The following is a 113,231-nucleotide window of genomic DNA, read 5'->3' on the forward strand; positions in this document are numbered from 1 at the left end:
AGGTGATTTACCTCTCACCGCAAGGGCGCCAATTGAAACAGGCGGCCGTGCGCGAGCTGGCGAACGAGGATGCTTTGATCCTCATTGCTGGTCGCTACGAAGGCATCGACGAGCGCTTCATTGAGGAGCACGTCGATGAGGAATGGTCGATTGGCGACTACGTCCTGTCCGGCGGTGAGCTGCCGGCCATGGTGCTGATCGATGCGGTGACGCGGTTGTTGCCTGGCGCGCTGGGCCACGCGGACTCCGCCGAGGAGGACTCCTTTACGGACGGCCTGCTCGATTGTCCGCACTACACTCGACCCGAGGTGTACGCAGACAAGCGTGTTCCTGAGGTGCTGCTTAGCGGCAACCACGAACACATCCGGCGATGGCGTTTGCAGCAGGCCTTAGGGCGCACCTGGGAACGTCGGGCTGATCTTCTGGATTGCCGCTCGCTTTCTGGAGAAGAGAAAAAGCTGCTGGAGGAATACATCCGCCAGCGGGACGATAGTTAACGTATCGATGGCAGGCCAGAAGCCTGTCTTAGGAGCATAGCGATGACCAACAAGATTATTCAGCAGCTCGAAGCTGAGCAAATGAGCAAAGAGATTCCGGCTTTCGCCCCGGGCGACACCGTAATCGTTCAAGTTAAAGTGAAGGAAGGCGACCGTCAGCGTCTGCAGGCCTTCGAAGGTGTGGTCATCGCCAAGCGCAACCGCGGCCTGAACAGCGCGTTCACCGTGCGCAAGATTTCCAACGGCGTAGGCGTAGAGCGTACTTTCCAGACCTACTCCCCGCTGGTTGACAGCCTGTCCGTCAAGCGCCGCGGTGACGTGCGCAAGGCCAAGCTGTACTACCTCCGCGACCTGTCCGGCAAGGCTGCTCGCATCAAGGAGAAGCTGGTCTAAACGACCGGTTTCGAAGAAAACCCGCCCAGGTTCGCCTCGGCGGGTTTTTTCATGCCTGTTTGGGTCTCAAGGTTTGCTCGAGTTGTTCGAGGGCGTCTTCGACGCGTTCCACGCCTTCGCGCAATGAGGCCAGCGGGGCAGGGGTTGGGCACAGCGTCTCGAGGCGCTGACAACTGTCGATCAGGTGCATCGCCTCGATGATTTTGGCGGCGCCCTTGATCTTCTGCGCCAGCCCTGCGATGCCTTGCCAGTCCTGCTGTTCAGCGAGTGCGCGTAATTGGTCGAGATCCTCTTTGTTTGCTCGCAAAGCCTCATCGATCAAGCGTGAATCGAGGGTTGGATCTCCTCCGGTAAGCAGGCCCTTCTGGTGTGCGACGCCGTCGAACATGCGCACCGTCCGCTCCGCCTCTTGCGGTGAGAGCGAGGGGGCGAGTAGGGGGGCGACTTCGGCCAATTGCACCTTCGGATAGGTGCGACGCAGGAAGTTGAGCAGGGGGTAGCCGCGCGAAACGGCTGCGCTTGCCGGCCAGAGCCTCCGGACTGGCGGCTGCTTCCGGCTGCCGGGGGGGGCGGTGACAAAGGAAACACTTATATAGGGGCGGGTGAAGCTGACGGCCTTCTCGAGGGGCCTTCTGGGGCTCGGTGCACCGATCATGTCAGCCAGGTTGCTTTTCAGGCTATCGAGCATGCCATCCATGCTGGCAGTGCGGACAATCTCGAAGCCCGGTCCGGTGCGCAGGCGCACCTGTTCAAGAGCATCGGCGGTAATGCCGTGATAGTTGCCTTCACTATCGTAAAAGGTTGCCGGCGTGTGGTTGCCATATGTGGCGACGCATACGACCGAGCGCTGCTTTGGTCACGTCTGCTCAGCGGACATAGGAGGTGGCTCGGAGTCCGGCAAGGTGGGCGTGTCGCCGCAGCTCCATCGCTTCATGAGGCGGGGTCGATGGCGCTCAGGGGGAGGGCGGCTGAAGAGGGCGTTGAGCATGCGGTACAGCGTGCCTACCACGGTCATGCGTAGGCCACGCTTGTTGTAGATAGCCTTGTGCAGCAGAATTCCCCGCAGCTTTGACCAGAGCTCGTCACTGAGCAGTAATCGGGGCATTGCCAATTCGTTTTGTTACGGTGTGAGAGCTTGAGCAATACGATTTTTCTCTTTCACGTCAAGGGCTTGTCGCGAAACGGCAACAACCCCTAGTCCAACCTCACAGAAAAGCAGCTTGCCATGTCCGCCCTGGAGCATCCCCTTATCGATCGATTTCTTGAGGCCCTCTGGCTTGAAAAAGGCCTTTCACCCCATACCCGTGATGCCTACCGCAGCGATCTTGCCCACTTCAACGGTTGGCTGGATGCACGTGGCCTGGTGTTGGAGGCGGCCGGGCGCGAGCTGATCCTGGATCACTTGGCCTGGCGCCTGGCGGAGGGTTACAAGGCTCGCTCGACCGCACGCTTTCTCTCCGGCGTGCGCGGTTTCTATCGCTACCTGCTGCGTGAAGGGGTGATCAGTGAGGACCCGACCCTTCAGGTGGATCTGCCGCAACTCGGGCGTCCGCTGCCCAAGTCCCTCTCCGAAGCTGATGTAGAGGCGCTGTTGCAGGCCCCCGACCTGGAAGACCCGATCGGCCTGCGTGACCGCGCCATGCTCGAAGTGCTCTACGCCTGCGGCCTGCGGGTCAGTGAATTGGTGGGCTTGACGCTGGAGCAGGTCAACCTGCGCCAGGGCGTGCTCAAGGTATTCGGCAAGGGCAGCAAGGAGCGGCTCGTGCCGTTGGGCGAAGAAGCCATCCTCTGGATTGAACGCTACCAGCGGCAGGCGCGCCCCTTTCTCCTCTCCGGCAAGCCTAGCGATGTGTTGTTTCCAAGCATGCGGGGTGAGCAGATGACCCGACAGACCTTCTGGCACCGTATCAAGCACCACGCCCAGGTCGCGTGCATTGCCAAGTCGCTTTCGCCGCACACCTTGCGCCATGCCTTTGCCACTCACCTGCTCAACCATGGCGCCGACCTGCGTGTCGTGCAGATGCTGCTCGGCCACAGCGACCTGTCCACCACCCAGATCTATACCCACATCGCTCGTGCGCGATTGCAGGAGTTGCATGCCCAGCACCATCCGCGAGGCTGAGACTGCCGGGGTCGGATTCATCCCACCGAGCGCCTGGCGTCGGCGTTGGAGGCCTTCTGTGTTAGGCTTGGGCGATCGTACGAACGTCCGCCGCTCGACAGGAGTATCCATGCGCGTGACCCGCCTTTGCGCTGCCCTGGCCCTTGGCCTGGCCAGTACCCTCAGCCTGGCTGCCGACCCTGACCAGGCTATCCGCAAGACTCTCGATACGCTGCAACTGGGCGTGCCCGTCGAAAGCATTGCCGAAAGCCCCATGACCGGTATCTACCAGGTCCAGCTCAAGGGCGGCCGCATGCTTTACACCAGCGCCGACGGGCAGTTCCTGATGCAGGGCTACCTCTATCAGATCAAGGACGGAAAGCCGGTAAACCTTACCGAGCAAGCCGAGAGCCGCTCCATCGCCAAGGAGATCAATGCGATTCCCAAGAGCGAGATGGTGGTGTTCTCTCCCAAGGAGCCGGCCAAGGCGCATATCACTGTCTTCACCGACACCGACTGTGGCTATTGCCAGAAACTGCACAGCGAAGTGCCTGAACTCAATCGCCGTGGCATCGAAGTGCGCTATGTTGCCTTCCCGCGTCAGGGTATCGGCAGCCATGGCTACAACAGTCTGGTCAGCGTCTGGTGCAGCAAGGACCGTCAGGCCGCGATGGACAAGGCCAAGTCCCGCCAGGAGCTGCCCGCCGCTACTTGCGATAACCCGGTGGCCAAGCAGTTCGAACTGGGCCAAATGATCGGCGTGAATGGCACCCCGGCCATAGTCCTGGGTAACGGCCAGATGATCCCGGGTTACCAGCCGGCGCCGCAGTTGGCGAAATTGGCCCTGGAGGCCAAGTAACCTGCAGGCCCGGCTCGATTGACCAAAATTCAGCCGCTTCGTAAAGTGCGGCTCTTTTCCGCGGGCGGGGCGATCCCGGCCGTTTTCGCAGTGATGATGGGGAGTTCAGCGTGAAGCCGGTAAAAGTAGGCATCTGTGGCCTGGGGACCGTCGGTGGCGGCACCTTCAACGTACTCAAACGCAACGCCGAGGAGATTGCGCGCCGTGCCGGGCGCGGAATCGAGGTTGCCCAGATTGCCGCTCGTCGCCCCAACCCGAAGTGTGAAACCGGTACCACCCCCATCACCGCGGACATCTTCGAACTGGTCGACAACCCGGAAATCGACATCGTCATCGAGCTGATCGGTGGCTACACCCTGGCTCGCGACCTGGTTCTCAAGGCCATCGACAACGGCAAGCACGTCGTTACTGCGAACAAGGCGCTGATCGCCGTGCACGGCAATGAAATCTTCGCCAAGGCCCGTGAGAAGGGCGTCATGGTTGCCTTCGAGGCTGCCGTGGCTGGCGGTATTCCGGTGATCAAGGCGATCCGCGAGGGCCTGGCTGCCAACCGCATCAACTGGCTGGCCGGCATCATCAACGGCACTGGCAACTTCATCCTCACCGAAATGCGCGAGAAAGGCCGTGCTTTCGATGATGTATTGAAGGAAGCGCAAGCGCTGGGCTACGCCGAGGCTGATCCGACCTTCGACGTCGAAGGCATCGATGCCGCTCACAAGCTGACGATCCTCGCGTCCATCGCTTTCGGTATCCCGCTGCAGTTCGACAAGGCCTACACCGAGGGCATCACCAAGCTCACCACCGCCGACGTCAACTATGCCGAAGCCCTCGGCTACCGTATCAAGCACTTGGGCGTGGCGCGTCGTACCGATAGCGGCATCGAGCTGCGTGTGCACCCGACACTGATCCCTGCCGATCGCCTGATCGCCAACGTCAACGGCGTGATGAACGCCGTGATGGTCAACGGCGACGCCGCTGGCAGCACCCTGTTCTACGGCGCTGGCGCCGGCATGGAGCCCACTGCTTCGGCCGTTGTGGCCGACGTGGTCGACGTGGTTCGCGCACTGACCACCGACCCGGAGAATCACGTTCCGCACCTGGCCTTCCAGCCGGACTCACTGTCCGACCACCCGATCCTGCCGATCGAAGACTGCGAGAGCGCCTACTACCTGCGCATCCAGGCCAAAGACCATCCGGGCGTGCTGGCACAGGTGGCCACCATCCTCTCCGAGCGTGGCATCAACATCGAATCGATCATGCAGAAAGAAGTCGAAGAGCAAGACGGCCTGGTGCCGATGATCCTGGTTACCCACCGGGTCGTCGAGGCGCGCGTCAACGACGCCATTGCCGCGCTGGAAGCTCTGGATGACGTGGTAGGCAGCGTTGTGCGCATCCGCGTCGAGCAACTGAACTAAGCAGCCGCCGGCGCGGGTGGTGGAGGGCAGGGGCGATCCCCCGGCGACCCTTCCTGTGCCGGAAGCTCGAAACCAAGGTTTGAAGCTATGCGTTATATCAGTACCCGCGGCCAGGCACCGGCCTTGAACTTCGAAGACGTCCTGCTGGCCGGCCTGGCCAGCGACGGCGGCCTCTACGTGCCAGAAAACCTGCCGCGCTTCACCCAGGAAGAAATCGCCTCCTGGGCTGGCCTGCCTTACCACGAACTGGCCTTCCGCGTGATGCGCCCCTTCGTGACCGGCAGCATCCCGGATGCCGAATTCAAGAAAATCCTCGAAGAAACCTACGGCGTCTTCGCCCATAACGCGGTGGCGCCGCTGCGCCAGCTGAACGGCAATGAGTGGGTGCTGGAGCTGTTCCATGGCCCGACCCTGGCGTTCAAGGATTTCGCCCTGCAGCTGCTCGGTCGCCTGCTCGACTACGTGCTAGCCAAGCGCGGGGAGCGTGTGGTGATCATCGGCGCCACCTCCGGTGACACCGGCTCGGCGGCCATCGAAGGTTGCCGCCGCTGCGACAATGTCGACATCTTCATCCTGCATCCGCACAACCGCGTGTCGGAAGTGCAGCGCCGCCAGATGACCACCATCCTCGGCGACAACATCCATAACATCGCTGTCGAGGGCAACTTCGACGACTGCCAGGAGATGGTCAAGGCGAGCTTCGCCGACCAGGGCTTCCTCAAGGGCACCCGTCTGGTAGCGGTCAACTCGATCAACTGGGCGCGGATCATGGCCCAGATCGTCTACTACTTCCACGCAGCGATCCAACTCGGTGGGCCGGCCCGTTCCGTGGCCTTCTCGGTACCCACTGGCAACTTCGGCGACATCTTCGCCGGTTACCTGGCGCGCAACATGGGGCTGCCTATCAACCAGTTGATCGTCGCCACCAACCGCAACGACATCCTGCACCGCTTCATGAGCGGCAACCAGTACGTCAAGGACACCCTGCACCCGACCCTGTCGCCGTCCATGGACATCATGGTGTCGTCCAACTTCGAGCGTCTGCTGTTCGACCTGCACGGCCGCAATGGCGCTGCTATCGCCAGTCTGATGGACACCTTCAAGCAGGGCGGCGGCTTCAGCGTCGAGGAAGACCGCTGGACCGAAGCGCGCAAACTGTTCGACTCGTTGGCTGTGGATGACGAAGCCACGTGCGAGACCATCGCCGAGGTGTTCGAGGAGTGTGGCGAGCTGCTCGACCCGCACACAGCCATTGGCGTCCGTGCCGCTCGCGAGTGCCGCCGCAGCCTGGCCATCCCGATGGTGACCCTGGGCACGGCGCACCCGGTGAAGTTCCCGGAAGCGGTCGAGAAGGCTGGCGTTGGCCAGGTTCCGGCACTGCCGGCGCACCTTGCCGACCTGTTCCAGCGGGAAGAGCGTTGCACCGTACTGCCGAACGACCTGAAGCAGATCCAGGCCTTCGTCAGCCAACATGGCAACCGCGGCAAGCCGCTCTAAGCCAAGGCGCAAGCCACAAGAAAGGCCGGTTACCGAGAGGTGCCGGCCTTTTTCATGCCAGGGTTTCCTGTGGAGGAAAACCCTTGTAGAGGCAAATTCTTGTTGGGACGAATTCGCCCCCACAGGGAAAGCCGGCTCCCAGCCCTCAGCGATCAGATCGCCCCATCCGCCTTCAACGCCGCCACTTGCTCAGCGCTGTAACCCAGCCCCGCCAGCACCTCGGCGTTGTGCTCGCCCAGCTCCGGGCCGACCCATTCGGCCGAGCCGGGGGTTTCCGACAACTTGGGCACGATGCCGGGCATCTTGAACGGTTTGCCGTCCGGCAACTTCGCCGAGAGGAACATCTCGCGGGCGAGGAATTGCGGGTCGCTGAACATGTCTTCGGCGGAGAAGATCCGGCTGGCTGGCACCTCGGCGCGGTTCAGCATGGTCAGCACCTCCTCCAGCGGAAGTGAGCCCACCCAGCGGTCGATCACGCCGTAGAGTTCATCGCGACGGGCATCGCGGCCGGCGTTGTCGGCCAGTTGAGGGTCGTTGGCCAGGTCATCCCGGCCGATGGCCTGCATGAAGCGTTTGAAGATCGCATCGCCGTTGGCGCCGATCTGCACATGCTTGCCGTCGACGCTCGTATGGATGGAGGAGGGTGTGATGCCGGGCATGATGTTGCCGGTGCGTTCGCGGATGAAGCCGAACACATCGAACTCCGGCACCATGCTTTCCATCATGGCGAATACCGCCTCGTAGAGCGCCACGTCCACCACTTGGCCCTGGCCGCCATTGACTTCGCGATGGCGTAGCGCCATCAGCGCACCGATGACGCCCCAGAGCGCGGCGATGGAGTCGCCGATGGAAATGCCGGTACGCACCGGCGGGCGATCTTCGAAACCGGTGATGTAACGCAGTCCGCCCATGGATTCGCCTACGGCGCCGAAGCCTGGTTGGTCCTTGTACGGGCCGCTCTGGCCGAAACCGGAAAGACGCACCATGACCAGCTTCGGGTTCAGCGCATGGAGCACCTCCCAACCAAGGCCGAGCTTTTCCAGTACACCGGGTCGGAAGTTCTCGATCAGGATGTCCGCTTCTGCCAGCAATTTCTTGAGTATTTCCTGGCCGTCGGGATGCTTCAGGTCGAGGGTCAGCGACTTCTTGTTACGCGCCTGCACGAACCACCAGAGCGAGGTACCTTCGTACAGCTTGCGCCACTTGCGCAGCGGATCACCGCCATCCGGTGACTCGATCTTTATCACCTCGGCACCGAACTCGGCGCACAGACGAGAGGCGAAGGGGCCAGCGATCAGGGTGCCGAGTTCGACCACTTTGAGGCCGGCGAGAGGTTTGGCAGGTGCGTTCATCGGGTAATCCATGGGCTAGGCAATGGCGGCGACTCTACTCTGTGGTGTTTGCAGCGAACAGCCCGTATTGCCGCTGGCGCCCCCCTCCGGGCCGACTTAAAGTGCTTGCAGGACCCCCATTCGCGCTCGCCGACCGCCATGCCAACCCGCCCTGCAATCCGCTGCCACTTGGCGCCCAGTCCGCACCGGGAGGAGGGCATGTGCAACTGAATATCCCCACCCTGATGCTTGTGGATATCTACATCCTCGCTCTGGTGGGCATTCTCATGCTCCACGCTTGGCGTCGCGGTCGTCGCGAACCGACTCTGGGCTATCTGGCCGCGATGCTTCTGCTCGGAGCGCTTGGCACGGTTCTCGGCGGCCTGCGTGGCATTGGCATGGACTACGTCCCGTTGGTCATCGGTAACGTGGTACTGCAATTGTGCGGGGCGATGAACTGGACCGCCATGCGCGTATTTGCCGGACGCCAACCACACTTGCCGGGCATTTGCGCGGGCGCGGTGATCTGGGCGCTGCTCTGTCTCAACCCCGCCTTCTACGAGTCGCTGACGGTGCGCGTGGCCCTCAGTTCGATCATAACCGTCAGTTACGCTGGGCTCAGTGCCTTTGAGCTCTGGCGCAGCCGCAAGAGCCTGGAAGTGGCCTACGTGCCGGCTCTGGTCCTGACGATTTTCCACATGGGCTTCTACTGCGTGCGCATCGTGGTCGACCGCGGCATGCCTTTCGAGCAGGCCTTGGCCAGTTCAGGTCAGGGCACCAGCTTCTTCTCGCTGCTGGTCTTCGAGACCCTGCTCTACGCCATCGGCATTGCCTTCGTGACCTTGGCGATGGTCAAAGAGCGCGCCGAGCTGAAGTTTCGTGCCGCCGCTTACTGCGACCCCCTGACTGGCGTCGGCAACCGTCGGGCTTTCATGTCGTCGGGCGAATACCTGCTGGCCAGCTGTGAGCATCGCCAGGAGCCGGCGGCCCTGCTTCTATGCGATCTGGATTACTTCAAGCGGCTCAATGACAACTTCGGTCATGCAGCCGGGGACGAGGCTTTGGTGGCCTTCAGCCGGATCGCCGTCAGCAGCATGCGCAAGCAGGATGTGTTCGGTCGCATTGGCGGTGAGGAGTTCGCCTGCTTGCTGGCCGATGCCGACGATGAGGCGGCCGCGCAGGTGGCCGAACGTATCCGTCGTGAGTTCGCCGATTTGCCGGCTCAAGAGCCGGGGCTGCTCAGCGTCAGCATCGGGATCGCTGGCACCCGAGAGGCCGGATACGATCTATTTCGCTTGCTGTCGCTGGCGGACGAAGCGCTCTATGCCGCCAAGGACAAGGGACGCAACCGTATCCAGCGCTACACCGCCGATTAGCCGGAAGTCAGCCAAGGTGGAGGAATCAGGGTAGACTTGCGGCCTTTGCGAATCACCAAGAAGCCCCCAATGGCCCTCCAAGCGACCCCCTACAAAGTCGAGCTCAACCTCACGGATCTCGACCGCAACGTCTATGAAAATCTGCGTTTCACCGTTGCCAAGCACCCCTCGGAAACCGAAGAGCGCCTGGCGGTGCGGTTGATCGCCTATGTCCTCTGGTATCACGAGCAACTGGCCTTCGGGCGTGGCTTGTCGGATGTCGACGAGCCGGCGCTGTGGGAGAAGAGCCTGGACGACCGCGTGCTGCACTGGATCGAAGTGGGCCAGCCGGATGCCGAGCGCATCACATGGTGCTCTCGCCGTACCGAGCGGTTCAGCCTGGTTACCTACGGCAACCTGCGTGTCTGGCAGACCAAGGTGCTCGACAGCGTGCGCAGCTTGAAGAACATCAATGTTGTTGCCGTGCAACAGGAGGCGCTTGAGGAACTGGCCCATGACCTACCGCGCTCGATCAGCTGGAGCGTGATGATCAGCGACGGTGCGCTCTATGTGACCGATGAGCGTGGCCAGCACGAAGTCCCGCTGGAGTGGCTCGTAGGCGAGCGCTGATCCATTTCATCTCCCCCTGGCGAGGGCGATGTCTCTCGCCCTTGGCCCCGCGCCCGGAGGGTGCGGGGAAGTCGAGTTTCAGATTGGACCGCCCATGCGTATCGAACACCGCTCCCTGCCTGACGTCCTGCCCGATCTGGGTGATTTGCCACCGCTGCTGGCCCGCTTGTACGCCTCCCGGGGCGTGCAGTCCGCCGCCGAGCTGGATAAGAGCCTGGCACGGTTGATTCCCTATCAGTTGCTCAAGGGCATCGAGGCTGCGGTGGACCTGCTGGTGCACGCACTGGAGCAGCGCCAACGCATTCTTTTCGTGGGTGACTTCGATGCCGACGGCGCCACGGCCAGCACCGTCGGCGTACTCGGCCTGCGCATGCTTGGTGTCGCCCATGTTGACTACCTGGTGCCCAACCGCTTCGAGTATGGCTACGGCTTGACGCCGGAAATCGTGGCGGTGGCCCTGGAGCGCCAGCCTGACCTGCTGGTGACCGTCGACAACGGTATTTCCAGTGTCGAAGGCGTGACCGCGGCAAAGGCTGCCGGACTGAAGGTGCTGGTGACCGACCACCACCTGCCTGGCCATGAACTGCCGGCGGCGGATGCGATCGTCAACCCTAATCAGCCGGGCTGCGAGTTCCCCAGCAAGGCCATGGCCGGTGTCGGTGTGATCTTCTACGTCCTGCTGGCCCTGCGCGCGCGCCTGCGTGAGCTGGATTGGTTCGCCCGCTCCGGGCTGAAGGAGCCGAATCTCGGCGACCTTCTCGATCTGGTAGCCCTCGGCAGCATCGCTGATGTGGTGCCGCTGGATGCCAACAACCGCATCCTGGTCCACCAGGGCCTGGCGCGCATCCGCGCCGGCCGGGCGCGGCCGGGCCTCAAGGCGATCCTCGAAGTGGCGGGGCGACCGGCTGGGCGCATCACCTCCACCGACCTGGGTTTCATCCTCGGCCCACGCCTGAATGCCGCCGGACGCCTGGATGACATGAGCCTCGGCATCGAGTGCCTGCTCTGCGAAGACGAGGCCCTGGCCCGCGACATGGCGGTGCAACTGGACCAGCTCAACCAGGATCGCAAGGCCATCGAGCAGGGCATGCAGCGCGAGGCCCTGGCCCAACTGAAAGACCTGCCGCTTGAGGACCTGCCCTTCGGCCTCTGCCTGTTCGACCCGGAATGGCACCAGGGCGTCATTGGCATTCTTGCTTCGCGCCTGAAGGAGCGTTATCACCGCCCGACCATCGCCTTCGCCGATGCTGGCGACGGACTGCTCAAGGGCTCGGCGCGTTCCGTGCCGGGCTTTCATATCCGCGATGCGCTGGATGCGGTGGCTGCCCGCCATCCGGGGCTGATCAACAAGTTCGGCGGGCATGCCATGGCCGCGGGCCTGTCGCTGCCGCAGGCGCACTTCGGCGCCTTCGCCGCCGCCTTCGATGGCGAGGTCCGTCGCCAACTCAATGAGGATGACCTGACCGGCCGGCTGCTTTCCGATGGCCAGCTCAGCGTCGAGGAGTTCCATCTGGAGCTGGCGCGCGCGTTGCGCCTGGCTGGGCCCTGGGGCCAGCACTTCCCCGAGCCGCTATTCCACGGCGTGTTCCAGATCGTCCAGCAGCGTCTAGTCGGGGAGCGACACCTCAAGTTGGTCCTGAAAAGCGAGTGCGGTTCCATCCAGCTCGACGGAATCGCCTTCAACATCGACCGCGAACTTTGGCCGAATCCCACGGTGCGCTGGGCCGAACTGGCCTACAAGCTGGATGTGAACGAATACCGCGGCAATGAAAGCGTGCAGTTGATGGTGGCGCATATAGCGCCGCGTTGATGGCACGCTGCCCACCTGCTGGCCTTACTTCCCTCTCCCCCAGCCGCTCTTGCTGAAGAGGAGAGGGGAGCCATTCCGTGCCTTGGCTTGTTCTCCTGTGTCCCCTGCAGGAGAGAATTCATTCGAGAATGCAGGCTGGAGGCCTGCCTTGTGCCCCTCCACGCCCGTCACCCTGGCCTGGCATCCTCCTCATTCCGGTCTACGCTCTTCCATTCCCGTTGCGCCTGCAGAAAATTCTTGTCTGCCTGTCGATTCAGTCGTAGCCCGTTCGACCAATTAGCACAGCCAGCAGGCAAGGGCCGCAGCCTGGCGTTCGGGCCACCCAACAGGAGAACAACGATGCGCTTCATGGTGATAGTCAAAGCAACCAAGGAATCTGAAGCGGGCGTCATGCCAAGCGAAGAGCTGCTCGCGGCAATGGGCCAGTACAACGAAGAGCTGGTGAATGCAGGCGTGCTGCTCGCCGGCGAGGGGCTGCATCCCAGCTCCAAGGGCGTGCGGGTGGTGTTCAACGGCAATGATCGCACTGTGATCGATGGCCCTTTCGCGGAGACTAAGGAGCTGATCGCTGGTTTTTGGCTGTTCAAGGTGAAATCCCTCGAGGAGTGCATCGAGTGGGTCAAACGTTGTCCAAACCCCATGCCCTCGGAGTCGGAGATCGAGATTCGCCAGGTGTTCGAGGCCGAGGACTTTGGTGAGGAGTTCACCCCCGAGTTGCGCGAGCAGGAGCAGCGCATTTTCGAGAAGGCTGCCAAGCAGCAGTGAACGCCCAAACCCGCAGAGAGGAGCCAGAGCCATGAAAATCGATCCCTATCTCACCTTCGACGGCCAGTGCGGCCCGGCCTTCCAGTTCTATGCCAAGTGCCTGAACGGCACTCTGGAGGCCTTCCTCACGTTCGCCGAGACACCGGCTTGCAACGAGGTGCCGGAAGACTTCCGTGACAAGATCATCCACGCCCGCCTGGCCGTTGGCGACCAGGTGATCATGGGTTCTGACTGCCCGCCACATCAGCCCTATGAGCCGATCCGCGGTATCAGTGTGTCGCTCAATGTCGACCGCGTCGTTGAAGCCGAGCGGGTGTTCAACGCCCTGGTCGAGGGTGGCCAGGTGCAGATGCCGCTGCAGCAGACCTTCTGGGCCGAGCGCTTCGGCATGCTGGTGGATCGGTTCGGGGTGCCCTGGATGGTCAACTGCGAGAAGGATCAGTAGGGGAGAGCGCTTGGGGTTGGGGAAGCGACTTTCAAGGATGGATGAGGGGAGTGGGCTTCACACTGGATTGGCAATATTGTGAGAGGCCGCTTGAAGCCATGTCGTCTGGCTGCTTATCGAGTGGCCTGAGGGCTTCCGTTCTGCCCTCGCGCTACACGCCGTTCTGAGGGCTGTCACGACGAGACGTTCCCGTCGTGCGTCCCCGTTTATTGTGCGCCCGCTCGGCCTGTTGAGGGGACCATCCCTCACCCCCGGCCCCTCTCCCTGAGGTAGAGGGGTGACTCCGCCTGCTGTTCTTCAGCGAAGGCCATGCCCGCTGCAATCTGGAATCGGGCGAAAAGAGGTGGGGCCGCAGAGTCCCCCTTCAGGAGGCTGAGCGGAGTCGTTGTGAAACGGAGCGCAGCGGAGTAACAGCCGGAGGCTGGCCCGCAGGGCGAGCGAAGCGAGTCAAGGGGACGAGCAACATGGATGTTGCGAGAGGCGTGAGGGGCCATGGATGGCCCTTTCGCGCCAGCCCCTGGAGCGGCGATGGAGGGCGGGGCCGGATGCAGGGGCAAGCCCTTTTGGTTTCTTTTGGGTGGTGCGGCATTCCGACGACTGCCAAAAGAAACTCGCCCGAGGGGACGAAACAGAAATCTGAAGCCAACGTGGCATCCAGCCAGAAACCAAAATCGGAAGCCCACGCCGCCAGCCCTCAATGTGGATTGCCAATCCGGCATGAGCCCCCAGCATCCGCCCGCTGCCCAAATCTGCCGATCTGGTCTACAAATTCCCCATCCGCCATCCAAGCAAGGACATCCCATGGACCCCTTCATGCAAGCCGCCATCGAAGAAGCTCGCCTCGGTCTCGCCGAGGGCGGCATTCCCATCGGCTCGGTCATCGTCCACCAGGGTCGCATCATCGGCCGTGGCCATAACCGGCGTATTCAGCAAGGCAGTGCCATCAAGCACGGCGAAATGGATGCGTTCGAGAATGCTGGCCGCCAACCGGCCAGCGTCTACCGCGACGCCGTGCTCTACACCACACTTTCGCCCTGCTCGATGTGCAGTGGTGCCATCCTCCTCTACGGTATCCCCAAGGTGGTGATCGGCGAGAACCAGACCTTCATGGGCGAGGAGGAGCTACTGCGCTCGCGAGGTGTGGAGCTCGAGGTCCTTCAGGATGAAAGCTGTGTAGGGTTGATGCGAGACTTCATCTCGGCAAGGCCCGAACTCTGGAATGAGGATATTGGTGAGTAGGGCGCCGCTGCCCGGTACTCGTGCGGGCGATGGGATCAACCAAAGTTCTCCTTGCTCGCTGTGTCAACCGGTTTCCAGCGTCTATGCTCAGCAAGGCGCCGAGGAGCAAATTTTGGCGCCAGGTTCGACTGGGACTCTTCAAGGAGAACTCGATGATCCCCTCTGGCCTTTCCGATCAGATGTTCTCGCGTAGCTTCCTGGATGTGCTGATTCGCGCCGGCCTTATCGCTGTGCTGGCGATCTCCTGCTATCAGGTGTTTCAGCCGTTCCTGAACCTGATGCTCTGGGCCCTGATCCTGGCGGTGACCTTCTACCCGCTGCATCTCAAGCTCAAGCATAAAATGGGGATGCGGGATGGGCAGGTGGCGACTCTGATCATTCTGGTTTCGCTGGCCCTGTTGATGGTTCCGATCTACCTGTTGGCCATTTCCATTGCTGAATCGGTCCAGGGCGCCCTGGAGCTGATCAAGGGGGGAGAGTTGCACATCCCCCCACCCAACGAATCCGTCGCCGGCTGGCCGCTAATTGGCCAGAGTCTGTTCGACTTCTGGCAGCAGGCATCTGTCGATCTGACCAGCCTGTTGAAGAAGCTCATGCCGCACCTGCGCGGTGTGGGCCTGGGCCTGCTTGGCAAACTGGCTGGGGTGGGCGCAGGCTTCTTGCTATTCATCGGAGCGTTGATCGTGGCCGGGATCGTCATGGCCTATGGCTCCAACGGAACCCAAAGTGCAGTGCAGATCGCCACGCGTATCTCGGGTCCGGAGCGGGGCCCGCAGATCGCTGAGCTCTGCACGGCCACCATACGTGCCGTCGCCCAGGGCGTGGTGGGTATCGCCTTCATCCAGATGTTGCTGGTCGGCGTCGGTTTCGTCGTCATGGGCATACCGGGCGCCGGCCTGCTGGCCTTGGCCGTCCTGCTGCTCGGCATCATGCAATTGCCCGCCACCCTCATCACCATCCCGGTGATCATCTTCGTCTTCGCCACACAGGGTCCAACGATTGGGGTGATTGTCTTCTCCATCTACACCTTCGTCGCCGGCCTGGCCGATAACGTGCTCAAACCGTTGCTGCTGGGCCGAGGGGTCAATGTGCCAATGCCTGTAGTGCTGATCGGCGCCCTGGGCGGCATGGTTACGGGCGGCATCATCGGCTTGTTCATCGGTCCGGTGATCCTGGGGGTGGGTTACATGCTGTTCTGGCACTGGGTGGAGGATCCGCGCCCGGACACAGAGCTGGGCGAAGAGAAGGCGACTTGATGCGGCTGGACCGCCCCTATGCCGTCATCACCAGTCCCAATGCGGATACTCCTGTTCGGAGCCCTCGGGCTCTCCGGCTGCGTGCAGTTGGGGCCCGACTTCCAGTCGCCACGTGAGGGCTGGATCGAGCACTGGAACAGCCCTGCGATCGAACAGGCGAGCCTGCAACACCCGCAACCTGACTTTCGCCAGTGGTGGCAGGTATTCGCTGATCCGACCCTCGATGCGCTGATCGCTGAAGCGGATGCGAACAACCCGAGCCTGGAAACTGCCGGCCTGCGGGTCGTGGAGGCCCGTGCTCAGCTCGGAATCGCCCTGAGCGGGCGCTACCCGCAGTTGCAGCAGGGGCGCGCCGACAGCGTCTATTTCGAGCGTCACCAGTCCGGAGGCAGGAACCCGCAGAACAGTCACTTCTGGGAGCACAGCGCCGGTTTCGACGTTGGCTGGGAACTGGACTTCTGGGGGCGCTTCAGCCGCGCTATCGAGTCCGCCGATGCCGCCTACTTCGCCGCGCAGGCCAACTACGAAGACGTGCTGGTTCTGCTCCGCGCCCAGGTGGCGGAAACCTATTTCACGCTGCGCACTTCCGAGGCTCGCCTGCGCATCGCCCGCGAGAATGCCAATCGGCAGAAGCGCAGCCTGGAAATAACCGAGCGCCTATTCAAAAGTGGTGACACAGGTGAGCTCGATTTCCAGCAGGCCAAGACTCAGTACCTTGGCACCCTGAGCACCATTCCTGACTTCGAGGCCCAGGTGGCGCGCACGCGCAATGCCTTGGCCGTGCTGATTGGCCGTCCGCCGAGCCCTCTGACGGAACTGCCTGAGCAGCAAGGTCTGATTCCGCTGCCCGACCGCGCCGTGCTGCAGGATGTCCCGGCCAACCTGCTGCTGCGGCGCCCGGACGTACGCGCCGCTGAACTCGCGGTTGCGGCCCAGTCTGCCCTGATCGGCGTGTCCGAAGCAGACCTGTATCCCTCCCTGAGCCTGCTGGGCAGTATTGGCTGGACGGCCACCACCCTGGATGGTGCTTCTGACAGCTTCGACCTCGTTGCCGGCCCCAGCCTGGTCTGGAATCTCTTCGACTACGGTCGCATCAAGAACAATGTGCGGGTGCAGGATGCCCGCCTGCAGCAGCTGATCGAAGCTTACCGAGATGGAGTCCGTCAGGCCGCGCGTGAAGCCGACGATGCGGCCACGGGAATGACCAAGGCGCTGGAAAGCGAAGGCATCCGCCACGAGGCTGCCCTGGCGGCAATGCGCTCGCTGGAGCTGGCCAACGACCAGTACCTTGAGGGCTTTGCGGATTTCCAGCGTGTGCTGGATGCCCAGCGCGAGCTGTTCCAGCAGCAGGAGAGTTACCTGGTCAGCCGTAACGATGCCGTGCTCAGCCTGATCGCCTTGTACAAGGCTCTCGGTGGCGGTTGGTACAGGGCAGAGCCGGTCATCGACTCGGCTACTCGCGAACAGATGGAACAACGCACCGACTGGGGCGGCCTGCTGGACGAGCCCCCGCCCACCCAAGCTTCTCCGCCCTCCGAACAAGGTGAGTGACGATGAGCGAACAACCGCAGCCTCCCGTCCCTGAATCGGCTCCGCAGGAAGTGGTGAGCGAGGCCGATCCGGTCAAAAAAGGGACGAGATGGGTGGTCGGACTGATTGTCCTGAGCCTCGCCTGGTACTTGATGGCTGATCGTTTTACGCCCTATACGCAGCAGGCGCGCGTGCAGACTTTCGTGGTGCCGGTGGCGGCCGAGGTGTCTGGCCGGGTGACCCAGGTTCACGCGCGCAACAATCTGGACGTGAAGGCGGGCGACATGTTGTTCGAGGTCGATCCGCAGCAGTATCAGATCGCGGTTGACCGCGCCCGCGCCGACCTGGAAACCACGCGTCGGCAGATCGGCGCCAGCACTGCGGCGATCGATTCGGCGCTGGCTTCCCTGCGCGCAGCGCAGGCTAACGAACTCAAGGCAAAGCAGGATAACGACCGCCTCGAGCGCCTGTACCGCGAAGACCCGGGCACCATTTCCGTACGCCGTCTCGAAGGCGCCCGAGCCACCCTTGAACAAGCCATCAGTCAGGTCGCGGCAGCCCGCGCCGACGTGCAGCGTGCGCGTGAGCAGCAGGGCGGCAGCGAGGAGGAGAACGCGCAGTTGCGCAGCGCCGCCACCGCCCTTGAGAAGGCCGAGCTGGACCTGGCCAATACCCGCATACGAGCCCGTTCGGCGGGCCTGATCACCGACCTGCGCACCGATGTCGGCCAGTATGCGGCCGCTGGCAATCCGGTCATGACGCTGATTGCGATCCACGACCTGTGGATAAGCGCAGACCTGACCGAGAACAACCTCAGCCACGTCGAGCCCGGCACACCGGTTGCGATCGTGTTGGACGCATACCCTGGCGAGGTGTTCGAGGGACGAGTACGCAGCGTCGGATATGGTGTCAGCGTTGGCCAGGCCACCGCACCGGGCACCTTGCCGACCGTGCAGAACAGCCGGGACTGGCTGCGCCCGGCGCAACGCTTTCCGGTGATCGTCGAGTTCGATCCCGGCGAGCTGCCCGGGGTGCAGGGGTTGCGGGTTGGTGGTCAGGCGGAAGTAATGGCTTTCCCCAGCAGGGGTAACCCGCTCAACCCGCTTGGCCGGCTTTTCATCCACTTCATGAGCTGGCTGTCCTATGCCTACTGAGTGCGATCCCCGCAGCCAGCGCGCGCTAAGGCTGGCCTGCGGCACTGCACTATGCCTGGCCATCAGTTTCGGTCTGGACGTGCCGATTCCGTTTCTGCCGCCGATCTTCACATTGTTCCTGCTGGCATCGTCCAATCGGCCGCTGCCCCTGAAGGCCGGACCGGGACTTGCGCTGATGATCATGCTGACCACCGGAAGTGGGCTGCTGCTGATCGCGCCCCTGCGCCATGCACAGGCGAGTGGTGTGCTGCTGGTGGGGTTGTGTCTGTTTCTCTGTTTCCGTTATGGCTTGCGCGGCGGAAACCCGCTCGTGGCCAATTTCCTGGTCATCGGCCTGACCCTGATCTCGGCGGCCGGCACCGCCGACTTCGGCCTGGCGCTGACGGTCATCGAGGCGCTGGCCAAAGGCATCCTCCTGGCCACGCTGGTTGCGGCGTTCAGCCACTGGCTGTTTCCCGATCCTGTCGATGCCCCGGCGGCACCTGCACGCCCTGTGCTGGACTCCTCCGAATCCGCCTGGATTGCCCTGCGTGCGGTATTGGTGGTGCTGCCAACCTTCCTTCTGGCGCTGATCGATCCGGCCAGCTACATGCCGGTGATCATGAAGTCGGTGAGCCTCGGGCAGCAGGTTTGCAGTACCAGCACCCGCGATGCCGGTCGTGAGTTGCTGGGCTCGACGCTGCTCGGTGGCGTGCTGGCCATCCTGTTCTGGGGAGCTTTGAGCATACTTCCCCACCTGTGGATGTTCTTCCTCTGGATGTTGCTGTTCGGCCTGTTGCTGGCCCGCAAGCTCTACAGGCTGGTCCCCACACGGCACAAAACCGGTCTCTGGCTCAACACCTGGGTGACCCTGATCATTCTGCTGGGCCAGTCGGTGCAGGACAGTGCCAGTGGCAAGGATGTCTACACCGCTTTCTTCGTGCGCATGGGGTTGTTCATCGCGGTCACCCTCTACGCCTGTGGGGCGGTCTACCTGATCGACAGCCAACGTTATCGTCGACAACGGCGCGCGGCTACCTGAAGGGGGTGACAGATGTTGCTCAACCTGCTGGTCGGAATCCCCGTAATGTTGCTCTGCCTGCTGCTCCAGGCCTACTTCGTGGCCCTCTGCCTGCGCCAGTACGCTCGCTTCAGGAAGGGCCGGCAAGGACACGATACGCAGTTCCTGAATGTGGCACTGCTATCGCTGGTGATGCTGCTCATGCTGCTGGGCAACTTCGCCCAGATGGCCATCTGGGCGCTGCTGTTCTGGTTTCTGGGGGAGTTCGACCAGTTCGCCACGGCTCTGTACCACTCAGGCGTGAACTTCGCCACGCTGGGCTATGGCGATATTGTGATGTCCGAGACCTGGCGCCTGCTCGGGCCGCTGGAGGCTGCCAACGGCATCCTGATGTTCGGTGTATCCACGGCGGTGATGACCGGCGCGGTGATGGACATCATCAAGTACCAGATGGCGCAGGGGAGGGAGCACTAGCAGGCGGCTAGACTGAAACTGTCCGCCCGCCGCTTTTGGGAGGTGCAGCATGAAGATCCGCTCAGGCTTCATCGGCAGTATCGGCCAGACTCCCCTGCTGCGCCTCGGCCGGCTCAGTGACGAGACCGGATGCGACATCCTCGCCAAGGCTGAATTCCTCAACCCCGGCGGTTCGGTGAAGGACCGCGCGGCCCTCTATATCCTCGATGACGCCGAGCGCCACGGGCGGCTCCGGCCGGGGGGGACGGTGGTCGAAGGTACGGCGGGCAATACCGGTATCGGCCTCGCGCACATCTGCGCCGCACGCGGTTACCGTTGCATCATTGTGATTCCTGATAACCAATCGCCGGAAAAGCTCGATCTGCTACGCACGCTAGGTGCCGAGGTTCGCCCGGTGCCACCCAAGCCTTACAAGGACCCGGACAACTACCAGAAGATTGCTGGACGCCTAGCCGCCGAGCTACCCAATGCCATCTGGGCCAATCAGTTCGATAACCTCGCCAATCGCCAGGCGCACCTGGAAACGACCGGACCAGAAATCTGGGCCGACACTGAAGGCCGTGTGGACGCCTTCGTCTGTGCTACTGGCACCGGCGGCACGTTGGCGGGTGTGGCGCGTTCCCTCAAGGCGCGTGAACCAAAAGTGCGCATTGTTCTTGCCGATCCCATGGGTAGCGCGCTCTACCACTGGGTGAAGCACGGCGAACTGCTCGCCGAAGGCAGTTCGATCACCGAGGGCATAGGCACCACGCGGATCACCGCCAACCTCGAGGGTACGCCCATCGACGATGCCGTGCAGGTCGACGATCCGACCTGCGTGGCGATGGTCTATCGGTTGCTGAGGGAGGAGGGGCTGTTTGTCGGTGGCTCGTCTGGCATCAACCTGGCTGCAGCCGTGCAAGTGGCCCGCGAATTGGGGCCGGGTCATACCGTGGTGACCTTGTTGTGTGATCGGGGTGGGTTGTATGCGGGACGGCTGTTCAATGCGGCGTGGTTGGAGGAGAAGGGGCTGCTGGCTGCGGCGGCCCCACCTCCAGCCCCTCTCCTTGCACCGAGGTGAGGGGCGATCCCCGGAAGCTACTGCTCGGCTGGATCGAACTGCAGCATCAGTGACCAGGGCGCGTTGCAGTTGCCGACGAAGATCGGCTGCAGCAGGCAGGCGGTATTGCCGGGGCCACGGAAGCGCAACAGCCTGCCTTCACGGATCGCGGTTCGCGCTTCGGCGGAGAGCTCGCTGGCCGACTCGCCCAGACGCTGTGCGTTGGGGTGGGTGACATAGTTACCGGCGTTGGAGAGCAGGGCATAGTGGCCATTGCCGAACGGTTTCTGCTGGCAAAGCCGCTCCTGCAACTGCTGCAGACTGTAGTCGGCGCCCAGGATACCGAGAAAGCGGCCGCCGGCCTGCATGGGCGTCATGAAGGAAGTCATCAGCACCGTATTGCCGGCCACGGTGTAGTCATACGGCTCCATGAAAACGTCACGCCCCTTGCGCCTGGGCAGTTCGTACCAGTCTCCGTCGTAACCCACGAGACACTCGCGTTGGAGACTGCCGGCCCCACGGTTCCAGTAGGCCATGATGCGGCCCGTGTGGTCGTAACCAGGCTGGTTGGCAAATTCGTCGTCACGCTGGTCCAACGCATTGGGTTCGCTGGCGCAGGCGAAGGCCAGCAGGTCTGGGTTCTGCGCCAGGTACTGTTGCATCACCGCGTCGATCTGTTCGCGCTGCGGGCCGAAACCACGGGCATGAAGGCCGAGGATGAAATTCTTCAGGCCATAAAGCGCGGTGGCCATGACCGCGAACTGGTTCTGCAGGAGATTCGCTTCGCGGGCCAGCAGGACCTCGGCAGTTTCCTCACGGGCGGCGCTTTCGGCACGCTGCACGTCGGCCAGGGCGCGTTCGCTTTCCTGGCGGATGGTGGCAACCACGTTGCCGATGTCGGCAGTGGCATTGGCCGATTGGGTGGCCAGGCGCCGTACTTCATCGGCTACGACCGCAAAGCCCCGGCCTAGCTCGCCGGCGCGTGCGGCCTCGATGGCGGCATTGAGGGCCACCAGGTTGGTGTTCTTGGCGATCTGCTTGATCACCTCGGAGACCTTGCTGATTTCGGTCCAGCGGTCATTGAGCCCGGCTATGAGCTGCTTGACCTGGTCAATGGTGGAATTGCCCGGGGTGTTGCTATCCGTTGCCGGCGCGACGGGTTGGCGAGCGTTGCTGTGCATCGGGAGTTACCGAACGAGGAGTGGGGCAGGGCGCCGCAAACGGGGCGATCGAACAGTGCCCGGCAAGCCGGGCACCGGGGGTGGCTTACCAGCCGAGTTGCTTGTTGAAGCCCAAGGCGTCGTAGTAATCACCCTGGTAGGCGATCTTGCCGTCCTTGATGCGGACGAAGCTGACGCCCTCGAACTTCAGAGGCTTGTTGGTGGCCGGGGTTTCTGCGCTCCAGGCACCGCTGTTGGTGCCACTGAACTCCCACTGGAAGGCAATGCCATCAGCACTGACGATGGGCTCGCTGGTCATCTTCCAGGTCAAGTCCGGTACGGCCGTGATGAATACCTTGATCACATTGTCGCGCGCGGCAGCACGGCCCTTCTGCGGGGTGCCGACGGTGGCGTCGAAGTACACCGCATCCTCGGTGAGAAAAGTCGCGGCCTTGTCCACGTCGTGGGCATTCCAGGCGGCCATGTAGCCGTCGACGATCGTCTTGGCGTCGTCCGCCGCCTGGGCGAGACCCGCCAGGCCGCAAAGCAGGATGAAGCTGAAATTACGCAAGGTATTACGCATGGCTTGTTCTCCTGTGGGACATCGAATCGGCGCCGACGGGCGCTGTGGGTGGAACGCAGTAGTTGCAGTACAGCATCTGCTTGTGGGGGCAGTGCCGGGTTAATGCTTGAACATCACATGGCGGACAGCGGTGTAGTCCTCCAGCCCGTACATGGACATGTCCTTGCCGTAGCCGGAATGCTTCACGCCGCCGTGGGGCATTTCGCTGGTCAGCATGAAATGAGTGTTGACCCAGGTGCAGCCGTACTGCAGGCGCGCGGACAGGCGGTGGGCGCGACCGACGTCGGCGGTCCACACCGAGGAGGCGAGGCCGTAGTCGGAGTCGTTGGCCCAGGCCAGTACTTGTTCTTCGTCGTCGAATTCGGTGACCGAGACCACCGGGCCGAACACCTCGCGGCGGACGATTTCGTCGTCCTGACGGGCGCCGGCGAGCACGGTGGGCTGGAAGAAGAAGCCCGGACCGTCGACACGCTGACCGCCAGTGACCACCCGGATGTGCGGCAGGGCAGCGGCGCGCTGGACGAAGCCCTCGACGCGGGCGAGGTGCTGCTCGGTGATCAGCGGGCCGAGTTCGGTGCTCGGGTCGTCCTGCAGGCCAGGCTGGATGCTGGCCACGGCTTCGCCCAGTTTCGCCACGAAGCGCTCGTAGACGCCTCTCTGCACGTAGAGGCGGCAGGCGGCGGTGCAGTCCTGGCCGGCGTTGTAGAAGCCGAAGGTGCGGATGCCCTCGACGGCGGCGTCGATGTCGGCGTCGTCGAAGATGATCACCGGGGCCTTGCCACCCAGCTCCATGTGCATGCGCTTCACCGTGTCGGCGGTGCCGGCAATGATCCGCGAGCCGGTGGCGACCGAGCCGGTCAGCGACACCATGCGCACTTTCGGGTGGGTCACCAGCGGCTCGCCGACGCTGGGGCCGCGGCCGAACACCAGGTTGACCACGCCGGCGGGGAACAGCTCATTGATGAACTCGGCGAGTTTCAGCGCGGTCAGCGGGGTCTGCTCGGAGGGCTTGAGCACCACGGTGTTGCCGGCGGCGAGCGCCGGGCCGAGCTTCCAGGCGGCCATCATCAGCGGGTAGTTCCACGGCGCGATGGAGGCGACCACGCCGATCGGGTCGCGGCGGATCATCGAGGTGTGGCCGGGCAGGTACTCCCCGGCGGCAGAACCGCTCATGCAGCGGCTGGCGCCGGCGAAGAAGCGGAACACGTCGGCGATGGCCGGCAGTTCGTCGTTCAGCACTGCGTTGTAGGGCTTGCCGCAGTTGTTGGATTCCAGGCGGGCCAGCTCTTCGGCGTGGGCCTCGATGCGCTCGGCAAGCTTGAGCAGCAGGGCGGCGCGGTCCTTTGGCGGGGTCTGCGACCAGGCCGGGAAGGCAGCGTCGGCGGCCTGCACGGCGGCATCGACCTGGGCCGCGCTGGCCTCGGGGATTTCCACCAGGGCGGTGCCGAGGGCAGGGTTGAGCACGGCGAGGCCCGGGCCTTCGCCGGCGATGAGCTGGCCGTTGATCAGCAGTTTGGTTTGCATGGGTCAAGTCCTCGTTCGGTCTAGCCCCTCTCCTCTTGGGAGAGGGGGTGGGGTGAGGGATGGTTCGTGCTGTTCCGAGCTTCCCTCTCCCCCGGCCCCTCTCCTGGAGGGAGAGGGGAGAAAAGCGAGGGAGAGGGAGCCGGCCTGAAATTGCTTACTTCCCGCTCCCCGCCACCCCTTCGCCACCCTTGGTCAGGTAGTAGGCGCCGAGGATCGGCAGCATGGTCACCAGCATGACCAGCATGGCGACCACGTTGGTCACCGGCACATCACGCGGACGGCTGAGCTGGTTGAGCAGCCAGATCGGCAGCGTGCGCTCGTGGCCGGCGGTGAAGGTGGTCACGATGATCTCGTCGAACGACAGCGCGAACGCCAGCATGCCACCCGCCAGCAGGGCTGATCCGAGATTCGGCAGGATGATGTGGCGGAAGGTCTGCCAGCCATCGGCGCCCAGGTCCATCGAGGCTTCGATAAGGCTGTGGGAGGTGCGGCGGAAACGCGCGATCACGTTGTTGTGGACGATTACGACACAGAAGGTGGCGTGGCCGATGACGATGGTCAGCAGCCCCGGCTCGATACCGAGGGTCTTGAACGCTGAGAGCAGGGCGATGCCGGTGATGATGCCGGGCAGCGCGATCGGCAGGATCAGCATCAGCGAAATCCCTTCCTTGCCGAAGAAGTCGCGGCGGTATAGTGCAGCTGCGGCCAAGGTTCCGAGCACCAGCGCGATCAGGGTGGCGATTGTGGCCACCTGCGCTGACAGCTTGATCGCTTCCACCACGTCGGCGCGGCCGAAGGCGACGCTGAACCAGTGCAGGGTGAAGCCCTGCGGCGGGAAGCTGAAGGCGGCGTCTTCGGTGTTGAAGGCGTAGAGGAAGATGATCAGGATCGGGACGTGGAGGAACGCCAGCCCGCCCCAAGCGGCGACCTTGAGACCCCAGGAAGCTTGTTCAGAGTGCATCGAAGGCCCCCAGACGTTTGACGATGGACAAGTAGACGGCGATCAGCACGATGGGCACCAAGGTGAAGGCGGCGGCCATGGGCATGTTGCCGATGGCGCCTTGCTGGGCGTAGACCATGCTGCCGACGAAGTAACCGGGCGGGCCGACCAGTTGCGGCACGATGAAGTCGCCCAGGGTCAGGCTGAAGGTGAAGATCGAACCGGCGGCGATGCCCGGCACCGACAGCGGCAGGATCACCTGCATGAAGGTCTGTCGCGGGTGCGCGCCGAGATCGGCCGAGGCTTGCAGCAGCGACGGCGGCAGGCGCTCCAGGGAAGCCTGGATCGGCAGGATCATGAACGGCAGCCAGATATAGACGAACACCAGGAAGCGCCCAAGGTGCGAGGTGGACAGCGTACTGCCGCCCACACCTGGCACGCCGAGGATGAACTCCAGCACCGGTTGCAGGTGCAAGGCCTGCACGAACCACATCACCACGCCGCCTTTGGCCAGCAGCAGGGTCCAGGCGTAGGCCTTGACGATGTAGCTGGCCCACATGGGCATCATCACCGCGATGTAGAAGAAGGCCTTGGTCTTGCCCGTGGTGTAGCGCGCCATGTAGTAGGCGATGGGGAAGGCCATGGCAGCGCTGGCGATGGATACCGCCACGGCCATGCCCAGCGTACGCAGGATGATGTCGAAGTTGGCGGCCTGGAATAGCGCGGCGAAGTTGGCCAGCGTCAGGTCCGGCGTCACCGTCATGGTGAAGTCGTCGAAGGTGTAGAAGCCTTGCCAAAGCAACGTCAGCAGCGACCCCAGGTAGATGGCGCCGAACCACAGCAGCGGCGGCACCAACAGCAGCGAGAGGTATAGCGTCGGTTTCCGGTAGAGCAGGTTGGACAGCCGCCGCAGCAGGCTGTTGGCGGCTTGCGGCCGCTCGGCGTTGAGGGTCAATTCCATGTCACAGACCCTCGGTGAGCTGGACCATGGCGTCGCGGGCCCAGCGGGCGGTGACGCGCTGGCCGGGCTGGTGCGACGAAGCCGTGTCCTGCCATTGGCTATTGGCGTGGCTGACGCAGAGGTTCTGGCCGTTGTCGAGACGGATCTCGTAGCGCGTGGCAGCGCCCTGGTACTGGATATCGTGGAGAAGGCCGCTGATTTCCACTTCGCCGCTGGCTGCCTCGCCCATCGCGAAGCGAATGTGCTCGGGGCGGATGGAGAAGGGCTGCGCCAAACCGGTGAGCTGGTGGGCGAGGTCGCCGCGGAGCACGTTGGAGGTGCCGACGAACTCGGCAACGAAGGGCGTGGCCGGCTTCATGTAGAGATTGCGCGGGGTATCCACCTGTTCGATGCGGCCCTTGTTGAACACGGCCACGCGATCGGACATCGACAGCGCTTCGCCCTGGTCGTGGGTGACGAAGATGAAGGTGATGCCCAGCTGGCGTTGCAGCTTTTTCAGCTCGCTCTGCATCTGCTCGCGCAGCTTGAGGTCCAGCGCGCCGAGCGGTTCGTCCAGTAGCAGCACGCGGGGGCGGTTGACCAGCGCACGGGCCAGGGCCACACGCTGGCGCTGGCCGCCGGAGAGCTGCGCGGGCTTGCGCTCGCCGTAGCCGGCCAGGGCTACCATGCCCAGCGCTTCTTCGGCGCGGGCCAGGCGCTCGACGCGGGCGACACCCTTCACCTTGAGGCCGTAGGCGACGTTGTCACGCACGTTCATATGCGGGAACAACGCGTAGTCCTGGAACACGGTATTGACGTCGCGTTGGTAGGGCGGCAAACCCGCGGCTTCCTCGCCATGGATGCGGATGGAGCCCGATGAGGGCTGCTCAAAGCCGGCGATCAGGCGCAGGCAGGTGGTCTTGCCGGAGCCCGATGGGCCGAGCATGGAGAAAAACTCGCCGTCCTTGATATCGATGGATACCCGGTCGACGGCCTTGACCTCGCCGAACTGGCGGGAAACCTGGGTGAACTGGACAGCAAGTGTCATGGTGCGGTGCTCCGGTGAAGCAAGAAAACGGGGTGGGGCAGGGAGTAGCTCCCTCTCCCTCTGGGAGAGGGGAGACTTTTAGGGATAGATCAGCGCGGATTACCTGCCACCCATGATCGCGATGTAGTCCTGGGTCCAGCGGCTGTAGGGCACGTACTTGCCACCCTCGGCTTGCGGGGTTTTCCAGAAAGCAATCTTCTCGAACTGCTCATAGCCGTTGGTGGTGCAGCCTTCGGCGCCGAGCAGGGCGCTGGCCTTGCAGCCGGCCGGCACGGCAGGCAGGGCACCGAACCAGGCGGAGACGTCGCCCTGGACTTTGGGCTCCAGCGACCAGTTCATCCACTTGTAGGCGCAGCTCGGGTGCTTGGCTTCCGCATGCAGCATGGTGGTGTCGGCCCAGCCGGTAACGCCTTCCTTCGGAATTACGGTGTCCACCGGCTGGCCTTCGGCCTTCAGGGTGTTGGCCATGTAGCCCCAGGTGCTGGAGGCCGCTACACCTTCGTTCTTGAAATCGCTCATCTGCACAGTCGCGTCGTGCCAGTAGCGGTGCACCAGGCTGTGTTGCTTGCGCAACAGGTCGAGGACGGCGGTGTATTGCTCTTCGGTCAGCTGGTACGGGTCCTGGATACCCAGTTCCGGCTTGGCGGACTTCAGGTAGAGGGCGGCGTCGGCGATGTAGATCGGGCCGTCGTAGGCCTGCACGCGGCCTTTGTTGGCTTTGCCATCGGCCAGTTGCTGGGCTTCGAAGACGGCGCTCCAGCTATCCGGCGCCTGCTTGAACAGCTTGGTGTTGTACATCAGCAGGTTCGGGCCCCACTGATACGGTGTGCCGTATTGCTTGCCCTGGACGTTGAACCAGGGCGCGTCCTTCAGGCGCGGGTCGAGGTTCTTCAGGTTGGGGATCAGGTCCGGGTTGATCGGCTGCACACGCTTGCCATAGATCAGGCGCAGAGAGGCGTCGCCGGAGGCGGTGACCAGGTCGTAACCGCCCTTGGCCATCAGGCTGACCATTTCGTCGGAGGTGGCGGCGGTTTTCACGTTGACCTTGCAGCCGGTGTCTTTCTCGAATTGGGTCACCCAGTCGTAGTTCTTGTCCGACTCGCCACGCTCGATGTAGCCGGGCCAGGCAATGATGTCGAGCTGGCCTTCACCTTTGCCGACTTCCTTCAGGGCTTCGGCGGCCTGCAGGCTGGTGCTGGCCAGGATGGCGGTGGCGATTGCGCTGAACAGTGCGGTTTTGCGCGCGGACATAGTGTTCCCTCTTGATTAGTTATTGGTCGGGGCAGTTGAAGCGGGTCGATCCGTTTTTCTTGTACTAAAGCGTCTCTCCGTGGCGCGCCATGATGTGGCGGACCACGCTGTAGTCCTGCAGCGAATCGCTGGACAAGTCCTTGCCGTAGCCGGAGCGCTTGAGCCCGCCGTGGGGCATCTCGCTGGCCAGCATGAAATGGGTGTTGATCCAGGTGCAGCCGTACTGGAGGCGTGCGGCTACCTGCATGGCTTTGTCCAGGTTTTGCGTCCAGACGGAGGAGGCCAGGCCGTATTCCGAGTCGTTGGCCCAATCCACGGCTTGGGCCAATTCGTCGAACCGGGTAACGGTGACCACCGGGCCGAAGACCTCGCGCTGGACGATTTCGTCCTGCTGTTTGCAGCCGGCCAGCAGGGTTGGCTGGTAGTAGTAGCCGGCACCGGAATGCACGGCAGCACCAGTCACGCGCTCGATGTGTGGCTGGCCGAGGGCGCGTTCGACGAAGCTGGCCACGCGGTCGCGCTGGCGGGCGCTGATCAGTGGCGGGATCTCGTTGTCCTGATCGCGCTTGCGGGCGAAGCGCAAGCTGCCCACGGCGTCGCCTAGTTCCGCTACCAGGCGGTCATGGATGCCGGCCTGGGCGTAGATGCGGCAGGCGGCGGTGCAGTCCTGGCCGGCGTTGTAATAACCATGGGTGCGAATGCCCTGGACCACGGCGTCGAGGTCGGCGTCGCTGCAGACGATCACCGGTGCCTTGCCGCCCAGTTCGAGATGGGTACGCTTCAAGGTGCGAGCGGCGCTCTGGAGAATCTTCTGGCCGGTGACGATGTCGCCGGTCAGCGAAACCATGCGCACCTTCGGGTGGCCCACCAAGTGGCTGCCGACACTGTCGCCGGCGCCGCAGAGAATATTGATTACGCCGGCCGGGAGAATCTCCGCCAGGGCGGGGGCGAGCGCCAGGATAGACAGCGGGGTGTGTTCGGAGGGTTTGAAGATCAGCGTGTTACCAGCCGCCAAGGCCGGTGCAATCTTCCACGCCGCCATCATCAGCGGGTAGTTCCAGGGCGCAATGGAGGCCACCACGCCAACTGGGTCGCGGCGTACCAGACTGGTGTGGCCGGGGATGTACTCGCCGGCGAGTTGGCCCTGTTGGCAGCGCACGGCGCCGGCGAAGAAGCGGAACACGTCTGCAGTGGCGGGGACATCGTCCTGGCGTGCCAGATGCAGCGGCTTGCCGCAGTTCAGGGCTTCGAGTCGAGCCAGCGAATCGGCGCGCTTTTCGATGGCATCGGCAATGGCGAGCAGGGCGGTGGATCGTTGCGCGGGCGTGGTCCTCGACCAACTGGTGAAGGCCCGGTTGGCTGCACGAATGGCCGTCTCTACCTGGTCGATAGACGCTTCGGCGATGCTGACCAGGGTTTCCCCGCTGGCAGGGTTGATGATCGGCTCGGCCGGGCCCTCGCCGACGACGAACTGGCCGTCGATCAGCAGTTCAGCGTGCAGGGTCGGTGTGCTCGAGGCGCTGCTCATCTTGCTGGCTCGTTTCTTCTCGGTTTTTTGTTCTTCAGTCATCCCGGTGCTCCTTGTGGGAGCCCGGCATGGCTCTTTGACTGCATCGAGAGACTAGAGGCCGGGCTGGAGGTCGACAAATTCTAAATACTGAAAGCAGCGTTCTATTAAATCGAAAGCTTACGATTGTTCGGTTGCTCGCGGGCTACGGTCAGAAAGGGGTCCACCAGCGCCGGACGTGCCGTGCCCCGGCGCCAGGCCAGGCCCACGTCCAGCGGCTCGCCCAGGTCCGCCAGCGGACGCGCCTCGATGATGTCGCCCTCCAGGGACCAGGGGCGGTAGGTCATGTCTGGCTGGATGGACAGGCCGAGGCCGGCGGCCACCAGGCTTCGCACGGCTTCCACCGACGCGGTGCGCAGCGTGACTTGCGGCGTGAGGCCGGCGCGGGACCAGATGCGCTGGGTGTGCAGGCCCATTTCGTCAGCGTTGAGCTGGATCAGCGGTTCACCGGCTACATCGGCCAGACTGATGCTGTCGCGCTCCAGCAGTGGGTGTTGGGCTGGGAGCCAGAGACGGTGTGGTGAGTGGGTGAGCACTTCGGTCTGGAGAGCGAGGCGGTCTTCGAGGTTGGAGAGAATCAGCACGCCCACATCGATCTCGCCGCTCACCAGCAGGTGCTCGATATACGGGCGCTCGTCCTCAACCACGCGGGTCCTCACGTTGGGGTAGGCGCGCTGGAAGCGGGTAATCAGGTCGGCCAGGTAATAGCCGGCCACCAGGCTGGTTACGCCGATGGTCAGGCTGCCGGCGACCTGGTCGGTGCTCTGCTGCAGGCTCCGCTTGGCGTTTTCCACTGTGGCCAGGATCAGATGCGCCTGACGCAGGAACTGGTGGCCCTGGTGGGTCAGCGACATGCCCTTGGCATGGCGGTTGAAGAGGCTGACGCCGATTTCTTCCTCCAGCTGCTGGATGGCTAGGGTCAGCGTGGACTGTGATATGAACACTGCCTGGGCGGCGGCGGAGATAGAGCCGGTTTCGGCGACGGCGATGAAATGGCGGATCTGGCGGAGGGTCATCATGGGCGGCGCTTCGCGTCTGATTGGCTGCCCTGCATTATGGTTTATCGAAAATTGAACGTTTGTTTCTTTTTTATCGATGGGCAGGGCTCGTTGCTCACGGCGCCAGCAAGGCGAGTAGCCGCCGCTGGCGGAGGGCCTGCATCAGGACATGGCCGCCAAGAGCATCTCTGCAGGTACCGGGTTGCGCAGGTAAACCGTGGCAGGCCCGCCATCCCCCTCCGGCAATATCTGGAAGCACTCTGCCCCCTGCGGCGAGAAATCCCTCCGGTTAGAGTCGGTCGATCACAAAGTTCTGACCTACCTGGAGATTTCCATGGACACTCGAGGACTACTTGACCAGCTGCTCAAATCCGGCCAGGAATTGCTTCAGCAGAACGTGGCCGGCAAATCCGCCGGACATGCCAAAGGCAATTCCGGCGGCAGTAACCTCGGAAGCCTGCTTACTGGCGCCGGGGGCGGTGCCTTGGCGGCAGGGGCACTGGGGCTGCTGCTGGGTAACAAGCGTGCGCGCAAGATGAGTGGCAAGGCGCTGACCTATGGTGGTCTGGCAGCCTTGGGGGTGCTGGCCTACAAGGCTTATGGCAATTGGCAGGCGCAGCAGGCGACGGCACCGCAGCCTGAGCCGCGGACCCTGGACCGTCTTCCCGCAGCGCAGGCCGAACAGCACAGCGAGGCGATCCTCAAGGCACTGGTGGCAGCGGCCAAGTCCGATGGACATGTGGATGCGCGCGAACGCCAGTTGATCGAGGGTGAGCTGGCCAAGTTGACGCAGGACAAGGAGCTGCAAGGCTGGCTGGATGCTGAGCTGAACAAACCGCTGGACCCAGCTGATGTCGCACGTGCTGCGCGGACGCCGGAAATGGCTGCGGAGATGTACATCGCCAGCGTATTGATAGTCGATGAGGAGCACTTCATGGAGCGCGTCTACCTCGACGAACTGGCTCGTCAGTTGCAACTCGATCCAGGTCTCAAGGCTGAACTCGAACGTCAGGTCCGCCAGGAGTTGCAGTAAGTTCCAACCCGGGGTGGCTGGTCCGGCGGCCCCCTTTCCGCTGCAATTCCCCCACTTTCTGCCAAACTTGCCAGGCATCGGTAGGTGCCGTCTTTCTGGCGACATAAAAGTGACGTTGATGTCTCTTGCAGGCGTTAGGGCTAGTCTCTAGAGTCGCCGCCCATGCAGGAGGCCGCCCGGACGGCCGATCCGTATCTGAGTTCTGGCAACTGGGGAAGAATGTGAAGAACTGGACTGTTCGCTTGCGTATCCAGGCAAGTTTCGCGGTGATCATCGTCATCATGTCGTTGATGGCCACGATGTCTTACGTCCAACTCATGAATATCGAACACGAGGGTGACCGGGTACTCGAGGACGCAGTGCCGGGCCTGCACCTGATCAGCAAAATTCGCAGCAGCTGGACCGATAACCTGCTGCGCACCCAGGCCCAGTTGAACGAGGTGTCGGCAACTGGCGCGGTGACGATCTATCAGGCCGATCTGAAGGCGATCGAGCAGAGCAATGCGCAACTCGACGGCCTGCTCAAGGACTACGAGGCCACTATCAACCTGTCCGTGGATCGTGCCGAGTACGCGCGGTTCCTGGCGATCCGCAGGAATTACCTCGACCAGCAGGCCCAGGTGCTGGCGTTGATCAAGGAGCAGAAGCACAGTGCTGCGGGGCAGGCCTTCAAGGAAGGGGTGGTCGCGCACTGGTTCCAGGGCCGGCAAGTGTTGAACGACATGACCGAACTGAACAAGGACACAGCCGAGCAATCGATTGCCGAGATCGTGTCGTCGGTTCGCACTGCCGAGCGGAGCATGTTGCTGGCGCTGCTCTTGGCCGTGGCCGCCGCGGCGATCTGCGGCCTGCTGCTGTTGCGCGCAATCACCCGTCCGGTGGGCGGTATCGTGAATACCTTGAGGTCCATGGCCGGAGGGGATCTATCGGTCCGTTTGGACTTGGGGCGCAAAGACGAATTCCTCGCCATCGAAACCGGTTTCAACACCATGGCGGATGAGCTGAAGGGCTTGGTCTCGCAGGCGCAGCGCTCCTCCGTCCAGGTAACCACCTCGGTCACCGAGATCGCCGCAACTTCCAAGCAGCAGCAGGCGACCGCCACCGAAACGGCGGCCACCACCACTGAAATTGGTGCTACTTCGCGGGAAATCGCCGCCACTTCGCGGGATCTGGTACGCACCATGGCCGAGGTGTCCGGCACCGCCGAACAGACCTCCGTGCTGGCCGGCTCCGGCCAGCTTGGTTTGGCACGGATGGAAGAGACCATGCATCAGGTGATGGGCGCAGCCGATCTGGTCAATGCCAAGCTGGCGATCCTCAACGAGAAGGCCGGCAACATCAATCAGGTGGTGACCACCATCGTCAAGGTGGCCGATCAGACCAACCTGCTATCGCTCAACGCTGCCATCGAGGCGGAGAAGGCTGGCGAATACGGCCGTGGCTTCGCTGTGGTGGCGACCGAGGTGCGCCGACTGGCCGACCAGACTGCCGTGGCGACCTACGACATCGAGCAGATGGTGCGCGAGATCCAGTCGGCCGTGTCGGCGGGGGTCATGGGGATGGACAAGTTCTCCGAAGAGGTGCGCCGCGGTATCGCCGAGGTAGGCCAGGTGGGCGAGCAGCTGTCGCAGATCATCCAGCAGGTCCAGGCGCTGGCGCCCCGCGTGCAGATGGTCAATGAGGGCATGCAGGCCCAGGCTACCGGCGCCGAGCAGATCAACCAGGCACTGGTGCAACTGGGCGAGGCCACCGGGCAGACGGTGGAGTCGCTGCGCCAGGCCAGCTCCGCCATCGATGAGCTGAACCTGGTGGCCAACGGCCTGCGGACCGGCGTCAGCCGCTTCAAAGCCTGAGCCGGCACCATGTGCCCAAGCCGTCTCCACACTCCGGCCCGCAATGTCCGTGGCCAGCTCTATCTGTTGTTTCGCCTGGGCGAGGACCGTTACGCGCTGGACGTACGTGATGTGGTCGAAGTCCTGCCGCTGCTGCAACTCAAGCAGGTGCCCGAGGCTCCGGCCTGGGTCGCCGGTGTATTTTCCCATCGTGGTGTGCTGGTGCCGGTGCTTGACCTCGGAGCCCTGGCGTTCGGAAAGCCCGCGAAGGTGCGCACCAGTACGCGGCTGGTTGTCGTGCATTACTCGACCGAGTCGTTGGACCCTGAGCGCTGGCTGGGGCTGATCCTGGAGCAGGCGACCGACACATTGCGTTGCCGCCCCGAGGACTTCCAGGAATATGGCCTGAAACAAGGCGAAGCCCGTTACCTGGGGCCGGTCTACCCGTCGCCGGATGGACTGGTACAGCGCATCCGGGTCGGTGACCTGCTGTCCGATGCGGTCCGAGAGCTGCTGTTCCCGGCGGCCGAGGAGGCGCTATGACAGAACGCTTCGAGGCCTTCTTGAAGGGCCGCATAGGCCTGGATGCCGAGTCTGTTGGCCGGGTGGTGATCGAGCGGGCCGTGCGTCAGCGCATGGCCGCAAGCGGTTACGTCGATATCGAACGCTACTGGTTGTCTCTGAATGCATCGGCCGGCGAGCAGCAGGCGCTGGTCGAGGCTGTGGTGGTGCCGGAAACCTGGTTCTTTCGCTATCCAGAGTCGTTCGCCGCCTTGGCCAAGCTCGCCGTCGAGCGCCTGCCGACACTTTCACCGGGCCGTCCGCTGCGCATCCTCAGCCTGCCGTGTTCCACGGGGGAGGAGCCATACTCCATTGTCATGGCGTTGCTGGACGCTGGTCTTGCGTCTGGCTTGTTCGAGGTTGATGCGGTGGATGTCAGCGAGCGCGTGCTGGCAAGTGCGCGTGCAGCGGTCTATGGGCGCAACTCTTTCCGGGGCGAGGAACTGGGCTTTCGCGAGCGTCATTTCATTCCCTTCGGCGACGGTTTCAGCCTGGCCCAGGGGGTCGTCAGCAAGGTGCGCTTCATGCGCGGCAACCTGCTGGAGCCCGGTCTGCTGGCCGGCGAAGCGCCTTATGACTTCGTCTTCTGTCGCAATCTGTTGATCTACTTCGACCGCCCCACGCAGGCGAGTGTGCTGGAGGTGCTCAAGCGCCTGATGCGGCCTGATGGCGCCATGTTCATCGGCCCGGCTGAGGCCAGCCTGCTCAGCCAGAGTGATATGGAGGCCCTGGGTATCGCCCATGCCTTTGTGTTCCAGCGCGCCAAGGCGCGGCCTGCCGGCAAGTCTGCCCGGCCTGGATCAGCCGCCGCTCGGCTCGAACCTCCACCGCCCCGTGTGGTGCCGATGGCTACGCCACGGCCGTGTGCCAAGCTTCCGGCATCGGCGCCCAAGCCTGTGGTGGTCGAGAACAGCAGCCTGGAGACTATTGCTGCACTGGCCAACGCGGGGCACAGCGAGGAGGCACGTGCAGCCTGTGAACGTCATCTGGCCGCGCATGGCCCCTCGGCCGAGGTGTTCTACTGGTTTGGCTTGCTCAGCGATGTGGCGGGCCGGGGCGACGAGGCGCTGGATTACTACCGCAAGACTCTTTACCTGCAACCGCAGCACGCCGAGGCTCTGGCACATCTGTCTACCCTGCTGGCGGCGCGCGGGGATTTGGCCGGGGCGCGGCGACTGCAGGAGCGAGCGAGTCGTGGAGTGAACAACAATGGTCGATAGCCATCAGCTGCTGAGCGATGCCGAGGCACTGCCGACGGTGGATGATTGCTGGAATCGTATCGGCGTCCATGGCGACAAGTCTTGTGAACGCCTGGCGAACCATGTGCATTGCCGAAATTGCGAAGTGCATGCCGCTGCAGCCACCATGCTGCTGGACCGCTACGCACTGCAACGGGAGCGGAAATCCGACGAGGTGGTGGAGGAGGGCGAGGTGCTCGGCGATTGCACCTCGACGCTGGTGTTCCGGCTGGGCGAGGCCTGGCTGGGGTTGGCCGCCCGCAGCTTGACGGAGGTGGCGGCGATGAACCCGATCCATTCGCTGCCCCATCAGCGTTCCCGCTCATTGATCGGGGTGACCAACGTTCGCGGTGCGCTGGTTGCCTGCATCTCCCTGGTCGAGCTGCTGGCGTTGGAGCCGGGCGCTGCTGTTCAGGAGGATCGCCGTGTAGTACCCCGCATGCTGATTCTCGCCAGCCCGGGAGGCCCACTAGTGGTCCCCGTGGATGAAGTTGACGGCATCCACGGAATTCCTGTTGAGGCAGTGGTCGAGCCGGGGCGGGGCACGTCCCAGGCTGCGCGCCAGTTTGCGTCCGGGGTGGTGCAGTGGCGGGGTCGCAGCATCACGCTATTAGACGAAAACCTGTTGCTACAGGCCATGGCAAGGAGCCTGGCATGACTCCGGACCAGATGCGCGACGCCTCCCTGTTGGAACTGTTCCGCCTGGAGGCCGAGGCCCAGACCCAGGTGCTCAACACCGGGTTGCTGGTGCTGGAACGTCACCCTAGCCAAGCCGACCAGCTGGAGGCCTGCATGCGTGCGGCCCATTCGCTGAAGGGCGCCGCGCGGATCGTTGGGTTGGATGCTGGCGTGAGGGTTGCCCACGTCATGGAGGACCTGCTCGAGGCGGCCCGCCATGGGCATCTGATCCTCCAGCCGGATCATATCGATGCCCTGCTGCAAGGCTCTGACCTGCTGTTGCGTATCGGCGCGGACGCGGACTGGGCGGACAGCTCCGGTCGCGAGGTGGTCGACACCTTGCTGCTGCGTTTGCAGGGGCAGGCAGTGGTTGCCGAGCCTGGCCCGGTCACACCTGCGGCCCCGGTATCGGCCACGGTTGCCATGGCAAAAGAGACAGAGACGCACGACGAGGAGCCGGCAGCGGTCGCCGCGGAAACGGCAGCGGATGCGCGCGCCCGGGTGCTGCGGGTCAGTGCCGAGCGCCTCGATCACCTGCTGGATATCTCTAGCAAGTCGCTGGTGGAGTTCCAGCGGATCAAACCTCTGACCGAGTCCCTGCAACGCCTGCGGCGCTTGCAAGTGAGCGCCAGCCGAGCCCTGGATGTGGTGCGCGAGTCCGTGCTGGACACGGCGCTCGATCCCCAGGCCCACGCCATGCTCGGTGAAGCCCGGCAACTGCTTGGCGAATGCCAGCAGATGCTTGCCCGCCATATGACCGAGTTCGATGAGTTCGGCTGGCAAGGCGGCCAGCGCGCCCAGGTCATGTATGACGCGGCCTTGGCTTCACGTATGCGTCCATTCGGCGATGTGCTGGCTGGCCAGGCACGGATGGTCCGCGACCTCGGCCGCTCCCTGGGTAAGCAGGTGCGCCTCGAGGTCGAGGGCGAGAACACCCAGGTCGATCGTGATGTGCTGGAACGTCTGGAAGCGCCGCTCACTCACTTGTTGCGCAATGCCGTGGACCACGGCATCGAGCTCGCCGAGCTGCGTGCCAGGCTAGGCAAGCCCGAAGAAGGCTGTATCCGCCTGCAAGCCCGCCATCACGCCGGCATGCTGTTGCTGGAACTCTCCGATGATGGCATGGGCGTGGACCTGGAGCGTCTGCGCGATGCTGTGGTCGCACGCCAGTTCGCCAGCGCCGAAACCGCTGCGCGCCTGACCGAAGAGGAGCTGCTCGCATTCCTCTTCCTGCCTGGCTTCAGCATGCGCGAGCAGGTCACCGAGGTCTCGGGACGCGGAGTCGGCCTAGACGCTGTGCAGCACATGGTCCGCCAGCTTCGTGGCGGGGTGCGCATGGAGCAGCGCCAGGGACAGGGCGCCACCTTCCATCTCGAAGTGCCATTGACCCTTTCGGTGGTGCGCAGCCTGGTGGTGGAGGTCGGTGGTGAGGCCTATGCCTTCCCGCTTGCGCATATCGATCGCATGGCCCGTTTGCAACCCGAGGACATTGTCCAGCTCGAAGGACGGCAGCATTTCTGGCACGAGGGCCGCCACGTGGGGCTGGTTTCCGGCAGCCAGATTCTCCAGTGCGCCGAGGGCCAGCATGAGGACGAAGGCATCCCGGTGGTGCTGATCAGCGAACGTGACAGCTGCTACGGCATTGCGGTGGAGCGTTTCATCGGCGAGCGCACGCTGGTGGTGATGCCGCTCGATCCGCGCCTGGGCAAGGTCCAGGACCTCGCGGCGGGTGCCTTGCTGGATGACGGCACACCGGTGCTGATTCTTGATGTGGAGGACCTGTTCCAGTCGATCGGCAAGCTGCTCGGCAGCGGTCGTCTGGAGCGGGTCGACCGCGCCAGCCGCCAGGGCGCCGGAGCCCGACGCAAGCGAGTACTGGTGGTCGACGATTCGCTCACCGTCCGCGAGCTGGAGCGCAAGCTATTGCACGGTAACGGCTACGATGTGGCCGTGGCGGTGGATGGCATGGATGGCTGGAACGCGCTGCGCTCCGAGCATTTCGACCTGCTGATCACCGACATCGACATGCCGCGCATGGATGGCATCGAATTGGTGACGCTGGTGCGCCGCGACAATCGCCTGCAGTCCCTGCCAGTGATGGTGGTGTCCTACAAGGATCGTGAGGAAGACCGTCGGCGTGGCCTCGATGCCGGCGCCGACTATTATCTCGCGAAGGCCAGCTTCCATGATGAGGCGCTGCTGGACGCCGTGGTCATGCTGATCGGAGATGCGCAGGGATGAGGGTAGGGATAGTCAACGACATGCCGCTGGCGGTAGAGGCCCTGCGCCAGGCGCTGGCACTGGAACCTGCGCATCAGATCGCCTGGATCGCCGGCAACGGCATCGAAGGTGTTGCACGGTGCCGCCAGGACACCCCGGACGTGGTGCTGATGGACCTGCTGATGCCGGAGATGGATGGCGTCGAAGCGACGCGACGGATCATGGCCGAATGCCCTTGCGCCATCCTGATCGTCACTGTTGACGTCGAACAGAACGTGAATCGGGTATTTGAAGCCATGGGCCATGGCGCCCTGGACGCGGTCAATACCCCGGCGCTCGGCAGCGGTCAGGCCCAGGAGGCCGCCGTCCTGTTGCGCAAGATCCAGAACATCGGTTGGCTGGTGGGGCCGCGCGACGGTCGCGAGCCGGGAGCTGCGCATCCGCGCGAGTGCAGGCGCAGCTCCCAGCGTCTGGTAGCAATTGGCGCATCTGCCGGTGGGCCGGCCTCCTTGGCGCAGCTGCTCAAGCAGCTACCGGCGGATTTCCAGGCTTCGATCGTGCTGGTCCAGCACGTAGATGAGGTTTTTGCCGCCGGCATGGCCGAGTGGCTCGCCAGCGAATCCCGTCTGCCGGTGCGCCTGGCCCGCGAGGGTGAGCCGCCCCAGCCGGGGACCATCCTCCTGGCGGGTACCAACAACCACCTTAGGCTACTACGCAATGGCGTGCTGGCGTATTCCGCCGAGCCTGCCAGCCATGTCTACCGGCCATCGATCGACGTGTTTTTCGATAGCCTGGTGGAACATTGGAAGGGCGAGGCCGTGGGCGTGTTGCTGACCGGTATGGGACGCGACGGTGCCGAGGGCCTGAAACGCATGCGTGGGCGTGGCTTCCTGACCATTGCCCAGGACCAGGCGAGCAGTGCGGTTTACGGTATGCCCAAGGCAGCGGCAGCGATCGGCGCGGCTGTCGAGGTATTGCCGCTGGATCGCATCGCGCCGAGGCTTGTCCAAGTGTTTTCATGAAGAATCAGCCTCAGGCCTTTGGGCTGGAGAGGCTTTGAGTCGTTACCTGAGGCCCGTGGGCCCGGAGAGTTCTATGCATTATCCCCATCGCAGCCACGCGGATATGGCCGGCTCGACGGAAAACGCCGTGATGGTGCTGCTGGTCGATGACCAGGCAATGATTGGCGAGGCGGTTCGTCGGGCACTGGGCAGTGAGGAAGGTATCGATTTCCACTTCTGCTCCGACCCGAACCAGGCCGTGGCCGTGGCCCGGCAGATCAGGCCGACGGTTATCCTCCAGGATCTGGTGATGCCTGGCGTGGACGGGCTGAGCCTGCTGTCTGAGTATCGCCAGGTGCCGGCCCTGCGGGATGTGCCGATCATCGTGCTGTCCACCAAGGAAGAGCCCTCGGTGAAGAGCGCCGCGTTCGCTGCGGGAGCCAACGATTACCTGGTCAAACTGCCGGATGCCATCGAACTCGTGGCGCGCGTCCGCTATCACTCCCGCTCCTATGTGGCCCTGCAGCAGCGTGATGAAGCCTACCGTGCCCTGCGTGAAAGCCAGCAGCAGCTGCTGGAAACCAACCTGGTACTGCAGCGCCTGATGAACTCCGATGGCCTCACGGGGCTGTCCAACCGCCGTCATTTCGACGAGTACTTGGAAATGGAGTGGCGTCGGGCCCTGCGCGAGCAGAGCCAGGTATCGCTGCTGATGATCGATGTCGATCACTTCAAGGGCTTCAACGACAGCTTCGGCCATGTTGCCGGGGACGAGGCGCTGCGCCGGGTGGCTGACACCATCCGCGACTCCTGCAGCCGCTCTACCGATCTGCCGGCGCGTTACGGCGGTGAAGAATTCGCCATGGTCCTGCCCGGCACTGCCGCTGGAGGCGCACGCCTGCTGGCCGAAAAGGTGCGTCGCGCCATCGAGGCCCTGCATATTCCTCATGATCGACCGGAGCCGGGCTCGGTGTTGACGGTCAGCATCGGCCTGGCAACCCTGACCCCCAAGGCGGGTCAGGCTTCGCTGGTGCTAGTGGACATGGCCGACCAGGGGCTTTACCAGGCCAAGAAGGGTGGGCGGAACCAGGTCGCCGTGGTTGCGGCGACCGGCAGCGCCAGGTAATCCACGGGGGGTGTGATAATCCAGCGCCCGCGCGTCGCCGTATCGGCGTAAATCGCGGCGGGCATGCTGTCGGTATCGGGCGACTCGGGTATACTCGCCGGCTTTTCCGAAAGTTTTGCCAGCGAGAGCTTCCAGCCATGGAAATCAACCCGATCCTGAACAGCATCAAGGACCTCTCCGACCGTACCCAGACCATTCGGGGGTATCTTTGACTACGATCACAAGCATGATCGTCTCGTCGAAGTAAACCGCGAACTCGAAGACCCCAACGTCTGGAACAATCCGGAATACGCTCAGAACCTCGGCCGCGAACGTGCCCAGCTGGCGCAGATCGTCGAAACCCTGGACGACCTGGCCGGCGGCCTGACCGACTCCCGCGACCTGCTCGACATGGCGGTCGAGGAGAATGACGAAGGCGCGGTGAACGACGTCGCTTCCGAAGTCGAGCGCCTGCGCGAGATCCTCGAGAAGCTGGAGTTCCGCCGCATGTTCAGCGGTGAGATGGACCCGAACAACGCCTACCTGGATATCCAGGCCGGCTCCGGCGGCACCGAGGCCCAGGACTGGGCCAACATGCTTCTGCGCATGTACCTGCGCTGGGCTGACAAACACGGCTTCGATGCCACCATCATGGAACTGTCCGAAGGCGAAGTAGCCGGCATCAAGGGCTGCACCGTGCATATCAAGGGCGAGTACGCCTTTGGCTGGCTGCGCACGGAGATCGGTGTGCACCGCCTGGTTCGCAAGAGTCCGTTCGACTCAGGCAACCGCCGCCATACCTCGTTCACCGCGGTATTCGTGTCGCCGGAAATCGACGACAACATCGAGATCGAGATCAACCCGGCGGACCTGCGTATCGACACCTACCGCTCCTCGGGCGCTGGTGGCCAGCACGTGAACACCACTGACTCGGCGGTACGTATCACCCACGTGCCGACCAACACCGTGGTCAGCTGCCAGAACGAACGCTCCCAGCACGCCAACAAGGACACCGCCATGAAGATGCTGCGGGCCAAGTTGTACGAGCAGGAGATGCAGAAGCGCAATGCCGCGTCTCAGGCCCTGGAAGACTCCAAGTCCGATATCGGCTGGGGCCACCAGATCCGCTCCTATGTGCTCGACCAGTCGCGCATCAAGGATTTGCGTACCAGCGTCGAGCGCAGCGACTGCGACAAGGTGCTGGACGGCGATATCGACGAGTACCTCGAAGCGAGCCTGAAACAAGGGCTGTGACGCGCCGCACTCTTGTAGGGGCGAGCTTGCTCGCGAACAGCTTCGAGAGCTTCGCGAGCAAGCTCGCTCCTACGGTTACCCAAATTGAAATAGACGCCAGGCAGATAGAAAGACCATGAGCGACCAACAACTCGACCAGCACGAACTGCAACAGGAAGAAAACAAGCTGATTGCCTTGCGCAAAGAAAAGCTTGCAGCCGTCCGTGAGCAGGGCAATGCCTTCCCCAACGACTTCCGACGCGACAACTACTGCGCTGACCTGCAGAAACAGTACGTCGACAAGACCAAGGAAGAGCTGGAAGCTGCTGCCATCCCGGTCAAGGTTGCCGGTCGCATCATGCTCAACCGTGGCGCCTTCATGGTTATCCAGGACATGACCGGCCGCATCCAGGTCTACGTCAACCGCAAGACCCTGCCGGCTGAGACGCTGGAAGCGGTCAAGCACTGGGACATGGGCGACATCATCGCCGCCGAGGGCACGCTGGCCCGTTCGGGCAAGGGTGACTTGTACGTCGATATGACCAACGTGCGCCTGCTGACCAAGTCCCTGCGCCCGCTGCCGGACAAGCACCACGGCCTGACTGATACCGAGCAGCGCTATCGCCAGCGTTACGTCGACCTGATGGTCAACGAGGACGTGCGCGAGACGTTTCGCGTGCGCTCGCAGATCATCGCCCACATCCGCAGTTTCCTGATGAAGCGTGACTTCCTCGAAGTGGAAACGCCTATGCTGCAATCCATTCCTGGTGGCGCAGCTGCCAAGCCGTTCGAGACTCACCACAACGCACTGGACATGCAGATGTTCCTGCGCATCGCTCCGGAGCTGTACCTCAAGCGTCTGGTGGTCGGCGGCTTCGAGAAGGTTTTCGAGATCAACCGCAACTTCCGTAACGAAGGTGTTTCGACCCGGCACAACCCCGAGTTCACCATGCTCGAGTTCTACCAGGCCTACGCCGACTACGAAGACAACATGGATCTGACCGAAGAGCTGTTCCGCGAGCTGGCTCAGCTGGTTCTGGGCAGCACCGACGTGCCATACGGCGACAAGGTGTTCCACTTCGGTGAGCCGTTCGCACGCCTGTCGGTGTTCGACTCGATCCTCAAGTACAACCCGGAGATCAGCGCGGCCGACCTGCAGGACATCGACAAGGCCCGCGAAATCGCCAAGAAGGCCGGTGCCAAGGTGCTCGGCTTCGAAGGCCTGGGCAAGCTGCAGGTGATGATTTTCGAAGAGTTGGTCGAGCACAAGCTGGAGCAGCCGCACTTCATCACTCAGTATCCATTCGAAGTTTCGCCGCTGGCCCGTCGTAACGACCAGAACCCGAGCGTCACCGACCGTTTCGAGCTGTTCATCGGTGGCCGCGAGATCGCCAACGCCTACTCCGAGCTCAATGACGCCGAAGACCAGGCCGAGCGTTTCATGGCTCAGGTGGCCGACAAGGATGCCGGTGACGACGAGGCGATGCACTACGACGCCGACTTCGTCCGCGCCCTGGAATACGGCATGCCTCCGACGGCTGGCGAGGGTATTGGCATTGACCGTCTGGTGATGCTACTGACCAACTCGCCGTCCATTCGGGACGTCATCCTGTTCCCGCACATGCGGCCGCAGGCCTGATGCAGAAAAAACCGCCTTCGGGCGGTTTTTTCTTACCTGTCGACAGATTGATTCGGCAAATAAATGGTCAACACTTTTAGCGAGTGACCGTAGAGGGTTATGTCTCTTGAACCAGTCGTCCCGTAGCGGAAGTGCAGCCAACGTGGCCAGCGCCGTAGCTGAGAGCGTCAAGTACCAGGGCCGCAAGGCGAGCCGCCAAGGTAGTGAGCAGCGGCGCCAGGCGATCCTCGATGCCGCCATGCGCATCATCGTCCGCGAGGGCGTGCGTGCTGTGCGTCACCGTGCAGTCGCCGCCGAGGCGCAGGTGCCGCTTTCGGCTACCACCTATTACTTCAAAGACATCAATGACTTGATCACCGACACCTTCGCTCAGTTCGTCGAGCGAAGTTCGGCCAACATGGCGGCGTTCTGGGCCAGTATCGAGGAGGACCTGCAGCACATGGCGGTCGTCCTGAGCCGTGACGGCGATTCGCGCAGGCAGATGACCGACCAGATCGTCGAGCTGGCAATCGAATATGTTCGCAACCAGCTGATCGAGAACCACGATCAGCTGCTGGCTGAACAGGCATTTCGTCAGGAGGCACTAATCAATTCCGGGCTGCGTCATCTTGCTGACGCACACCGCAAGATACTTTTGCAGGGCGCCGAGCATTTCTTTCAGATTCTGGGGTCGGCGGAGCCGGGCGAAGACGCCAAGGTGTTGACGGCTATCATTCTGCAGATGGAATATCAGGGCCTGCTCGATGGCGTCGAGAATCTCGACATCGGGGAGATGCGAGCTGTCCTCAAGCGACACCTGTATCTGGTGATGGGACTCTGAGCGCGAACACCCGACCCCGCTGTGGCGGGGTTTTTCGTTATCACAAGGAGAGCGAGATGAAAGCCTGGCGTGCCGTGGTCGCCCTGTCTTTCCTGCTGTTGGGCGGATGCCTGGTCACCTTCAAGGACCCGATTCCTGCCAATGAGCCGGCACCGATGCCTCTGTTGGGTGATTGGACCCGCAAGGACGAGTGGGGAGAGCTCCATTTTCTGGAGATCAGCCGTTCCGGCTCCAATCTCTACAAGGCGCGGACCTTCGAAGGTAGCAAGGACAATCTGGATGACATGGATGAGTTCGGCTTCACCGTCGCTCACCACGGCCGCCGTTGGTACTTGTCCGCCGGTCTCCCGAAGAGCCTCGGCGCCAATTTCGCCATTGCCGGTTTCGAGCTGACTACCGATAACGAACTGGTGGTCTACAACCTGGACGTGGAGCGTATCCAGCAGGAGTTGTCGCAAGGCAGCCTGCAAGGCCAGGTGGTGGAGATGCCGGAAGGCGATGGCGTGCTGGTCACCAGCCCACTGGACTCGGTCTTTGCCTGGCTGGATGACCCGGCCAACTCCGACGTGTTCGTCGAAGTGGCGCGCTACCAGCGAGCCAGCGAGGAGTAGTCCGCTGATGACCCGACGCAAGGTTCCCGGCGACTACCAGCAAACCATTCGCGCGCTGTCCGATCGGATCGTCCAGGCGCAGACGCCGATTCGCGTGCTGGATGCGGTTAAGTGGGACGACAGCGTCCGCCAGGGATTCCTCAAGCACAAGGGCAAGTCGATGCCCGAGGTGAACCGGGCTTATTACGACAGCCGCCCGCTTGCCTTCGATTCGGCGGAGAAGAAGCTCGAGTTCCAGAACATCGAGCGTGACATCACCCGGCATCTGGGGCAATTCAACCCCGTGGGACAGATCATGCGGCGCATGTGCAAGGAATACCGCATGGTCATCCGCATGCTCGAGGCGCGGGGTACGTCGGACTTCGGTCTGATTTCCCAGGAGCTCTACGGCGCTGCCTCCGATGCTTTCCATGCCGGCGATCCGACCTTGGCCGACCTGGGGCTGATGCTCTCCGACTACCTGAACAACATCGCCGATCGGGGCGACCTCAAGGACGAACCCAAGACCCTCACCGCCAAGGAAGCCGTGGCGCTGCTGCAGAGCCGGCTCAGTGCGGTGTTCAGTGAGGGTGACGATACCATTCGCGTGTTCGAGTCCGACGGCATCGTGGCCGACGCTGCCGCGGGCGCCGACTACATCAAGATCCGCGCCGATGCGATGTTCAACGAGCGCGACGTGCGCGCCCTGGAGGTCCATGAGGGGCTGGTGCATGTCGGCACGACGCTCAATGGACTCAACCAGCCGATCTGCACCTTCCTGGCCAAGGGGCCGCCCTCTTCTACCGTGACCCAGGAAGGCTTGGCGATCCTGATGGAGGTGATCGCCTTCGCCTCCTATCCGACACGCCTGCGCAAGCTGACCAACCGTACCCGGGCCATCCACATGGCCGAGGAGGGGGCTGACTTCCTCGAGGTCTACCACTTCTATCGTGAACAGGGGTACGGCATGGAAGAGAGCTACGGCAGTGCCAGTCGGGTCTTTCGGGGCTCGGTGCCTGATGGCTTGCCGTTCACTAAGGACCTGTCCTACCTCAAGGGCTTCATTCTCATCTACAACTACATCCAGCTGGCGGTGCGCAAAGGTAAGCTGGAGCAGATCCCGCTGCTGTTCTGTGGCAAGACGACGCTGGAAGATACCCGCACCCTCCGCCAGTTGGTGGACGAGGGGCTGGTGGTGCCGCCCAAGTACCTGCCGGCGCAATTCCGTGATCTGAACGCCTTATCGGCGTGGATGTGCTTCTCCAACTTCCTCAACCACCTCAGCCTGGACCGAATCGAGGCGGATTACGCCAATATTCTCTGAAGCCGGAAGGGGGCCGTCAGAGCGTAGGATGGAGTCGCCGCTCTGGAATCCGTAGGAGCGAATTTATTCGCCAACCGGGCCGAAGGGCCGGTCAACGAATCTTCGAGAAGGAATCCTCGATGCGCCACTGCCTGCTGATCGTCTTTGCGCTCCTGGTGCAGGGTTGTAGCTCGCTGCTGTTCTATCCCGACCGCTACCTGCCCTTCACCCCGGAGCGGGCCAAGCTCGAATACCGCGACATCAGCCTGGTGGCTGCCGATGGCACGCGCTTGCACGCCTGGTGGTTACCGGCGAAGGCTGGTGTGCCGGTCAAGGGGACGGTCCTGCACCTGCATGGCAATGGCGGCAATGTCGCCAGCCACCTGGGCGGCAGCTGGTGGCTGCCGGCGGAGGGCTACCAGGTGCTGTTGCTGGATTATCGCGGTTACGGCCGTTCCGAAGGTTCGCCGAGCCTGCCGGCGGTTTATCAGGACGTCGATGCGGCATTCGCCTGGCTGGAGCAATCGCCGGATGTACAGGGCAAACCCATGGTCCTGCTCGGGCAGAGCCTCGGCGGGGCACTGGCGGTGCATTACCTGGCGGAGCATCCGACGCAGCGTGGAAATCTCAAGGCGCTGGTGCTCGATGGCGTGCCGGCCAGCTACCGCGAGGTGGCCCGCTACACCCTGGACAATTCCTGGCTGACCTGGCCCCTGCAGGTGCCGCTGTCCTGGCTGGTACCCGATGGGGATAGTGCAATCCGGGCCATCGGCAAGCTGCAAGGGTTGCCCATGCTGATCTACCACAGCCTCGATGATCCCACGGTGCCCCTTTCCAATGGCGTGCGCTTGTATCAAGCTGCGCCCCCGCCGCGGGCGTTCCAGCCGGTCCGCGGTGGCCATGTGCAGACCTTCGCCGACCCGGTGTGGCGCAAAGTGATGCTGCGTTACCTCGACGACCCGAGAGGTTTCGTCGGATTGCGCCGGCTGGTCGAAGTCCCGAATACAGAGAGTCCTCAATGAGCGAACGCAATCCCATCCCGCTGATCCTTACCGGCATCGGCAGCATCGTCGGCACCGTCATGGTGCTCTGGTACTACGGCTACCTGCATTTCGCCAAGCCGGAAGACGCCCTGCTGCTGTCCGACTTCACCATGCTCAAGACCGTCCCGGGCGAGGACTACAAGGTGTCGCTGCAGCCGGCGAGCCAAGTGGCGCAGTGCATCGACGGCGTGCTGGTGCTGTTCGATACCGAGCAGAAGGGCCTGACCGGTGTGCTGGTCAACAACAAGAAGCAGGCCGTGCGTTGCATCGGTCAGGAGACGCCCCAAGAGGTCAAGTAAGCGTCTAACTTCCAGGGGTGGAGGTACCTGACATGGACATTCAGATCTGGCAGGGCGACATCACTACCCTTGAGGTTGATGTCATCGTCAACGCCGCCAACTCCTCGTTGCTTGGTGGTGGTGGCGTTGACGGCGCTATTCACCGGGCCGCCGGTCCCGAATTGCTGGCCCATTGTCGTGCCCTGGGTGGTTGCCCGACGGGCGAGGCCCGCATCACCCCCGGCTTTCGCCTGCCGGCGCGCTTCGTGATCCACACGGTGGGGCCGGTTTGGCATGGCGGTGACCGTCGTGAACCCGAACTGCTTGCCGGTTGCTACCGCAGCAGCCTGGCCCTGGCCGAGGCTGAAGGGCTGGCGAGCATCGCCTTTCCTGCCATTAGTTGTGGTGTATACGGTTATCCACTGGAAGCCGCGGCACGCATTGCCGCGGCCGAGCTGAGGCGATCACGACCGCTCGGGAGTTCGTTGCGTGAGGCGATCCTGGTGGCGTTCGGGGCGGATATGGTGCGGATTTATCATGAGGTGCTTGGGGCGGCCTGACACCCCTTCGCACCGACAGCCCACCTCTCGCTGCCGGAGACGGTCGGGGTGAGGGAAGCATCCCGCCACTCCGAGTATCCCTCGCCGCCACGCCGGGTGAATCTGGCCTTCCCTCAACGTAGCGAATGGGGAGAAAGCAACCGCAACCCGTTGAATACCACCAAAAGGCTCGCGCCCATGTCGGCGAACACGGCCATCCATAGCGTGCCTTGCCCCATCAGTGTCAGCGCCAGGAACATCGCCTTGATGCCCAAGGCCAGAGTGATGTTCTGCATCAGCACCACGTGGGTCCGGCGGGACAGGCGGATAAACTGCGGCAGTTTGCGCAGGTCATCATCCATCAGTGCCACGCCGGCAGTCTCGATGGCGGCATCCGTGCCCGCCGCGCCCATGGCGAAGCCGATGTCTGCCTGAGCCAGTGCCGGCGCGTCGTTGATGCCGTCGCCAACCATACCGACCCGCAGCCCGCCTGCCTGGTGCTCGCCGATCACGGTCAGTTTGTCTTCCGGCAGCAGGTTGCCGCGTGCTTCGTCGATCCCCACCTGAGCAGCGATGGCGGCAACCGTGTGGGGGTTGTCTCCGCTCAGCATCAGTGTCTTGACACCCAGACCGTGCAATTGATCGATGGCGTCCCGGCTACTGGCCCGTACCGTGTCGGCAACGGCAAAGAGCGCCAGCACGCTGTTCTCGTTGCTGAGTGCTACGACTGTCTTGCCTTGGGTTTCGAGCGCATCGAGGCGGGCCTCCAGTTCGGGCGAGCAGAGGCCAAGCGCTTCGACCAGACGATGGTTGCCCAAATGGTAGGTGTGCCCTTCGATCGTCCCCCTGACGCCCTGGCCGGGGAGGGCGGCCAGTTGGTCCACCGCGTAGAGTGCAATACCCTTCGCTTCTGCCGCCCTGGCCACGGCCCGAGACACCGGGTGATCGGAACGGGCAGCCAGGCTGGCGGCCAAGGCGTGCGGATCGGCGGGGCCATTCTCACTCAGCCGCACGTAATCAGTCTGCTGGGGTCGCCCCTCCGTCAGGGTCCCGGTCTTGTCGAGCGCGACCCAATCCAGGGCTCGTCCGAGTTCGAGAAATACCCCGCCCTTGATCAGGATGCCGCCATGTGCGGCGGCGGCCAGACCGCTGACGATGGTCACCGGTGTGGAGATCACCAGGGCACAGGGGCAGGCGATCACCAGCATCACCAGCGCGCGGTAAAGCCACTCCAGCCAGGCGCCGCCGCCCAGCAAGGGCGGGAGCAGGGCGGTGAGCACGGCAACAAGGATCACCGCGGGGGTGTAGACACGGGAAAAGCGATCAACGAATCGCTGGGTTGGCGCCCGCGTGCCTTGCGCCGCCTCCACGGCATGGATGATGCGCGCCAGAGTGCTGTCGTCGGCCTTGCGGGTAGTGCGGTATTCCAGCGCCCCCTCGCCATTGATGCTGCCGGCGAACAGGGGATCGCCAAGGTCTTTCTCGACCGGGAGGCTCTCGCCGGTGATGGGCGCTTGGTTCACGCTGGAGCGTCCGGTCAGCACCTCACCATCCAGCGCGATGCGCTCACCGGGGCGGACACGAACCCGGGTGCCAGGCTCCACGTCGCCCGCAGCAACCTCTTGCCAGTCGCTGTCCTGCCATACCGTGGCCCGCTCCGGCGCCAAATGCAGCAGGCCGCGGATAGCATTGCGGGCACGTTCCAGGGAACGTGCCTCGATCAGCTCGGCTAGAGCGAACAGCACACTGACCATCGCCGCTTCCGGCCACTGTCCGATCAGCAGCGCGCCGGTCACGGCGATGCTCATCAGGGCGTTAATGTTGAGATTGCGGTTCTTCAGGGCAATCCAACCCTTGCGGTAGGTGGGCAGGCCCGCGCCTAGAATGGCCAGCAGCGCCAGGCCCGCAATCAGCCAGTCAGGCGCCAGGCCATACCATTCGCAGGCTTCTGCCGCCAGCGCGGCGATACTGCCGAGGGCCAGCGGCCACCAGTGCTTCTTCGTCTCGGAGGCAGGCGTGGCTGGTGTGCCTTCGGCCAACGGCACAGCCTGCATGCCGAGGCTGGCGATCAGCCGTTGCAGCGGGACGGTATCCTCGAAGCGGTGCCGTACGCGCAGCAGGCGCTGCATCAAGTTGAACTCCAGGGCTTCGATGGCAGGGACTTTTCCCAATGCGTCGCGGATCAAGCGCTCTTCCGTGGGGCAGTCCATGGCTTCGATGCGCAGGTTGCTCCAGCGGGGCTCAGCATTGCCGGAGAGGCCCTCCAAGCTGGCTGGGCCGGCCTGAGGGGCGTGATTGTGGTCGTGGCAACAGTGGTGTGGTTGTGTCATGAGTCCATTCCCGTTTGACGCTTCGGGATTCATTGCACACTCTGTAGCAACTACAGAGTCAAGCAGAGGCGCAGATGAAGATCGGTGAATTGGCAAATCGCACCGGCTGTCCGGTGGAGACCATTCGCTATTACGAGCGCGAAGGATTGTTGCCAGCCCCAAAGCGAAGCACGGGTAATTATCGGCAGTACGATGCCAGTCACGAAGAACGCCTGTCGTTCATTCGCCACTGCCGGTCACTGGACATGACCCAGGATGAGATCCGCACGCTGCTGGCCCTGCGCGACAGGCCAGACGCTGACTGCGGGGCGGCGAACCAGTTGATCGAAGAGCATCTGCACCACGTTGAGGTGCGGATTGCCGAGTTGCAGTCGCTGCGTAGTCAGCTCAAGGACCTGCGCAACCAATGCAGCGGCGCGGGTGCAAGCGAAGCATGCGGCATCCTTCGAGAGCTGCAGCAGCCCGGAGTGCCGCAGGTGGCCAGCGAGGACTGCGTGCACGCGGGCCACCTCCACGTACCGGGTGTTCACCGACGCGGTTGAGGGGCCTGCTGCGACTTCAGTGGTTGGTGTTTTCGCGTTGGTCACTCAGTTGCTGGAGGTAGCGGCGCGAGAGCGCGAGGAAACGTGGCGTCGGCCCGATGTCTTCATAAAGCGGGTCGCCCTGTTCGTCCGTAGCGACCACCTGACTGCCTTTGACGTAGGGGAAGCTGGCTTCCAACTCCTCCAGAGCTGCGCCGAGCAATTCCCCGATCAGTTCCTCGACGCTGCGCTTGGGGTACATCTCGGCAATGGCGGCCAGCCGGGCCGCGGATTCCAGGTCCAGATGAATGTTGTACTGACTTCGGGTCAGACGACCCTTGGCGTTCTGCTCCCAATGGCGTACCAGTTCTCGAATTTTCATAAACACCTCATCCTCATCCCACGTGTGGCGGGCGGCTGCGAAGCGTCGGACAGTCTCTGCCGCCCGGGCGCGGACACTTGTGGAGTCCGCAATGTTCAGCCTAGCTCGCCAGCATCAACCGGGTTGCCGTTCGTCGCGCTCTTGTAAGCGCATGCCGCTCTCGGCAAGCTGGAGGCATACCCGGTTAAGGAGCGACGGTCATGGCGGAAATCGATGCGCGCTTACGCGAAGACGTTCATCTGCTGGGCGAACTGCTTGGCGACACCATCAGAGCCCAGTTGGGCGATGCCTTCTTCGACAAGATAGAACGCATCCGCAAGGGCGCGAAGGCGGCGCGCCAGGGCTCCGAGGATGGCCAGCGCCAACTCAACGACACTCTCGATGGGCTGACCGAGGCCGAGCTGCTGCCGGTAGCCCGCGCCTTCAACCAGTTCCTCAACCTTGCCAATATCGCCGAGCAATACCACCGCATCCGCCGCCGCGATCCGGAGGAGACCTCCCCCTTCGAGGACCGCGTGCTCGGCGAGCTGCTGCAGCGGCTCCTTGCCAATGGTCATGGCCCTGAGCAGTTGGCCCGGCAGCTGGGGCGGCTGGATATCGAGCTCGTGCTGACCGCGCACCCCACCGAAGTGGCGCGGCGTACCTTGATCCAGAAGTACGACGCCATGGCTGCCCAACTCGCCGCGCAGGACCACGATGACCTCAGCGCCAGCGAGCGCGGACGGGTTCGCCAGCGCCTTCTGCGGCTGATTGCCGGGGCTTGGCATACCGAGGAGATCCGCCGTAGCCGGCCCAGCCCGGTGGATGAGGCGAAGTGGGGCTTCGCGGTGATCGAGCATTCGCTGTGGGAGGCGCTGCCGAATGTCCTGCGCCACGTGGATGAAACCCTGCATGCGGCAACTGGTCTGCACTTGCCGTTGAGCGCCGCGCCGCTGCGCTTCGCCTCCTGGATGGGCGGCGATCGCGATGGCAACCCGAATGTCACGGCGGCAGTCAGTCGTCAGGTGCTGCTGCTGGCTCGCTGGATGGCTGCCGACCTTTATCTGCGCGATATCGACCACCTCGCGGCAGAGCTCTCCATGCAGCAGGCCAGCGACGAGATGCGTGTGCGCGTGGGCGTCCATCCGGAGCCCTACCGGGCGCTGCTCAAGCAACTCCGCGAGCGCCTGCGTGCCACCCGCGCCTGGGCCGAGGCAGCGCTGGAGTGCGAGATTGCACCCGGCCCCGAGGTGCTGCAGGACAACCAGCAACTGCTGGAGCCGCTGGAGCTCTGCTATCACTCCCTGCATAGCTGTGGCATGGGCGTGATTGCCGATGGTGCGCTGCTGGACTGCATCCGGCGTGCATCGGCCTTTGGCCTGTTCCTGGTGCGCCTGGATATCCGCCAGGATGCGGGTCGGCATGCTGCTGCAATGAGCGAGATCACCGATTACCTGGGCCTGGGCGCCTATGTGGACTGGGATGAAGACACCCGGTTGGCCTTCCTGCAGCGTGAACTGGACTGCCGCCGACCGCTCCTCCCTGCGCACTACCGGCCCTCGGCGGACACCGCTGAAGTACTGGCGACCTGTCGCGTTGTGGCGGGTGCACCGGCGGCCTCGCTCGGCTCCTACGTGATTTCCATGGCTGGCCAACCCTCGGACGTGCTGGCGGTACAACTGCTGCTCAAGGAAGCTGGGTTGCAACGGGCTATTCATGTGGTACCACTCTTTGAAACCCTGGCTGACCTGGACAACGCCGGTCCTGCCATCGACCGGTTGCTCGGCCTACCCGGTTACCGCACCCGGCTGCACGGCCCGCAGGAAGTGATGGTCGGCTATTCCGATTCGGCCAAGGACGCAGGTACTACGGCTGCGGCCTGGGCGCAGTACCGGGCCCAGGAAGCGCTGGTGGACGTGTGCCGGCGGCACCAGGTCGAACTCCTGCTGTTCCACGGCCGCGGTGGCACCGTGGGGCGCGGCGGCGGCCCGGCCCATGCGGCAATCCTGTCGCAACCGCCGGGGTCGGTAGCGGGGCGTTTTCGCACCACCGAGCAGGGCGAGATGATCCGCTTCAAGTTCGGCCTGCCCGGCATTGCCGAACAAAATCTGAACCTCTACCTTGCTGCAGTGCTGGAAGCCACCTTACAGCCCCCGCCTGAACCCGAGCCCGCCTGGCGCGCGGCCATGGACCGCCTGGCCAATGACGGTTTGGCGGGGTATCGCGCGGTAGTCCGAGAGCACCCTCAGTTCGTCGAGTACTTCCGCCAAGCCACGCCGGAACAGGAGCTGGGGCGGCTGCCGCTGGGCAGCCGCCCGGCCAAGCGCCGCGCAGGTGGCGTGGAGAGCCTGCGGGCGATCCCCTGGATATTTGCCTGGACCCAGATGCGCCTGATGTTGCCAGCCTGGCTCGGCTGGGAAGCTGCACTCGCCAACGCACAGCAGCGTGGCGAGGGCGAGCTGCTGGCGCGCATGCGCGAGCGCTGGCCGTTCTTCGCTACCCGCATCGACATGCTGGAGATGGTCCTGGCCAAGGCAGACTTGGCAATTGCCGAGCTTTACGACGAAAGACTGGTCGAAACGGGGTTGCGTCCGCTGGGTGCGCATTTGCGCGACCTATTGTCGCAGGCTTGTGCATCGGTACTGGCTCTGACCGGTCAGTCCGAGCTGCTTGCACAGAGCCCCGAGACCCGGGAGGCGATCAGCGTGCGCAACACCTACCTGGACCCCCTGCACCTGCTCCAGGCGGAGCTCCTGGCCCGTTCCAGACGTTGCGAGACCCATGCCGAAGGGCCGCTCGAACAGGCCTTGCTGGTGAGTGTCGCGGGCATTGCAGCAGGGCTCCGAAACACCGGTTGAGGCCCGATTTGCTCCAACTTTCGGCGTCTTGTGCGCTATAGGGGTGCTGTGTATCTTGAACGTCCTTTTGGCCGTTCAGCGACGCCGAAGACCCTATTCTGAGATTGGCCCCATGAGGCGAATCCGACCGATTTGAAAATAAAATCTTGAGGAGCACATCGATGCGCGTGATTCTGCTGGGGGCCCCCGGTGCCGGCAAAGGTACCCAAGCCGGTTTCATCACCAAGAAATTCGGCATTCCACAAATTTCCACTGGCGACATGCTGCGCGCAGCGGTCAAGGCCGGTACCGAGCTGGGCCTGAAGGCCAAGAGCGTGATGGACGCCGGTGGCCTGGTCTCCGACGACCTGATCATCAACCTGGTCAAGGAGCGTATCGCTCAGGCTGATTGCGCCAAAGGTTTCCTGTTCGACGGCTTCCCGCGCACGATTCCGCAGGCTGAAGCCCTGAAGGAAGCGGGTGTTGCCATCGACCACGTGGTGGAAATCGCCGTCGACGATGAAGAAATCGTCAGCCGAATCGCCGGTCGTCGCGTACACCCGGCTTCCGGCCGCGTCTACCACACCGAGCACAACCCGCCGAAGGTTGCCGGCAAGGACGACGTCACTGGCGAAGACCTGATCCAGCGTGATGACGACAAGGAAGAGACTGTGCGTCATCGCCTGTCCGTCTACCACTCGCAGACCAAGCCGCTGGTGGACTTCTACCAGAAACTAGCTGCCGCTGAAGGCACTCCGAAATACAGCGCGATTGCCGGCGTGGGTTCGGTGGACGAGATCACCGGTAAAGTGCTGGCCGCCCTGAGCTGAGTCACTGCCCGGATCTGACCAACGGCCCGCTTGCGGGCCGTTGGCGTTTATAATGCCGGCCTTTTTCCTTGCCCTGGATACCTCGATGACCACATTGCTGGCCCTGGATACTGCCACCGAAGCCTGCTCCGTTGCCCTGCTGCATGACGGCAAGGTGCTCAGCCATTACGAGGTGATCCCGCGCCTGCACGCCCAACGCCTGTTGCCGATGGTCCAGACCCTGCTGGCTGAGGCCGGAGTGCCCTTGTCGTCGCTGGACGCCATCGCGTTTGGTCGCGGGCCGGGCGCCTTCACCGGAGTGCGGATTGCCATCGGCGTCGTCCAGGGCCTGGCGTTTGCGCTGGAGCGGCCAGTGCTGCCAATTTCCGATCTGGCCGTGCTGGCCCAGCGCGCGCATCGCGAGCAGGGCGCAACCCAGGTCGCATCTGCCATCGATGCACGCATGGATGAGGTCTATTGGGGCTGCTATCGGCTCCTGGACGGTGAAATGCGCCTGGCGGGTACAGAAGCGGTGCTGCCTCCGGAGCGGGTGACCCTGCCACGCGATGCCAGTGGCGCCTGGTACGGCGCCGGTACCGGCTGGGGGACGCATGGCGCGCGGATTCCCGTGCAGCCTTATGGCCAATCTCCGGATCTGCTGCCCCATGCCGAAGACTTGCTGGCTCTGGCCCGCTTCGCCTGGGCGCGGGGTGAAGCGCTACCTGCCGACCAGGCCCAGCCGGTCTACCTGCGCGACAATGTCGCCACGCCCAAGGCACCGAAGTAGGATCCGTCCATCGGCCGACCGCTTCGATTGCCAAGCCCGGGTCGGGCGACTAGAGTCCACACGCGCCTGTTCGAATTGCTTGTACTGCTGAGCTGCTACTGATGCGTATCGATGGCTTCACCTCTTCCTACCCGCTGGAACGCAGCCCTCGCCAAGGCAGTGCAATCACGCCTTTTCGCGAGGTCAAGCGTGAACAGGAAGCCCGCCACGAGCAGCCGCCAGCAGCGTCTTCCAGCCAGGTTTACGAACCGGCTGCGCAGTTGCGCCGGGTCCAGGCCGGCAATGCCGCAGGGGAAAGTCTGCCAGTGCGGGCACAAGACCTTGCCCAGCAGCGAGCGGTGAGCAGCCGGGCCGCCCAGGCCATTGCCAGCTATAGCTCCACCGCCCGTTTCTCCTCCGAAGCCGACGCACCTGAAGTCCTCGGACTCGATCTCTACGCCTGATGCTGCCTTATTTCCTCGGCTGCCCGTCCTGGAACGAGCCAGCCTGGCGCGGCACTTTCTATCCTGCTGATCTGCGGCCAGCTGAAACTCTCGGCCATTATTCGCAGGTGTTCAATGCAGTGGAAGGCAACACCACCTTCTATGCGCGGCCTTCCGCCGAGACTCTGCAGCGCTGGGCCCAGACCATGCCGGAGGGATTCCGCTTCTGCGCCAAGCTGCCTCGCGACATCAGCCACGAAGGTGACCTGCGGGAGCAGTTCGTGGCGACTGAAACCTTCCTCAAGCTGCTGGCTCCGCTCGGCAAGCGGGTGGCCCCGCTATGGCTGCAGTTGCCGGCGACCTTTGGCCCCGCAAGGTTGGTCGAATTGGCCGCCTGGCTGGATGAGTTCGGTGACCTGCCGATTGCCGTGGAGGTCAGAAACCAGGCGTTCTTCGACAAAGGTGACGCCGAACGAGCGCTCAACCGCTTGCTGCATGAACGTGCCGTCGAGCGCATTTGTCTGGATTCCCGGGCCTTGTTCAGTTGCCAGTCGCAGCATTCGGCCGTACGTCACGCACAATCGAAGAAACCGCGTATCCCGGTGCGTCCCGCAGCCTTCAGCAGCAGTCCGCAGGTGCGATTCATCGGTGGGCCGGATCTGGACACCAACCAGCCGTTTCTCGAACCCTGGCTGGACAAGGTGGCAGCCTGGATCGAGCAGGGGCTTACGCCTTGCATGTTCCTGCATACGCCAGACAACCACCTAGCGGCCGCCCAGGCGTTGCGTTTCCATGAAGGGTTGAGCCAGCGCCTGCCCGGATTGCCGGCATTGACCCTGCCGCAGCCACAGGTCGAGCAGTTGGGCCTGCTCTGAGCTAGGCTGTCCGGCTCAGCCTCCAGAGGAGTAAGCCCATGACCACCCAGGCGCAACGTGGCGATAGCTTTGCCGCCCTGCATCGCACTCCCGGCCTGTTTGTCCTGCCCAACCCTTGGGACGCGGGTTCGGCGAAGATGCTCGCTCATCTCGGATTCCCAGCACTGGCCACAACCAGCGCGGGCCTTGCCTTCTCCCTGGGACGTCGCGATGCAGAAGGGGCAGTCAGCCGCGAAGAAGCTTTGGAAAACGCACGCGCCATTGTCGACGCCACGCCGCTGCCGGTGGCGGCAGACCTGGAGAACGGCTACGGCGACCGCCCGGAGGATTGCGCCGAAACCATCCGGTTGGCTGCCAAGGCAGGGCTGGTCGGCGGCTCCATCGAAGACGCAACCGGGCGAGCGGCCGATCCCATCTACCCCATGGAGCTGGCGGTAGAACGCATCCGTGCCGCGGTCGAGGCGTCTCGCAGTTTGGGTTTTAGCTTCACCCTAGCGGCGCGGGCAGAGAACTTCCTGCACAGCCGCCGCGACCTGGATGACACCATTCGCCGCCTGGTCGCCTATGCCGAGGCCGGTGCCGATGTGCTGTATGCCCCAGGGCTGACCAGCCGCGAACAGATTGCCGCCGTAGTCCAGGCCGTGGCGCCTCGCCCGGTGAACGTGCTGGTCGGCTCACCAAGCCTGGGGTTGTCGCTGGATGAGTTGGCCGAACTGGGCGTCAAACGTGTCAGCCTGGGTTCCAACTTTGCCCGGGTAGCCTACGGCGCGTTCTATGCGGCAGCACGTTCGTTGGCGGAGGAGGGCAGTCTGGTGCTGACCAAGCAGGCCATGCCCTTCGACCGTATCAACGACTTGTTCAAGCCCTGACGCCATTGCAGGCCCGCAGGATGGGGCGCGCCGCGTAGGTTAAGCAAGGCTATATCCATCGTCCGCAGGTGGATAATTGGCTTGTTGCCTCTCAGGTTCGTCCCGGCTCTGGCAAAATGCCGCGCCTTTCCCCCCGTTTTGATGAGCATGTCGTTGCATGAGTGAATCGCAGGAAACCGCCAGGGTCCGGGCTGAGGCCCTGGAGCCGGATTTTGCCGAGCGTATCGAGTCCCTTGCCGCAAGGCTTGGGCTGAACCTGGAGGGCGAGGCGGACTTTGCCTTGCAACTGGGTGGCGAAGGGTTGCAGCTCCTGCAGCTGGGACCAGACTCCCCGGGCCCAGTACGGGTGGATTTCGTCGAGGGTGCAGCAGCCCATCGCCGCAAGTTCGGCGGTGGAAGCGGGCAGATGATCGCCAAGGCTGTAGGCGTGCAATCCGGCATTCGACCGCGTGTGCTGGACGCGACGGCCGGGCTGGGGCGCGATGCTTTCGTGCTTGCCAGTCTGGGCTGCGAGATGACCTTGATCGAACGCCAGCCGCTGATCGCGGCCTTGCTGGAAGATGGCCTGGCCCGTGCTGCCGGTGATCTGGATGTGGCCGCGATTGCCGCGCGTATGCGCCTGCTTAACGGCAACGCAATCGAATTGATGCGTGGCTGGCAGGGGGAGGCGCCGCAGGTCATCTACCTTGACCCGATGTTCCCGCATCGTGACAAGAGCGCCCTGGTGAAGAAGGAGATGCGCCTGTTTCGCCCGCTGGTGGGTGACGACCAAGACGCACCAGCGCTGCTGGAAGCTGCCCTGGCCCTAGCCAGCCACCGGGTCGTGGTGAAGCGGCCGCGCAAGGCGCCGATTATTGCCGGGACAAAGCCGAGTTATGCGCTGGAAGGCAAGTCCAGTCGCTATGACATCTACCCGAAGAAAAAGCTGGGGGCCTGAACCAATGCCGGCGACCTGCCGTGCCTGGCGACACGGCAGGTCGCAGAACCGCTCTGCTTCCAGCTCTCAGGGCCGATAAGCCCGCATGAACAGCTCCACCACCTCCCGCACGTGCTGTTCAGCTTCCGCTCCCTCCAGGGGAGGGTTGCAGCCGATCAACAGCCGGAAGTTATGCCCGCCCTTGATAAGGGAAAAGAAATGCTCGGCGGCGTGCAGTGGATTTTCGATGGCCAGCTTGCCCGCCTGCTGCGCCTGGCTCAGCAGCCCGGTCATTTCCTGCAGCACCTGCTGTGGCCCGGCTTCATAGAACATCCGCGAGAGTTTCGGGTCCTGTGTCGCCATCGCCACCATCACCCGGTGCAGCTCGACTGACTCGCGACTGTTGATCAGCGCATGGAAGCTGCGACCGATGGTCAGCAGCACCTTCTCGATGCTGACGTCCGCTGGTAGCTCGAATAGCAGCTCAGGCAGCTGCTCCTCGCATTTGGCCTTCACCGCCGCGGAAAACAAGGTCTCCTTGTCGGTGAAGTGGCTGTACACCGTCAGCTTGGAAACCCCCGCTTCAGAGGCGATGGCGTCCATGCTGCTGCCGTCGTAGCCCTTGCGCAGAAACAGATTCTTCGCGGCCTCGAGGATCGCTTTGCGCTTTGCCGGATCTTTGGGGCGGCCGGGGCCGCTGGTCGGAAACGAATTGTCAGACATTTCTTCTTAAATACTGGACTGGTGAGTTTGCTATTTTTACTATACCGAGCAGTATAAATATTCCAGCTGCTCTTCGCGAAAGGTCATTCATCATGTTTCGCCATGCGTTGCCCCTCGCTCTGCCTCTTTCCCTTTCCCTCCTGTTGATGGCTTGCGGCAATGGTGAACCCGTCCAACAGGCGGTACGCCCGGCGATGGTGGTACAGCCCCTCCCGGCAGCGGATGCGGTCGATACCTTTCCGGGCGAGGTGCGCGCGCGGTATGAGCCGGAGCTGGCGTTCCGCATTGGCGGCAAAGTAGCGAAACGCCTGGTGGAAGTGGGCGAGCGGGTGAAGAAGGACCAGCCTCTGGCCGAGCTTGACCCGCAGGACGTGCGTTTGCAGCTCGAGGCGACTCGTGCCCAGGTGGCAGCTGCACAAGCCAACCTCAAGCTGGTGCGTGCCGAGCGTGATCGCTATCGCACCTTGCTGGACCGCAAGCTGATCAGTGAGTCGCAGTACGACAACGTCGAAAACCAGTACCGTGCCGGCGAGGCGCGGCTGAAGCAGATCAAGGCCGAGTTCAACGTCGCCAGTAATCAGGCAGGCTACACTGTGCTGCGCGCTTCGGAGAATGGGGTGATCGCCAGCCGCCGTGCCGAGGTCGGGCAAGTCGTTGCTGCCGGACAAACGGTCTTTACGCTGGCGGTGGAGGGCGAGCGTGAGGTGGTCATCAGCTTGCCCGAGCTGGGTATCGATCGCCTCAAGGTTGGCCAGGACGTGACCGTCGAACTTTGGTCACTGCCTGGGAAACGCTTCCCGGCCCGAATTCGCGAGCTGTCACCAGCAGCTGACCCGCAGTCGCGCACTTTCGCTGCGCGCGTAGCCTTTGCCCGCGACAAGGTGCCTGCCGAGTTGGGGCAGAGCGCCCGGGTGTTCATTCGCAGCAAGGGCGAGGTGCCGCTTTCCGTACCGCTTTCTGCGCTGACGGCGGAAGCCGGGCAGCCTTATGTCTGGGTCGTCGACCCGACGAACTCCACACTCAAACGCCGTCCTGTGCGAGTTGGTGCCTATGGCGAAGACCGCGTCCCGGTACTGGAAGGGCTGAACCCTGACGATTGGGTCGTTGCCGCCGGGGTGCAGGTACTGCGTGAGGGCCAGCAGGTCAGGCCGGTGGATCGCGCCAACCGCGCGGTGAAGATGGTGGCGAAGGAGTAAGCCCCCATGAACTTCAACCTTTCCGCCTGGGCGTTGCAGAACCGGCAGATTGTCCTCTACATCATGCTGTTGCTCGGCATTGTCGGGGCCATTTCCTACACCAAGCTGGGGCAGAGTGAAGACCCGCCCTTCACCTTCAAGGCCATGGTGGTGCGTACAAACTGGCCGGGGGCGACTGCCGAGGAGGTGTCGCGCCAGGTCACCGAACGCATCGAGAAAAAGCTGATGGAGACCGGCGAGTACGACAGGATCGTTTCCTTCTCTCGACCGGGCGAGTCGCAGGTGACCTTCATTGCCCGTGACTCCATGCGTTCGTCGGAGATCCCCGAACTCTGGTATCAGGTCCGCAAGAAGGTCAGCGATATTCGCCACACGCTGCCGCAAGGTATCCAGGGGCCTTTCTTCAATGACGAATTCGGCACCACTTTCGGCAACATCTATGCGCTGACCGGCGAAGGCTTCGACTACGCCGTGCTCAAGGACTACGCCGACCGCATCCAGCTGCAACTGCAGCGGGTCAAGGACGTCAGCAAGGTGGATCTGCTTGGTCTGCAGGACGAGAAAATCTGGATCGAGCTGTCCAACGTCAAGCTGGCGACGCTGGGTCTGCCGCTGGCGGCGGTGCAGCAGGCGCTGGATGAGCAGAATGCCGTAAGTTCCGCTGGGTTCTTCGAGACCGCGAGTGATCGCGTGCAATTGCGCGTTTCCGGTCGCTTCGAGTCAGTGGCGCAGATTCGTGACTTCCCCATCAGGGTGGGGGACCGGACCTTCCGTATCGGCGACCTGGCTGAGGTTCATCGCGGCTTCAATGATCCGCCTGCACCGCGCATGCGCTTCATGGGGGAGGATGCCATTGGCTTGGCCGTTTCGATGAAGGCAGGGGGCGACATCCTGGTGCTTGGCGAGGCGCTGGAAGGGGAGTTTGCCCGCCTGCAGGAGACGCTGCCGGTCGGCATGCAGTTGCGCAAGGTCTCGGATCAGCCTGCAGCGGTAAAGACCGGGGTTGGCGAGTTCGTACGAGTGCTCACCGAGGCACTGGTCATCGTCCTGCTGGTGAGCTTCTTCTCCCTCGGCCTGCGCACCGGCCTGGTGGTGGCGCTGTCGATTCCGCTGGTGTTGGCCATGACCTTCGCGGTGATGCACTACTTCGGCATCGGCCTGCACAAGATCTCCCTTGGCGCGCTGGTGCTGGCACTGGGTCTGCTGGTGGACGACGCGATCATTGCGGTGGAGATGATGGCGATCAAGATGGAGCAAGGGTATGACCGGCTCAAGGCGGCCAGCTATGCCTGGAGCAGCACGGCGTTCCCGATGCTCACGGGCACCCTGATCACGGCTGCCGGCTTCCTGCCCATCGCTACTGCCCAATCCGGAACGGGCGAGTACACACGCTCGATCTTCCAGGTGGTGACCATCGCCCTGGTGGTTTCCTGGATCGCCGCCGTGGTGTTCGTGCCGTATCTGGGGGATCGCCTGTTGCCTGACCTGGCCAAGCGCCATGCCGCCAAGCATGGCGGCAGCGACAAGGGCCACGATCCCTATGCGACTCCTTTTTATCAGCGTGTCCGGCGTGTGGTGGAGTGGTGCGTGCGTCGGCGCAAGACTGTGGTCATTCTGACCCTGGCAGCTTTCGTCGCGTCCATCTTCCTTTTCCGCTTCGTGCCTCAGCAGTTCTTCCCGGCTTCCGGGCGCCTGGAGCTGATGGTCGACCTGAAGCTCAGCGAGGGCGCCTCCCTCAGCAGTACCGAAGCGGAGGTCAAGCGGCTGGAGCAGTTGCTCAACGAGCATCCCGGCATCGACAGCTATGTGGCCTACGTGGGGACCGGCTCGCCGCGCTTCTACCTGCCACTGGACCAGCAGCTGCCCGCTGCCAGCTTTGCCCAGTTCGTGGTGCTGGCAAAAGGCATCGAGGCCCGTGAGGAGGTCCGCAGCTGGTTGATCCAGGTACTCAACGACGAGTTCCCGACTCTGCGCAGTCGTATCTCTCGCCTGGAAAACGGCCCGCCGGTAGGCTATCCCGTGCAGTTCCGGGTTTCGGGCGAGCATATCGATGAGGTCCGCGCATTGGCTCGCAAAGTCGCCGATAAGGTGCGTGAGAACTCCCATGTGGTGAACGTGCACCTGGATTGGGAAGAACCCAGCAAGGTCGTGCGGCTCAACATCGACCAGGATCGTGCCCGCGCCATGGGGATCACCACCGCCGATCTCTCGCGGTTCCTGCAGAGTTCCCTGACTGGTACGCCGGTCAGCTATTTCCGTGAAGATAACGAGCTGATCGAGATCCTCCTGCGTGGCACCGTCAGCGAGCGCCAGGACCTGGCTCTGCTGCCGAGTCTGGCGGTGCCCACGGACAATGGCCAGAGCGTGCCACTGTCGCAGATTGCGACCCTTGAGTACGGCTTCGAGGAAGGCATCATCTGGCACCGTAACCGTTTACCAACCGTGACTGTACGTGCGGATATCTACGACAAGTCGCTGCCGGCCAGCCTGGTGAAGCAGATCCTGCCGACACTCGAGCCTATCCGTGCCGAATTGCCGTCTGGCTATCTGCTGGATGTGGGCGGGACCGTCGAAGATTCCAGTCGCGGGCAGAAATCGGTGAACGCCGGGATGCCGCTGTTCGTCGTGGTGGTCCTGACCCTGCTGATGCTGCAGCTGAAGAGCTTCTCGCGCTCGGTCATGGTGTTCCTTACCGCACCACTGGGGCTGATCGGCGTCACCTTGTTCCTGCTGGTGTTCCGCCAGCCGTTCGGGTTTGTCGCCATGCTCGGCACCATCGCTCTGGCGGGGATGATCATGCGCAACTCGGTGATCCTGGTCGACCAGATCGAGCAGGACATTGCGGCGGGAATGGACCGTTGGAACGCGATCATCGAGGCCACGGTACGGCGCTTCCGCCCCATCGTGCTGACCGCCCTGGCGGCGGTGCTGGCGATGATCCCGCTGTCGCGCAGTGTGTTCTTCGGCCCCATGGCGGTGGCCATCATGGGCGGGTTGATCGTGGCAACCCTGCTGACCCTGTTGTTCCTGCCGGCGCTCTATGCGGCCTGGTTCCGGGTCAAGCCAGTGCCTGTGGCGGACGCCCAGCCGGCGATACTGCCCGAGGTCCAAGCCGGCCACTGACGGCAAAGGCCCCTTGAAGGGGCCTTTTTCATGGCAGCAAAGACCTTTGCGGGAGAGCATTCATTCGCGTTCCCGGCCCACTGTCCCTCAAGCCAACTCCTCTCGCAGACGAAGGAGGGCCTGTTCGTCCGGGCAGTTCTGCCAATCCCTGAGCCACTTCTTCTCTTTGGTCCCCACAGCGCTTGGCCGAGGAGCCGTCAACCGAGAAGGCCTTGCGTTACTTGCAGAAGAACAACGCGATCCTCCAATGAGATGACTCGGCCATGTGTCGTGATGGTGTTCATTCAGACTATGTTGGCATCAGCTGTTGAGGTTTCAGCCATCGTGCTGAAGGCCCAGTAGGAGGGGGGGACGCCGAGTTCTTGCTCGCGAACATAACCCTGCTTTTGCAAGCAAGCTGGCTCCTACAATGAACTACGGTCCCTCGTTCCGACTAGGAGACACACTTGGGACAATCAGTTATTGATGGCGCCAAACCCAAAAACGCCGCTTGCCCGTTGAGGGTCAAGCGGCGATTTTTTTAGGTGAACAGCATGACCGTAATGTGCCGGGCTTTCTGACGTCCGGGGCTTCCTTACAGCGCCCCGAACACCTTTTTCGCCAGCCCGGTTGCCGCACCAGCCGGATTCTGGCGGATACCCGCCTCTTGTTCGGCAATTATCTTGAACAGGCCATCCAGTGCTTGTTCCGTCACGTAGCTTTCGATGTTCGCGCTCTTGGCGTCGACCACGCCAAAGCTGGCCGCCTGGCCCGCAAAGCTGTTGTACTGCTGGGCCAGGCCAACCTGATCGGTAGCCTGTTTGACGATCGGCAGGAACTTGGCTCGAAGCTGGTCACGGCTGGTCTTGTTCAGGTACTGGGTCGCTGCGTCATCCGGGCCGCTGAGAATGCCCTTGGCATCCTGCACGGTCATCTTCTTCACCGCATCCACCAGCAACACTTGGGCTTGCGGAACGGCGGTTTCGGCAGCCTTGTTCATGGTGGCTTCGAGCTGTTCGACCTGGGCGCCCATGCCCATCATCTTCATGGTCTTGGCCGCCTTGCCGAGCTTGCCCGGTAGCTCGATGCGGACTTCAGGGTTGTCATTGAAACCGCCGGGTTGGCCAAGCTGCTGCACGGCAACCTTGGCGCCTTGGGTCAGGGCATCCTTGAGGCCTCCGGAGGCGTCCTGCTGGCTGAGGTCGGCAAGCGACAGGGCCAAGGCGCTGGCCGAGAAGGCAAGGCCGGCGCAAAGGGCGGTGATTCGAAGCATGGCAGCATCCTTGTGACTGTGGGTTACGACTAGCGGACGGGGTCCAGCTTGATTCGCAGGGGTTGTGGGTCGCTGCCGTCGAGTTTAACGGAGTGGCGCTCCGTGCTGATGAACAACAGCTTGCCCTCAAGTTCGATCAGCGCGCTCACGGCGTAGCTGTGACCCGGTTCGACCAGCGCTGGGTCATAGTCGAGGCGAAAGGATAGCGGTATCTGGCCATTTACTTTCCCCTGTTGGCGAGCCAGATCGAGAGAGGGGGCGTCGGCGAGGGAAACGTCCTGCAGGCTTACGCTGAGAACGGCATCCACTGGCAAGGCCATGCGTTGCAGGTAGAAGACTTCGCCCTGCAGTTGGCGCATGTGATCGCCGGAGGGACCGGCGCAGGCGGTGAGCAGGCTCGTGGCGAAAACCAGGGTTATCGCTCTCATCGGGTCACTCCATATGTGGGAACCGGAATAGAACTCACTATAGAGGCCGTTTGCCCATTTGCGATGGCCCAAGACAAGCTGCGACGGGATCGGTTGACAGCCGCGTCAGGGGACGACGCGGCCGCTCGCCGGCTTAGAGCGAGGTATCGTCCAGCACGGTGCTGGAGATGGCATTGAGGGTGTTGTTGAACTGAACGGTCTCGTTGAACGTCTTGACGATGCTGCGGAAACGGTCCTTGGCGCTGATCAGTTGCTTGAGCTTCTCTGCCAACTCTTCTTCCTTGCGGTTTAGTGACGCCTCGCGATCGTCCAGGGCCTCGGCCTGCTTCCGCAGCTGCTCGGCCTTGGTCTCATAGCGTAGTTTCTCCTGGCGCAGGCTCTCCGCGAATTTGGCGGTATTGCGGTCCCGGGCCTCGACGTTTTCAGCCAGTGCCTTGAGCGCTGCACTTCGCTCGGACAGGGCGCGTGCGTTGTCTTCCGCCGCTCGTTCGATAGCGGACGCCTCGAGGTGCAGGCGAGTTTCCAGGGTGCGCAATTGCTCGTCCTTTTCAGCGAGTAGGCGCTCCTTCTCACATAGGTGCGATTTCCGCTGGTCCAGGCTTTCCTGTTGCTTCACTGCCTCCAGTTTCTGCTGGGTCAAGCCCTTGGCCATGTCCGCTAGGGAATTCAGGGTGGCTTGCACGTCTACCAGGACGCTATCTGTGTCGCTGACGGCGGTATTCTCGAGGTCGATCTCGGTCATGTGGACCGGCAACGGCTCCGCTGCAACCTTGACCGGAGCAGTGTCGTCGAGACCTGGCTCAGCCAGGGTGCCGGCCGCTGGCGGGCTTAGTTTGAGCAGATCGTGGGTCTCCAGGTCGCTGGCTGCAGGCGCTTCCGCTTCTGCCTCGACGATTGGCGCTTCCGTGGGTGATTCGGGATCTGTCAGGCTGGCCTGGGCTTGGGGCTCGGATGCCGCTGGTTCCTGTTCGTACTCATCGAGGGCGACCTGCTCGGTCAAGTCGGCCTCGAGATCTGTTTCGGGTGTGTTTTCCAATTGCGGTGCAGGCTCCGCAGCCTTGCTTGATTCCGATTCGCCGCTCGTTTCGGCGGAAATGGTGGGCAAACTGTAGGCCGCGTCCAGGGCGGAGCCGGTCAGGAGGCTTGATTGGGGCGGGGGGGCCAGCTGTGTGTCGATTGGTGATGGCGTCATCCCTGGCACGGGATCGCCTATGTTGGTGCTTTCGCGGCTGGCAATCAGCTTGAGGATCGATCCTTTGTTGATCGACAGCGTACGGTGCTCGCTGACGTCGGCTGGTTGTTCGTCCGGACCGGCAATCGGGCCCTTCAGGTCTATGAAGTGGAAGTTGATGAGTTCCGTTTCGCTCACGATTCGTCCCCCTGGGTGATTTGCTTCAGGACATGCTTGGCGTACTGCCACTCCAATTCGCTTTCCAGCGCGCCCAGCAGATAGCCCTTTTCGCTTGCGGTGGCGCGGGCCACATAGACTTTGGCGGTCCCGTGGCGACCTTCTTCGTTGAGGGAGTAGACGAGGATGTTCCGATCGATCTCGGGGATAGCGAAGCTGCACAGGACGGCGGCGTTGACCACTTCCTGGGCCTCGTTCTCGACTGTGATGGTTCTAAGCAGCATAGGAGTCTTCCGTACCGTGTGACTGGCCGCACCCATGAGGGGGGCGGCGAGGTGCTCAATGGTACTGAGCAGCTTTCGGCTTGGGCTCTTGCTGAGTTGTAGGACGGTTCCGGGAAGAGCGGCAGCCGGAATGGCTGCCGTAGTCAGATGGCGCTGGCCTGGTTCTCGACCTCAGGTTGACGGTCAAGGGCGACCTGGCGAATCGACAGGCGGATCTCTGCAGGCAGCACCCGTTTCGCCGCACCTTCGGCGAGTTCGCCGAGCAGCTCGTGGTAACCCAGCTTGCCGGCCTCGTCCTGACGCAGGACGCGCTGGTCGAGCATCGTCTGAATGAAATGGCGAAACAGGCTCTTGTCGAAGAATTCCGGGGCGTTGAGCCCATGCAGGATCGAAAGGCGCTGGGCCATCACGGTGCAGAGGTCTTCCAGTTCCTCGGCGCTGAGCTGGTGCTGTCCGGCATTGAGCAGCAGGGCAATGGCCATGTAGAAACGCTGCAGGGTCTGGACGATGGCGCGAGCCAGCAGCGTGAGCAGGACGAACTGCCGCGAGCTGGGGGCGGGGCGCACGTAGACGTCGCCTTCGATCTTGAGCAGGCCCTGCTCGACGAAGGCTGTCAGCCACTGGCCAACTACATCATCCAGCTCGCTGGCATCCCAGCGGATGAATAGCTCGGCCTGTAGATAGGGATAAAGCGCACGGGTGTAGCGAAGGATCTGTTCGCGGCTCATCCGTGCGCTGCTCTGAAAGAAACTCGCCAGCAGGGCGGGCAGGGCAAAGACGTGCAGCACGTTGTTGCGGTAGTAGGTCATGAGGACGGCGTTCTGCTCGTCCAGATAGAGAATCCGTCCAAGCGCGTCCTTCTGCTCGGACAGCAGGTCCATGCTCCGCACGTATTCGATCAAGGCCTGGCCGTCACCTTCGGGGAGCGTGGCATACGGTGAGTAGGGGACCTGCCTCAGCAGAGCGAGATAGAGGTCGAGTACCCGTGCCAAAGCCTTCTCGTCCAACGCCAGTTTGCTGGTGGAGAGCAGGGCCAGGGCCACCAGGTTGACCGGGTTGATTGCCGCCGCATCGTTGAGGTGACGGGCGATGCGCACGGCCAGGCGGTTGGTGGTTTCATTAAGCCACGCAGGGCGGAATTGCGGGCCTAGATCCTCGGCCCGCCAGTCGGGTTGCTGCTGGTCGAGGAACTCGGCCAATTTGATCGGTTCGCCGAAATTGACCGCCACCGAGCCGAAGCGCAACTTCAGAGCGCCGATGACCTTTAACAGGTCGAAGATCGACTCTTTTTTCTTGCTCGCCCCGCGCAACTCGCCTAGATAGGTCCGGCCTTCCAGCACCCGCTCATAACCGATGTAGACCGGCACAAAAATGATCGGCAGGCGCGAGGAGCGCAGGAAGCTGCGCAGGGTGATGGCCAGCATGCCGGTTTTCGGGTGCAGCATGCGGCCGGTGCGTGAGCGACCGCCTTCGACGAAATACTCCACCGGGAAGCCGCGGTAGAAGAGCGTGTGCAGGTATTCGTTGAACACGGCGGTATAGAGCGGATTGCCCTTGAAGGTACGGCGCATGAAGAAGGCACCGCCGCGGCGCAGCAGGCCACCGATCACGGGCATGTTGAGGTTGATCCCGGCGGCGATGTGTGGCGGGGTCAGCCCATTGCGGAACAGCAGGTAGGAAAGGAGCAGGTAGTCGATGTGGCTGCGGTGGCAGGGTACATAGATGACTTCGTGGCCCTGGACGATGTCCTGGACCTGCACGATGTGGTTGACCTTGATGCCTTCGTAGAGCTTGTTCCAGAACCAGGAGAGCACCACTTCGAGGAAGCGGATGACGGTATAGGCAAAGTCCGAAGCGATCTCATTGCCGTACTTCAGCGCCTGGGCTTCGGCCTTGTCCAGGCTGATCTTCTCGCGCTCGGCCTCGTCGGCGATGGCCTGACGTACAAGCGGCGCGTGCACAAGACCTTTGACCAGATTCCGCCGGTGCGAGAGGTCAGGGCCGATCACTGCCGTCTTCTGGTTGCGGAAATGGACGCGCAGGATGCGATGGACCATGCGCAGCGTGCGTTCCGACCCCTTGTCCTGATCAATCAACTCGCGTAGGTGGATAGGCGTTGAGAACTGCACGCGCGTCTTGCGTCCGAGAATCAGGATGCTCACCAGCTTGCGCAGGCGGCCAGTGACTGCCCAGCTGTCGGCAAACAGGAGTTTCCATGGGCTGGTTTCACGATCAGGCGACTGTCCCCAGAAAACCGTGACGGGAATGATCTGCGCATCCTCGACTGCGTGGCGCTGGATGGCACCCAGCACTCGCACCAGTGTGGGAGAGGCGCCGCGCTTGTCCCGTCCACCGAGCCAGCCGGGCTCTGGCGTCAGGTAGAAGAATGCCGCGGGCTCCAGCAGGTCGCCCAGAGCGACCGGAAGTACCGGGCGGGGCAATCCGGCTTTGGTGCATTCCCGGTCCATCACTGCCAAGTCACTGGCGGAGGGCTGCTGCAGGACGTAGAGGACCGGTTTGCTCCGATCGAGTTTCAGACCGAGGGCCGACTGGTTGATGGTTTCCGAGCGTATCCAGAGATAGAGCAGGCGGCGCAGGGCGCCGAAGGCGAGACGGCGGAAAGGTGAGCGGGTCATGACAGATCGGAGCTTGAGTGAAACGAGCGATTGCTCGGGACGGCTAGTGTGCCGGATTCGCCGTCGAGCCGCAAAAAGCGGCAGCCCGTCCAGAAGCTGAGGAATATTCCTGCAACTTTCTGACAAGCGACTGTCTTGCATTGCCTCGGCAGGACTCCTTATATTCCGCCAGCGTTTGCAAGGCCCCGGAGGCCAGCATGGCCAAGGGGCTTTTCCCTTCGGGATTAGAGGCCATGATCGAAATAACAAATCTGACCAAGCGCTTTGCGCAGCACACAGCCGTGGACAATTTGTCCTTCCGCGTCGAGCAGGGGGAAGTGCTGGGGTTCCTGGGCCCCAACGGCGCGGGCAAGTCCACCACCATGAAGATGCTGACCGGATTCCTCGCGCCGACGTCCGGCACGGCGAGCATATTCGGTTTCGATATCCGCACGCAGACCTTGAAGGCCCAGCGTGAGATTGGCTACCTGCCGGAAGGTGCGCCCTGCTATGGCGACATGACCGTGCGCAGCTTCCTTGAGTTCATCGCAGAGGTTCGTGGTTTCCGGCGTGCCGAGAAAAAGGCACGGGTCGAGCGGGCCGTGGCACAGGTCGAGCTGGAAAAGGTGTTGGACCAGTCCATCGAGACGCTCTCCAAAGGCTTCAAGCGGCGCGTTGGCCTGGCCCAGGCGATTCTCCATGATCCGCGAGTGCTGATCCTCGACGAGCCCACCGACGGCCTCGACCCGAATCAGAAACATCAGGTCCGCCAACTGATCCAGAGTCTGGCCCACGACAAGATCGTGATCATTTCCACCCATATCCTCGAGGAGGTCACGGCAGTCTGCTCCCGTGCCCTGGTGATCGCCTCCGGCCGGGTGGTGGCCGATGGCACGCCGTTCGAGCTGGAGAGCCGTTCGCGCTATCACCAGGCGGTGACCCTGGTGGCGGCCGAGCCCCTCGACATGCTCGCGCTGGCGGTGCTGCCAGGTGTTGCCGGGATCGAGGAAAACCGTATCGAGGGTGGCATCACCATCCTGGCCAAGCCGGGCGAAGTGATCTTCCCGCAGGTCAACCAGTTGATCCATGAACGCGGCTGGAAGGTGACCGAGCTGGATGTCGAGCGCGGCCGGCTCGATGAGGTGTTCCGCAGACTGACCCGGGGGGAGGCGGCATGATGCAGTTGCCGGTGATATTCAAACGCGAGTTGGCGAGTTACTTCGCTACCCCGCTGGCCTATGTCTTCATCGTGATCTTCCTGGTGCTGTCCGGGGTGTTCACCTTCTACCTGGGGGGCTTTTATGAAAGCGGCCAGGCGAGCCTGGCGCCGTTCTTCAACTTCCACCCCTGGCTGTATCTGTTCCTGGTGCCGGCCATCGCCATGCGCCTGTGGGCCGAGGAACGCAAATCGGGGTCCATCGAACTGCTGATGACCCTGCCCATCACCCGCTTCGAGGCAGTTACCGGCAAATTCCTCGCCGCTTGGGCCTTTGCGGGTTTGGCGCTGCTGCTGACCTTCCCAATGGTGATCACCGTCAACTATCTTGGCGAGCCGGACAATGGGGCGATCATCACCGGCTACATAGGCAGCTGGCTGCTGGCGGGTGCCTACCTGGCTATCGGCTCCTGCATGTCGGCGCTGGCGAAGAACCAGGTGATCGCGTTCATCCTCGCCGTCAGCATGTGCTTCCTGTTCATCGTCAGCGGTTTCCCGCTGGTACTGGACGCCTTCAGCGCCTGGGCGCCGCAATGGCTACTGGACGCTGTGGCGTCGCTGAGTTTCCTGACCCGCTTCGATGCCATCAGCAAGGGCGTGATCGACCTGCGTGACCTGCTCTATTTCGTCACCCTGATTGCCGCTTGGCTGGCTGCCACCGCTGTGGTGGTCGATCTGAAGAAGGCCGACTGAACATGAAAAGACTGATGTATTCCGGTGCCGGGCTGTTGCTCATCGCTCTGGCTTTCCTGGCGTTCAATATGCTCGCCGGGCTGACCCTGACCAACGCGCGGATCGACCTCACCGAGCAGAAGCTTTACACCATCTCCGATGGCACGAAACGGATCCTCGGCGAGCTCGACGAGCCGATCAACCTGTACTTCTTCTACTCCGACAAGACCGCCAAGGATCTGGTGGTGCTTCGAAATTACGCCAAGCGTGTCGAGGAGATGCTCAAGGCCTACGAACAGGCGGCTGACGGCAAGATCAAGCTGCACATCGTCGATCCGGAACCCTTCTCCGAGGAGGAGGACAAGGCGGCCGAGTTCGGCCTGCAGGCCATCCCACTCCAGCAAGGGGGCGACCAGGTCTACTTCGGCCTGGCTGGCACCAATAGCGTGGACGATACCCAGGTCATTCCCTTCTTCCCGCTGGACCAGGAGGAGTTCCTGGAGTATGAGGTGAGCCGGCTGGTGCAGAGCCTGGCCAAGCCGGAGCGACCGGTGGTCGGCGTTCTTTCCGGGCTGCAGCTTAATGGTGGCTTCGACATGATGAGCCGCCAGCCGACCCCGCCCTGGATGGTGATGGAGGAAATCCGCCAACTGTTCCAGATCGAGAGCCTGAAGGCGGATGTCGACCAGATCCCGGAGAAAGTTTCGGTGCTGCTGCTGGTGCACCCCAAGGGCTTGCCGGAGCAGACGCAGTACGCTATCGACCAGTTCGTTATGCGCGGCGGCAAGCTGATGGTGTTCGTCGATCCCTGGAGCGAAACCGATCGTGGCATGGATATGTCCGGTGCGATGGCGGGCGACAAGTCGTCTGAGCTCAACAGCCTGTTCAAAGCCTGGGGTTTGCAGATGTTGCCGGGCAAGGTGCTCGGTGACGGCGCCAATGCCATGTCGGTCAGCATGGGTGAGGGCAAGCGACCGGCCCGACATGCTGCCTGGCTGAACCTGCCGCGTACCTCCCTCGACCAGGGCGACGTGAGCACGGCTGGTCTGGAGAACATTACCGTTGCCACCGCCGGCATCCTGCAACCATTGGAGGGGGCAAAGACTCAGTTCGTCCCGCTGATCCAGAGCTCCGAATACAGCATGCCGCTCGATGCCCAGCGTTTCGCCATGCTTGAGGATCCCGAGGCGCTGATCCGCGAACTGGAACCTACCGGTGAGCGCTACACCGTTGCCGCACGCATCAGCGGCCCGGCACAGACTGCATTCCCCAACGGGATCGAGGGCCGCAAGGATGGTCTGAAATCGGCGAGTAATATCAACGTGATTGCCGTTGCCGACACCGATCTGCTGAGCGATCGGATGTGGGTTCAGGTGCAGGACTTCTTCGGCCAGCGCGTACCGCAGCCCTGGGCTGACAACGCCGGCTTCACCATCAACTCGCTGGACAACCTGGCCGGCTCCGACGCGTTGATCAGCGTGCGCTCGCGGGGGCGCTTCAGCCGTCCGTTCGAGGTGGTGGAGGCCTTGCAGCGTGACGCCGAGGTTAAATTCCGCGAACAGGAGCAGGTGCTGCAGCAACGCTTGACCGATACCGAGCAGAAGCTGGCCTCACTGCAACAAAGCCAGGACCCGGCCAAGGCGCTGGAGCTGACCCCGGAGCAGCAGGCCACCCTGCAGCAGTTCGTTCAGGAGAAGCTGCGTATCCGCAAGGAACTGCGTGAGGTGCGTTTCCAGCTGAACGCCAGCATCGAAGAGTTGGGTCGTACCCTGAAGTTCATCAACATCGCCCTGGTGCCGCTGCTGCTGACCCTGGGCGTGCTGGTGCTATGGTTCTGGCGCCGTCGTCGTGAGGCTTGAGGAGGACGCATGGGACGCAAAGGTTTGATCATCCTGGCCCTGTTGGTTCTTGGGCTGAGTGCGGCTTACTACTTTGAGCATGAGGCTACCCGTCCGCAGCCGGCCAGAGTCAGCCGCGAGCTGTTGCTGCCTGCCCTGCAAGGCAAGCTAGCCGATGTGACTGCGGTGGAGGTGGCGATTCCGGAGCTGCCCAGTATCCGTCTACAGCGTGCGGGCGATGGCTGGGTGGTGCCTGCCAAGGCGGACTATCCGGTAGCCGGCCATTTGCTCAGCGCATTGCTGCTTGGGTTATCAGAGGCGAATAAAGTGGAAGCCAAGACGGCCAGCCCGCAACTGCATGGCCGAGTTGGCCTGGCAGAAAAGGGTAGTGCTGATGAACGAGGCGCTCGCATCAAACTCGAAAGAGGCACCGAGCCGCCGCTGGAGCTGCTGGTGGGCAACCCCTCTAAGCAGGGGAGTGGTCAACTGGTCCGTCTGTACGGTGATGATCAGGTCTGGCTCATCGATCAGAGCCTGAAACTGCCGACCTCCGAACTGGGCTGGCTGGATCGCCGGGTGACCAATGTTCCCTTTGCCACGGTCCAGCAAGTGGATGTGCGTTACCCGAACGGTTCGCGGCTGACGGTTTTCCGTGATGCGGCAGACCAACCTAACCTGAAGCTCAAGCAGCTTCCGAAGGGGCGGAGCCTGGCGTACGAAGCGGCAGCAAACGGCATGGCGACCCTCTTCGCAGACTTGCTGTTTGCCGACGCAGCCCCCTTGGCCCAGGTGCAGTTCAAGGGCAAGCCGCTGCTCGAGTTCAGCGTGCAGACTTTCGATGCTGGTGCACTGAGTGGTGTCGTTTATCTGCAGGGTGAGCAGCATTGGTTGGTACTCAAAGACAAGCAGAAGTTGAGCGACGAATTGGTACCGGGGAAGACCGACTGGGCCTATCGCATCGAGCCGTTCCAGTATCAGGCGCTCGCCAAGAAGCTTGAGGACGTGCTGGCCAAGAAGTAGCTACAAGCACTTGAAGTTGCGAAGGAAGCCGTCCCTGGAGGCCGGCTTTCTGCATTCTGGAGCGCCCCGTTCTGAGCCACTACAGCCCTGGAAAAGGGCGTGCAGCCCGCGTGGGATGGCTATTTCGCGATGTCATAAAAAAGTACTTTTCAGCGCGAACTCTTGTCGTATACTCCGGTCGCGGTCAAAAAAAGAACGCCATTCGGAATACCCGCTCCAAGCTTACAAACGCCGGGGTTGGATATAACAAGAAGAACGTCTTTACCGCACTGTCGAGACCCCTGGTGAGGGGCTAACAATAAAATTGCGAGTTGGAGAGAGTAGTAATGGCTGATCGTGAGGTAGGAACCGTCAAGTGGTTCAATGACGCCAAGGGCTATGGTTTCATTCAGCGCGAAAGCGGTCCGGATGTGTTCGTTCACTACCGTGCTATCCGCGGCGAGGGTCATCGCTCTCTGCTGGAAGGCCAGAAGGTGGAGTTTTCCGTAATCCAGGGTCAAAAGGGCCTGCAGGCGGAAGACGTCTCCAAGGTCTAAGACTCGAACACAAAAGGCCCGTCACTGACGGGCCTTTTGCTTTCCATGCTAGCGCAGGCGTCAAGGCCGCTCATGTTGGAGCGAGCTTATTCGCGAATGCTTCGCCAGCTCATCTCGTGGCCTACTGCCGTTGTCTTAGTCGGTCCGCCAGAGTATTTCCTGTTCGCCTTCCGCATTCACTTTGATCCAGCGGTCGGCATCTTCCTCGCCTTGCACTTCCTGCCAGCCACCCGGTGCACAGCGAATCTCCACGCCCAATGCGGCGAAAGCGGCGCGCGCGCAGCCGAGGTCATCTTCCCAGGGCGAGGCGTCGCTTTCGATATAGAGGCTGTGCCATTTCCCCACGGCCTTGGGTAACCAGGTGACGGGAATGTCCCCGGCCAGGCATTTGAACGTCTGGCCTTTCTGCTGCCAGGGCGTACACGCGCCCAGTGCGTCGTTCAGCCAGTTGGTCACGGCTTCCTGATCGGCATCCTTCAGGTAGATCTCGATATCGGGTTGGCGCATGGAGGAGTCCCTATGTTTTCTCGATCCAATCGTAGCGAATGGACACCGTAACCTCGAAGGGGTCGGCAATAACCGCTGCACGTCGCTCGGCGTTGGCGCGCCAACCGTGCGGGGTCATGGCCAGCAGGTCGGCACGAGCCCCGGCTTCGGCCAGCTCGAGCCGGTATTCGAGGGTTTCGCTGTGGGCCAGGCGCATCCCTGCGGGGATCTGCGCCAGGTGTTTCTGGTCATCGTAGTCGCGGACCTGGTCGTATAGTTTTTCACGCAGCTCCAGCAGGTGCGTCCCAGTCGGGCCCATGCGTAGCAGGCCTCCGCCGGGTGAGAGCAGGCGCAGGGCTTCCTGCCAGTCCAGCGGACTGAACACGCTGGCCAGCAGTTGGCAGCTGGCGTCCGCCAAGGGGACACGCGCCATGCTCGCCACCAGCCAGTGCAATTGCGGTGCACGGCGGCAGGCGCGCTTCACGGCCTCGCGGGAGATATCCAGGGCGTAGCCATCGGTTGCTGGCAATGCCATGGCCAACTGGCTGGTGTAATAGCCTTCACCACAGCCGATATCCAGCCAGCGTTCGGGGTCACGCTCGGCCGCGAGAGCGGCCAGGCGGCTGGCCAGTGGTGCATAGTGGCCGGCATCGAGGAAGCGGCGGCGAGCCTCGACCATGGCTGCATTGTCACCAGGGTCGCGGCTGTTCTTGTGCTGGACCGGCAGCAGGTTGTAGTAGCCCTGGCGAGCCCGGTCGAAGCGGTGGTTCGCTGGACAGGCGACGCCATTGTCGCTGACGCTGAGCGGGCCTTGGCAGAGGGGGCAGATCAGCATGATTGGGCCAGGAGCCGGACCAGCGTCTGCTGGTAGATATCGGTCAACACGTCGAGGTCGCTGGCCAGCACCCGCTCGTTGACCTGGTGGATGGTTGCGTTGACCGGCCCCAGCTCGACCACCTGGGTACCCAGGGTCGCGATGAAGCGGCCATCGGAGGTGCCACCGGTGGTGGATGGTGTAGCGTCGCGGCCGGTGATGGCCTTGATGCTGGCGGAAACCGCATCCAGCAGTTCGCCCGGCTCGGTCAGGAAGGGCAGGCCGGAGAGCGCCCACTCCAGGTGGTAATCCAGGCCGTGCTTGTCGAGGATCGCCTCGACGCGGCGCTGCAAGCCCTCCACCGTGGATTCGGTGGAGAAACGGAAGTTGAATACGGCGATCAGATCGCCCGGGATGACGTTGGTGGCGCCGGTGCCCGAGTTGAGGTTGGACACCTGGAAGCTGGTGGGCGGGAAGAACGCGTTGCCATCGTCCCAATGCTCGGCAGCCAGTTCGGCCAGAGCCGGTGCAGCGAGGTGGATGGGGTTCCTGGCTAGGTGCGGATAGGCCACGTGGCCCTGCACGCCACGAACGGTGAGTTTGCAGCCGAGGGAGCCGCGTCGGCCATTCTTCACCACATCGCCCACCAGCGAAGTGCTGGAGGGTTCGCCGACAATGCACCAGTCCAGGCGCTCACCTCGGGCAGCCAACCGCTCGACCACGGCCTTGGTGCCGTGGTGGGCCGGGCCTTCTTCGTCGCTGGTAATGAGGAAGGCAATCGCACCCTTGTGCTGCGGGTGCTCGGCCACGAAGCGCTCCACGGCGACGATCATCGCGGCCAGGCTGCCTTTCATATCGGCGGCGCCACGGCCACAGAGCATTCCGTGTTCGTCGATCAGCGCCTCGAATGGCTGGTGCTGCCAAGCGTGGACCGGGCCGGTAGGGACCACATCGGTGTGGCCGGCAAAGCACAGCACGGGGCCTTCGTCACCACGGATCGCCCAGAAATTCTCCACGTCCTCGATACGCATGCGTTCGATGCGGAAGCCGAGGTCGGCCAGCCGGCGCATCATCAATTCCTGGCAACCTTCATCGACCGGGGTGACCGATGGGCGGCGGATGAGCTCGCAGGCGAGTTCGAGGGTAGGGGAGAGGGACGACATGGATGGACTCCGGAAACAACTCAGGGCGCTTGAAAGTGCGACATCTTAAAACATAAACGGCGGCCAAGGGCCGCCGTTTAGAGGTGTCGCTCCGGGTCAGGCCGTCGCCACTTCCTGCGGGGCCTCCTGGGCCTTGGGCAGGGAAGAGAGCAGAGCCATGATCAGGGCTGCCAGGTACGGCAGCGACTGCACCAGCAGCATGGCCACCCAGAACTTCACGTCCGCGCTGGGCAGACCCTGGACGATGGCGATGCCGATGGCCGCGCCCCACAGCAGGAGCATGACGAAGACTTCTTCACGGGCTTCCGCCAGGGCCATCATCAGACCGTGGTTGCTGCGCATCTTCGGTGTGCGGAAGAACGGAATGCTGGTGGTGAAGAAGCCGTACAGCACCGCCTTGGCGATGGTATGCGACAACGCCAGGCCTGCCACCGCGGCACAGAAGGCGTCCTTCAGGTTGACCCCCACCGCACGCTGGTAGAGGAAGACAATCTTGCCAACCTTGAAGAAAAACAGCGCCAGCGGCGGGATAGCGAAGATCAGCAGCGGCGGGTCGACCCGCTGCGGCACGATGATCATTGCCGCCGACCAGAGCAGCGCACCGATGGTGAAGAAGATGTTCAGGCCATCGGCGATCCATGGCAGCCAGCCTGCTATGAAGTGATAGCGCTGGCCGCGCTTGAGCTTCGAGTCCTGACCCAGGAACAGGCTGCGGGCGTGTCCCTTCATGATCTGGATGGCGCCATAGGCCCAACGGAAGCGCTGCTTCTTGTAGTCGATGAACGTGTCGGGCATCAGGCCGCGGCCGAAGCTCTGGTGAGCGTAGGCAGCGGCATAGCCCTTCTTGAACACGCGCAGGCCAAGCTCGGCATCTTCGCAGATGGTCCAGTCGGCCCACTTCAGCTCGTCCATCACAGAGCGGCGGATCATGGTCATGGTGCCGTGCTGGATGATCGCGTTGCGGTCGTTACGAGTCACCATGCCAATGTGGAAGAAGCCCTTGTATTCGGCGTAGCAGAGCTTCTTGAAGGTGTTCTCGTTGCCGTCGCGGTAGTCCTGCGGAGATTGCACCACGGCGATCGACGGATCGGCGAAGTGCGGCACCATGTACTTCAGCCAGTTGCGGTCGACGCAGTAATCGGAGTCGATTACGGCAATCACTTCGGCATCCGGCGCGGTGTGGGGCAGGATGTAGTTCAGCGCACCACCCTTGAAACCCTCCAACGGGGCGACGTGGAAGAACTTGAAGCGCGGGCCGAGCTGTTCACAGTAGTCGCGCACCGGCTCCCAGACGGCCGGGTCCTTGGTGTTGTTGTCGATGATCAGGACTTCGAAGTCCGGATAGTCGAGGTTGGCCAGGGCATCAAGGGTCTGTTTGACCATCTCCGGCGGCTCGTTGTAACAGGGCACATGCACCGACACCTTGGGCCGGTAGGCGGAATCCGCGAGGACCGGCAGGAAGGGACGGCGGCGCTTGCTCACCCAGACAGCCTCTGCCAGTTCGTGGGCCTCGGTAAGGAGCACGATGAATACGCCCAAGGCACCGATACCGAGGAGCATGCCCACGGTCAAACTGAACCAGGTGCTGTATTGCTGGCTGTAGTCGTAAGCGATCCAGACCAGGACCGAGCCGCCGGCGAAGGCGACGAAAGTCAGGAACGTGCGTCCACGCTGACGTAGGGCGCTACCGTCGATCAGCATCAGGGCCAAGGCCAGCAGTGCCATGACCACGGAAGCGACAGCCAGGATGCGCCACTGCGGAATGGCGATTACCGGGCCTTCGAAGGCAAACTTGGGCTGACGATCCAGGTTGTAGACGCCCCAGTAGGCGCCGACCGAACCTTCGTCGCTGGCCTTCCAGGGCTGGTCGAATGCCTCGATCACGAAGTAGTTGTAACCCTTGGCGTTGAGGGTGTTGACCAGGGTACGCAGGTAGATGGCCTGGTCAGCCTGGGAGGCATCAGCGCCGCCGCGCATGCGGCCGTTGCTGGGCCAGCCAACTTCGGACAGCAGCAGGGGCTTCTTCGGAAATGCCTTCTTCAGGTCCTTGGCGCGCTCCAGGACGAACTCGGTCGAGTCCTCCATGGGAATGAATTCCCAGTACGGCAGCACGTGGGCAGCCACCAGGTCGACGTGCTTGGCCAGTTCCGGGTACTTGAGCCAGATGTGCCACTGCTCGGAGGTGGTTACCGGCACCTTGACGGCGGCACGCACCCGGTCGAGGTAGACCATCAGTTCCTTGCGGCTGATCTCGCGACGGAAAAGGGCTTCGTTACCCACCACGACACGCACGACGCTACGCGAGGCATTGGCGATTTCGATGGCCTTGGCGATCTCGCGCTCGTTGCGCTCCTCGTCAGGGCTGATCCAGATGCCCAGGGTCACGCGCAGGCCGAACTCTTCCGCCAGGCGCGGGATTTCAGCCAGGGTGCCATCCACCGAGTAGGTCCGGATGTTGTCGGTCTGCTTGCTCAGCAGTTCGAGGTCCTGGCGGATCTGCTCGTCGCTGGGGTAGCGGTTCTGTTGAGGGTTCTGATCCGCGCGGAATGGCGAGAAGGAATAACCGGAAATCTGTTCCGGCCAGTCCGGCGCGGTGACCGGGCGGTTGTAGAGCGCCCAGATGCCGGTGAACAACGCGGCGACCGCCACGAAGACCACCAGATTGAGTCCAATTTTACGCGATGGCATAGATGTCAAAGGTTCCGAAACGTGGAACGGGGTTGGGCCAGCGGACGCTGGTCGGCGCGCATGCTACTCCGCCACCCCGAAGCTGTATAGATTCCGTCCAGTTGGTGAGGCTGGACGGTGATCCGTATCCAGGGTTTTGGTCCTATGAAGCGCCAGAAGTTCGGTCGATGACATTACAAAACGGAATCGCTCGACCTGGGTCAGATGCTAGAGCGCTCTCAGCAGGATGCGCTCGCTGATCGCCAGGTCAAGGTCGCGGTGCTCGCTCATGGCCGTCATGCCATGCCGTTCCAGTTGCGCCAATACCTGAGGAATGACGTCCGCGTCCAGGCCATGTTCCGACAGACGGGTGGCGACGCCCAAGGATTTGAAGAAGTCGCGTGTGGCCTGAATGGCGCCATCGATGCGCTTGTTCTCGTCGCCTTCCTTGATACCCCACACGCGGGTGGCGTATTGCAGCAACTTTTCGCGCTTGACCTCACGGCGTTCCGCCAACAGCGCCGGCAGCACCACGGCCAGCGTCTGGGCGTGGTCGATGTGGTAGAGGGCGGTCAGTTCGTGGCCAATCATGTGCGTCGACCAATCCTGTGGGACACCACAGCCGAGCAGCCCGTTCAGCGCCTGGGTCGCGCACCACATGAGATTGGCGCGTACCACGTAGTCCTCCGGGTTGACCAGCGCCTTGGGGCCTTCTTCTATCAAAGTCAGCAATAGGCCCTCGGCATAACGGTCCTGCAGCGGAGCGTCGGCCGGATAAGTAAGGTATTGCTCGATGGTGTGGACGAAGGCGTCGACTACCCCGTTAGCGATTTGCCGGGGTGGCAGGCTGAAGGTGGTACGCGGGTCAAGGATGGCAAAGCGTGGGTAGAGCAGAGCGCTGGAAAAGGACAGTTTTTCCTGTCGGGCAACATGGGTGACCACGCCGTGCGGATTGCTCTCGGAGCCCGTGGCAGCCAGGGTCAGCACGCAACCCAGGGGCAGGGCAGCGGCGATGCGTTTGCCGCTGAGCAGGTCGATCGGGTCGCCATTGTAGCAACAGGCGGCGGCGATGAACTTGCTGCCGTCGATCACCGATCCACCGCCCACGGCGATAATGAAATCGCAGCCCTCGGCTTTGGCCAGTTGCGTAGCCTTGACCAGCGTATCGAATTGCGGGTTGGCTTCGATGCCACCAAAGCGGGTCAGGTGATGACCGACAAGGGCTTCTTCCACCTGTTTCCAGACACCGTTCTGAAAGATGCTGCCACCGCCGTGGGTGACCAGAACCCGGCTGCCAGCGGGAACGTCCCGCGCCAGCTTGGCGATCTGCCCCTCGCCGAAGTGGATCCGGGTTGGGTTGTAGAAGCTGAAGTTGCGCATGACCGGCTCCCTTGTTGTTATCGGCAGACTATAGCGCCGGCCGGCCGCGTCTGAACCTATGACGAGCCATTCAGCGGCAATGGGCTTGGGCCTGGGGATGGTGCTTCCTATAATGCGCGCCCGCCCCGGGTTAGGCGATGGGAGAAAGTGGCATGAGTACTGATGAGCGCTTCGGCGGCATAGCCCGGCTTTATGGCCTGGACGGATTGGCGTGCCTGCAGGCTGCCCATGTAGCGGTGGTAGGCATCGGCGGCGTCGGCTCCTGGGCGGCCGAGGCCCTTGCACGCTCAGGGGTAGGCGAAATATCTCTGTTCGACTTGGACGACGTCTGTATCACCAATACCAATCGCCAGGTACATGCCCTTGAAGGGGCCGTCGGCAAGGCCAAGGTCGAGGTGATGGCGGAGCGTATCCGGGCGATCAATCCAGCTTGCGTTGTACATGCCGTGGCTGACTTCGTCACCCGCGAAACCATGATCGAATACATCACGCCGGACCTGGATGCGGTGATCGACTGCATCGACAGCGTGGCCGCCAAGGCGGCCCTGATCGCCTGGTGCAAGCGGCGCAAGATCCAGATCGTCACGACCGGCGGTGCGGGTGGCCAGGTGGATCCGACACAGATTAAGGTGGCTGACCTCAACAAGACCTTCAACGATCCCCTGGCGGCCAAGGTGCGCTCCATGCTGCGCCGTGACTACAACTTTTCGCGAACTCCGGGCCGCACTTATAGCGTCCCTTGCGTGTTTTCCACCGAGCAATTGCGTTACCCGAAACCGGATGGTTCGGTCTGCCAGCAGAAGAGCTTTGTTGGCGAAGGCGTGAAGCTTGACTGCGCGGGTGGTTTCGGCGCGGTGATGATGGTTACAGCCACCTTCGGCATGGTTGCCGCTGCACGGACTATCGACAAGCTGGTGGCAGGGGGGCGGCGACCTTCCGAGCGCCAGGCCCAGCAGGATCGCACGGAATAGCTGCCGCTCCCTTGGGGGAGTGGTTTGGAGTGAGGAATGCCATTTTCTTTCGCTACCTCAGGGGCAGGCTTGCGATCAGCTTGGCGAACGAATTGGCTATACCTGCGATAGCTGTTACTAGCAATCAATGGCCAGGCTGAGAGCCTTGTAGGAGCGAGCTTGCTCGCAAAAAAGTCCGATTCGCGAGCAAGCCGCTCCTACAGGAAATGCAGCCAGTTGCAACACTTAGCTGGGACATAGCCAGCGAATCTGCGCCTACAGGGCCAGTTCGCGCATTTTCATCAGGACGGCATTCAGTCCGTTGCTGCGAGAAGGGGAGAGCTGGCGGGCCAGGCCGAGCTGGTTGAACCAGTCCGGCAGGTCCAGCGCGCCCAGTTCTGCGATTGACAGACCGTTGACGCGAGCCAGTAGAACAGCGAGCAATCCTCGGATCAGCCGGGCATCACTGGTGGCGCGGAAGTGCCAATGTCCGTTGCTCAATGTACCGACCAGCCAGACCTGGCTTTCGCAGCCATGCACGCGGTTGAGGTTGTTGCGCTCGCATTCGGCCAAGGGCTCCAGCTTCTCGCCCCAAAGCATCAGCAGGCGGGCACGCTGTTCCCAGCTGCCTGCGGCTGTGAAGGCTTCGAGCGCCTGCTGTGCCTGATCAGGCAGGTTCATCGCAGCAACTCCAGGGCCTTGTCCAACGCCCTGAAGAAGCGCTCGAGGTCTTCACCGTCGTTGTACAAGCCGAGCGAGACACGAATTGCACCTTGCAAGCCGAGGCTGTCCAGCAAGGGCATCGCGCAATGATGGCCCGCACGCACAGCGACCCCCTGCTCCGTGAGCAGGTGCGCCAAGTCGGCGTTGTGTACGCCATCCACACAGAAGCTGGCCAGCGCCAGTTGCGGCGCGCCGAGCAGGCGGATGCCGTCGCGCGCGGCCAGGCCTGCAAGCAGCTTGGCGTGCAGGGCGGCTTCATGACCGGCAACGGCGGCATGGTCCAGATTGGACAGATAGTCCAGTGCAGCACCAAGGCCGATCACCGAAGCAATGGCTGGCGTACCCGCCTCGAAGCCCAGCGGCGCGCCATGGAAGTCGGCGCTCTGGTAGGTGGTGCTGTGCACCATCTCACCGCCGAATTGCCAGTGTTTGAGCTTGGCGAGGGCTTCACTGCGACCGTAGAGCACGCCGACACCGTCGGGTCCGTAGAGCTTGTGGCTTGAGAAAGCATAGAAATCACAGCCCATTGCCTGCACATCATGGCGGCCATGCACCACGCCCTGGGCACCGTCCACGACAGTAAACGCGCCCTGGGCCCTGGCCAGGGGCAGCAAGTCCGACAGCGCTTGCCAGCGGCCGAGCACATTCGACAACTGGCTGATTGCGAGCAGGCGAGTCCTGGGGCCTATCAGGTGAGCAGCCTGCTCCGGGTCGATTCCACCGTCGCTGTCCAGCGGTAATATGACCAGACGAAGTTGCTTGCGCAGGGCCAGCTGTTGCCAGGGCAGCAGGTTGGCGTGGTGCTCCAGGGCGCTGATGACGATCTCGTCGCCAGGACGGAACAGGTGCTCAAGGCCATAGGCCAGCAGGTTGATGGCTTCGGTGGTGCCGCGGGTGAAGAGGATTTCCGCTGGGCTGGCGGCATTCAGCCAATGCGCGGCCTGGGTCCGGGTGCCTTCGAAGGCGCGGGTCGCGCGTTCGCCAGGCAGGTGCTGAGCACGGTGCACGTTGGCGGCGCCGCTGGCGTAGTAGCCGAGCAGGGCATCCAGCACAGCCTGGGGCTTTTGTGAGGTGGCGGCGCTGTCGAGGTAGGTCTGTCCCTCGGCCGCGAGGGCCGAGAGGGCAGGGAAGTCAGTGCGCCAAGGAGAAATAAGCATGGTCATAAGCCTCAAGCTGCAAGCGTCAAGCGGTTCTACTTGCAGCTTATGGCTTACAACTTGAGGCTGCTCCTATTAATTGTGGGCGTGCAGCGCTTCGTTCAGCTCAATGGCTGTCTTGTTGGTCTTGCACTCCACGGCGCCATTCTGCGAGTTGCGGCGGAACAGCAGATCCGGCTGACCAGCCAGATCGCGCGCCTTGACCACCTTCACCAGCTGGTTCTGGTCGTCCAGCAGAGCGACCTTCGTACCCGCAGTGATGTAGAGGCCGGCTTCGACGATGTTGCGGTCGCCCAGAGGGATGCCGATGCCGGCATTGGCGCCGATCAGGCAACCTTCGCCCACGGAGATGACGATGTTGCCGCCACCGGACAGGGTGCCCATGGTGGAGCAGCCGCCGCCGAGGTCAGAACCCTTGCCGACGAAGACGCCAGCGGACACTCGGCCTTCGATCATGCCGGGGCCTTCGGTGCCGCCGTTGAAGTTGATGAAGCCTTCGTGCATGACGGTGGTGCCTTCACCCACGTAGGCACCCAGGCGCACGCGGGCGGTGTCGGCGATGCGGACGCCGGCCGGCACCACGTAGTCGGTCATTTTCGGGAACTTGTCCACCGAGAAGACATCCAGCAACTCGCCTTTCAGGCGGGCTTCCAGTTGGCGCTCCGCGAGCTCGGAGAGGTCAATGGCGCCCTGGCTGGTCCAGGCCACGTTCGGTAGCAGCGGGAAGATGCCGGTCAGGTTCAGGCCGTGCGGCTTGGCCAGGCGGTGAGACAGCAGGTGCAGCTTGAGGTAGGCCTCGGGCGTGGAAGTCAGGGCTGCGTCTTCGGCCAGCAGGGTGACGACCAGTGGCTTATGGCTCTCGGCCAGTCGGGTCAGCAGGGCGGCCTGGTTAGCGTCGATATCCTTCAGGGCGCCGGCCAGTTCTGCTGCCTGGGCGTTACTGATAGCGATGGCCTGGTTGCCGGCGCTGTAACCGAGGATTGGGGCAATGGTCGCTACCAGTTGTTCGGACGGCTTGAGCAGGGGCTGGGCGTAGAAGACTTCCAGCCAGTTGCCCTGGCGGTTCTGGGTGCCGACGCCGAAGGCGATGCTGAAGAGTGCGTTGGACATTGGGATTCCTCTTACTGAAGTGGGTTGATCAGGCAGGGCGACGGCTGAGCAGCAGGCCCAGTCCGGCGCTACCCAGCAGGGCAGCGCAGCCACGGTTGAACAGGAGGCGGGCTCGGGGCCCGGCCAGTAGTCGCCCGAGGTGCAGGCCAGCCAGGGCGTAAAGCAGGATGGCCACCCACTCCAGGAGCAGGAAGGCCAGGCCAAGGGCCAGGAACTGCGTGGCCACAGGGTGTTGTGGATTGACAAATTGGGGCAGGAATGCCGTGAAAATCAGGATCGCCTTGGGATTGCCGGCCGCCACCCAGAACTCCTGGCGCGACAGCTTCCACAGGGATAGGTGCACGGTGTCGTGCTGCTCCGCGAAGCTGTTGCCCGGAGACCGCCAGAGCTGGAGGGCCAGCCAGAACAGGTAGCCGGCACCAAGCAGCTTGATGGCCAGGAACAGACTGGCTGAGGCTTGCAGCACGAGGGCGAGGCCTGAAGCCGCGAGGGCGATCATGCTGGCGAAGGCCAGCAGGCGGCCCGCGCCGGCCAGGCAGGCGCTGCGCACACCCTGGCGCGCTGCGTTGTGCAGCGACAGTAGGTTGTTCGGCCCCGGCGCCATGTTCAGCGCAAAGCAGGCCGGGATGAACAGTCCCCAGGCGATATCCATGATTACTTGAAAACCGCGGCGTAGGCGTCGGGCTTGAAACCGACCAGCGTGCGGTTACCGAGGTCCAGCACCGGACGCTTGATCATCGAGGGTTGGGCCAGCATCAGGGCGATGGCCTTGTCCTGGTCCAGATCGGCTTTCTGTGCGTCGTCCAGCTTGCGGAAGGTGGTGCCGGCACGGTTCAGGACGGTCGCCCAGCCATGCTCGGCGCACCATTTCTCCAGGTTCGCGCGGTCGATGGCGGAGGCCTTGTAGTCATGGAAGCTGTAGCTCACGCCCTGCTCTTCGAGCCAGGTGCGGGCCTTTTTCATGGTGTCACAGGCTTTGATGCCGTAGAGGGTGATGCTCATGTTCGCGGTCCTTTGGAAGCTCACAGCGCTTTGGTGAAGGCACGGATGCGCTCGGCAGCCTCGACGCATTCGGCGAGAGGCGCCACCAGGGCCATGCGCACGCGGCCGGCACCGGGGTTGAAGCCATCGACCGCGCGGGACAGGTAGGAACCGGGCACCACGGTGACATGCTCACGGGCGAACAGCTCGCGGGTGAAGGTTTCATCGTCCACCGGCGTTTTTGGCCAGAGGTAGAAGCCACCATCCGGGCGCTGCACGTCCAGTACTGGCTCAAGGATATCCAGCATGGCATCGAATTTCTCGCGGTACAGCGCGCGATTGGCGCGTACGTGGACTTCGTCATTCCAGGCCGCGACGCTGGCCAACTGGGTCTGTACCGGCATGGCGCAGCCGTGGTACGTGCGATACAGCAGGAACGACTTGAGGATTGCAGCGTCGCCGGCGACGAAACCCGAGCGCAGGCCCGGTAGGTTGGAGCGCTTGGACAGGCTGTGGAACACGACGCAGCGGGCAAAGTCGGAACGGCCGAGTTCGGCGCAGGCGGTGAGCAGGCCGGCCGGCGGGTTCTGCTCGTCGAAGTAAAGCTCGCTGTAGCACTCGTCTGCGGCGATCACGAAGTCATGCTCGTCAGCCAGAGTGATCAGCTTCTTCAAGGTTTCGAGCGGGATCAGCGCGCCAGTGGGGTTGCCCGGGGAGCAGAGGAAGAGGATCTGGCAACGCTGCCAGACTTCAGCGGGTACCGCGTCGAAATCCGGATTGAAGCCATTCTCCGCCAGGCACGGCAGGTAGTGCGGCTCGGCGCCGGCGAGCAGGGCTGCGCCTTCATAGATCTGATAGAAAGGGTTGGGACTGACGACCAAGCCCTGGTCGGCACGGTTCACCACCGCCTGGGTAAAGGCGAACAGGGCTTCACGGGTGCCGTTCACCGGCAGTATGTGGCGCGCCGCATCCAACCAGCCGGCCGGTACCTTGAAGCGCCGTTCGCACCACTGGGCGATGGCTTCGCGTAGGGCGGGAATCCCCAGGGTAGTGGGATAGACCGCCAGTTGATCGAGGTTGGCGGTGAGGGCTTCGGCGACGAAGGCCGGCGAGCGGTGCTTGGGCTCGCCGATGGAGAGCGCGATGGCCTTCTTGTCCGCGGACGGTTGCGCGCCGGCGAGCAGGGCGCGGAGCTTCTCGAAGGGGTAGGGCTGCAGCAGGTTCAGGGCTTCGTTCATATCTGTAGGGCGTCAACAGGCGGTCGTGGGTGGAACGGTGCAATGCGGCCAGCGGCCTTATTGCACCCTACGGGTTCAAATGCGTGTGCGGCCAGTCTCCGTGCCCTGGCTGTTGGCCTGGGACAGTTGCGAGACGATGGCCTCCTGCAGGCGCCGGCAGAGTTCTGGGTCCGACAGCGGCTGGTTGTTGGCGTCGGTGACGAAAAACACGTCCTCCACGCGCTCGCCCAGTGTGGCAATCTTTGCGTTCTGCAGCGATAGGTGGAACTCCAGGAAAATCCGTCCGATCCGAGCTAGGAGGCCTGGTCGATCCGGGGCGATCAGTTCGAGCACGGTGACCGGGCGCTGCGCGTCGTTGGAAATAGTGACCTGCGGCGCGAAGGCGAAGTGCTTGAGCTGGCGCGGTACCCGGCGCTGGATGATGGCCGGGTATTCGTCTGGGTTCTTCAAGGCATCGATCAGGCCCTCGCGGATCTCGCGGATACGTGCCGGGTTATCTCCAATACGTCCGCCGTCGGCATCGAGCACGATGTAAGTGTCGAGGGTGAACTGGCTGGTGGAGGTGATGATCCGGGCATCGTGGATGTTCAGGTTCAGCTGCGACATTGCGGCCACGGTAACCGCGAAGAAATCGTGCTGGTCCGGTGCGTAGATGAAGATCTGGGTGGCACCCTCGAACTCGCGCTGGGCGGTTTCCTTGATCAGCACCAGCGGGTCGTTGCCGGGCGGGTGCTGGAGGATGGCCTCAGTGTGCCAGGCCACATCATTGGCGGTGTGGCGCAGGAAATAGTCGTCGCCCAGTTGTGACCAGAGCTGCTCGGCTTCGTCCTGGTCAGTGCCATTGCGGACCAGGATGTCGATGGCCGAGATCTGCGTCTGGCGAATCTGCTCTTCGCGGTCCAGCGGGTTTTCCAGGCCGCGACGCAGGGCGCGCTTGGTTTCGGTGTATAGCTGGCGCAGCAGGCTGGCCCGCCAGGAGTTCCACAGGCTCGGGTTGGTGGCATTTATATCGGCCACGGTGAGCACGTAGAGGTAATCGAGCCGTGTCTGGTCGCCAACCAGGCGGGCGAAATCGTAGATCACCTGCGGATCGGACAGGTCCTTGCGTTGCGCGGTGGTCGACATCACCAGGTGATGCTGGACCAGCCAAGCCACCAGTCTTGTGTCCCAGGCGGGCAGGTGATGACGAACGCCGAATGCCTCGGCATCGACTGCGCCGAGTTCAGAGTGGTCTCCGCCCCGGCCTTTGCCGATGTCGTGGTAGAGCCCGGCGATGTAGATCAGCTCTGGCTTGGGCAGCTTGTCGATCAGCTTGCTGGCCAGGGGGAACTTCTCCGCCAGTTCGGGCCATTTGAGCTTGCGCAGGTGCTTGATCAGGTTGAGCGTGTGGGCGTCGACCGTATAGATGTGGAACAGGTCGTGCTGCATCTGCCCGATGATGTGGCCGAATTCGGGCAGGTAGCGACCCAGAATACCGTAACGGTTCATCCGACGCAGGTTGCGGTGGATGCCCTGCTCGGACTTGAACAATTCGATGAACAGGCTGGTGTTGCGGATGTCCTTACGGAAATCGTCATCGATCAGGTGGCGGCTATCGCGCAACAGTCGAATGGTGTCGGCCCGCACGCCTTTTATCTCGGGATGCTGAGCCATCAGGACGAAGATTTCCAGCAATGCAAAGGGCGTGCGCTTGAAGACGTTCGGGTGGGTGACCTCGATGTAGCCATCGCGCAACTGGAACCGGCTGTTCAGCGGATGCGCCTGACCGGACTCACCTGCGCGCAGGATCACTTCCTCGAAGTGCTGGTTGATCAGGTCGCTGACCTCGGCGACCCCCATCACCACGCGATAATACTTCTGCATGAATCGTTCGATGCCGAGCTTGCCGTTGCCGTCTTCGAAGCCAAGGAGGCTGGCAATTTTGCGCTGGTGGTCGAACAGCAAGCGATCTTCGGCGCGCCCGGCAAGCATGTGCAGCGCATAGCGAACCTTCCACAGAAACTCCTGACCGGAGGCGAGCATGCTGCACTCGCTTTCGACGAGGAAACCCTGCAGGACCAGACCATGCAGGTTCAGGCTGCCGAACTGGCGACGAGCCACCCAGAGAATGGTCTGGATGTCGCGCAAGCCACCTGGGGAACCCTTCACGTTTGGCTCCAGGTTGTACTCGGTGTCGTTGTACTTGGCGTGGCGCCCGCGCTGTTCCTGGCGTTTGGCGAGGAAGAAGTCCTTGCTCGGCCACATCTGCTCGGAGCTGGTGACTGCCAGCATACGCTGGCGCAGGCTTTCCGGGCCGGCGATGGTGCGGCTTTCCATCAGGTTGGTGATCACTGTGAGGTCCGCGCGGGCCTCTTCAGCACACTCCGCGACCGAGCGGACGCTTTGGCCGACTTCCAGGCCAATGTCCCACAGCAGGGTGAGGAAACCCTCGATGGGCTCGCGAAAAACTTCGTGATCTGCACTGTCCAGCAGGATCAGCAGGTCGATATCGGAGAACGGGTGCAGCTCGCCACGGCCATAACCACCTACTGCCAGCAGGGCGATGTCGGCGTCTTCGCTCCAGTGGAAGCGCTCCCAGGCCGCGCGCAGGATCTGGTCGACGAACCAGGCGCGGTCCTCGACCAGGCGGCGGATATCGCGTCCGTTGGCGAAGCGGTTGTCGAGTACTTCGCGGGAACGGCGGATGGCCTTTTTGAAGGCAGCGATAGGGCTGGACTTCAGGGCCAGTTCCGCCTGGAACTGGCCGCGGTCGAATAACTCGGGATCCACCTGCGGCATCGAGCAGCCTTCCTTATATAGGGGCCAGTGTCAGGGCGAGGTGCGCGGCAGGGTATCGTCGCTGCGCAGGGTCAGGATTTCGTAGCCTTCGGCAGTCACCAGGATCGTGTGTTCCCACTGCGCGGAGAGCTTGCGGTCCTTGGTGATGGCAGTCCAGCCGTCGCCGAGGAGTCGTGTTTCCGGGCGACCCTGGTTGATCATCGGCTCGATGGTGAAGGTCATGCCTTCCTTCAGCTCCAGGCCGGTACCGGCGCGGCCGTAATGCAGCACCTGGGGCTCTTCATGGAACACCGCGCCGATGCCGTGGCCGCAGTACTCGCGAACGACCGAGTAGCCCAGCTTCTCAGCGTGCTTCTGGATCACCTCGCCAATATCGCCGAGGCGGGCGCCCGGGCGGACCAACTGGATGCCCTTGTACATGCATTCCTGGGTCACGCGGCAGAGTTTTTCGGCCCACTCAGCGGGCTTGCCGACCAGGAACATCTTGCTGGTGTCGCCATGGTAGCCATCCTTGATCACCGTGATATCGATGTTGAGGATGTCGCCTTCCTTGAGCGGCTTGTCGTTAGGAATCCCGTGGCAAACCACGTGGTTGATCGAGGTGCAGATCGATTTCGGGAAGCCTTTGTAGTTGAGCGGCGCGGGGATGGCCTGCTGCACATTGACGATGTAGTCGTGGCAGATACGGTCCAGCTCCTCGGTGGTCACGCCGGGTTTGACATGCTCGCCGATCATCTCAAGCACTTCTGCGGCCAGGCGGCCTGCAACGCGCATCTTCTCGATTTCGGCGGGTGTCTTGATGGTGACGGTCATATAAGCTCTCGGACGCAAGCGGAAAAGGGCTGATATTAGCAGCTTCAAGGCCCAAGCCATAAGCCGGCGGCGCAAGGCTCTGTGCTTCTTGTGGTGTGAAGCCTGTAGCTTGGGGCGGCTTTTTATGCTATAAAACGCGCCGCTTTACGGGCAGCTTTGCCCGGGAGCACAAACCCACACACGTATCGACACGATATCCTGGGTGCCTGAAAGGGTTGGATATTGGGATGCGTGGAGGCATAACCCGACTTATCGAGGAATAGAAATGTCCCAAGTCAACATGCGCGATATGCTGAAGGCCGGTGTGCACTTCGGCCACCAGACCCGTTACTGGAACCCGAAAATGGGCAAGTACATTTTCGGCGCGCGCAACAAGATCCATATCATCAACCTTGAAAAAACCTTGCCGATGTTCAACGACGCCCTGAGCTTCGTTGAGAAGCTGGCTGCAGGCAAGAACAAGGTTCTGTTCGTCGGCACCAAGCGTTCCGCTGGCAAGATCGTTCGCGAAGAAGCTGCTCGTTGCGGCTCCCCGTACGTCGATCACCGCTGGCTGGGCGGCATGCTGACCAACTACAAGACCATCCGTCAGTCGATCAAGCGCCTGCGCGAGCTGGAAACCCAGTCCCAGGACGGCACCTTTGCCAAGCTGACCAAGAAAGAAGCCCTGATGCGTACCCGCGACCTTGAGAAGCTCGAGCGCAGCCTGGGTGGTATCAAGGACATGGGTGGTCTGCCGGACGCTCTGTTCGTGATCGACGTTGACCACGAGCGCATCGCCATCAGCGAAGCCAACAAGCTGGGCATTCCGGTAATCGGTGTTGTCGATACCAACAGCAGCCCTGAAGGCGTTGATTACGTGATCCCGGGTAACGACGACGCCATTCGCGCCGTTCAGCTGTACCTGAGCAGCGTTGCCGATGCTGTCATGCGCGGCCGTCAGAATGCCGTTGGTGGCCCTGACGAGTTCGTCGAAGAAGCTGCTTCCGAGGCCGCTGAAGGCTGAGTTAGAGCCATCTAGCGTTACCCGGTGCGCAAGAAGGGGGCTAAGCCCCCTTTTTGCCACCTCCGGATTGTGATTGCCCGGACTTCCGGGCCGAATGGTTGAAAACCGATTCATAGAGGATTGCGAACATGGCAGAGATTACTGCAGCCCTGGTTAAAGAACTGCGCGAGCGTACTGGCCTGGGCATGATGGATTGCAAGAAGGCGCTGACTGCCGCTGATGGCGATATCGAAAAAGCCATCGATGATATGCGTGCCGCTGGCGCCATCAAGGCCGCCAAGAAGGCCGGCAACATCGCCGCCGAAGGTGCCATCGCCGTTAAAGTGGCCGATGACAACAAGGCCGCTGTGATCATCGAAGTCAACTCCCAGACTGACTTCCTGGCCTTGCAGGACGATTTCAAGTCCTTCGTTGCCGCTTCCCTGGAACAGGCTTTCAGCGAGAAGCTGACTGACGCAGCCCCGCTGGTCGAGTCCCGCGAAGAAGCGCGTCTGGCCCTGGTTTCCAAGACTGGCGAAAACGTCAACATCCGTCGCCTGACCCGCGTCGAGGGTGATGTAGTTGGTGCTTACCTGCACGGCCACCGCATCGGTGTCGTGGTGAACCTGAAGGGTGGTACTCCGGAACTGGCCAAGGACATCGCCATGCATGTGGCTGCCAGCAATCCGCAGTTCCTGGATCCGTCCCAGGTTTCTGAAGAAGCCGTTGCCAAGGAAAAGGAAATCTTCCTGGCCCTGAACGCTGACAAGATCGCCGGCAAGCCGGAAAACATCGTCGAGAACATGGTCAAAGGCCGCATTAGCAAGTTCCTCGCCGAGGCCAGTCTGGTCGATCAACCGTTCGTCAAGGATCCGGAAGTCAAGGTCGGTGAACTGGCCAAGAAAGCCGGCGCCGAGATCGTTTCCTTCGTTCGTTACGAAGTAGGCGAAGGCATCGAGAAAGTCGAAGTCGACTTCGCTGCCGAAGTAGCTGCTCAAGTCGCCGCTACCAAGCAATAAGACGGCTTCGGCTGTCGCCCCGCAAGAGGCTGCCCGCTCACGCGCGCGGCCTCTTCGTCAAAGTGGGGAGCCGATTCGGGGTGGTTCCCATGGCAGGCCCGAGTGAGGGGCACCAACTGCCTTGCGCGTAGTCGAACTACGCGACTTATGCAGGGTCGCATGACCCTGGAATTCAAATTGCGCCGCAGGAGAGATACGCAATGGCTCAGCAGGTGAGTGGCCGCCAACCTCGCTACAAACGCATTCTGCTCAAACTCAGCGGCGAAGCGCTGATGGGGTCTGAGGAGTTCGGCATCGATCCGAAGGTCCTTGATCGCATGGCGCTGGAGATCGGCCAGTTGGTCGGCATCGGCGTACAGGTAGGCCTGGTCATCGGCGGTGGCAACCTGTTCCGTGGTGCTGCCCTCAGTGCGGCTGGCATGGATCGAGTGACCGGCGACCACATGGGCATGCTGGCGACTGTGATGAACGCGCTGGCTATGCGCGATGCACTTGAGCGGTCGAATATTCCCGCACTGGTGATGTCCGCTATTTCCATGGTTGGCGTGACGGATCATTACGATCGCCGCAAGGCGATGCGCCACCTGAGCTCGGGCGAAGTGGTTATTTTCTCTGCCGGTACTGGCAATCCCTTCTTCACCACCGACTCCGCGGCTTGCCTGCGGGCGATCGAGGTGGATGCTGATGTCGTGCTGAAGGCCACTAAGGTCGATGGCGTGTACACTGCCGACCCATTCAAGGATCCCAATGCCGAGAAGTTCGAGCGCCTGACCTACGATGAGGTGTTGGATCGCAAGCTGGGTGTCATGGATCTGACGGCCATTTGTCTGTGTCGTGACCAGAAGATGCCGCTGCGGGTCTTCAATATGAATAAACCGGGTGCCCTGCTGAATATCGTGGTGGGCGGCGCCGAAGGAACTCTGATCGAGGAGGGCGAAAAATGATCAATGAGATCAAGCAAGACGCGCAGGAGCGCATGAAGAAATCCCTGGAATCGCTGAATCATGCCTTCGCCAAAATCCGCACCGGTCGTGCGCACCCCAGCATCCTGGATAGCGTGATGGTGTCCTACTACGGTGCTGATACACCGCTGCGTCAGGTCGCCAACGTCATCGCCGAGGACTCCCGTACCCTCGCCCTGACCGTTTTCGACAAGAGCATGATCCAGGCTGTCGAGAAGGCGATCATGACTTCTGACCTGGGTCTGAATCCGGCTACTGCCGGTACCACCATTCGCGTGCCGATGCCTGCCCTGACTGAAGAAACCCGCAAGGGCTACACCAAGCAGGCTCGCGCCGAGGCCGAGAACGCCCGCGTCGCCGTACGCAATATCCGTCGTGATGCGCTGGCCCAGCTGAAAGATCTGGTGAAGGAAAAGGAAATCAGCGAAGACGAAGAGCGTCGCGCAGCTGATGATGTCCAAAAGCTGACCGACAAGTTCGTTGCAGAGGTCGACAAGGCTCTGGAAGCCAAAGAAAACGATCTGATGGCGGTTTGACGTTCGGAAACTCCATGGATAAATCCCAGCAAGGCGTCAATCCAGCGGTGCCACGTCATGTGGCTATCATCATGGACGGTAATAACCGTTGGGCGAGGAAGCGCCTGCTGCCAGGCGTTGCTGGCCACAAGGCGGGAGTTGACGCTGTCCGGGCAGTGATCGAGGTGTGTGCCGACGCAGGTGTCGAAGTGCTCACCTTGTTCGCTTTCTCCAGTGAGAACTGGCAGCGTCCCGCGGACGAGGTCAGCGCTCTCATGGAGTTATTCCTGGCAGCGCTGCGTCGTGAGGTTCGTCGCCTCAATGACAACGACATTCGTCTGCGCATAATCGGTGATCGCTCGCGCTTCCATCCGGAGCTGCAGGCGGCCATGCGCGAGGCTGAGCTACTGACGGCTGGCCACCAGCGCTTCACACTCCAAGTGGCGGCAAACTACGGTGGGCAGTGGGATATCACCCAGGCTGCGCAGCGGCTCGCTCGCGAAGTGCAAGCGGGTCATCTGCAGGTGGAAGACATCACGCCGCAGTTACTCCAGGGGTGCCTCGCTACGGGGGACCAGCCCCTACCTGACCTGTGCATTCGTACGGGGGGGGACCACCGTATCAGTAACTTCCTGTTGTGGCAGCTCGCCTATGCCGAGTTGTATTTCTCCGATCTATTCTGGCCTGACTTCAAGCATGAAGCCATGCGTAAAGCGCTGGCTGATTTCGCCAAGCGTCAGCGCCGCTTCGGCAAGACAAGCGAGCAGCTGGAAGCTGAGGCGCGATCGAAATGCTGAAACAACGCATCATCACCGCACTGGTGCTGCTACCCATCGCCCTGGCGGGCTTCTTCTGGCTGAGCGGTGGCGCGTTCGCGCTGTTCATTGGTGTGGTGGTGACGCTCGGTGGCTGGGAGTGGGCTCGCCTGGCGGGATTGCCTTTCCAGACGCAGCGCATAGCTTATGCTGCGGTCGTCGCTGTGCTTCTGCTTGGGCTCTACCATCTGCCCGCTTTGGCGGCCTGGGTGTTGCTCGTTGGGGTGGTCTGGTGGTTGCTGGCGACATTGCTGGTGCTGAACTATCCGGCCAGCAGTCGTTACTGGGATGGCCGGTTCGGGAAGCTCCTGATCGGTTTCCTGATTCTGTTACCGGCCTGGCAAGGCTTGATGCTATTCAAGCAATGGCCGCTCGCGAATTGGTTGATCCTTTCGGTGATGGTGCTGGTTTGGGCAGCGGATATCGGCGCCTATTTTTCCGGCAAGGCTTTCGGCAAGCGCAAGTTGGCCCCGCAGGTTAGTCCCGGCAAGAGCTGGGAAGGGCTGGTTGGCGGCTTGCTGGCAAGCCTGCTGATTACCGTTGGCGTGGGTATCTACCGTGGCTGGAGTGCCAGTGAGCTGCTTTGGGCTCTGGGTGGTGCCGCGCTAGTGGTTCTGATATCGGTCGTGGGGGACTTGACTGAAAGCATGTTCAAGCGGCAGTCCGGGATCAAGGACAGTAGCAACCTGCTGCCGGGGCATGGTGGCGTGCTTGATCGCATCGATAGCCTGACAGCGGCTATCCCATTCTTTGCTGCGCTGCTGTGGGCGGCCGGGTGGGGTGCGCTTTGACACAGCCGCAACGTATTACCGTCCTGGGGGCAACCGGCTCGATCGGTCTCAGCACCCTTGATGTGATTGCCCGGCATCCAGAACGTTACCAGGCATTTGCCCTCAGCGGTTTCAGTCGCCTGACCGAACTGGAAGCGCTCTGCTTGCGTTATCGCCCATGTTTCGCCGCAGTGCCGGACGCTGACTCCGCGCGCCATTTGCAGGGAAGTTTGTTGGCTGCAGGGCTCGAAACCCGTGTTCTGGTCGGCGAGCAAGGCCTTTGTGAAATCGCTGCGCATCCGGATGTGGATGCCGTGATGGCTGCAATCGTCGGTGCGGCGGGGCTTCAGCCTACCTTGGCCGCGGTTGAGGCGGGTAAGCGCGTGCTGCTGGCCAACAAGGAAGCGTTGGTGATGTCCGGTGCCCTGTTCATGCAGTCTGTTCGCCGCAGCAATGCTGTGCTGCTACCGATCGATAGCGAACATAACGCAATTTTTCAGTGCTTGCCGACCGACTATTCCCGTGGATTGGCCGATGTTGGCGTGCGTCGCATCCTCCTTACGGCCTCTGGAGGGCCGTTCCGCGAGTTGCCGCTGGAGCGGTTGCCGGATGTGTCCCCCGAGCAGGCTTGTGCGCATCCCAACTGGTCCATGGGGCGGAAGATCTCCGTCGATTCGGCGAGCATGATGAACAAGGGGTTGGAGCTGATCGAGGCTTGCTGGCTGTTCGACGCACGGCCGGCACAGATCGAAGTGGTGATCCATCCACAGAGCGTGATCCATTCTCTGGTCGATTATGTCGATGGTTCGGTGTTGGCGCAGCTGGGTAATCCCGACATGCGCACGCCCATCAGTCATGCGTTGGCCTGGCCGGAGCGTATCGATTCCGGCGTTTCTGCGCTGGACCTGTTCAGTGTGGCGCGTCTGGATTTCCAGGCACCCGACGAGCAGCGCTTTCCTTGTCTGCGTCTTGCGCGCCAGGCTGCCGAGGCTGGCGCCAGTGCGCCTGCCATGCTCAATGCGGCCAACGAGGTTGCCGTCGCGGCGTTTCTTGACCGGCGCATCCGCTTCACCGAGATCGCGAGTATCATCGATGAAGTGCTGAACCGCGAAACCGTGATCGCGGTCGAAACGCTGGATGCTGTCCTGCAGGCCGATGCTCGTGCCAGAGCTGTGGCCGGGCAATGGCTAGTCCGTCACGGGCGTTAGTCCCGGAGGAAACCGATGAGTGCGCTCTATATGATCCTTGGCACCCTGGTGGCGCTGGGGGTGCTGGTCACCTTCCATGAGTTCGGCCATTTCTGGGTCGCCCGCCGTTGTGGTGTCAAAGTCCTGCGATTCTCTGTCGGTTTCGGTAGCCCACTGTTCCGCTGGCATGATCGCCATGGCACCGAATTTGTCGTGGCCGCCATTCCGCTCGGTGGCTACGTGAAAATGCTGGACGAGCGTGAGGCCGAGGTGCCCGCTGACCAGTTGGATCAGTCCTTCAATCGCAAGCCGGTCGGGCAGCGTATTGCCATCGTGGCGGCCGGCCCGGTGGCCAACTTTCTGCTTGCGCTCCTGTTCTTCTGGGTGCTCGCGTTGCTGGGAAGTCAGCAGGTCAAGCCAGTGATCGGCTCGGTAGCACCTGGCAGTATTGCTGCTTCGGCAGGATTGGAGTCCGGCCAGGAAATCATCTCGATCGACGGCAAAGACGTTACCGGTTGGTCGGCGGTCAACCTGCAGCTGGTTCGCCGTCTGGGTGAGAGTGGTTCCCTGCAGGTCAGTATTCGTGACGCGGGGGATAGTGCTACCCAGATCCGCGAGCTGCAGCTCAATGATTGGCTGAAGGGTGTCGATGAGCCTGATCCGATCGGTGCGCTTGGCATCACGCCCTGGCGTCCTGCCATTGCGCCGGTTCTCGCTGAACTGGATCCAAAAGGTCCGGCCCAGGCTGCCGGTCTGAAGCTGGGCGATCGTCTCCTGACCTTGGATGGACAGGCACTCGATGACTGGCAACAGTTGGTGGAACGTGTGCGCAAACGTCCGGCCGAGCGAGTCGCCTTCAGCGTTGAGCGCGAGGGTCAGGTGCTGGAGGTGCAGGTCACCTTGGCCGCACGTGGCGAGGCAGAAGCACGTAGCGGCTACCTGGGTGCGGGGGTGAAGGGCGTGGAGTGGCCGCCCGAAATGTTGCGCGAAGTCAGCTATGGGCCACTTGAAGCTGTTGCCGAGGCAGCCTCGCGTACATGGTCCATGAGCCTCCTAACACTGGATTCTCTAAAGAAAATGTTGCTCGGCGAGCTCTCGGTAAAAAACTTGAGCGGGCCGATAACCATTGCTAAAGTGGCGGGCGCTTCGGCCCAGTCGGGCGTAGGGGACTTCCTCAATTTCCTCGCCTACCTGAGCATAAGCCTGGGGGTTCTCAATTTGTTGCCAATCCCTGTCCTGGACGGGGGGCACCTGCTCTTTTACCTGATTGAAATGGCGCGTGGACGTCCATTGTCGGAGCGGGTGCAGGCGTGGGGGGTACAGATTGGCATCAGCTTGGTCGTGGGGGTCATGTTGCTTGCCCTGGTCAACGATCTGAGTCGTCTGTAACGAATCTTAAGAATGCTGAGTCTGCCGCCTTGTGCGGCAGATTCTTTATTACCGGTTGGAATAAAAAAGGACTTCATGAAACGCTTGTTGCTACCTGCGGTGCTCGCCGCACTCATGATCGCCGAGGTTCACGCCGAGTCCTTCACCATCTCCGACATCCGCGTCAACGGCCTGCAGCGTGTCTCCGCCGGCAGCGTCTTCGGTGCCCTGCCGCTCAACGTTGGCGAACAGGCGGATGATCGCCGTCTGGTGGAAGCCACCCGTTCGCTGTTCAAGACCGGGTTCTTTCAGGATATCCAGCTCGGCCGTGACGGCAACGTCCTGGTCATCAGCGTCGTCGAGCGTCCTTCCATCTCCAGCATCGAGATCGAAGGCAACAAGGCAATTACCACCGAGGACCTGCTCAAGGGCCTGAAGCAATCCGGCCTGGCTGAGGGGGAGATTTTCCAGCGCGCCACTCTGGAAGGCGTTCGGAACGAGTTGCAGCGCCAGTATGTGGCGCAGGGTCGCTACTCTGCAGGAATCGAGGCGGAGGTGATCCCGCAGCCGCGCAATCGCGTTGCACTGAAGATCAACATCAATGAAGGTTCCGTTGCGGCTATCCAACACATCAACGTGGTGGGCAATACCGTATTCCCCGACGAGGACCTGGTCGACCTGTTCGAACTCAAGACCACCAACTGGCTGTCGTTCTTCAAGAACGACGACAAGTACGCTCGCGAAAAGCTGTCAGGCGACCTCGAGCGTCTGCGTTCCTACTACCTGGACCGCGGCTACATCAATATGGACATCTCCTCGACCCAGGTGTCCATCACCCCAGACAAGAAGCACGTTTACATCACCGTCAACGTCGACGAGGGTGAGAAATACACGATCCGTGAGGTCAAGCTTTCCGGCGACCTGAAGGTGCCGGAGGAAGAAGTGAAGTCCCTGCTGCTGGTACAGGAAGGGCAAGTGTTCTCGCGCAAGGTGATGACGACTACGTCGGAGCTGATCACCCGCCGCCTGGGTAACGAAGGCTATACCTTCGCAAACGTCAACGGCGTGCCCGAGCCCCATGACGAGGACAACACCGTTTCCGTCACCTTCATGGTGGACCCGGGCAAGCGTGCCTATGTCAATCGCATCAACTTCCGAGGCAACACCAAGTCCGAGGACGAAGTGCTGCGTCGTGAAATGCGTCAGATGGAAGGCGGCTGGGCTTCGACCTACCTGATCGACCAGTCGAAGACCCGTCTGGAGCGTCTGGGCTTCTTCAAAGAAGTAAACGTTGAAACCCCGCAGGTGCCCGGCACCGACGATCAGGTTGACGTCAATTACACGGTGGAAGAGCAGCCGTCCGGTTCCATCACCGCCAGTGTCGGCTTCGCCCAGAGCGCCGGCCTGATCCTGGGTGGATCGATCAGCCAGAACAACTTCCTCGGTACCGGCAACAAGGTCAGCGTTGGTCTGACCCGTAGCGAGTACCAGACCCGATACAACTTCGGCTTCGTCGATCCCTACTGGACTGCAGATGGCGTCAGTTTGGGCTACAACGCTTTCTATCGCAGCACCGACTACGACGACCTCGACGTCGACGTGTCCAGCTATGCGGTGGACAGCCTGGGGGCCGGTGTCAGCATCGGTTATCCGATCAGTGAGACTGCTCGCTTGACCTATGGCCTTACCGTGCAGCAGGACGACATCAATACCGGCATCTACACCGTCGATGAAATCTTCGATTTCATCGAACAGGAAGGTGACAGCTACACCAACTTCAAGGCGTCTGTCGGCTGGTCCGATTCGACGCTGAACCGTGGCGTGCTTGCCAACCGTGGATACTCCCAGAACCTGGTTCTTGAAAGCACGATCCCAGGTAGTGACCTGTCGTTCTTCAAACTCGACTATCGTGGCCAGTTGTTCACTCCGCTGACCCAGAACACTGCGCTGCGCTGGCACACCGAGTTGGGCTACGGCGACAGCTATGGCTCGACCTCCGAACTGCCGTTCTATGAGCACTACTTCGCGGGTGGTTTCAACTCCGTACGCGGTTTCGAGGACAGCAGCCTTGGCCCGCGTAGTACACCGAGCACCGGTACGAAGCCTGGTACAGCTTTCGACCCTGACCAGGACCCGCTGCCGTTTGGTGGTAACGTGTTGGTCCAGGGCGGGGTGGAGTTGCTGTTCCCGCTGCCGTTCGTCAAAGATCAGCGTCAGTTGCGTTCCGTGGTCTTCTGGGATGTGGGTAACGTGTTCGATACCAGTTGTTCGTCGACCGCGACCAACTGTAACAGCATCAATGCGAGTGACCTTGCCAGCTCCGTGGGTGTAGGCCTGACCTGGATTACCGCGTTGGGACCGTTGAGCTTCAGCTTGGGTATGCCGGTCAAGAAGCCGGACAATGCCGATACCCAAGTGTTCCAGTTCTCCTTGGGCCAGACTTTCTGATCGTTTGACTATTGCTTGAAGACAACAGTTTTTGTTGCGGGAGTGCATCGTGCGTAAGTTGACTCAATTCGTTCTGGTTGCCGCTGCGTTGATGGCGACCCCGGTATTTGCCGAGATGAAGATCGCGGTACTGAACTACCAGATGGCGCTGCTCGAATCCGATGCCGCGAAGAAGTACGCGGTTGATGCAGAGAAGAAGTTCGGTCCGCAACTGAACAAGCTGAAAACGCTCGAAAGCGACGCCAAACGCATTCAGGACCGCCTGGTGAGTGGTGGTGACAAGATGCCGCAGGCGGAGCGAGAGCGCCTGGAGCTCGAGTTCAAGCAGAAGGCCCGTGACTTCCAGTTCCAGTCCAAGGAGCTGAACGAAGCCAAGGCCGTTGCCGACCGTGACATGCTCAAGCAACTCAAGCCGAAACTGGACAAGGCGGTCGAGGAAGTCCTGAAGAAGGGCAGCTACGATCTGGTGCTTGAGCGTGGTGCTGTGGTTGACGTCAAGCCGCAATACGACATCACTCGCCAAGTCATCGAGCGCATGAACCAGCTGCGTTGATGATGAGTACCCCGGCGTTCACGCTCGGCCAGTTGGCCGGGCTCCTTGGTGCCACGTTGCGTGGCGCCGAAGAAGCGGTCATCACTGGACTGGCAACCCTCCAGGAGGCGAGTGCCGGTGAGCTGACCTTCCTTGCCAACCCCCAGTACCGCAAATACCTCGCCAGTACCAGGGCGTCAGCTGTTTTGCTGACCGAGGCTGATGCCGAGAGCTATGCGGGTAGTGCATTGGTGGTTGCGAACCCTTACTTGGCCTATGCGCAGCTTTCCCATCTGTTCGACCGCAAGCCAAAGGCCCAGCCGGGGGTTCATTCCACTGCATTGATCGCGAAGGACGCCCAAGTCGATCCGTCTGCCTGCATCGGTGCCTATGTGGTGATCGAATCAGGCGCGCAGATTGGTGCGGGCGTGGCGCTGGGCGCCCATTGCTTCGTTGGTGCTCGCAGCGTGATCGGCGAGGGCGGCTGGTTGGCGCCACGGGTGACGCTCTATCACGATGTGAAGATCGGCAAGCGTGTGGTGATTCAATCCGGCGCGGTCATTGGAGGCGAAGGCTTCGGCTTTGCCAGCGAGAAGGGCGTCTGGCAGAAAATCGCCCAGATTGGTGGCGTGAGCATTGGCGATGATGTGGAGATTGGTGCCAACACCACCATCGACCGCGGCGCACTGGCTGACACCCTGATCGGTAACGGGGTCAAGTTGGACAACCAGATCATGATCGCTCACAACGTGCAGGTCGGTGACAACACCGCGATGGCAGGTTGTGTCGGCATTTCCGGCAGCACCAAGATCGGCCGCAATTGTATGATTGCCGGCGGCGTCGGCATGGTCGGGCACATCGAAGTCTGTGATGGCGTATTCGTCACCGGCATGACAATGGTGACCCGTTCTATCACCGAACCGGGTGCCTACTCTTCCGGTACCGCGATGCAACCCGCTGCGGAATGGAAGAAGAGCGCTGCCCGTATTCGCCAGTTGGACGACATGGCGCGTCGTCTGCAACAACTGGAAAAACGCCTGGAGGCAGTGACCCCGGGCGGGGATGCTCCATCAGATGCGTGATCCACGCAGCGCCGTGCATCCCAAATCCATTCAGAAGGCTCCAGGAACATGATGGACATCAACGAGATTCGCGAATACCTGCCGCACCGCTACCCCTTCCTCTTGGTGGACCGGGTGGTGGACCTTGATGTTGAAGGCAAGCGCATTCGCGCCTACAAGAATGTCAGCATCAATGAGCCGTTCTTCAATGGGCACTTCCCGCAGCATCCGATCATGCCGGGTGTGTTGATCATCGAAGCAATGGCTCAGGCCGCCGGCATCCTTGGATTCAAGATGCTGGACGTCAAGCCGGCTGACGGGACGCTTTACTACTTCGTGGGCTCCGACAAGCTGCGCTTCCGCCAGCCGGTGCTGCCGGGTGACCAGTTGATCCTCGAAGCGCAGTTCATCAGCGTCAAGCGCGGCATCTGGAAGTTCGACTGCCGTGCCAGCGTGGACAGCAAGGAAGTCTGCTCGGCAGAGATCATCTGTGCGGAACGCAAACTATGAGTTTGATTGACCCTCGCGCCATTATCGATCCGTCGGCCAAGCTGGCGGATGACGTTCAGGTCGGCCCCTGGTCGATCATTGGACCCGATGTGGAAATCGGCGAGGGTACCGTGGTCGGTCCTCATGTCGTCATCAAGGGGCCGACCCGCATCGGCAGGTACAACCGGATTTTCCAGTTTTCTTCTGTTGGCGAGGACACGCCTGACCTGAAGTACAAGGGTGAGCGCACCCGGCTGGTGATCGGTGATCACAATGTGATCCGTGAGGGCGTGACCATTCACCGCGGCACCGTGCAGGACCGCGCTGAAACCACGATCGGCGATCACAACCTGCTGATGGCCTATGTTCACATCGGCCACGACAGTGTCATCGCCAATCACTGCATCCTGGTCAACAATACGGCGCTCGCCGGCCATGTGCATGTCGATGACTGGGCGATCCTGTCCGGTTACACGCTGGTGCATCAGTTCTGCCGCATCGGCGCCCACAGCTTTTCCGGCATGGGCACCGCTATCGGCAAGGATGTGCCAGCCTATGTCACCGTATTCGGCAATCCAGCCGAAGCACGCAGCATGAACTTCGAGGGCATGCGCCGTAGAGGTTTTAGTGCCGAGGCGATCCAGGCCCTGCGTCGTGCATACAAGGTGGTTTACCGCCAGGGACTCACGGTTGAGCAGGCACTGGCCGAGCTTGCCGAGACGTCCGCGCAGTATCCGGAAGTGGCTGTATTCCGGGACTCGATCCAGGCCTCCACTCGCGGCATCACCCGCTAAGCTATGGCATCCAGATTGCGCGTCGCGCTGGTTGCCGGCGAGGCGTCCGGCGACATACTTGGTTCCTCCCTGATGCAGGCCCTCAAGGTCCAGCATCCCGATGTCGAGTTCATCGGGGTTGGCGGTCCCCGAATGCAGGCTGAAGGCCTGGAACCCTATTTCCCGATGGAACGCTTGTCCGTGATGGGCTTGGTGGAGGTGCTCGGTCGCCTTCCCGAGCTGCTTGCGCGCCGTAAGCGGCTGATCGCTACCCTTATTGAAACTCGGCCGGATGTGTTCATCGGCATCGATGCGCCTGACTTCAATCTGGGTGTCGAGTTGAAGCTGCGCCGCGCCGGTATCAAGACGGTCCACTACGTCAGCCCGTCGGTCTGGGCGTGGCGGCAGAAGCGTGTCCTGAAGATTCGCAAGGGCTGCGATCTGATGCTCACCCTGTTTCCCTTCGAGGCCCGCTTCTACGAAGAGCAAGGCGTGCCGGTCCGGTTCGTCGGGCACCCGTTGGCCGATGCCATCCCGCTTGAGACCGATCGACTGGCAGCTCGCCGTGCGCTAGGCCTGCCTGGCGAGTCGCCGGTGGTAGCGCTAATGCCTGGTAGCCGTGGAGGGGAAGTGGCTAAGCTTGGCGAGCTGTTCCTGGATGCGGCCGAGCGCTTGCGCTCGATGCGTCCTGGCGTCCAGTTCGTATTGCCATGCGCATCGCCAGAACGACGCGCCCAGGTAGAGGCGATGCTGGCCGGTCGCGATCTTGCGTTGACATTGCTCGATGGCCGTTCCCATGAAGCGCTGGCCGCTTGCGATGCGGTACTGATTGCTTCCGGGACTGCGACGCTCGAGGCGCTGCTATACAAACGCCCCATGGTAGTTGCGTACCGGGTAGCGCCACTCACCTATCGCATTCTCAAGCGGTTGGTGAAGAGCCCGTTCGTATCGCTTCCGAACCTCCTGGCCCAGCGCCTGCTGGTCCCTGAACTACTACAGGATGCTGCTACGCCGGAAGCACTGTCCCGGGCGATGGGAGCGTTGCTTGAAGGAGGTGAGGTTCAGACCGAGGGCTTCGATGCAATCCATCGAACGCTTCGCCAGGACGCATCGTGCCAGGCTGCTGATGCCGTTCTGAAGTTGGTAGGAGCTCGCTGATGCAACTCGGACTGGATTTCAGCCTGGTGGAAGAGTTGGTCGCAGGTGTCGACGAAGTCGGGCGAGGCCCTCTTTGTGGTCCAGTGGTCACTGCCGCGGTGATTCTCGACCCTGCTCGGCCTATTGCCGGGCTCAACGACTCGAAGAAACTCTCCGAAACACGCCGCGAAGCGTTGTTCGATGAAATTCGAGAGAAGGCATTGGCCTGGTGTATCGCCCGCGCCGAGGTGGAGGAGATTGATCGTCTCAACATCCTGCATGCGACGATGCTGGCGATGCAAAGGGCCGTGGAGGGACTCTCGGTCACCCCCAGGATGGCACTGATCGATGGAAACCGTTGCCCCAAGCTCGCGGTTCCAAGCGCGCCGGTGGTCAAGGGTGACAGCCAGGTGCCGGCTATTGCTGCCGCCTCCATCCTGGCCAAAGTGAGTCGTGATCGGGAGATGCAGGAGCTCGATTCGCTTTATCCGGGCTATGGGATCGCTGGTCACAAGGGTTATCCCACGGCAGTTCATCTCGAGGCGCTGAGGCGCCTGGGCCCGACGCCGATCCATCGGCGCTCCTTCGGGCCGGTGAGGGACCTGCTGGACGTTCCTCGCTAGCTTCAGCGTCGATTTCTCGACAGCGCCTGGCGAATTTCAACTTGAATTGCCTGCTCGTTTAGCGGAAAGTGCCGCCCTTTTTTTGCAGGCCACGTGGCCGCAGGAATTCGTCCGCCGCCTCACGAGCTATCTCTCTGCGGCGGTCCCGCCGGCCTGTCCCAGATGGGCCTACACCAACAAACCGCCACAAGCGGTAGAGGGAGCTCCCCATGCAAGAGATTGCGAATCTGGCAGTCGATTTTCTCAATGGCCTAATCTGGGGCAAGGTGCTGATCTGGCTGCTCGTTGTCAGTGGCCTGTACTTCACGCTGCGCCTGGGCTTGATCCAGTTTCTCCATTTTGGCCATACCTTCACCGTACTGAAAGGCAGCCGCCAGTCCGACGAGGCGGGTATCTCCTCGTTCCAGGCGCTGTGTACTTCTTTGGCTGCACGTGTCGGCACCGGTAACGTCGCGGGTGTTGCGGTAGCCATCACGCTGGGTGGCCCAGGTGCAGTCTTCTGGATGTGGATGATCGCGATGATCGGAATGGCAACAGGCTTCGTCGAGGCGACCCTGGCCCAGCTGTTCAAGATCCGTGACGACAACGGCCAGTTCCGTGGCGGTCCGGCCTACTACATGGAGAAGGGGCTGGGTGCACGCTGGATGGGCATTCTCTTCTCGATTTTCCTGATCCTCGCCTTCGGCTTTGTATTCAACTCCGTGCAGGCCAATACCATCAGTGGTGCAATGCAGGGCGCGTTCGATGTGCCGATCTGGATCAGTGGCGTGGCTCTGGTGATCGTCACTGCCCTGATCATCTTCGGCGGCCTGCGCTCTATTGCACGATTCTCCGAGTTGGCGGTGCCTTTCATGGCGGTGGCTTACTTACTGCTCGCCGTCGTGCTGATCCTGATCAACATCACCGAGATTCCGCGCATCCTGGCGCTGATCGTCAAGAGTGCATTCGGGCTGCATGAGGCCGCAGCCGGCGGTGTTGCGGCAGCGGTAATGAACGGCTTCAAGCGTGGCCTGTTCTCCAATGAAGCCGGCATGGGCTCGGCGCCTAATGCGGCCGCGTCGGCTACTCCTTACCCACCTCACCCGGCCTCCCAGGGCTATGTGCAGATGGCGGGCGTATTCATCGACACACTGATGATCTGCACGGCCTCCGCGGCGATCATCTTGCTGGCAGGCCCGCAGCCGGGTGAAGGCATCACCCTGGTGCAGAACGCGATGACCAGCCAGGTCGGTGACTGGGGCAAGTACTTCCTGGCCGTGATCATCCTGTTCTTCGCCTTCACGTCGATCGTCGCCAACTATTTCTACGCTGAGAACTGCCTGGTGTTCCTTGAGCACAATCACCCGGCTGGGCTGCTGGTTTTCCGGCTCGCGGTGTTGGGAATGGTCATGTTCGGTGCGATGGCTTCGCTGCCCTTCGTCTGGAGCCTCGCCGATGTCTCCATGGGTTTGATGGCGATCACCAACCTGATTGCGATCCTGCTGCTGTCCAAGCTGGCCTTCAAGCTGGCCAAGGACTACAACGCCCAGCGCAAGGCCGGCAAGCTGCCGACCTTCGATGCCAGCCAATACCCGGAGATCCAGGCCAAACTCGAGCCGGGTGTCTGGGACAAGAAGCACTGATCCTGGACGTCACCGGCGCCAACCGGGGCAATCCGACCGCCTGTCGATGACGCCAAACCTGTAGCTTTGCACGAGGGCCCGGTACAATCCGGGCCCTGTCGTTTTCGCGTTTTGCATAGGACTTCCATGACTGTTTCCTTCGTCCATCTGCGTCTGCATACCGAATACTCCCTGGTCGATGGCCTGGTGCGGGTAAAGCCGCTGGTCAAGGCCGTGGCCGGTGCAGGCATGCCGGCGGTAGCGGTCACTGACCAGAGCAACATGTGCTCGCTGGTGAAGTTCTACAAGACATCCATGGGAGGGGGCATCAAGCCCATCTGTGGGGCCGACATCTGGCTGGCCAGTCGAGAGGAAGACGGCCCGCTGAGTCGTATGACCCTGTTGGCGATGAATGCCAAGGGCTACCGCAACCTGACTGAACTGGTCTCCCGTGGCTGGACTGAAGGCCAGAGCAATGACTTGGTGATCATCCAGCGCGACTGGGTGAAGGAGGCGGCGGAGGGGCTGATTGCCATGTCTGGCGCCAAGGAAGGGGAGATCGGCATGGCCCTGCTGAATGGCGACTCGGCGACTGCCGAGGCGCTGCTCGCCGAGTGGCAGGCTGTTTTTCCCGACCGCTTCTATCTGGAGTTGCAGCGTACAGCGCGGGTGAATGATGAAGAGCACGTGCATGCGGCCGTTGCGCTTGCCGATCGCTGCGGTGCCGCGCTGGTGGCGACCAACGACGTGCGCTTCATCAAACAGGGTGATTTCGAGGCACATGAGACCCGCGTCTGCATTGGCGAGGGGCGTGCGCTCGACGACCCGCGTCGTCCGCGCACCTATTCCGACCAGCAGTACCTCAAGTCTCCTGAGGAAATGTGGGAGCTGTTCAGCGACATTCCGGAAGCGCTGGAAAACACTGTAGAAATCGCCAAGCGCTGCAACATCGAGGTGCAACTGGGCAAATACTTCCTGCCTGACTTTCCGACTCCGAACGGGATGGGCATCGACGATTACCTGCGGCACGTATCCTTCGAGGGCCTGGAAGAGCGCCTCGCGGTGCTCTGGCCGAAAGAAACAACGCCCAACTACGAAGAGAAACGGCAGATCTATATCGACCGCCTCAACTTCGAGCTGGACATCATCATCCAAATGGGTTTCCCCGGTTACTTCCTCATCGTGATGGACTTCATCAAATGGGCGAAGAACAACGGCGTGCCGGTGGGCCCGGGCCGGGGGTCGGGCGCAGGGTCGCTAGTGGCCTACGTGTTGAAGATTACCGACCTTGACCCGCTGGCCTATGACCTGCTCTTCGAGCGCTTCCTCAATCCTGAGCGGATATCCATGCCCGACTTCGACGTCGACTTCTGCATGGACGGTCGCGATCGGGTGATCGATTACGTGGCCGGCGCCTATGGCCGCAATGCGGTGAGCCAGATCATCACCTTCGGCTCAATGGCTGCCAAGGCGGTGGTGCGCGACGTGGCACGTGTTCAGGGCAAGTCCTACGGCCTGGCAGACAAGCTGTCCAAGATGATCCCCTTCGAAGTGGGAATGACCTTGGAAAAGGCCTTTGAGCAGGAGGAGATGCTCCGCGACTTCCTCAAGGTCGATGAAGAGGCCCAGGAAATCTGGGACATGGCGCTTAAGCTGGAAGGCATCACCCGTGGCACCGGCAAGCATGCCGGTGGTGTGGTGATCGCGCCCACCAAGCTCACCGACTTCTCGCCCATCGCTTGTGACGAGGAGGGCGGCGGCCTGGTGACCCAGTTCGACAAGGATGACGTCGAGGCGGCCGGTCTGGTGAAGTTCGACTTCCTGGGCTTGCGAACGCTGACCATCATCAAGTGGGCCATGGAGACGATCAACCGGGAGCAGGCTCGAAAGGGGCTCGAGCCGCTGAACATCGACTTCATCCCGCTGGACGACAAGAAGACCTACGACCTTCTGCAGAAGGCAGAAACCACGGCGGTATTCCAGCTCGAATCCCGTGGCATGAAGGAGCTGATCAAGAAGCTGAAGCCCGACTGCCTGGAAGACCTTATCGCGCTGGTGGCGCTGTTCCGCCCCGGCCCGCTGCAATCGGGCATGGTGGACGACTTCATCAACCGTAAGCACGGCCGCGCCGAGCTGGCGTACCCGCACCCGGATTACCAGTACGAAGGCCTCAAGCCGGTACTGGCGCCCACCTACGGCATCATCCTTTACCAGGAACAGGTGATGCAGATTGCCCAGGTCATGGCCGGATATACCCTCGGCGGGGCCGACATGCTGCGCCGAGCCATGGGTAAGAAGAAGCCGGAGGAGATGGCCAAGCAACGCGGCGGCTTCATCGAAGGTTGCGCCAGTAACGGTATTGATGCCGAACTAGCGGGTAACATCTTCGATCTGGTGGAAAAGTTTGCCGGTTACGGGTTCAACAAATCCCACTCGGCTGCCTATGGCCTGGTGTCCTATCAGACGGCCTGGCTCAAGACGCACTTCCCATCGCCCTTCATGGCGGCGGTGCTCTCGGCGGATATGCACAACACCGAGAAGGTGGTGACCCTGATCGAGGAGTGCCGCAGCATGAAGCTGCGCATCCTCGCGCCGGACGTGAACAACTCCGACTTCATGTTCACCGTCGACGGTGATGGGCGAATCGTCTACGGCCTGGGTGCCATCAAGGGCGTGGGCGAAGGGCCGGTGGAGGCCATCGTCGAATGCCGTAACGAAGGCGGGCCATTCAAGGACCTGTTCGACTTCTGTAATCGCGTTGACCTCAAACGCATCAACAAACGCACCCTCGAGGCGTTGATTCGGGGAGGGGCGTTGGATCGTCTCGGTCCGTACTTCAGCGATGAAGCCAAGGCCTATCAGGCCAATGTCGACCGCAATAGAGCGGTCCTGCTGGCTGCCATGGAAGAAGCGATCCAGGCTGCGGAACAGACCGCGCGCAGCCATGACAGCGGCCACATGGACCTGTTCGGCGGCTTGTTCGCCGAACCGGAGGCAGATGTCTACGCCAATCATCGCAATGCCAAGGAGCTCTCCCTCAAAGAGCGCCTGAAAGGCGAGAAGGACACCCTCGGCCTCTATCTCACCGGTCACCCGATCGATGAGTATGAAGGCGAGGTTCGTCGCTTCGCCCGCCAGCGTATTGTTGAGCTCAAACCGGCGCGCGACACCCAGACCATCGCCGGTCTGATCGTCAACTTGCGGGTCATGAAGAACAAGAAAGGCGACAAGATGGGCTTTATCACCCTCGATGATCGCTCTGGACGCATCGAGGCTTCGCTTTTTGCCGAAGCGTTCAATGCCGCCCACGGCCTGCTGCAGACCGATGCTCTGGTGGTGGTGGAGGGCGAGGTCAGTCATGACGACTTTTCGGGTGGTCTGCGTCTGCGCGCCAAGCGGGTCATGAGCCTGGAGGAGGCCCGTACCGGGTTGGCGGAAAGTCTGCGCATGAAGCTGGATGTCTCGATGCTGCAGGGTGACCGCCTGCGTTGGTTGGCCGAATTGTGTGGCCGTCACCGTGGGTCTTGTCCCTTGACCCTGGATTACAGCGGCAGCGATGCTCGTGCCTTGTTGCAGTTCGGTGATGCCTGGCGCATCGATCCGGCTGACACATTGATTCAGGCATTGCGTGACCAGTTTGGGCGCGACAACGTCTTTCTGCACTACCGCTGAAGCGAACGCGGAATTCCCCGCGCTTCAGCCGATTTCGATTTGATCTCGACCCACACGCGCCCAATCCCTTAAGGTAGGGCGCCAAATGGAACCAGCCGCCTGGCCCCAAGCGCACGACGGAAGCCTATGAACCCGAACTTTCTAGATTTCGAACAGCCCATCGCCGATCTGCAAGCCAAGATCGAGGAGCTGCGTCTGGTCGGTAACGACAACGCGCTGAACATCACCGATGAGATCTCTCGCCTGCAGGAAAAGAGCAGTGCGCTCACCGAGAGCATCTTCGGCAATTTGTCCAGCTGGCAGATCGCCCAACTGGCCCGCCATCCGCGTCGTCCGTACACCCTCGACTACATCGAACACATCTTCACCGAGTTTGACGAGTTGCATGGCGATCGCCATTTCTCTGATGACGCGGCTATCGTCGGTGGCGTTGCTCGCCTGGACGACCAGCCAGTGATGGTCATCGGCCACCAGAAGGGTCGTGACGTGCGCGAGAAGGTTCGCCGCAACTTCGGCATGCCGCGCCCAGAGGGCTACCGCAAGGCGTGCCGCCTGATGGAGATGGCCGAACGCTTCAAGATGCCGATCCTGACCTTCATTGATACTCCCGGCGCCTACCCAGGCATTGATGCCGAAGAGCGCGGCCAGAGCGAAGCCATCGCATGGAACCTGCGTGTAATGGCGCGCCTGAAGACGCCGATCATCGCTACCGTGATCGGTGAGGGTGGTTCCGGCGGGGCGCTGGCCATCGGCGTCTGCGACCGTCTGAACATGCTGCAGTACTCAACCTACTCGGTAATTTCCCCGGAAGGCTGTGCGTCCATTCTGTGGAAAACCGCCGAGAAGGCGCCTGACGCCGCTGAGGCCATGGGCATTACCGCCGAGCGACTGAAGGGGCTGGGAATTGTCGATAAGGTGATCGCTGAGCCACTGGGTGGTGCCCATCGTGACCCGGCTGCTGCTGCCGGCTCGATCCGTAAGGAGCTCGCTGATCAGCTGAAATCCCTGCAGAAGCTGGGTACCGACGACCTGTTGGCGCGTCGCTATGAGCGCCTGATGAGCTACGGGGTCGCCTGACCCCGCACTGCACCAGGCAACGGACTGCTTGCCTCGGCATTATGCTGAGGATTCTCTCCGCTGCCTGAGCTGCTGATGATGTCCCTCGAAGCCCGCGTTCTTTCAGTACTTGGACCTTGGCGTCAGGCACCGGCCTGGCGTCTGGCCTACTCCGGCGGGCTCGACTCCACCGTTCTCCTGCATCTGTTGGCGCGCATCGCCCAGCGCGAAACCTTGCCGCCACTCTCCGCATTCCACGTCCATCACGGCCTGCAGGCTGTCGCTGACGCTTGGCCGACACATTGCCAGCAGGCCTGTGAGCGGCTTGGCATCCCGCTTGAAGTGCTGCGAGTCACCGTGGGGACTGGAGCCAGTGTGGAGCGTGCTGCGCGTGACGCGCGCTACGCGGCCCTGGCTGAGAAAGTAGAAGAGGGCGATGTACTCCTGATGGCTCAGCATCGCGATGATCAGGCCGAAACCTTGCTCTTCCGATTAATGCGTGGGGCCGGTGTGCGAGGCTTGGCGAGCATGGCGGCAAGCCGTCCGCTCGGTCGGGGGAACCTGGTTCGCCCATTGCTCGGGGTCGCGCGCGAAGAACTGGCGGCCTATGCCCGTGCCGAGGGGTTGAGTTGGGTGGAGGATCCGAGCAACGCGGATATCCATTTTGCGCGCAACTTCCTGCGTCAGACCATTCTGCCGTCCTTGCAAGCGCATTGGCCGGCTGCCTCGCAGAACATTGCGCGTTGTGCGGAGCATCTCGCCGAGGCGGAGAGCCTGTTGGAGGACCTGGCTCGACTGGACCTGGCGACCGCAACAGCAGGTGCTCCTTTGCCCTGGCTGAACTTGCCATCGCTGGATCTATCTGCCCTGCAAGCGTTGAGTCCGGCCCGTCAGCGTAACGCTCTTCGTCACTGGTTGGCGCCATTGACTCGCCTTCCTGACAGTAACCATTGGTCTGGTTGGGAAGATCTTCGCGACGCAGCTCGGGATGCACAGCCGATGTGGTGCCTGGCTGATGGCCAATTGCATCGTGCCGACGGGCGGTTGTGGTGGCTGGCCGGTCCTT

General features: G+C 62.3%; 101 protein-coding genes and 3 pseudogenes (2 of these 104 cut by a window edge). 69 read left to right on the top strand and 35 right to left on the bottom strand.

Annotated features, from left to right (window positions below; genetic code table 11):
• On the top strand, positions 1 to 497 hold the 3' portion of the coding sequence (gene trmD / locus OXH74_RS13965) for a tRNA (guanosine(37)-N1)-methyltransferase TrmD (RefSeq protein WP_215378440.1). The gene continues 247 nt to the left of window position 1, outside the view; 497 of the gene's 744 nt are visible here — the last part of the coding sequence; its start codon lies beyond the left edge, outside the window; the stop codon is at positions 495 to 497.
• Positions 498 to 539: 42 nt separating this feature from the next.
• Positions 540 to 890, top strand: a complete 351-nt coding sequence (gene rplS / locus OXH74_RS13970) for a 50S ribosomal protein L19 (protein ID WP_215378378.1) — start codon at positions 540 to 542, stop codon at positions 888 to 890.
• A 49-nt stretch (positions 891 to 939) separates the two neighbouring features.
• On the opposite strand, the gene OXH74_RS13975 is transcribed toward rplS, so the two are convergent.
• The 3 genes and pseudogenes from OXH74_RS13975 to OXH74_RS13985 form a co-directional block, all read right to left on the bottom strand.
• Complete coding sequence (locus OXH74_RS13975) at positions 940 to 1,278, bottom strand: Hpt domain-containing protein (protein WP_375741615.1); 339 nt, start codon at positions 1,276 to 1,278, stop codon at positions 940 to 942.
• Positions 1,255 to 1,710: pseudogene (locus tag OXH74_RS13980) on the bottom strand (transporter substrate-binding domain-containing protein); the annotation flags it as partial. The gene OXH74_RS13975 and the pseudogene OXH74_RS13980, both read right to left, overlap by 24 nt.
• 161 nt (positions 1,711 to 1,871) lie before the next feature.
• Positions 1,872 to 1,995, bottom strand: a pseudogene (locus tag OXH74_RS13985) (IS5/IS1182 family transposase); the annotation flags it as partial.
• Between the two features lie 120 nt (positions 1,996 to 2,115).
• On the opposite strand from OXH74_RS13985, the gene xerD reads away from it, so the two are divergent.
• The 4 genes from xerD to thrC all read left to right on the top strand — a co-directional run bounded on the left by xerD (position 2,116) and on the right by thrC (position 6,762).
• The gene (gene xerD, locus OXH74_RS13990; protein ID WP_375737544.1) at positions 2,116 to 3,012 is read left to right on the top strand and encodes a site-specific tyrosine recombinase XerD; all 897 of its coding nucleotides are present in this window, start codon (positions 2,116 to 2,118) and stop codon (positions 3,010 to 3,012) included.
• A gap of 109 nt (positions 3,013 to 3,121) precedes the next feature.
• Positions 3,122 to 3,850: a DsbC family protein gene (locus OXH74_RS13995; protein ID WP_215378386.1), complete on the top strand. Its 729-nt coding sequence runs from the start codon at positions 3,122 to 3,124 to the stop codon at positions 3,848 to 3,850.
• Positions 3,851 to 3,960: 110 nt separating this feature from the next.
• The gene (locus OXH74_RS14000; protein ID WP_375737545.1) at positions 3,961 to 5,265 is read left to right on the top strand and encodes a homoserine dehydrogenase; all 1,305 of its coding nucleotides are present in this window, start codon (positions 3,961 to 3,963) and stop codon (positions 5,263 to 5,265) included.
• Positions 5,266 to 5,352: 87 nt separating this feature from the next.
• Positions 5,353 to 6,762, top strand: coding sequence for a threonine synthase (gene thrC / locus OXH74_RS14005; protein ID WP_375737546.1), 1,410 nt, complete (start codon positions 5,353 to 5,355; stop codon positions 6,760 to 6,762).
• Between the two features lie 152 nt (positions 6,763 to 6,914).
• On the opposite strand, the gene OXH74_RS14010 is transcribed toward thrC, so the two are convergent.
• Positions 6,915 to 8,114: a CaiB/BaiF CoA transferase family protein gene (locus OXH74_RS14010; protein WP_375737547.1), complete on the bottom strand. Its 1,200-nt coding sequence runs from the start codon at positions 8,112 to 8,114 to the stop codon at positions 6,915 to 6,917.
• A 200-nt stretch (positions 8,115 to 8,314) separates the two neighbouring features.
• Here OXH74_RS14010 and OXH74_RS14015 point away from each other — a divergent pair, with 200 nt between their 5' ends.
• The 12 genes from OXH74_RS14015 (at position 8,315) to OXH74_RS14070 (ending at position 20,811) form a co-directional block, all read left to right on the top strand.
• Positions 8,315 to 9,469 (top strand): GGDEF domain-containing protein, encoded by a 1,155-nt coding sequence (locus tag OXH74_RS14015; protein WP_375737548.1) that lies wholly within the window; start codon positions 8,315 to 8,317, stop codon positions 9,467 to 9,469.
• 69 nt (positions 9,470 to 9,538) lie between these two features.
• Positions 9,539 to 10,078: a YaeQ family protein gene (locus tag OXH74_RS14020; protein ID WP_215378398.1), complete on the top strand. Its 540-nt coding sequence runs from the start codon at positions 9,539 to 9,541 to the stop codon at positions 10,076 to 10,078.
• A gap of 94 nt (positions 10,079 to 10,172) precedes the next feature.
• Positions 10,173 to 11,888: a single-stranded-DNA-specific exonuclease RecJ gene (gene recJ, locus OXH74_RS14025; protein WP_375737549.1), complete on the top strand. Its 1,716-nt coding sequence runs from the start codon at positions 10,173 to 10,175 to the stop codon at positions 11,886 to 11,888.
• Positions 11,889 to 12,227: 339 nt separating this feature from the next.
• Positions 12,228 to 12,653 (top strand): YciI family protein, encoded by a 426-nt coding sequence (locus tag OXH74_RS14030; RefSeq protein ID WP_375737550.1) that lies wholly within the window; start codon positions 12,228 to 12,230, stop codon positions 12,651 to 12,653.
• Positions 12,654 to 12,684: 31 nt separating this feature from the next.
• Positions 12,685 to 13,098, top strand: a complete 414-nt coding sequence (locus OXH74_RS14035; RefSeq protein ID WP_375737551.1) for a VOC family protein — start codon at positions 12,685 to 12,687, stop codon at positions 13,096 to 13,098.
• A gap of 801 nt (positions 13,099 to 13,899) precedes the next feature.
• On the top strand, positions 13,900 to 14,337 hold the full coding sequence (locus tag OXH74_RS14040) for a nucleoside deaminase (RefSeq protein ID WP_375737552.1): 438 nt from the start codon (positions 13,900 to 13,902) through the stop codon (positions 14,335 to 14,337).
• Positions 14,338 to 14,489: 152 nt separating this feature from the next.
• Positions 14,490 to 15,593, top strand: coding sequence for an AI-2E family transporter (locus tag OXH74_RS14045; protein WP_375737553.1), 1,104 nt, complete (start codon positions 14,490 to 14,492; stop codon positions 15,591 to 15,593).
• Positions 15,594 to 15,632: 39 nt separating this feature from the next.
• Positions 15,633 to 17,144 carry an efflux transporter outer membrane subunit gene (locus OXH74_RS14050; RefSeq protein ID WP_375737554.1) on the top strand — a complete coding sequence of 504 codons (1,512 nt, stop codon included), beginning with the start codon at positions 15,633 to 15,635 and terminating at the stop codon, positions 17,142 to 17,144.
• Positions 17,145 to 17,146: 2 nt separating this feature from the next.
• On the top strand, positions 17,147 to 18,277 hold the full coding sequence (locus OXH74_RS14055) for an HlyD family secretion protein (protein ID WP_375737555.1): 1,131 nt from the start codon (positions 17,147 to 17,149) through the stop codon (positions 18,275 to 18,277).
• Positions 18,267 to 19,298: a DUF2955 domain-containing protein gene (locus OXH74_RS14060; RefSeq protein ID WP_375737556.1), complete on the top strand. Its 1,032-nt coding sequence runs from the start codon at positions 18,267 to 18,269 to the stop codon at positions 19,296 to 19,298. The genes OXH74_RS14055 and OXH74_RS14060 overlap by 11 nt, the downstream gene beginning before the upstream one ends.
• Positions 19,299 to 19,310: 12 nt before the next feature.
• Positions 19,311 to 19,751 carry an ion channel gene (locus tag OXH74_RS14065; RefSeq protein WP_375737557.1) on the top strand — a complete coding sequence of 147 codons (441 nt, stop codon included), beginning with the start codon at positions 19,311 to 19,313 and terminating at the stop codon, positions 19,749 to 19,751.
• Between the two features lie 49 nt (positions 19,752 to 19,800).
• A complete protein-coding gene (locus tag OXH74_RS14070; protein WP_215378420.1) occupies positions 19,801 to 20,811 on the top strand; it encodes a cysteine synthase A in 1,011 nt (336 codons plus the stop codon).
• 17 nt (positions 20,812 to 20,828) lie between these two features.
• On the opposite strand, the gene OXH74_RS14075 is transcribed toward OXH74_RS14070, so the two are convergent.
• The 10 genes and pseudogenes from OXH74_RS14075 to OXH74_RS14120 all read right to left on the bottom strand — a co-directional run bounded on the left by OXH74_RS14075 (position 20,829) and on the right by OXH74_RS14120 (position 30,822).
• Positions 20,829 to 21,542, bottom strand: coding sequence for a cache domain-containing protein (locus OXH74_RS14075; RefSeq protein ID WP_375741616.1), 714 nt, complete (start codon positions 21,540 to 21,542; stop codon positions 20,829 to 20,831).
• Between the two features lie 105 nt (positions 21,543 to 21,647).
• A pseudogene (locus tag OXH74_RS14080) lies at positions 21,648 to 21,878 on the bottom strand (methyl-accepting chemotaxis protein); the annotation flags it as partial.
• A 178-nt stretch (positions 21,879 to 22,056) separates the two neighbouring features.
• A complete protein-coding gene (locus tag OXH74_RS14085) occupies positions 22,057 to 22,533 on the bottom strand; it encodes an ester cyclase (protein WP_375737558.1) in 477 nt (158 codons plus the stop codon).
• A gap of 99 nt (positions 22,534 to 22,632) precedes the next feature.
• Positions 22,633 to 24,057 (bottom strand): gamma-aminobutyraldehyde dehydrogenase, encoded by a 1,425-nt coding sequence (locus OXH74_RS14090; RefSeq protein ID WP_375737559.1) that lies wholly within the window; start codon positions 24,055 to 24,057, stop codon positions 22,633 to 22,635.
• Positions 24,058 to 24,211: 154 nt separating this feature from the next.
• Entirely contained in the window at positions 24,212 to 25,018 is an 807-nt protein-coding gene (locus OXH74_RS14095; protein ID WP_375737560.1) for an ABC transporter permease, read from the bottom strand.
• The gene (locus OXH74_RS14100; RefSeq protein ID WP_375737561.1) at positions 25,008 to 25,958 is read right to left on the bottom strand and encodes an ABC transporter permease; all 951 of its coding nucleotides are present in this window, start codon (positions 25,956 to 25,958) and stop codon (positions 25,008 to 25,010) included. The genes OXH74_RS14095 and OXH74_RS14100 overlap by 11 nt, the downstream gene beginning before the upstream one ends.
• Position 25,959: 1 nt before the next feature.
• Entirely contained in the window at positions 25,960 to 26,985 is a 1,026-nt protein-coding gene (locus OXH74_RS14105; RefSeq protein WP_375737562.1) for an ABC transporter ATP-binding protein, read from the bottom strand.
• Positions 26,986 to 27,084: 99 nt separating this feature from the next.
• On the bottom strand, positions 27,085 to 28,236 hold the full coding sequence (ydcS, locus tag OXH74_RS14110) for a putative ABC transporter substrate-binding protein YdcS (RefSeq protein WP_375737563.1): 1,152 nt from the start codon (positions 28,234 to 28,236) through the stop codon (positions 27,085 to 27,087).
• A 64-nt stretch (positions 28,237 to 28,300) separates the two neighbouring features.
• The gene (locus tag OXH74_RS14115; protein WP_375737564.1) at positions 28,301 to 29,806 is read right to left on the bottom strand and encodes a gamma-aminobutyraldehyde dehydrogenase; all 1,506 of its coding nucleotides are present in this window, start codon (positions 29,804 to 29,806) and stop codon (positions 28,301 to 28,303) included.
• A 104-nt stretch (positions 29,807 to 29,910) separates the two neighbouring features.
• Entirely contained in the window at positions 29,911 to 30,822 is a 912-nt protein-coding gene (locus OXH74_RS14120; protein WP_375737565.1) for a LysR family transcriptional regulator, read from the bottom strand.
• A gap of 313 nt (positions 30,823 to 31,135) precedes the next feature.
• Between OXH74_RS14120 and OXH74_RS14125 the strand changes: the two genes are divergently transcribed.
• The 16 genes from OXH74_RS14125 (at position 31,136) to OXH74_RS14200 (ending at position 47,935) form a co-directional block, all read left to right on the top strand.
• The gene (locus tag OXH74_RS14125; RefSeq protein WP_375737566.1) at positions 31,136 to 31,834 is read left to right on the top strand and encodes a tellurite resistance TerB family protein; all 699 of its coding nucleotides are present in this window, start codon (positions 31,136 to 31,138) and stop codon (positions 31,832 to 31,834) included.
• A gap of 221 nt (positions 31,835 to 32,055) precedes the next feature.
• Positions 32,056 to 33,687 (top strand): methyl-accepting chemotaxis protein, encoded by a 1,632-nt coding sequence (locus OXH74_RS14130; RefSeq protein ID WP_375737567.1) that lies wholly within the window; start codon positions 32,056 to 32,058, stop codon positions 33,685 to 33,687.
• Positions 33,688 to 33,696: 9 nt separating this feature from the next.
• A complete protein-coding gene (locus OXH74_RS14135; RefSeq protein ID WP_375737568.1) occupies positions 33,697 to 34,209 on the top strand; it encodes a chemotaxis protein CheW in 513 nt (170 codons plus the stop codon).
• Complete coding sequence (locus tag OXH74_RS14140) at positions 34,206 to 35,447, top strand: CheR family methyltransferase (RefSeq protein WP_375737569.1); 1,242 nt, start codon at positions 34,206 to 34,208, stop codon at positions 35,445 to 35,447. Before OXH74_RS14135 ends, OXH74_RS14140 begins: the two co-directional genes overlap by 4 nt.
• Positions 35,437 to 36,123, top strand: coding sequence for a chemotaxis protein CheW (locus tag OXH74_RS14145; protein WP_375737570.1), 687 nt, complete (start codon positions 35,437 to 35,439; stop codon positions 36,121 to 36,123). Before OXH74_RS14140 ends, OXH74_RS14145 begins: the two co-directional genes overlap by 11 nt.
• Entirely contained in the window at positions 36,120 to 38,384 is a 2,265-nt protein-coding gene (locus OXH74_RS14150) for a hybrid sensor histidine kinase/response regulator (RefSeq protein ID WP_375737571.1), read from the top strand. Before OXH74_RS14145 ends, OXH74_RS14150 begins: the two co-directional genes overlap by 4 nt.
• Positions 38,381 to 39,385, top strand: a complete 1,005-nt coding sequence (locus OXH74_RS14155; RefSeq protein WP_375737572.1) for a chemotaxis response regulator protein-glutamate methylesterase — start codon at positions 38,381 to 38,383, stop codon at positions 39,383 to 39,385. Before OXH74_RS14150 ends, OXH74_RS14155 begins: the two co-directional genes overlap by 4 nt.
• 73 nt (positions 39,386 to 39,458) lie before the next feature.
• The gene (locus OXH74_RS14160; RefSeq protein WP_375737573.1) at positions 39,459 to 40,490 is read left to right on the top strand and encodes a diguanylate cyclase; all 1,032 of its coding nucleotides are present in this window, start codon (positions 39,459 to 39,461) and stop codon (positions 40,488 to 40,490) included.
• Positions 40,491 to 40,627: 137 nt separating this feature from the next.
• Positions 40,628 to 41,723 (top strand): peptide chain release factor 2 gene (gene prfB / locus OXH74_RS14165; protein ID WP_215379039.1). Its coding sequence is split into 2 segments (ribosomal slippage): positions 40,628 to 40,699 and positions 40,701 to 41,723, totalling 1,095 coding nucleotides; the frame shifts between segments, so codons are not numbered across the junction.
• 115 nt (positions 41,724 to 41,838) lie between these two features.
• Complete coding sequence (gene lysS, locus OXH74_RS14170) at positions 41,839 to 43,341, top strand: lysine--tRNA ligase (RefSeq protein ID WP_375737574.1); 1,503 nt, start codon at positions 41,839 to 41,841, stop codon at positions 43,339 to 43,341.
• A 106-nt stretch (positions 43,342 to 43,447) separates the two neighbouring features.
• Entirely contained in the window at positions 43,448 to 44,161 is a 714-nt protein-coding gene (locus OXH74_RS14175) for a TetR/AcrR family transcriptional regulator (RefSeq protein WP_375737575.1), read from the top strand.
• 56 nt (positions 44,162 to 44,217) lie between these two features.
• On the top strand, positions 44,218 to 44,772 hold the full coding sequence (locus OXH74_RS14180) for a hypothetical protein (protein ID WP_375737576.1): 555 nt from the start codon (positions 44,218 to 44,220) through the stop codon (positions 44,770 to 44,772).
• A gap of 7 nt (positions 44,773 to 44,779) precedes the next feature.
• Positions 44,780 to 46,075: a flavohemoglobin expression-modulating QEGLA motif protein gene (locus tag OXH74_RS14185; protein ID WP_375737577.1), complete on the top strand. Its 1,296-nt coding sequence runs from the start codon at positions 44,780 to 44,782 to the stop codon at positions 46,073 to 46,075.
• Between the two features lie 119 nt (positions 46,076 to 46,194).
• Positions 46,195 to 47,076, top strand: a complete 882-nt coding sequence (locus OXH74_RS14190) for an alpha/beta hydrolase (protein ID WP_375737578.1) — start codon at positions 46,195 to 46,197, stop codon at positions 47,074 to 47,076.
• Positions 47,073 to 47,396 (top strand): hypothetical protein, encoded by a 324-nt coding sequence (locus OXH74_RS14195; protein ID WP_375737579.1) that lies wholly within the window; start codon positions 47,073 to 47,075, stop codon positions 47,394 to 47,396. The genes OXH74_RS14190 and OXH74_RS14195 overlap by 4 nt, the downstream gene beginning before the upstream one ends.
• A 32-nt stretch (positions 47,397 to 47,428) precedes the next feature.
• Positions 47,429 to 47,935 (top strand): O-acetyl-ADP-ribose deacetylase, encoded by a 507-nt coding sequence (locus tag OXH74_RS14200; protein WP_375737580.1) that lies wholly within the window; start codon positions 47,429 to 47,431, stop codon positions 47,933 to 47,935.
• 113 nt (positions 47,936 to 48,048) lie between these two features.
• Here the strand turns inward: OXH74_RS14200 and OXH74_RS14205 are convergent, their stop codons facing one another.
• Positions 48,049 to 50,244, bottom strand: a complete 2,196-nt coding sequence (locus OXH74_RS14205; protein ID WP_375737581.1) for a heavy metal translocating P-type ATPase — start codon at positions 50,242 to 50,244, stop codon at positions 48,049 to 48,051.
• 74 nt (positions 50,245 to 50,318) lie between these two features.
• Here OXH74_RS14205 and cadR point away from each other — a divergent pair, with 74 nt between their 5' ends.
• A complete protein-coding gene (gene cadR / locus OXH74_RS14210) occupies positions 50,319 to 50,786 on the top strand; it encodes a Cd(II)/Pb(II)-responsive transcriptional regulator (protein WP_375737582.1) in 468 nt (155 codons plus the stop codon).
• Between the two features lie 16 nt (positions 50,787 to 50,802).
• Here cadR and OXH74_RS14215 read toward each other — a convergent pair whose 3' ends face one another.
• Entirely contained in the window at positions 50,803 to 51,147 is a 345-nt protein-coding gene (locus OXH74_RS14215; protein WP_215379068.1) for a pilin assembly protein, read from the bottom strand.
• A gap of 200 nt (positions 51,148 to 51,347) precedes the next feature.
• Between OXH74_RS14215 and ppc the strand changes: the two genes are divergently transcribed.
• The 7 genes from ppc to OXH74_RS14250 all read left to right on the top strand — a co-directional run bounded on the left by ppc (position 51,348) and on the right by OXH74_RS14250 (position 58,662).
• A complete protein-coding gene (ppc, locus tag OXH74_RS14220) occupies positions 51,348 to 53,984 on the top strand; it encodes a phosphoenolpyruvate carboxylase (protein WP_375737583.1) in 2,637 nt (878 codons plus the stop codon).
• Positions 53,985 to 54,145: 161 nt separating this feature from the next.
• On the top strand, positions 54,146 to 54,793 hold the full coding sequence (adk, locus tag OXH74_RS14225) for an adenylate kinase (protein ID WP_215379079.1): 648 nt from the start codon (positions 54,146 to 54,148) through the stop codon (positions 54,791 to 54,793).
• 85 nt (positions 54,794 to 54,878) lie between these two features.
• Positions 54,879 to 55,559 carry a tRNA (adenosine(37)-N6)-threonylcarbamoyltransferase complex dimerization subunit type 1 TsaB gene (tsaB, locus tag OXH74_RS14230; protein ID WP_375737584.1) on the top strand — a complete coding sequence of 227 codons (681 nt, stop codon included), beginning with the start codon at positions 54,879 to 54,881 and terminating at the stop codon, positions 55,557 to 55,559.
• 101 nt (positions 55,560 to 55,660) lie between these two features.
• Entirely contained in the window at positions 55,661 to 56,002 is a 342-nt protein-coding gene (locus OXH74_RS14235; protein ID WP_375737585.1) for a hypothetical protein, read from the top strand.
• Complete coding sequence (locus OXH74_RS14240; RefSeq protein ID WP_375737586.1) at positions 56,002 to 56,856, top strand: DUF72 domain-containing protein; 855 nt, start codon at positions 56,002 to 56,004, stop codon at positions 56,854 to 56,856. Before OXH74_RS14235 ends, OXH74_RS14240 begins: the two co-directional genes overlap by 1 nt.
• Before the next feature lie 38 nt (positions 56,857 to 56,894).
• Positions 56,895 to 57,725, top strand: coding sequence for an oxaloacetate decarboxylase (locus tag OXH74_RS14245; RefSeq protein ID WP_215379091.1), 831 nt, complete (start codon positions 56,895 to 56,897; stop codon positions 57,723 to 57,725).
• A gap of 157 nt (positions 57,726 to 57,882) precedes the next feature.
• The gene (locus OXH74_RS14250; RefSeq protein ID WP_375737587.1) at positions 57,883 to 58,662 is read left to right on the top strand and encodes a class I SAM-dependent methyltransferase; all 780 of its coding nucleotides are present in this window, start codon (positions 57,883 to 57,885) and stop codon (positions 58,660 to 58,662) included.
• A 66-nt stretch (positions 58,663 to 58,728) separates the two neighbouring features.
• Here the strand turns inward: OXH74_RS14250 and OXH74_RS14255 are convergent, their stop codons facing one another.
• Entirely contained in the window at positions 58,729 to 59,364 is a 636-nt protein-coding gene (locus OXH74_RS14255; RefSeq protein ID WP_375737588.1) for a TetR/AcrR family transcriptional regulator, read from the bottom strand.
• A 92-nt stretch (positions 59,365 to 59,456) separates the two neighbouring features.
• On the opposite strand from OXH74_RS14255, the gene OXH74_RS14260 reads away from it, so the two are divergent.
• Together OXH74_RS14260 and OXH74_RS14265 are read left to right on the top strand one after the other, a co-directional pair.
• On the top strand, positions 59,457 to 60,560 hold the full coding sequence (locus tag OXH74_RS14260; protein ID WP_375737589.1) for an efflux RND transporter periplasmic adaptor subunit: 1,104 nt from the start codon (positions 59,457 to 59,459) through the stop codon (positions 60,558 to 60,560).
• A gap of 6 nt (positions 60,561 to 60,566) precedes the next feature.
• On the top strand, positions 60,567 to 63,683 hold the full coding sequence (locus tag OXH74_RS14265) for an efflux RND transporter permease subunit (protein ID WP_375737590.1): 3,117 nt from the start codon (positions 60,567 to 60,569) through the stop codon (positions 63,681 to 63,683).
• 574 nt (positions 63,684 to 64,257) lie between these two features.
• Here OXH74_RS14265 and OXH74_RS14270 read toward each other — a convergent pair.
• The 5 genes from OXH74_RS14270 to plsB form a co-directional block, all read right to left on the bottom strand.
• Positions 64,258 to 64,935 (bottom strand): DUF4197 domain-containing protein, encoded by a 678-nt coding sequence (locus tag OXH74_RS14270; RefSeq protein ID WP_375737591.1) that lies wholly within the window; start codon positions 64,933 to 64,935, stop codon positions 64,258 to 64,260.
• Between the two features lie 29 nt (positions 64,936 to 64,964).
• Positions 64,965 to 65,363 carry a YbaY family lipoprotein gene (locus tag OXH74_RS14275; RefSeq protein WP_375737592.1) on the bottom strand — a complete coding sequence of 133 codons (399 nt, stop codon included), beginning with the start codon at positions 65,361 to 65,363 and terminating at the stop codon, positions 64,965 to 64,967.
• 133 nt (positions 65,364 to 65,496) lie between these two features.
• Complete coding sequence (locus OXH74_RS14280) at positions 65,497 to 66,732, bottom strand: hypothetical protein (RefSeq protein WP_375737593.1); 1,236 nt, start codon at positions 66,730 to 66,732, stop codon at positions 65,497 to 65,499.
• Positions 66,729 to 66,995 (bottom strand): hypothetical protein, encoded by a 267-nt coding sequence (locus OXH74_RS14285; protein WP_375737594.1) that lies wholly within the window; start codon positions 66,993 to 66,995, stop codon positions 66,729 to 66,731. Before OXH74_RS14285 ends, OXH74_RS14280 begins: the two co-directional genes overlap by 4 nt.
• 143 nt (positions 66,996 to 67,138) lie before the next feature.
• Positions 67,139 to 69,631: a glycerol-3-phosphate 1-O-acyltransferase PlsB gene (gene plsB / locus OXH74_RS14290; protein ID WP_375737595.1), complete on the bottom strand. Its 2,493-nt coding sequence runs from the start codon at positions 69,629 to 69,631 to the stop codon at positions 67,139 to 67,141.
• Between the two features lie 233 nt (positions 69,632 to 69,864).
• Here plsB and OXH74_RS14295 point away from each other — a divergent pair, with 233 nt between their 5' ends.
• The 5 genes from OXH74_RS14295 to OXH74_RS14315 all read left to right on the top strand — a co-directional run bounded on the left by OXH74_RS14295 (position 69,865) and on the right by OXH74_RS14315 (position 74,892).
• Positions 69,865 to 70,788 (top strand): ABC transporter ATP-binding protein, encoded by a 924-nt coding sequence (locus OXH74_RS14295; protein WP_375737596.1) that lies wholly within the window; start codon positions 69,865 to 69,867, stop codon positions 70,786 to 70,788.
• A complete protein-coding gene (locus OXH74_RS14300) occupies positions 70,785 to 71,519 on the top strand; it encodes an ABC transporter permease subunit (protein WP_375737597.1) in 735 nt (244 codons plus the stop codon). Before OXH74_RS14295 ends, OXH74_RS14300 begins: the two co-directional genes overlap by 4 nt.
• Positions 71,520 to 71,521: 2 nt before the next feature.
• Positions 71,522 to 73,357, top strand: coding sequence for a GldG family protein (locus OXH74_RS14305; protein ID WP_375737598.1), 1,836 nt, complete (start codon positions 71,522 to 71,524; stop codon positions 73,355 to 73,357).
• 9 nt (positions 73,358 to 73,366) lie between these two features.
• The gene (locus OXH74_RS14310) at positions 73,367 to 74,356 is read left to right on the top strand and encodes a DUF4340 domain-containing protein (RefSeq protein ID WP_375737599.1); all 990 of its coding nucleotides are present in this window, start codon (positions 73,367 to 73,369) and stop codon (positions 74,354 to 74,356) included.
• A 326-nt stretch (positions 74,357 to 74,682) separates the two neighbouring features.
• Positions 74,683 to 74,892 (top strand): cold-shock protein, encoded by a 210-nt coding sequence (locus OXH74_RS14315; protein WP_215379133.1) that lies wholly within the window; start codon positions 74,683 to 74,685, stop codon positions 74,890 to 74,892.
• Between the two features lie 135 nt (positions 74,893 to 75,027).
• Here the strand turns inward: OXH74_RS14315 and OXH74_RS14320 are convergent, their stop codons facing one another.
• The 5 genes from OXH74_RS14320 to OXH74_RS14340 form a co-directional block, all read right to left on the bottom strand.
• Positions 75,028 to 75,399 carry a hypothetical protein gene (locus tag OXH74_RS14320; RefSeq protein ID WP_375737600.1) on the bottom strand — a complete coding sequence of 124 codons (372 nt, stop codon included), beginning with the start codon at positions 75,397 to 75,399 and terminating at the stop codon, positions 75,028 to 75,030.
• Positions 75,400 to 75,409: 10 nt separating this feature from the next.
• Positions 75,410 to 76,213 (bottom strand): putative RNA methyltransferase, encoded by an 804-nt coding sequence (locus OXH74_RS14325; RefSeq protein ID WP_375737601.1) that lies wholly within the window; start codon positions 76,211 to 76,213, stop codon positions 75,410 to 75,412.
• On the bottom strand, positions 76,207 to 77,355 hold the full coding sequence (gene dapE / locus OXH74_RS14330; protein WP_375737602.1) for a succinyl-diaminopimelate desuccinylase: 1,149 nt from the start codon (positions 77,353 to 77,355) through the stop codon (positions 76,207 to 76,209). The genes OXH74_RS14325 and dapE overlap by 7 nt, the downstream gene beginning before the upstream one ends.
• Positions 77,356 to 77,451: 96 nt before the next feature.
• Positions 77,452 to 80,043, bottom strand: coding sequence for a glycosyltransferase (locus OXH74_RS14335; RefSeq protein ID WP_375737603.1), 2,592 nt, complete (start codon positions 80,041 to 80,043; stop codon positions 77,452 to 77,454).
• A gap of 207 nt (positions 80,044 to 80,250) precedes the next feature.
• Positions 80,251 to 81,402: an iron-containing alcohol dehydrogenase gene (locus OXH74_RS14340; RefSeq protein WP_375737604.1), complete on the bottom strand. Its 1,152-nt coding sequence runs from the start codon at positions 81,400 to 81,402 to the stop codon at positions 80,251 to 80,253.
• 152 nt (positions 81,403 to 81,554) lie between these two features.
• Here OXH74_RS14340 and tcdA point away from each other — a divergent pair, with 152 nt between their 5' ends.
• Positions 81,555 to 82,373, top strand: coding sequence for a tRNA cyclic N6-threonylcarbamoyladenosine(37) synthase TcdA (tcdA, locus tag OXH74_RS14345; protein ID WP_215379149.1), 819 nt, complete (start codon positions 81,555 to 81,557; stop codon positions 82,371 to 82,373).
• 255 nt (positions 82,374 to 82,628) lie between these two features.
• Here tcdA and OXH74_RS14350 read toward each other — a convergent pair whose 3' ends face one another.
• The 8 genes from OXH74_RS14350 to map all read right to left on the bottom strand — a co-directional run bounded on the left by OXH74_RS14350 (position 82,629) and on the right by map (position 91,152).
• Positions 82,629 to 83,033 (bottom strand): SufE family protein, encoded by a 405-nt coding sequence (locus OXH74_RS14350; RefSeq protein WP_375737605.1) that lies wholly within the window; start codon positions 83,031 to 83,033, stop codon positions 82,629 to 82,631.
• Positions 83,030 to 84,232 (bottom strand): aminotransferase class V-fold PLP-dependent enzyme, encoded by a 1,203-nt coding sequence (locus OXH74_RS14355; RefSeq protein WP_375737606.1) that lies wholly within the window; start codon positions 84,230 to 84,232, stop codon positions 83,030 to 83,032. Before OXH74_RS14355 ends, OXH74_RS14350 begins: the two co-directional genes overlap by 4 nt.
• A 75-nt stretch (positions 84,233 to 84,307) precedes the next feature.
• Positions 84,308 to 85,342, bottom strand: a complete 1,035-nt coding sequence (gene dapD / locus OXH74_RS14360) for a 2,3,4,5-tetrahydropyridine-2,6-dicarboxylate N-succinyltransferase (RefSeq protein WP_375737607.1) — start codon at positions 85,340 to 85,342, stop codon at positions 84,308 to 84,310.
• A gap of 28 nt (positions 85,343 to 85,370) precedes the next feature.
• Positions 85,371 to 85,994, bottom strand: a complete 624-nt coding sequence (locus OXH74_RS14365) for a LysE family translocator (protein WP_375737608.1) — start codon at positions 85,992 to 85,994, stop codon at positions 85,371 to 85,373.
• 2 nt (positions 85,995 to 85,996) lie between these two features.
• Positions 85,997 to 86,344, bottom strand: a complete 348-nt coding sequence (locus OXH74_RS14370) for an ArsC family reductase (protein WP_375737609.1) — start codon at positions 86,342 to 86,344, stop codon at positions 85,997 to 85,999.
• Between the two features lie 20 nt (positions 86,345 to 86,364).
• A complete protein-coding gene (dapC, locus tag OXH74_RS14375; RefSeq protein WP_375737610.1) occupies positions 86,365 to 87,561 on the bottom strand; it encodes a succinyldiaminopimelate transaminase in 1,197 nt (398 codons plus the stop codon).
• Positions 87,562 to 87,636: 75 nt separating this feature from the next.
• Complete coding sequence (locus OXH74_RS14380) at positions 87,637 to 90,339, bottom strand: [protein-PII] uridylyltransferase (protein ID WP_375737611.1); 2,703 nt, start codon at positions 90,337 to 90,339, stop codon at positions 87,637 to 87,639.
• 30 nt (positions 90,340 to 90,369) lie between these two features.
• Positions 90,370 to 91,152 carry a type I methionyl aminopeptidase gene (map, locus tag OXH74_RS14385; RefSeq protein WP_375737612.1) on the bottom strand — a complete coding sequence of 261 codons (783 nt, stop codon included), beginning with the start codon at positions 91,150 to 91,152 and terminating at the stop codon, positions 90,370 to 90,372.
• 265 nt (positions 91,153 to 91,417) lie between these two features.
• Between map and rpsB the strand changes: the two genes are divergently transcribed.
• The 19 genes from rpsB to tilS form a co-directional block, all read left to right on the top strand.
• A complete protein-coding gene (rpsB, locus tag OXH74_RS14390) occupies positions 91,418 to 92,158 on the top strand; it encodes a 30S ribosomal protein S2 (RefSeq protein ID WP_215379177.1) in 741 nt (246 codons plus the stop codon).
• A 128-nt stretch (positions 92,159 to 92,286) separates the two neighbouring features.
• Positions 92,287 to 93,156, top strand: a complete 870-nt coding sequence (gene tsf / locus OXH74_RS14395; protein ID WP_215379179.1) for a translation elongation factor Ts — start codon at positions 92,287 to 92,289, stop codon at positions 93,154 to 93,156.
• A 200-nt stretch (positions 93,157 to 93,356) separates the two neighbouring features.
• Entirely contained in the window at positions 93,357 to 94,100 is a 744-nt protein-coding gene (gene pyrH / locus OXH74_RS14400) for a UMP kinase (RefSeq protein WP_215379181.1), read from the top strand.
• Entirely contained in the window at positions 94,097 to 94,654 is a 558-nt protein-coding gene (gene frr, locus OXH74_RS14405) for a ribosome recycling factor (protein WP_375737613.1), read from the top strand. The genes pyrH and frr overlap by 4 nt, the downstream gene beginning before the upstream one ends.
• A 14-nt stretch (positions 94,655 to 94,668) precedes the next feature.
• The gene (uppS, locus tag OXH74_RS14410) at positions 94,669 to 95,430 is read left to right on the top strand and encodes a polyprenyl diphosphate synthase (RefSeq protein WP_375737614.1); all 762 of its coding nucleotides are present in this window, start codon (positions 94,669 to 94,671) and stop codon (positions 95,428 to 95,430) included.
• The gene (locus tag OXH74_RS14415; RefSeq protein WP_375737615.1) at positions 95,424 to 96,239 is read left to right on the top strand and encodes a phosphatidate cytidylyltransferase; all 816 of its coding nucleotides are present in this window, start codon (positions 95,424 to 95,426) and stop codon (positions 96,237 to 96,239) included. The genes uppS and OXH74_RS14415 overlap by 7 nt, the downstream gene beginning before the upstream one ends.
• The gene (ispC, locus tag OXH74_RS14420; RefSeq protein WP_375737616.1) at positions 96,236 to 97,426 is read left to right on the top strand and encodes a 1-deoxy-D-xylulose-5-phosphate reductoisomerase; all 1,191 of its coding nucleotides are present in this window, start codon (positions 96,236 to 96,238) and stop codon (positions 97,424 to 97,426) included. The genes OXH74_RS14415 and ispC overlap by 4 nt, the downstream gene beginning before the upstream one ends.
• A 15-nt stretch (positions 97,427 to 97,441) precedes the next feature.
• Positions 97,442 to 98,794, top strand: a complete 1,353-nt coding sequence (rseP, locus tag OXH74_RS14425) for a sigma E protease regulator RseP (protein WP_215379194.1) — start codon at positions 97,442 to 97,444, stop codon at positions 98,792 to 98,794.
• A gap of 75 nt (positions 98,795 to 98,869) precedes the next feature.
• The gene (gene bamA / locus OXH74_RS14430; RefSeq protein ID WP_375737617.1) at positions 98,870 to 101,221 is read left to right on the top strand and encodes an outer membrane protein assembly factor BamA; all 2,352 of its coding nucleotides are present in this window, start codon (positions 98,870 to 98,872) and stop codon (positions 101,219 to 101,221) included.
• A 49-nt stretch (positions 101,222 to 101,270) separates the two neighbouring features.
• Positions 101,271 to 101,774 (top strand): OmpH family outer membrane protein, encoded by a 504-nt coding sequence (locus OXH74_RS14435; protein ID WP_375737618.1) that lies wholly within the window; start codon positions 101,271 to 101,273, stop codon positions 101,772 to 101,774.
• Positions 101,774 to 102,835, top strand: coding sequence for a UDP-3-O-(3-hydroxymyristoyl)glucosamine N-acyltransferase (gene lpxD / locus OXH74_RS14440; protein ID WP_375737619.1), 1,062 nt, complete (start codon positions 101,774 to 101,776; stop codon positions 102,833 to 102,835). The genes OXH74_RS14435 and lpxD overlap by 1 nt, the downstream gene beginning before the upstream one ends.
• A 48-nt stretch (positions 102,836 to 102,883) precedes the next feature.
• Entirely contained in the window at positions 102,884 to 103,324 is a 441-nt protein-coding gene (gene fabZ / locus OXH74_RS14445; protein WP_215379205.1) for a 3-hydroxyacyl-ACP dehydratase FabZ, read from the top strand.
• Positions 103,321 to 104,097, top strand: a complete 777-nt coding sequence (gene lpxA, locus OXH74_RS14450; protein ID WP_375737620.1) for an acyl-ACP--UDP-N-acetylglucosamine O-acyltransferase — start codon at positions 103,321 to 103,323, stop codon at positions 104,095 to 104,097. The genes fabZ and lpxA overlap by 4 nt, the downstream gene beginning before the upstream one ends.
• A 3-nt stretch (positions 104,098 to 104,100) precedes the next feature.
• Positions 104,101 to 105,234, top strand: coding sequence for a lipid-A-disaccharide synthase (lpxB, locus tag OXH74_RS14455; RefSeq protein WP_375737621.1), 1,134 nt, complete (start codon positions 104,101 to 104,103; stop codon positions 105,232 to 105,234).
• Positions 105,234 to 105,836 carry a ribonuclease HII gene (rnhB, locus tag OXH74_RS14460; RefSeq protein WP_375737622.1) on the top strand — a complete coding sequence of 201 codons (603 nt, stop codon included), beginning with the start codon at positions 105,234 to 105,236 and terminating at the stop codon, positions 105,834 to 105,836. The genes lpxB and rnhB overlap by 1 nt, the downstream gene beginning before the upstream one ends.
• 209 nt (positions 105,837 to 106,045) lie before the next feature.
• Positions 106,046 to 107,458 (top strand): sodium:alanine symporter family protein, encoded by a 1,413-nt coding sequence (locus tag OXH74_RS14465; RefSeq protein ID WP_215379217.1) that lies wholly within the window; start codon positions 106,046 to 106,048, stop codon positions 107,456 to 107,458.
• Positions 107,459 to 107,584: 126 nt separating this feature from the next.
• A complete protein-coding gene (gene dnaE / locus OXH74_RS14470) occupies positions 107,585 to 111,109 on the top strand; it encodes a DNA polymerase III subunit alpha (RefSeq protein WP_375737623.1) in 3,525 nt (1,174 codons plus the stop codon).
• A 126-nt stretch (positions 111,110 to 111,235) separates the two neighbouring features.
• Positions 111,236 to 112,186 (top strand): acetyl-CoA carboxylase carboxyl transferase subunit alpha, encoded by a 951-nt coding sequence (gene accA, locus OXH74_RS14475; RefSeq protein ID WP_215379224.1) that lies wholly within the window; start codon positions 111,236 to 111,238, stop codon positions 112,184 to 112,186.
• A 78-nt stretch (positions 112,187 to 112,264) separates the two neighbouring features.
• A protein-coding gene (gene tilS / locus OXH74_RS14480) for a tRNA lysidine(34) synthetase TilS (RefSeq protein WP_375741617.1) crosses the window boundary here: on the top strand, positions 112,265 to 113,231 show its 5' portion. The gene runs 350 nt beyond the window's last position; the window shows 967 of its 1,317 coding nt (coding positions 1-967); the start codon lies at positions 112,265 to 112,267; the stop codon falls past the right edge of the window.

The sequence above is a fragment of the Metapseudomonas boanensis genome (genome assembly GCF_042232855.1).
GTDB lineage: Bacteria > Pseudomonadota > Gammaproteobacteria > Pseudomonadales > Pseudomonadaceae > Metapseudomonas > Metapseudomonas boanensis.

What these genes read in the sequence shown, in the direction of transcription:
- rplS (WP_215378378.1), top strand. Translation starts at nt 540, where the DNA reads ATGACCAACAAGATTATTCAGCAGCTCGAAGCTGAGCAAATGAGCAAA.
- OXH74_RS13975 (WP_375741615.1), bottom strand. Translation starts at nt 1,278, where the DNA reads ATGTTCGACGGCGTCGCACACCAGAAGGGCCTGCTTACCGGAGGAGAT.
- xerD (WP_375737544.1), top strand. Translation starts at nt 2,116, where the DNA reads ATGTCCGCCCTGGAGCATCCCCTTATCGATCGATTTCTTGAGGCCCTC.
- OXH74_RS13995 (WP_215378386.1), top strand. Translation starts at nt 3,122, where the DNA reads ATGCGCGTGACCCGCCTTTGCGCTGCCCTGGCCCTTGGCCTGGCCAGT.
- thrC (WP_375737546.1), top strand. Translation starts at nt 5,353, where the DNA reads ATGCGTTATATCAGTACCCGCGGCCAGGCACCGGCCTTGAACTTCGAA.
- OXH74_RS14010 (WP_375737547.1), bottom strand. Translation starts at nt 8,114, where the DNA reads ATGAACGCACCTGCCAAACCTCTCGCCGGCCTCAAAGTGGTCGAACTC.
- OXH74_RS14020 (WP_215378398.1), top strand. Translation starts at nt 9,539, where the DNA reads ATGGCCCTCCAAGCGACCCCCTACAAAGTCGAGCTCAACCTCACGGAT.
- recJ (WP_375737549.1), top strand. Translation starts at nt 10,173, where the DNA reads ATGCGTATCGAACACCGCTCCCTGCCTGACGTCCTGCCCGATCTGGGT.
- OXH74_RS14030 (WP_375737550.1), top strand. Translation starts at nt 12,228, where the DNA reads ATGCGCTTCATGGTGATAGTCAAAGCAACCAAGGAATCTGAAGCGGGC.
- OXH74_RS14035 (WP_375737551.1), top strand. Translation starts at nt 12,685, where the DNA reads ATGAAAATCGATCCCTATCTCACCTTCGACGGCCAGTGCGGCCCGGCC.
- OXH74_RS14040 (WP_375737552.1), top strand. Translation starts at nt 13,900, where the DNA reads ATGGACCCCTTCATGCAAGCCGCCATCGAAGAAGCTCGCCTCGGTCTC.
- OXH74_RS14045 (WP_375737553.1), top strand. Translation starts at nt 14,490, where the DNA reads ATGATCCCCTCTGGCCTTTCCGATCAGATGTTCTCGCGTAGCTTCCTG.
- OXH74_RS14050 (WP_375737554.1), top strand. Translation starts at nt 15,633, where the DNA reads ATGCGGATACTCCTGTTCGGAGCCCTCGGGCTCTCCGGCTGCGTGCAG.
- OXH74_RS14055 (WP_375737555.1), top strand. Translation starts at nt 17,147, where the DNA reads ATGAGCGAACAACCGCAGCCTCCCGTCCCTGAATCGGCTCCGCAGGAA.
- OXH74_RS14060 (WP_375737556.1), top strand. Translation starts at nt 18,267, where the DNA reads ATGCCTACTGAGTGCGATCCCCGCAGCCAGCGCGCGCTAAGGCTGGCC.
- OXH74_RS14065 (WP_375737557.1), top strand. Translation starts at nt 19,311, where the DNA reads ATGTTGCTCAACCTGCTGGTCGGAATCCCCGTAATGTTGCTCTGCCTG.
- OXH74_RS14070 (WP_215378420.1), top strand. Translation starts at nt 19,801, where the DNA reads ATGAAGATCCGCTCAGGCTTCATCGGCAGTATCGGCCAGACTCCCCTG.
- OXH74_RS14075 (WP_375741616.1), bottom strand. Translation starts at nt 21,542, where the DNA reads ATGGCCACCGCGCTTTATGGCCTGAAGAATTTCATCCTCGGCCTTCAT.
- OXH74_RS14085 (WP_375737558.1), bottom strand. Translation starts at nt 22,533, where the DNA reads ATGCGTAATACCTTGCGTAATTTCAGCTTCATCCTGCTTTGCGGCCTG.
- OXH74_RS14090 (WP_375737559.1), bottom strand. Translation starts at nt 24,057, where the DNA reads ATGCAAACCAAACTGCTGATCAACGGCCAGCTCATCGCCGGCGAAGGC.
- OXH74_RS14095 (WP_375737560.1), bottom strand. Translation starts at nt 25,018, where the DNA reads ATGCACTCTGAACAAGCTTCCTGGGGTCTCAAGGTCGCCGCTTGGGGC.
- OXH74_RS14100 (WP_375737561.1), bottom strand. Translation starts at nt 25,958, where the DNA reads ATGGAATTGACCCTCAACGCCGAGCGGCCGCAAGCCGCCAACAGCCTG.
- OXH74_RS14105 (WP_375737562.1), bottom strand. Translation starts at nt 26,985, where the DNA reads ATGACACTTGCTGTCCAGTTCACCCAGGTTTCCCGCCAGTTCGGCGAG.
- ydcS (WP_375737563.1), bottom strand. Translation starts at nt 28,236, where the DNA reads ATGTCCGCGCGCAAAACCGCACTGTTCAGCGCAATCGCCACCGCCATC.
- OXH74_RS14115 (WP_375737564.1), bottom strand. Translation starts at nt 29,806, where the DNA reads ATGACTGAAGAACAAAAAACCGAGAAGAAACGAGCCAGCAAGATGAGC.
- OXH74_RS14120 (WP_375737565.1), bottom strand. Translation starts at nt 30,822, where the DNA reads ATGATGACCCTCCGCCAGATCCGCCATTTCATCGCCGTCGCCGAAACC.
- OXH74_RS14125 (WP_375737566.1), top strand. Translation starts at nt 31,136, where the DNA reads ATGGACACTCGAGGACTACTTGACCAGCTGCTCAAATCCGGCCAGGAA.
- OXH74_RS14135 (WP_375737568.1), top strand. Translation starts at nt 33,697, where the DNA reads ATGTGCCCAAGCCGTCTCCACACTCCGGCCCGCAATGTCCGTGGCCAG.
- OXH74_RS14140 (WP_375737569.1), top strand. Translation starts at nt 34,206, where the DNA reads ATGACAGAACGCTTCGAGGCCTTCTTGAAGGGCCGCATAGGCCTGGAT.
- OXH74_RS14145 (WP_375737570.1), top strand. Translation starts at nt 35,437, where the DNA reads ATGGTCGATAGCCATCAGCTGCTGAGCGATGCCGAGGCACTGCCGACG.
- OXH74_RS14150 (WP_375737571.1), top strand. Translation starts at nt 36,120, where the DNA reads ATGACTCCGGACCAGATGCGCGACGCCTCCCTGTTGGAACTGTTCCGC.
- OXH74_RS14155 (WP_375737572.1), top strand. Translation starts at nt 38,381, where the DNA reads ATGAGGGTAGGGATAGTCAACGACATGCCGCTGGCGGTAGAGGCCCTG.
- OXH74_RS14160 (WP_375737573.1), top strand. Translation starts at nt 39,459, where the DNA reads ATGCATTATCCCCATCGCAGCCACGCGGATATGGCCGGCTCGACGGAA.
- lysS (WP_375737574.1), top strand. Translation starts at nt 41,839, where the DNA reads ATGAGCGACCAACAACTCGACCAGCACGAACTGCAACAGGAAGAAAAC.
- OXH74_RS14180 (WP_375737576.1), top strand. Translation starts at nt 44,218, where the DNA reads ATGAAAGCCTGGCGTGCCGTGGTCGCCCTGTCTTTCCTGCTGTTGGGC.
- OXH74_RS14185 (WP_375737577.1), top strand. Translation starts at nt 44,780, where the DNA reads ATGACCCGACGCAAGGTTCCCGGCGACTACCAGCAAACCATTCGCGCG.
- OXH74_RS14190 (WP_375737578.1), top strand. Translation starts at nt 46,195, where the DNA reads ATGCGCCACTGCCTGCTGATCGTCTTTGCGCTCCTGGTGCAGGGTTGT.
- OXH74_RS14195 (WP_375737579.1), top strand. Translation starts at nt 47,073, where the DNA reads ATGAGCGAACGCAATCCCATCCCGCTGATCCTTACCGGCATCGGCAGC.
- OXH74_RS14200 (WP_375737580.1), top strand. Translation starts at nt 47,429, where the DNA reads ATGGACATTCAGATCTGGCAGGGCGACATCACTACCCTTGAGGTTGAT.
- OXH74_RS14205 (WP_375737581.1), bottom strand. Translation starts at nt 50,244, where the DNA reads ATGACACAACCACACCACTGTTGCCACGACCACAATCACGCCCCTCAG.
- cadR (WP_375737582.1), top strand. Translation starts at nt 50,319, where the DNA reads ATGAAGATCGGTGAATTGGCAAATCGCACCGGCTGTCCGGTGGAGACC.
- OXH74_RS14215 (WP_215379068.1), bottom strand. Translation starts at nt 51,147, where the DNA reads ATGAAAATTCGAGAACTGGTACGCCATTGGGAGCAGAACGCCAAGGGT.
- ppc (WP_375737583.1), top strand. Translation starts at nt 51,348, where the DNA reads ATGGCGGAAATCGATGCGCGCTTACGCGAAGACGTTCATCTGCTGGGC.
- adk (WP_215379079.1), top strand. Translation starts at nt 54,146, where the DNA reads ATGCGCGTGATTCTGCTGGGGGCCCCCGGTGCCGGCAAAGGTACCCAA.
- tsaB (WP_375737584.1), top strand. Translation starts at nt 54,879, where the DNA reads ATGACCACATTGCTGGCCCTGGATACTGCCACCGAAGCCTGCTCCGTT.
- OXH74_RS14235 (WP_375737585.1), top strand. Translation starts at nt 55,661, where the DNA reads ATGCGTATCGATGGCTTCACCTCTTCCTACCCGCTGGAACGCAGCCCT.
- OXH74_RS14240 (WP_375737586.1), top strand. Translation starts at nt 56,002, where the DNA reads ATGCTGCCTTATTTCCTCGGCTGCCCGTCCTGGAACGAGCCAGCCTGG.
- OXH74_RS14245 (WP_215379091.1), top strand. Translation starts at nt 56,895, where the DNA reads ATGACCACCCAGGCGCAACGTGGCGATAGCTTTGCCGCCCTGCATCGC.
- OXH74_RS14250 (WP_375737587.1), top strand. Translation starts at nt 57,883, where the DNA reads ATGAGTGAATCGCAGGAAACCGCCAGGGTCCGGGCTGAGGCCCTGGAG.
- OXH74_RS14255 (WP_375737588.1), bottom strand. Translation starts at nt 59,364, where the DNA reads ATGTCTGACAATTCGTTTCCGACCAGCGGCCCCGGCCGCCCCAAAGAT.
- OXH74_RS14260 (WP_375737589.1), top strand. Translation starts at nt 59,457, where the DNA reads ATGTTTCGCCATGCGTTGCCCCTCGCTCTGCCTCTTTCCCTTTCCCTC.
- OXH74_RS14265 (WP_375737590.1), top strand. Translation starts at nt 60,567, where the DNA reads ATGAACTTCAACCTTTCCGCCTGGGCGTTGCAGAACCGGCAGATTGTC.
- OXH74_RS14270 (WP_375737591.1), bottom strand. Translation starts at nt 64,935, where the DNA reads ATGCTTCGAATCACCGCCCTTTGCGCCGGCCTTGCCTTCTCGGCCAGC.
- OXH74_RS14275 (WP_375737592.1), bottom strand. Translation starts at nt 65,363, where the DNA reads ATGAGAGCGATAACCCTGGTTTTCGCCACGAGCCTGCTCACCGCCTGC.
- OXH74_RS14285 (WP_375737594.1), bottom strand. Translation starts at nt 66,995, where the DNA reads ATGCTGCTTAGAACCATCACAGTCGAGAACGAGGCCCAGGAAGTGGTC.
- plsB (WP_375737595.1), bottom strand. Translation starts at nt 69,631, where the DNA reads ATGACCCGCTCACCTTTCCGCCGTCTCGCCTTCGGCGCCCTGCGCCGC.
- OXH74_RS14295 (WP_375737596.1), top strand. Translation starts at nt 69,865, where the DNA reads ATGATCGAAATAACAAATCTGACCAAGCGCTTTGCGCAGCACACAGCC.
- OXH74_RS14300 (WP_375737597.1), top strand. Translation starts at nt 70,785, where the DNA reads ATGATGCAGTTGCCGGTGATATTCAAACGCGAGTTGGCGAGTTACTTC.
- OXH74_RS14305 (WP_375737598.1), top strand. Translation starts at nt 71,522, where the DNA reads ATGAAAAGACTGATGTATTCCGGTGCCGGGCTGTTGCTCATCGCTCTG.
- OXH74_RS14310 (WP_375737599.1), top strand. Translation starts at nt 73,367, where the DNA reads ATGGGACGCAAAGGTTTGATCATCCTGGCCCTGTTGGTTCTTGGGCTG.
- OXH74_RS14315 (WP_215379133.1), top strand. Translation starts at nt 74,683, where the DNA reads ATGGCTGATCGTGAGGTAGGAACCGTCAAGTGGTTCAATGACGCCAAG.
- OXH74_RS14320 (WP_375737600.1), bottom strand. Translation starts at nt 75,399, where the DNA reads ATGCGCCAACCCGATATCGAGATCTACCTGAAGGATGCCGATCAGGAA.
- OXH74_RS14325 (WP_375737601.1), bottom strand. Translation starts at nt 76,213, where the DNA reads ATGCTGATCTGCCCCCTCTGCCAAGGCCCGCTCAGCGTCAGCGACAAT.
- dapE (WP_375737602.1), bottom strand. Translation starts at nt 77,355, where the DNA reads ATGTCGTCCCTCTCCCCTACCCTCGAACTCGCCTGCGAGCTCATCCGC.
- OXH74_RS14335 (WP_375737603.1), bottom strand. Translation starts at nt 80,043, where the DNA reads ATGCCATCGCGTAAAATTGGACTCAATCTGGTGGTCTTCGTGGCGGTC.
- OXH74_RS14340 (WP_375737604.1), bottom strand. Translation starts at nt 81,402, where the DNA reads ATGCGCAACTTCAGCTTCTACAACCCAACCCGGATCCACTTCGGCGAG.
- tcdA (WP_215379149.1), top strand. Translation starts at nt 81,555, where the DNA reads ATGAGTACTGATGAGCGCTTCGGCGGCATAGCCCGGCTTTATGGCCTG.
- OXH74_RS14350 (WP_375737605.1), bottom strand. Translation starts at nt 83,033, where the DNA reads ATGAACCTGCCTGATCAGGCACAGCAGGCGCTCGAAGCCTTCACAGCC.
- OXH74_RS14355 (WP_375737606.1), bottom strand. Translation starts at nt 84,232, where the DNA reads ATGCTTATTTCTCCTTGGCGCACTGACTTCCCTGCCCTCTCGGCCCTC.
- dapD (WP_375737607.1), bottom strand. Translation starts at nt 85,342, where the DNA reads ATGTCCAACGCACTCTTCAGCATCGCCTTCGGCGTCGGCACCCAGAAC.
- OXH74_RS14365 (WP_375737608.1), bottom strand. Translation starts at nt 85,994, where the DNA reads ATGGATATCGCCTGGGGACTGTTCATCCCGGCCTGCTTTGCGCTGAAC.
- OXH74_RS14370 (WP_375737609.1), bottom strand. Translation starts at nt 86,344, where the DNA reads ATGAGCATCACCCTCTACGGCATCAAAGCCTGTGACACCATGAAAAAG.
- dapC (WP_375737610.1), bottom strand. Translation starts at nt 87,561, where the DNA reads ATGAACGAAGCCCTGAACCTGCTGCAGCCCTACCCCTTCGAGAAGCTC.
- OXH74_RS14380 (WP_375737611.1), bottom strand. Translation starts at nt 90,339, where the DNA reads ATGCCGCAGGTGGATCCCGAGTTATTCGACCGCGGCCAGTTCCAGGCG.
- map (WP_375737612.1), bottom strand. Translation starts at nt 91,152, where the DNA reads ATGACCGTCACCATCAAGACACCCGCCGAAATCGAGAAGATGCGCGTT.
- rpsB (WP_215379177.1), top strand. Translation starts at nt 91,418, where the DNA reads ATGTCCCAAGTCAACATGCGCGATATGCTGAAGGCCGGTGTGCACTTC.
- tsf (WP_215379179.1), top strand. Translation starts at nt 92,287, where the DNA reads ATGGCAGAGATTACTGCAGCCCTGGTTAAAGAACTGCGCGAGCGTACT.
- pyrH (WP_215379181.1), top strand. Translation starts at nt 93,357, where the DNA reads ATGGCTCAGCAGGTGAGTGGCCGCCAACCTCGCTACAAACGCATTCTG.
- frr (WP_375737613.1), top strand. Translation starts at nt 94,097, where the DNA reads ATGATCAATGAGATCAAGCAAGACGCGCAGGAGCGCATGAAGAAATCC.
- uppS (WP_375737614.1), top strand. Translation starts at nt 94,669, where the DNA reads ATGGATAAATCCCAGCAAGGCGTCAATCCAGCGGTGCCACGTCATGTG.
- OXH74_RS14415 (WP_375737615.1), top strand. Translation starts at nt 95,424, where the DNA reads ATGCTGAAACAACGCATCATCACCGCACTGGTGCTGCTACCCATCGCC.
- rseP (WP_215379194.1), top strand. Translation starts at nt 97,442, where the DNA reads ATGAGTGCGCTCTATATGATCCTTGGCACCCTGGTGGCGCTGGGGGTG.
- bamA (WP_375737617.1), top strand. Translation starts at nt 98,870, where the DNA reads ATGAAACGCTTGTTGCTACCTGCGGTGCTCGCCGCACTCATGATCGCC.
- lpxD (WP_375737619.1), top strand. Translation starts at nt 101,774, where the DNA reads ATGATGAGTACCCCGGCGTTCACGCTCGGCCAGTTGGCCGGGCTCCTT.
- fabZ (WP_215379205.1), top strand. Translation starts at nt 102,884, where the DNA reads ATGATGGACATCAACGAGATTCGCGAATACCTGCCGCACCGCTACCCC.
- lpxA (WP_375737620.1), top strand. Translation starts at nt 103,321, where the DNA reads ATGAGTTTGATTGACCCTCGCGCCATTATCGATCCGTCGGCCAAGCTG.
- lpxB (WP_375737621.1), top strand. Translation starts at nt 104,101, where the DNA reads ATGGCATCCAGATTGCGCGTCGCGCTGGTTGCCGGCGAGGCGTCCGGC.
- rnhB (WP_375737622.1), top strand. Translation starts at nt 105,234, where the DNA reads ATGCAACTCGGACTGGATTTCAGCCTGGTGGAAGAGTTGGTCGCAGGT.
- OXH74_RS14465 (WP_215379217.1), top strand. Translation starts at nt 106,046, where the DNA reads ATGCAAGAGATTGCGAATCTGGCAGTCGATTTTCTCAATGGCCTAATC.
- dnaE (WP_375737623.1), top strand. Translation starts at nt 107,585, where the DNA reads ATGACTGTTTCCTTCGTCCATCTGCGTCTGCATACCGAATACTCCCTG.
- accA (WP_215379224.1), top strand. Translation starts at nt 111,236, where the DNA reads ATGAACCCGAACTTTCTAGATTTCGAACAGCCCATCGCCGATCTGCAA.